General features: G+C 71.9%; 107 protein-coding genes, 2 tRNA genes and 1 pseudogene (1 of these 110 only partly in view). 44 read left to right on the forward strand and 66 right to left on the reverse strand.

Features of this window, described 5'->3' with window-relative positions:
* Together SOM11_RS06090 and SOM11_RS06095 are read left to right on the forward strand one after the other, a co-directional pair.
* Positions 1 to 27, forward strand: partial view of a sigma-70 family RNA polymerase sigma factor gene (locus SOM11_RS06090; RefSeq protein WP_414655448.1) — the final stretch only. The gene continues 567 nt to the left of window position 1, outside the view; the window shows 27 of its 594 coding nt (coding positions 568–594); its start codon lies off the left edge, out of view; the stop codon is at positions 25 to 27.
* The gene (locus SOM11_RS06095) at positions 24 to 902 is read left to right on the forward strand and encodes an anti-sigma factor (RefSeq protein ID WP_320477505.1); all 879 of its coding nucleotides are present in this window, start codon (positions 24 to 26) and stop codon (positions 900 to 902) included. The genes SOM11_RS06090 and SOM11_RS06095 overlap by 4 nt, the downstream gene beginning before the upstream one ends.
* Positions 903 to 1,012: 110 nt before the next feature.
* Here SOM11_RS06095 and pstB read toward each other — a convergent pair whose 3' ends face one another.
* From pstB to SOM11_RS06145, 10 genes are all read right to left on the reverse strand, one after another.
* On the reverse strand, positions 1,013 to 1,792 hold the full coding sequence (gene pstB, locus SOM11_RS06100) for a phosphate ABC transporter ATP-binding protein PstB (protein WP_192061313.1): 780 nt from the start codon (positions 1,790 to 1,792) through the stop codon (positions 1,013 to 1,015).
* Between the two features lie 23 nt (positions 1,793 to 1,815).
* Positions 1,816 to 2,919, reverse strand: a complete 1,104-nt coding sequence (gene pstA / locus SOM11_RS06105) for a phosphate ABC transporter permease PstA (RefSeq protein ID WP_243215471.1) — start codon at positions 2,917 to 2,919, stop codon at positions 1,816 to 1,818.
* Positions 2,919 to 3,881: a phosphate ABC transporter permease subunit PstC gene (pstC, locus tag SOM11_RS06110; protein WP_192061315.1), complete on the reverse strand. Its 963-nt coding sequence runs from the start codon at positions 3,879 to 3,881 to the stop codon at positions 2,919 to 2,921. Before pstC ends, pstA begins: the two co-directional genes overlap by 1 nt.
* A 108-nt stretch (positions 3,882 to 3,989) precedes the next feature.
* Positions 3,990 to 5,084 (reverse strand): phosphate ABC transporter substrate-binding protein PstS, encoded by a 1,095-nt coding sequence (locus SOM11_RS06115; protein WP_414655449.1) that lies wholly within the window; start codon positions 5,082 to 5,084, stop codon positions 3,990 to 3,992.
* 404 nt (positions 5,085 to 5,488) lie between these two features.
* Entirely contained in the window at positions 5,489 to 6,430 is a 942-nt protein-coding gene (locus SOM11_RS06120; protein ID WP_192061316.1) for an NUDIX hydrolase, read from the reverse strand.
* Positions 6,427 to 8,595, reverse strand: coding sequence for an RNA degradosome polyphosphate kinase (locus SOM11_RS06125; RefSeq protein WP_192061317.1), 2,169 nt, complete (start codon positions 8,593 to 8,595; stop codon positions 6,427 to 6,429). Before SOM11_RS06125 ends, SOM11_RS06120 begins: the two co-directional genes overlap by 4 nt.
* A 99-nt stretch (positions 8,596 to 8,694) precedes the next feature.
* Positions 8,695 to 9,729 (reverse strand): DUF418 domain-containing protein, encoded by a 1,035-nt coding sequence (locus SOM11_RS06130; protein WP_243215453.1) that lies wholly within the window; start codon positions 9,727 to 9,729, stop codon positions 8,695 to 8,697.
* 94 nt (positions 9,730 to 9,823) lie between these two features.
* Positions 9,824 to 10,042, reverse strand: coding sequence for a hypothetical protein (locus SOM11_RS06135; protein WP_192061319.1), 219 nt, complete (start codon positions 10,040 to 10,042; stop codon positions 9,824 to 9,826).
* 184 nt (positions 10,043 to 10,226) lie between these two features.
* Positions 10,227 to 11,531, reverse strand: coding sequence for a glycosyltransferase family 2 protein (locus SOM11_RS06140; RefSeq protein ID WP_320477506.1), 1,305 nt, complete (start codon positions 11,529 to 11,531; stop codon positions 10,227 to 10,229).
* The gene (locus SOM11_RS06145) at positions 11,528 to 12,604 is read right to left on the reverse strand and encodes a hypothetical protein (RefSeq protein WP_320477507.1); all 1,077 of its coding nucleotides are present in this window, start codon (positions 12,602 to 12,604) and stop codon (positions 11,528 to 11,530) included. The genes SOM11_RS06140 and SOM11_RS06145 overlap by 4 nt, the downstream gene beginning before the upstream one ends.
* Before the next feature lie 159 nt (positions 12,605 to 12,763).
* Between SOM11_RS06145 and SOM11_RS06150 the strand changes: the two genes are divergently transcribed.
* From SOM11_RS06150 to SOM11_RS06160, 3 genes are read left to right on the forward strand one after another with little or no spacing between them, the layout of a single operon-like run.
* A complete protein-coding gene (locus SOM11_RS06150; protein ID WP_320477508.1) occupies positions 12,764 to 13,933 on the forward strand; it encodes a glycosyltransferase in 1,170 nt (389 codons plus the stop codon).
* A complete protein-coding gene (locus SOM11_RS06155) occupies positions 13,930 to 15,129 on the forward strand; it encodes a glycosyltransferase (protein WP_320477509.1) in 1,200 nt (399 codons plus the stop codon). The genes SOM11_RS06150 and SOM11_RS06155 overlap by 4 nt, the downstream gene beginning before the upstream one ends.
* Positions 15,126 to 17,105: a glycosyltransferase gene (locus SOM11_RS06160; protein WP_320477510.1), complete on the forward strand. Its 1,980-nt coding sequence runs from the start codon at positions 15,126 to 15,128 to the stop codon at positions 17,103 to 17,105. Before SOM11_RS06155 ends, SOM11_RS06160 begins: the two co-directional genes overlap by 4 nt.
* Positions 17,106 to 17,143: 38 nt before the next feature.
* On the opposite strand, the gene mshD is transcribed toward SOM11_RS06160, so the two are convergent.
* Together mshD and SOM11_RS06170 are read right to left on the reverse strand one after the other, a co-directional pair.
* Positions 17,144 to 18,025 (reverse strand): mycothiol synthase, encoded by an 882-nt coding sequence (mshD, locus tag SOM11_RS06165; protein ID WP_320477511.1) that lies wholly within the window; start codon positions 18,023 to 18,025, stop codon positions 17,144 to 17,146.
* 2 nt (positions 18,026 to 18,027) lie between these two features.
* Positions 18,028 to 18,708 (reverse strand): winged helix-turn-helix domain-containing protein, encoded by a 681-nt coding sequence (locus tag SOM11_RS06170; protein WP_192061324.1) that lies wholly within the window; start codon positions 18,706 to 18,708, stop codon positions 18,028 to 18,030.
* Between the two features lie 99 nt (positions 18,709 to 18,807).
* On the opposite strand from SOM11_RS06170, the gene SOM11_RS06175 reads away from it, so the two are divergent.
* The 4 genes from SOM11_RS06175 to SOM11_RS06190 all read left to right on the forward strand — a co-directional run bounded on the left by SOM11_RS06175 (position 18,808) and on the right by SOM11_RS06190 (position 22,328).
* Complete coding sequence (locus SOM11_RS06175) at positions 18,808 to 19,101, forward strand: hypothetical protein (protein ID WP_192061325.1); 294 nt, start codon at positions 18,808 to 18,810, stop codon at positions 19,099 to 19,101.
* Positions 19,102 to 19,314: 213 nt separating this feature from the next.
* A complete protein-coding gene (locus tag SOM11_RS06180; protein ID WP_192061326.1) occupies positions 19,315 to 19,950 on the forward strand; it encodes an FABP family protein in 636 nt (211 codons plus the stop codon).
* A complete protein-coding gene (locus SOM11_RS06185; protein ID WP_320477512.1) occupies positions 19,943 to 21,190 on the forward strand; it encodes a folate-binding protein in 1,248 nt (415 codons plus the stop codon). Before SOM11_RS06180 ends, SOM11_RS06185 begins: the two co-directional genes overlap by 8 nt.
* A gap of 7 nt (positions 21,191 to 21,197) precedes the next feature.
* Positions 21,198 to 22,328 carry an FUSC family protein gene (locus SOM11_RS06190; RefSeq protein WP_192061328.1) on the forward strand — a complete coding sequence of 377 codons (1,131 nt, stop codon included), beginning with the start codon at positions 21,198 to 21,200 and terminating at the stop codon, positions 22,326 to 22,328.
* 25 nt (positions 22,329 to 22,353) lie between these two features.
* Here the strand turns inward: SOM11_RS06190 and SOM11_RS06195 are convergent, their stop codons facing one another.
* The gene (locus tag SOM11_RS06195) at positions 22,354 to 23,130 is read right to left on the reverse strand and encodes a class I SAM-dependent methyltransferase (RefSeq protein WP_192061329.1); all 777 of its coding nucleotides are present in this window, start codon (positions 23,128 to 23,130) and stop codon (positions 22,354 to 22,356) included.
* Between the two features lie 41 nt (positions 23,131 to 23,171).
* On the opposite strand from SOM11_RS06195, the gene SOM11_RS06200 reads away from it, so the two are divergent.
* Positions 23,172 to 23,915, forward strand: a complete 744-nt coding sequence (locus tag SOM11_RS06200; RefSeq protein ID WP_192061330.1) for a phosphoglyceromutase — start codon at positions 23,172 to 23,174, stop codon at positions 23,913 to 23,915.
* Positions 23,916 to 24,120: 205 nt separating this feature from the next.
* On the opposite strand, the gene SOM11_RS06205 is transcribed toward SOM11_RS06200, so the two are convergent.
* Positions 24,121 to 24,654: an AAA family ATPase gene (locus SOM11_RS06205; protein WP_320477513.1), complete on the reverse strand. Its 534-nt coding sequence runs from the start codon at positions 24,652 to 24,654 to the stop codon at positions 24,121 to 24,123.
* Between the two features lie 92 nt (positions 24,655 to 24,746).
* On the reverse strand, positions 24,747 to 25,400 hold the full coding sequence (phoU, locus tag SOM11_RS06210) for a phosphate signaling complex protein PhoU (protein WP_192061429.1): 654 nt from the start codon (positions 25,398 to 25,400) through the stop codon (positions 24,747 to 24,749).
* 194 nt (positions 25,401 to 25,594) lie between these two features.
* Here phoU and SOM11_RS06215 point away from each other — a divergent pair, with 194 nt between their 5' ends.
* Positions 25,595 to 26,851, forward strand: coding sequence for a sensor histidine kinase (locus tag SOM11_RS06215; protein WP_320477514.1), 1,257 nt, complete (start codon positions 25,595 to 25,597; stop codon positions 26,849 to 26,851).
* A complete protein-coding gene (locus SOM11_RS06220; protein WP_192061333.1) occupies positions 26,848 to 27,531 on the forward strand; it encodes a response regulator transcription factor in 684 nt (227 codons plus the stop codon). Before SOM11_RS06215 ends, SOM11_RS06220 begins: the two co-directional genes overlap by 4 nt.
* A gap of 173 nt (positions 27,532 to 27,704) precedes the next feature.
* Here SOM11_RS06220 and SOM11_RS06225 read toward each other — a convergent pair whose 3' ends face one another.
* Positions 27,705 to 28,349 (reverse strand): hypothetical protein, encoded by a 645-nt coding sequence (locus SOM11_RS06225; RefSeq protein WP_192061334.1) that lies wholly within the window; start codon positions 28,347 to 28,349, stop codon positions 27,705 to 27,707.
* Between the two features lie 133 nt (positions 28,350 to 28,482).
* On the opposite strand from SOM11_RS06225, the gene ispD reads away from it, so the two are divergent.
* Genes ispD through rlmB form a run of 3 tightly spaced genes read left to right on the forward strand, consistent with a single transcriptional unit; the run spans position 28,483 to position 32,253 of the window.
* Complete coding sequence (gene ispD, locus SOM11_RS06230) at positions 28,483 to 29,787, forward strand: 2-C-methyl-D-erythritol 4-phosphate cytidylyltransferase (RefSeq protein ID WP_320477515.1); 1,305 nt, start codon at positions 28,483 to 28,485, stop codon at positions 29,785 to 29,787.
* A gap of 4 nt (positions 29,788 to 29,791) precedes the next feature.
* The gene (gene cysS, locus SOM11_RS06235; protein WP_192061336.1) at positions 29,792 to 31,210 is read left to right on the forward strand and encodes a cysteine--tRNA ligase; all 1,419 of its coding nucleotides are present in this window, start codon (positions 29,792 to 29,794) and stop codon (positions 31,208 to 31,210) included.
* Complete coding sequence (gene rlmB, locus SOM11_RS06240) at positions 31,207 to 32,253, forward strand: 23S rRNA (guanosine(2251)-2'-O)-methyltransferase RlmB (RefSeq protein ID WP_192061337.1); 1,047 nt, start codon at positions 31,207 to 31,209, stop codon at positions 32,251 to 32,253. The genes cysS and rlmB overlap by 4 nt, the downstream gene beginning before the upstream one ends.
* 63 nt (positions 32,254 to 32,316) lie before the next feature.
* Here rlmB and SOM11_RS06245 read toward each other — a convergent pair whose 3' ends face one another.
* Positions 32,317 to 33,603 carry a DUF4032 domain-containing protein gene (locus SOM11_RS06245; protein ID WP_243215793.1) on the reverse strand — a complete coding sequence of 429 codons (1,287 nt, stop codon included), beginning with the start codon at positions 33,601 to 33,603 and terminating at the stop codon, positions 32,317 to 32,319.
* Positions 33,604 to 33,725: 122 nt separating this feature from the next.
* Positions 33,726 to 34,826, reverse strand: a complete 1,101-nt coding sequence (locus SOM11_RS06250) for an ABC transporter ATP-binding protein (protein WP_192061339.1) — start codon at positions 34,824 to 34,826, stop codon at positions 33,726 to 33,728.
* Positions 34,827 to 35,108: 282 nt separating this feature from the next.
* On the opposite strand from SOM11_RS06250, the gene SOM11_RS06255 reads away from it, so the two are divergent.
* Complete coding sequence (locus SOM11_RS06255) at positions 35,109 to 36,098, forward strand: DsbA family protein (protein ID WP_192061340.1); 990 nt, start codon at positions 35,109 to 35,111, stop codon at positions 36,096 to 36,098.
* Positions 36,099 to 36,117: 19 nt separating this feature from the next.
* Here the strand turns inward: SOM11_RS06255 and SOM11_RS06260 are convergent, their stop codons facing one another.
* Entirely contained in the window at positions 36,118 to 36,660 is a 543-nt protein-coding gene (locus tag SOM11_RS06260; protein WP_320477516.1) for a metallophosphoesterase, read from the reverse strand.
* Between the two features lie 117 nt (positions 36,661 to 36,777).
* Between SOM11_RS06260 and SOM11_RS06265 the strand changes: the two genes are divergently transcribed.
* The 3 genes from SOM11_RS06265 (at position 36,778) to SOM11_RS06275 (ending at position 40,614) form a co-directional block, all read left to right on the forward strand.
* The gene (locus tag SOM11_RS06265) at positions 36,778 to 37,911 is read left to right on the forward strand and encodes an AI-2E family transporter (RefSeq protein ID WP_320477517.1); all 1,134 of its coding nucleotides are present in this window, start codon (positions 36,778 to 36,780) and stop codon (positions 37,909 to 37,911) included.
* A gap of 284 nt (positions 37,912 to 38,195) precedes the next feature.
* Complete coding sequence (locus SOM11_RS06270) at positions 38,196 to 40,115, forward strand: MDR family MFS transporter (RefSeq protein WP_320477518.1); 1,920 nt, start codon at positions 38,196 to 38,198, stop codon at positions 40,113 to 40,115.
* Positions 40,096 to 40,614: a helix-turn-helix domain-containing protein gene (locus tag SOM11_RS06275; protein ID WP_320477519.1), complete on the forward strand. Its 519-nt coding sequence runs from the start codon at positions 40,096 to 40,098 to the stop codon at positions 40,612 to 40,614. The genes SOM11_RS06270 and SOM11_RS06275 overlap by 20 nt, the downstream gene beginning before the upstream one ends.
* A gap of 261 nt (positions 40,615 to 40,875) precedes the next feature.
* Here the strand turns inward: SOM11_RS06275 and SOM11_RS06280 are convergent, their stop codons facing one another.
* Together SOM11_RS06280 and SOM11_RS06285 are read right to left on the reverse strand one after the other, a co-directional pair.
* On the reverse strand, positions 40,876 to 41,919 hold the full coding sequence (locus SOM11_RS06280) for an NAD(P)-dependent alcohol dehydrogenase (RefSeq protein WP_243216540.1): 1,044 nt from the start codon (positions 41,917 to 41,919) through the stop codon (positions 40,876 to 40,878).
* Between the two features lie 231 nt (positions 41,920 to 42,150).
* Entirely contained in the window at positions 42,151 to 43,092 is a 942-nt protein-coding gene (locus tag SOM11_RS06285; RefSeq protein ID WP_320477520.1) for an ROK family protein, read from the reverse strand.
* Between the two features lie 112 nt (positions 43,093 to 43,204).
* Here SOM11_RS06285 and SOM11_RS06290 point away from each other — a divergent pair, with 112 nt between their 5' ends.
* Positions 43,205 to 44,128, forward strand: coding sequence for a carbohydrate kinase family protein (locus SOM11_RS06290; RefSeq protein WP_320477521.1), 924 nt, complete (start codon positions 43,205 to 43,207; stop codon positions 44,126 to 44,128).
* A gap of 515 nt (positions 44,129 to 44,643) precedes the next feature.
* On the opposite strand, the gene SOM11_RS06295 is transcribed toward SOM11_RS06290, so the two are convergent.
* The 3 genes from SOM11_RS06295 to SOM11_RS06305 form a co-directional block, all read right to left on the reverse strand.
* Entirely contained in the window at positions 44,644 to 45,645 is a 1,002-nt protein-coding gene (locus SOM11_RS06295) for an NADP-dependent oxidoreductase (protein WP_192061347.1), read from the reverse strand.
* Between the two features lie 219 nt (positions 45,646 to 45,864).
* Positions 45,865 to 46,767: a KPN_02809 family neutral zinc metallopeptidase gene (gene ypfJ / locus SOM11_RS06300; protein WP_192061348.1), complete on the reverse strand. Its 903-nt coding sequence runs from the start codon at positions 46,765 to 46,767 to the stop codon at positions 45,865 to 45,867.
* 44 nt (positions 46,768 to 46,811) lie between these two features.
* Positions 46,812 to 47,234, reverse strand: a complete 423-nt coding sequence (locus SOM11_RS06305; protein ID WP_192061349.1) for a DUF5997 family protein — start codon at positions 47,232 to 47,234, stop codon at positions 46,812 to 46,814.
* A gap of 60 nt (positions 47,235 to 47,294) precedes the next feature.
* Here SOM11_RS06305 and SOM11_RS06310 point away from each other — a divergent pair, with 60 nt between their 5' ends.
* The 3 genes from SOM11_RS06310 (at position 47,295) to SOM11_RS06320 (ending at position 48,761) form a co-directional block, all read left to right on the forward strand.
* Positions 47,295 to 48,014, forward strand: a complete 720-nt coding sequence (locus SOM11_RS06310) for a LysR family transcriptional regulator substrate-binding protein (RefSeq protein WP_320477522.1) — start codon at positions 47,295 to 47,297, stop codon at positions 48,012 to 48,014.
* Positions 48,015 to 48,275: 261 nt separating this feature from the next.
* Positions 48,276 to 48,482, forward strand: a complete 207-nt coding sequence (locus SOM11_RS06315) for a DUF2945 domain-containing protein (RefSeq protein ID WP_192061351.1) — start codon at positions 48,276 to 48,278, stop codon at positions 48,480 to 48,482.
* Positions 48,483 to 48,524: 42 nt separating this feature from the next.
* Complete coding sequence (locus SOM11_RS06320; protein WP_192061352.1) at positions 48,525 to 48,761, forward strand: hypothetical protein; 237 nt, start codon at positions 48,525 to 48,527, stop codon at positions 48,759 to 48,761.
* 24 nt (positions 48,762 to 48,785) lie between these two features.
* Here the strand turns inward: SOM11_RS06320 and SOM11_RS06325 are convergent, their stop codons facing one another.
* Entirely contained in the window at positions 48,786 to 50,030 is a 1,245-nt protein-coding gene (locus SOM11_RS06325; RefSeq protein WP_320477523.1) for an MFS transporter, read from the reverse strand.
* A 77-nt stretch (positions 50,031 to 50,107) separates the two neighbouring features.
* On the opposite strand from SOM11_RS06325, the gene SOM11_RS06330 reads away from it, so the two are divergent.
* Positions 50,108 to 50,869, forward strand: coding sequence for a TetR/AcrR family transcriptional regulator (locus tag SOM11_RS06330; RefSeq protein WP_320477524.1), 762 nt, complete (start codon positions 50,108 to 50,110; stop codon positions 50,867 to 50,869).
* A gap of 28 nt (positions 50,870 to 50,897) precedes the next feature.
* Here SOM11_RS06330 and SOM11_RS06335 read toward each other — a convergent pair whose 3' ends face one another.
* Positions 50,898 to 51,743 (reverse strand): ABC transporter permease, encoded by an 846-nt coding sequence (locus SOM11_RS06335; RefSeq protein ID WP_192061355.1) that lies wholly within the window; start codon positions 51,741 to 51,743, stop codon positions 50,898 to 50,900.
* Positions 51,740 to 52,744, reverse strand: coding sequence for an ATP-binding cassette domain-containing protein (locus SOM11_RS06340; protein WP_192061356.1), 1,005 nt, complete (start codon positions 52,742 to 52,744; stop codon positions 51,740 to 51,742). The genes SOM11_RS06335 and SOM11_RS06340 overlap by 4 nt, the downstream gene beginning before the upstream one ends.
* A 216-nt stretch (positions 52,745 to 52,960) precedes the next feature.
* Here SOM11_RS06340 and SOM11_RS06345 point away from each other — a divergent pair, with 216 nt between their 5' ends.
* Positions 52,961 to 56,461, forward strand: coding sequence for a bifunctional proline dehydrogenase/L-glutamate gamma-semialdehyde dehydrogenase (locus SOM11_RS06345; protein WP_320477525.1), 3,501 nt, complete (start codon positions 52,961 to 52,963; stop codon positions 56,459 to 56,461).
* 146 nt (positions 56,462 to 56,607) lie between these two features.
* Here SOM11_RS06345 and SOM11_RS06350 read toward each other — a convergent pair whose 3' ends face one another.
* From SOM11_RS06350 to SOM11_RS06365, 4 genes are all read right to left on the reverse strand, one after another.
* Positions 56,608 to 57,591: an NAD-dependent epimerase/dehydratase family protein gene (locus SOM11_RS06350; RefSeq protein WP_320477526.1), complete on the reverse strand. Its 984-nt coding sequence runs from the start codon at positions 57,589 to 57,591 to the stop codon at positions 56,608 to 56,610.
* Positions 57,592 to 57,721: 130 nt separating this feature from the next.
* A complete protein-coding gene (locus SOM11_RS06355; RefSeq protein WP_320477527.1) occupies positions 57,722 to 60,628 on the reverse strand; it encodes an alpha/beta fold hydrolase in 2,907 nt (968 codons plus the stop codon).
* A complete protein-coding gene (locus tag SOM11_RS06360; protein ID WP_320477528.1) occupies positions 60,625 to 61,647 on the reverse strand; it encodes a 3-oxoacyl-ACP synthase III in 1,023 nt (340 codons plus the stop codon). The genes SOM11_RS06355 and SOM11_RS06360 overlap by 4 nt, the downstream gene beginning before the upstream one ends.
* Positions 61,648 to 61,828: 181 nt before the next feature.
* Positions 61,829 to 62,110, reverse strand: a complete 282-nt coding sequence (locus tag SOM11_RS06365) for a hypothetical protein (protein WP_192061360.1) — start codon at positions 62,108 to 62,110, stop codon at positions 61,829 to 61,831.
* Positions 62,111 to 62,169: 59 nt separating this feature from the next.
* Here SOM11_RS06365 and SOM11_RS06370 point away from each other — a divergent pair, with 59 nt between their 5' ends.
* Positions 62,170 to 62,415: a hypothetical protein gene (locus SOM11_RS06370; RefSeq protein ID WP_192061361.1), complete on the forward strand. Its 246-nt coding sequence runs from the start codon at positions 62,170 to 62,172 to the stop codon at positions 62,413 to 62,415.
* Between the two features lie 4 nt (positions 62,416 to 62,419).
* Here the strand turns inward: SOM11_RS06370 and SOM11_RS06375 are convergent, their stop codons facing one another.
* Together SOM11_RS06375 and SOM11_RS06380 are read right to left on the reverse strand one after the other, a co-directional pair.
* Complete coding sequence (locus SOM11_RS06375; RefSeq protein ID WP_320477529.1) at positions 62,420 to 64,222, reverse strand: family 16 glycosylhydrolase; 1,803 nt, start codon at positions 64,220 to 64,222, stop codon at positions 62,420 to 62,422.
* Between the two features lie 321 nt (positions 64,223 to 64,543).
* Positions 64,544 to 64,620: transfer RNA gene (locus SOM11_RS06380), tRNA-Thr, on the reverse strand.
* A gap of 163 nt (positions 64,621 to 64,783) precedes the next feature.
* Between SOM11_RS06380 and SOM11_RS06385 the strand changes: the two genes are divergently transcribed.
* Positions 64,784 to 64,966 (forward strand): hypothetical protein, encoded by a 183-nt coding sequence (locus tag SOM11_RS06385; protein ID WP_192061363.1) that lies wholly within the window; start codon positions 64,784 to 64,786, stop codon positions 64,964 to 64,966.
* Between the two features lie 57 nt (positions 64,967 to 65,023).
* On the opposite strand, the gene SOM11_RS06390 is transcribed toward SOM11_RS06385, so the two are convergent.
* Together SOM11_RS06390 and msrB are read right to left on the reverse strand one after the other, a co-directional pair.
* Positions 65,024 to 65,584: a nitroreductase family protein gene (locus SOM11_RS06390; protein WP_192061364.1), complete on the reverse strand. Its 561-nt coding sequence runs from the start codon at positions 65,582 to 65,584 to the stop codon at positions 65,024 to 65,026.
* Between the two features lie 4 nt (positions 65,585 to 65,588).
* Entirely contained in the window at positions 65,589 to 66,011 is a 423-nt protein-coding gene (gene msrB / locus SOM11_RS06395) for a peptide-methionine (R)-S-oxide reductase MsrB (protein WP_192061365.1), read from the reverse strand.
* 112 nt (positions 66,012 to 66,123) lie between these two features.
* On the opposite strand from msrB, the gene SOM11_RS06400 reads away from it, so the two are divergent.
* The 4 genes from SOM11_RS06400 (at position 66,124) to groL (ending at position 69,959) form a co-directional block, all read left to right on the forward strand.
* Entirely contained in the window at positions 66,124 to 67,128 is a 1,005-nt protein-coding gene (locus SOM11_RS06400; RefSeq protein ID WP_320477530.1) for a DUF2332 domain-containing protein, read from the forward strand.
* 75 nt (positions 67,129 to 67,203) lie between these two features.
* Positions 67,204 to 67,497 (forward strand): DUF3263 domain-containing protein, encoded by a 294-nt coding sequence (locus tag SOM11_RS06405; protein ID WP_320477531.1) that lies wholly within the window; start codon positions 67,204 to 67,206, stop codon positions 67,495 to 67,497.
* A gap of 97 nt (positions 67,498 to 67,594) precedes the next feature.
* Entirely contained in the window at positions 67,595 to 68,164 is a 570-nt protein-coding gene (locus SOM11_RS06410) for a LytR C-terminal domain-containing protein (RefSeq protein ID WP_192061368.1), read from the forward strand.
* Positions 68,165 to 68,339: 175 nt separating this feature from the next.
* Positions 68,340 to 69,959, forward strand: coding sequence for a chaperonin GroEL (groL, locus tag SOM11_RS06415; protein ID WP_055800382.1), 1,620 nt, complete (start codon positions 68,340 to 68,342; stop codon positions 69,957 to 69,959).
* Between the two features lie 455 nt (positions 69,960 to 70,414).
* On the opposite strand, the gene SOM11_RS06420 is transcribed toward groL, so the two are convergent.
* The 6 genes from SOM11_RS06420 to SOM11_RS06445 form a co-directional block, all read right to left on the reverse strand.
* Positions 70,415 to 72,169, reverse strand: a complete 1,755-nt coding sequence (locus SOM11_RS06420) for a HAMP domain-containing sensor histidine kinase (RefSeq protein ID WP_320477532.1) — start codon at positions 72,167 to 72,169, stop codon at positions 70,415 to 70,417.
* 70 nt (positions 72,170 to 72,239) lie between these two features.
* Positions 72,240 to 72,932 carry a response regulator transcription factor gene (locus tag SOM11_RS06425; RefSeq protein ID WP_146852589.1) on the reverse strand — a complete coding sequence of 231 codons (693 nt, stop codon included), beginning with the start codon at positions 72,930 to 72,932 and terminating at the stop codon, positions 72,240 to 72,242.
* An 80-nt stretch (positions 72,933 to 73,012) separates the two neighbouring features.
* Entirely contained in the window at positions 73,013 to 73,576 is a 564-nt protein-coding gene (locus SOM11_RS06430; protein WP_192061370.1) for a hypothetical protein, read from the reverse strand.
* The gene (locus tag SOM11_RS06435; RefSeq protein WP_192061371.1) at positions 73,573 to 75,207 is read right to left on the reverse strand and encodes a DNA repair helicase XPB; all 1,635 of its coding nucleotides are present in this window, start codon (positions 75,205 to 75,207) and stop codon (positions 73,573 to 73,575) included. Before SOM11_RS06435 ends, SOM11_RS06430 begins: the two co-directional genes overlap by 4 nt.
* A 70-nt stretch (positions 75,208 to 75,277) precedes the next feature.
* Positions 75,278 to 77,137 (reverse strand): helicase-associated domain-containing protein, encoded by a 1,860-nt coding sequence (locus tag SOM11_RS06440; protein ID WP_243215665.1) that lies wholly within the window; start codon positions 77,135 to 77,137, stop codon positions 75,278 to 75,280.
* Between the two features lie 40 nt (positions 77,138 to 77,177).
* Positions 77,178 to 77,456: a hypothetical protein gene (locus SOM11_RS06445; protein WP_320477533.1), complete on the reverse strand. Its 279-nt coding sequence runs from the start codon at positions 77,454 to 77,456 to the stop codon at positions 77,178 to 77,180.
* Positions 77,457 to 77,540: 84 nt separating this feature from the next.
* Between SOM11_RS06445 and SOM11_RS06450 the strand changes: the two genes are divergently transcribed.
* Together SOM11_RS06450 and SOM11_RS06455 are read left to right on the forward strand one after the other, a co-directional pair.
* Positions 77,541 to 77,918: a cold-shock protein gene (locus SOM11_RS06450; protein ID WP_192061374.1), complete on the forward strand. Its 378-nt coding sequence runs from the start codon at positions 77,541 to 77,543 to the stop codon at positions 77,916 to 77,918.
* Positions 77,911 to 78,645 carry a DUF3027 domain-containing protein gene (locus SOM11_RS06455; RefSeq protein ID WP_320477534.1) on the forward strand — a complete coding sequence of 245 codons (735 nt, stop codon included), beginning with the start codon at positions 77,911 to 77,913 and terminating at the stop codon, positions 78,643 to 78,645. The genes SOM11_RS06450 and SOM11_RS06455 overlap by 8 nt, the downstream gene beginning before the upstream one ends.
* A gap of 107 nt (positions 78,646 to 78,752) precedes the next feature.
* Here the strand turns inward: SOM11_RS06455 and serC are convergent, their stop codons facing one another.
* Positions 78,753 to 79,871 (reverse strand): phosphoserine transaminase, encoded by a 1,119-nt coding sequence (gene serC, locus SOM11_RS06460; protein ID WP_320477535.1) that lies wholly within the window; start codon positions 79,869 to 79,871, stop codon positions 78,753 to 78,755.
* A gap of 88 nt (positions 79,872 to 79,959) precedes the next feature.
* Between serC and SOM11_RS06465 the strand changes: the two genes are divergently transcribed.
* From SOM11_RS06465 to SOM11_RS06480, 4 genes are all read left to right on the forward strand, one after another.
* On the forward strand, positions 79,960 to 80,652 hold the full coding sequence (locus SOM11_RS06465) for a metal-dependent transcriptional regulator (protein WP_192061377.1): 693 nt from the start codon (positions 79,960 to 79,962) through the stop codon (positions 80,650 to 80,652).
* Positions 80,653 to 80,878: 226 nt separating this feature from the next.
* The gene (locus tag SOM11_RS06470) at positions 80,879 to 81,805 is read left to right on the forward strand and encodes a C40 family peptidase (RefSeq protein WP_320477536.1); all 927 of its coding nucleotides are present in this window, start codon (positions 80,879 to 80,881) and stop codon (positions 81,803 to 81,805) included.
* Positions 81,806 to 82,117: 312 nt separating this feature from the next.
* Positions 82,118 to 82,615: an HNH endonuclease gene (locus SOM11_RS06475; protein WP_192061379.1), complete on the forward strand. Its 498-nt coding sequence runs from the start codon at positions 82,118 to 82,120 to the stop codon at positions 82,613 to 82,615.
* Positions 82,616 to 82,770: 155 nt separating this feature from the next.
* A tRNA-Arg gene (locus SOM11_RS06480) sits at positions 82,771 to 82,842 on the forward strand.
* Positions 82,843 to 82,991: 149 nt separating this feature from the next.
* Here the strand turns inward: SOM11_RS06480 and SOM11_RS06485 are convergent.
* Positions 82,992 to 84,341: an APC family permease gene (locus tag SOM11_RS06485; RefSeq protein WP_320477537.1), complete on the reverse strand. Its 1,350-nt coding sequence runs from the start codon at positions 84,339 to 84,341 to the stop codon at positions 82,992 to 82,994.
* Positions 84,342 to 84,581: 240 nt separating this feature from the next.
* Between SOM11_RS06485 and SOM11_RS06490 the strand changes: the two genes are divergently transcribed.
* On the forward strand, positions 84,582 to 85,139 hold the full coding sequence (locus SOM11_RS06490; RefSeq protein ID WP_320477538.1) for a CrcB family protein: 558 nt from the start codon (positions 84,582 to 84,584) through the stop codon (positions 85,137 to 85,139).
* Positions 85,136 to 85,537: a fluoride efflux transporter FluC gene (locus SOM11_RS06495; RefSeq protein ID WP_320477539.1), complete on the forward strand. Its 402-nt coding sequence runs from the start codon at positions 85,136 to 85,138 to the stop codon at positions 85,535 to 85,537. The genes SOM11_RS06490 and SOM11_RS06495 overlap by 4 nt, the downstream gene beginning before the upstream one ends.
* 129 nt (positions 85,538 to 85,666) lie before the next feature.
* Here the strand turns inward: SOM11_RS06495 and SOM11_RS06500 are convergent, their stop codons facing one another.
* The 7 genes and pseudogenes from SOM11_RS06500 to SOM11_RS06530 form a co-directional block, all read right to left on the reverse strand.
* Positions 85,667 to 86,902 carry an ABC transporter ATP-binding protein gene (locus SOM11_RS06500; protein WP_320477563.1) on the reverse strand — a complete coding sequence of 412 codons (1,236 nt, stop codon included), beginning with the start codon at positions 86,900 to 86,902 and terminating at the stop codon, positions 85,667 to 85,669.
* Positions 86,882 to 87,625: pseudogene (locus SOM11_RS06505) on the reverse strand (ABC transporter permease); the annotation flags it as partial. The pseudogene SOM11_RS06505 and the gene SOM11_RS06500, both read right to left, overlap by 21 nt.
* Positions 87,626 to 87,663: 38 nt before the next feature.
* The gene (modA, locus tag SOM11_RS06510; RefSeq protein ID WP_192061383.1) at positions 87,664 to 88,524 is read right to left on the reverse strand and encodes a molybdate ABC transporter substrate-binding protein; all 861 of its coding nucleotides are present in this window, start codon (positions 88,522 to 88,524) and stop codon (positions 87,664 to 87,666) included.
* Positions 88,521 to 88,931 (reverse strand): TOBE domain-containing protein, encoded by a 411-nt coding sequence (locus tag SOM11_RS06515; RefSeq protein WP_243216223.1) that lies wholly within the window; start codon positions 88,929 to 88,931, stop codon positions 88,521 to 88,523. The genes modA and SOM11_RS06515 overlap by 4 nt, the downstream gene beginning before the upstream one ends.
* Before the next feature lie 245 nt (positions 88,932 to 89,176).
* Entirely contained in the window at positions 89,177 to 89,815 is a 639-nt protein-coding gene (locus SOM11_RS06520; RefSeq protein WP_320477540.1) for a class F sortase, read from the reverse strand.
* An 86-nt stretch (positions 89,816 to 89,901) separates the two neighbouring features.
* On the reverse strand, positions 89,902 to 90,618 hold the full coding sequence (locus SOM11_RS06525; RefSeq protein ID WP_243216227.1) for a CHRD domain-containing protein: 717 nt from the start codon (positions 90,616 to 90,618) through the stop codon (positions 89,902 to 89,904).
* A complete protein-coding gene (locus SOM11_RS06530) occupies positions 90,615 to 91,643 on the reverse strand; it encodes a DMT family transporter (protein WP_320477541.1) in 1,029 nt (342 codons plus the stop codon). The genes SOM11_RS06525 and SOM11_RS06530 overlap by 4 nt, the downstream gene beginning before the upstream one ends.
* Positions 91,644 to 91,676: 33 nt before the next feature.
* On the opposite strand from SOM11_RS06530, the gene SOM11_RS06535 reads away from it, so the two are divergent.
* On the forward strand, positions 91,677 to 92,321 hold the full coding sequence (locus SOM11_RS06535) for a TetR/AcrR family transcriptional regulator (RefSeq protein WP_320477542.1): 645 nt from the start codon (positions 91,677 to 91,679) through the stop codon (positions 92,319 to 92,321).
* A 298-nt stretch (positions 92,322 to 92,619) separates the two neighbouring features.
* On the opposite strand, the gene SOM11_RS06540 is transcribed toward SOM11_RS06535, so the two are convergent.
* The 6 genes from SOM11_RS06540 to SOM11_RS06565 form a co-directional block, all read right to left on the reverse strand.
* Positions 92,620 to 92,994 (reverse strand): hypothetical protein, encoded by a 375-nt coding sequence (locus tag SOM11_RS06540; RefSeq protein ID WP_192061386.1) that lies wholly within the window; start codon positions 92,992 to 92,994, stop codon positions 92,620 to 92,622.
* Between the two features lie 300 nt (positions 92,995 to 93,294).
* Positions 93,295 to 94,428 carry an NAD-dependent epimerase/dehydratase family protein gene (locus SOM11_RS06545; RefSeq protein ID WP_320477543.1) on the reverse strand — a complete coding sequence of 378 codons (1,134 nt, stop codon included), beginning with the start codon at positions 94,426 to 94,428 and terminating at the stop codon, positions 93,295 to 93,297.
* Between the two features lie 79 nt (positions 94,429 to 94,507).
* A complete protein-coding gene (locus SOM11_RS06550) occupies positions 94,508 to 94,738 on the reverse strand; it encodes a hypothetical protein (protein ID WP_320477544.1) in 231 nt (76 codons plus the stop codon).
* Between the two features lie 67 nt (positions 94,739 to 94,805).
* Positions 94,806 to 95,324 (reverse strand): hypothetical protein, encoded by a 519-nt coding sequence (locus SOM11_RS06555; RefSeq protein WP_320477545.1) that lies wholly within the window; start codon positions 95,322 to 95,324, stop codon positions 94,806 to 94,808.
* A gap of 130 nt (positions 95,325 to 95,454) precedes the next feature.
* Complete coding sequence (locus SOM11_RS06560; protein ID WP_192061390.1) at positions 95,455 to 95,880, reverse strand: hypothetical protein; 426 nt, start codon at positions 95,878 to 95,880, stop codon at positions 95,455 to 95,457.
* Between the two features lie 197 nt (positions 95,881 to 96,077).
* Complete coding sequence (locus SOM11_RS06565; RefSeq protein ID WP_192061391.1) at positions 96,078 to 96,275, reverse strand: hypothetical protein; 198 nt, start codon at positions 96,273 to 96,275, stop codon at positions 96,078 to 96,080.
* 193 nt (positions 96,276 to 96,468) lie between these two features.
* On the opposite strand from SOM11_RS06565, the gene SOM11_RS06570 reads away from it, so the two are divergent.
* Positions 96,469 to 97,833 (forward strand): hemolysin family protein, encoded by a 1,365-nt coding sequence (locus SOM11_RS06570; RefSeq protein ID WP_320477546.1) that lies wholly within the window; start codon positions 96,469 to 96,471, stop codon positions 97,831 to 97,833.
* Between the two features lie 4 nt (positions 97,834 to 97,837).
* Here the strand turns inward: SOM11_RS06570 and SOM11_RS06575 are convergent, their stop codons facing one another.
* The 7 genes from SOM11_RS06575 to SOM11_RS06605 form a co-directional block, all read right to left on the reverse strand.
* The gene (locus SOM11_RS06575) at positions 97,838 to 98,599 is read right to left on the reverse strand and encodes a hypothetical protein (protein WP_320477547.1); all 762 of its coding nucleotides are present in this window, start codon (positions 98,597 to 98,599) and stop codon (positions 97,838 to 97,840) included.
* A gap of 27 nt (positions 98,600 to 98,626) precedes the next feature.
* Positions 98,627 to 99,877, reverse strand: a complete 1,251-nt coding sequence (locus tag SOM11_RS06580; RefSeq protein WP_320477548.1) for an MFS transporter — start codon at positions 99,875 to 99,877, stop codon at positions 98,627 to 98,629.
* 85 nt (positions 99,878 to 99,962) lie between these two features.
* Positions 99,963 to 100,565: a helix-turn-helix domain-containing protein gene (locus tag SOM11_RS06585; RefSeq protein WP_320477549.1), complete on the reverse strand. Its 603-nt coding sequence runs from the start codon at positions 100,563 to 100,565 to the stop codon at positions 99,963 to 99,965.
* A 106-nt stretch (positions 100,566 to 100,671) separates the two neighbouring features.
* Complete coding sequence (locus SOM11_RS06590) at positions 100,672 to 100,920, reverse strand: hypothetical protein (protein ID WP_320477550.1); 249 nt, start codon at positions 100,918 to 100,920, stop codon at positions 100,672 to 100,674.
* Positions 100,921 to 100,970: 50 nt separating this feature from the next.
* On the reverse strand, positions 100,971 to 101,450 hold the full coding sequence (locus tag SOM11_RS06595) for a nucleoside deaminase (protein WP_192061395.1): 480 nt from the start codon (positions 101,448 to 101,450) through the stop codon (positions 100,971 to 100,973).
* A 260-nt stretch (positions 101,451 to 101,710) separates the two neighbouring features.
* Positions 101,711 to 102,289: an ElyC/SanA/YdcF family protein gene (locus SOM11_RS06600; protein ID WP_320477551.1), complete on the reverse strand. Its 579-nt coding sequence runs from the start codon at positions 102,287 to 102,289 to the stop codon at positions 101,711 to 101,713.
* On the reverse strand, positions 102,286 to 102,543 hold the full coding sequence (locus SOM11_RS06605; protein WP_320477552.1) for a hypothetical protein: 258 nt from the start codon (positions 102,541 to 102,543) through the stop codon (positions 102,286 to 102,288). Before SOM11_RS06605 ends, SOM11_RS06600 begins: the two co-directional genes overlap by 4 nt.
* 116 nt (positions 102,544 to 102,659) lie before the next feature.
* On the opposite strand from SOM11_RS06605, the gene SOM11_RS06610 reads away from it, so the two are divergent.
* The gene (locus SOM11_RS06610; RefSeq protein ID WP_320477553.1) at positions 102,660 to 103,265 is read left to right on the forward strand and encodes an acetyltransferase; all 606 of its coding nucleotides are present in this window, start codon (positions 102,660 to 102,662) and stop codon (positions 103,263 to 103,265) included.
* 33 nt (positions 103,266 to 103,298) lie between these two features.
* Here the strand turns inward: SOM11_RS06610 and SOM11_RS06615 are convergent, their stop codons facing one another.
* Together SOM11_RS06615 and SOM11_RS06620 are read right to left on the reverse strand one after the other, a co-directional pair.
* Entirely contained in the window at positions 103,299 to 104,222 is a 924-nt protein-coding gene (locus SOM11_RS06615; RefSeq protein ID WP_320477554.1) for a PhzF family phenazine biosynthesis protein, read from the reverse strand.
* A 147-nt stretch (positions 104,223 to 104,369) separates the two neighbouring features.
* A complete protein-coding gene (locus SOM11_RS06620; protein WP_320477555.1) occupies positions 104,370 to 104,969 on the reverse strand; it encodes a hypothetical protein in 600 nt (199 codons plus the stop codon).
* 273 nt (positions 104,970 to 105,242) lie between these two features.
* Here SOM11_RS06620 and SOM11_RS06625 point away from each other — a divergent pair, with 273 nt between their 5' ends.
* Both SOM11_RS06625 and SOM11_RS15075 read left to right on the forward strand, forming a co-directional pair.
* The gene (locus tag SOM11_RS06625) at positions 105,243 to 105,812 is read left to right on the forward strand and encodes a recombinase family protein (RefSeq protein WP_320477556.1); all 570 of its coding nucleotides are present in this window, start codon (positions 105,243 to 105,245) and stop codon (positions 105,810 to 105,812) included.
* A 5-nt stretch (positions 105,813 to 105,817) separates the two neighbouring features.
* Positions 105,818 to 106,291: an HIT family protein gene (locus SOM11_RS15075; protein WP_414655451.1), complete on the forward strand. Its 474-nt coding sequence runs from the start codon at positions 105,818 to 105,820 to the stop codon at positions 106,289 to 106,291.
* Here the strand turns inward: SOM11_RS15075 and SOM11_RS06630 are convergent.
* Positions 106,240 to 106,770: hypothetical protein (locus SOM11_RS06630; protein WP_320477557.1), on the reverse strand; the 531-nt coding region annotated here is incomplete at its 5' end. The two genes, SOM11_RS15075 and SOM11_RS06630, sit on opposite strands and share 52 nt — an antisense overlap.

The following is a 106,770-nucleotide window of genomic DNA, read 5'->3' on the forward strand; positions in this document are numbered from 1 at the left end:
CGCGACGAAATGGGGGTTGCCTCGTGAACGACCGCAACGAACCCACCGGCACCGATGGTGTCGGCGAAGCGACGGAGAACCTCTCCGGCGCGTACGTGCTCGACGCCCTCGGCGACGACGAGCGACACGCCTTCGAGGGACTCCTCGACGGCTCACCCGATCTGCAGAGAGAAGTGGCCGATTTGCGCGAGACAGCACTGTTGCTCGCTCACGCGGCACAGCCGGTGGCACCCTCGGCCGAGCTGCGGAGCTCGCTGATGGAGAAGATCGCCCGCACACCCCAGCTGCCGCCGCTGCGGCAGCCCGAGGCCGAGACCGCCGGAGGCGCGGGTGACGAGCACGAGCGCGTCGCCCCCCAGCGTCGTCCCGTCCCCGAGATGGAGCCCACCGAGACCGAGGCGCGCATCCTGCGTCCGACCGGTGCCGCCGAGCGTCGCTGGTTCACCCGCCCCGCCGCGATCCTCGGCGCTGCCGCAGCAGCCGCCGGTCTGTTCTTCGGCGGAGGCGCCGTGATCTCCGCAGTCAGCGGCCCGGGTCAGTCGCAGGAGGCGACGGCTTCGGCTCTCGACGAGATCTACGCCGCGTCCGACTTCCAGCGCACGGTGGCCGAGGTCAGCACGGGCGGGACGGCCACGCTCGTCTGGTCGAACGAGCTGCAGCGCAGCGCGATCGTCGCCGACGGCCTCGAGTCGCTGCCCGGCGACCGCACCTACGAGCTCTGGTACATCGGCGACGACGGCCCCGTCCCGGCGGGCACGTTCGACACGACGACCGACTCGGCCGTCACGCAGGTGCTCAAGGGCGAGATGTCGCCCGGCGACGTCGTCGGCGTCACGATCGAGCCGGCCGGCGGCTCCGACCAGCCGACCACCGAGCCGATCGTGGCCCTGCCGAGCGCCTGACGCGACGCGACCCCGAGAACGACGAGAGGCGCCCCACCTGCTGGTGGGGCGCCTCCTCGGCTCTCCGGGGTTCTAGACCCGATGGGGCCCGGACCGGCCGGAGCAGTCGATCAACCGAAGCGGCCCGAGACGTAGTCCTCCGTCGCCTGAACGCTCGGCTTCGAGAACATCGTGGCCGTGTCGTCGTACTCGATGAGCTTGCCCGGCTTGCCCGTGCCGGCGATGTTGAAGAACGCCGTCTTGTCGCTGACGCGGCTGGCCTGCTGCATGTTGTGGGTCACGATCACGATCGTGTACTCCTGCTTCAGCTCTTCGATGAGGTCCTCGATGGCGAGCGTCGAGATCGGGTCGAGGGCCGAGCAGGGCTCGTCCATCAGCACGACGTCGGGCGAGACCGCGATCGCGCGGGCGATGCAGAGACGCTGCTGCTGCCCGCCCGACAGACCCGAGCCGGGCTTGTCGAGGCGGTCCTTGACCTCGTTCCAGAGGTTGGCGCCCTGCAGCGACTTCTCGACCAGGCCGTCCTGGTCGCTCTTCGACATGCGGCGGTTGTTGAGCTTCACACCGGCGAGCACGTTGTCGCGGATGCTCATCGTCGGGAACGGGTTCGGGCGCTGGAAGACCATGCCGACCTGACGACGGACGAGCACCGGGTCGACGCCGGGGCTGTAGAGGTCGTTGCCGTCGATCAGGACCTCGCCGTCGACGTACGCCCCCGGGATCACCTCGTGCATGCGGTTCAGCGTGCGGAGGAACGTCGACTTGCCGCAGCCGGAGGGGCCGATGAAGGCCGTGACGGTGCGGGGCTCGATGGTGATGTTGACGTCTTCGACGGCCTTGAACTTGCTGTAGAAGACGTTGAGGTCACGGACCTCGATGCGCTTGGACATGGTTCCTCCGGGTGGTTCCTGGCCTAGCGGCCGAGCTTGGGTGCGAAGATTCGGGCGATCAGACGGGCGAGCAGGTTCAGCGCCATGACGATCAGGATGAGGGTGAGGGCCGAGGTCCACGCACGGTCGATGTAGGCGGCCGCGTCGGTGCCCTGGCTCACGTACGAGCTGTAGGCGAAGACCGGCAGCGACTGCATGCGGCCGTCGAACAGGTTGTAGTTCATGCTCGCGGTGAAGCCGGCGGTGATCAGCAGCGGGGCGGTCTCGCCGATGATGCGCGCGATGGCGAGCATGACACCGGTCGTGATGCCGGCGATCGACGTGGGGAGGACCACCTTGAGGATGGTCAGCCACTTCGGCACGCCCAGCGCGTACGCCGCCTCGCGCAGCTCGTTCGGCACGAGCTTGAGCATCTCCTCCGTGCTGCGGACCACCACGGGGATCATCAGCACGGCCAGGGCGACGGAGCCGGCGGCGCCCATGCGGACGCCTTCGCCGAAGAAGATGACGAACAGGGCGTAGGCGAACAGACCCGCGACGATCGAGGGGATGCCCGTCATGACGTCGACGAAGAACGTGATCGCCCTGGCCAGACGGCCCGTGCCGTACTCGACGAGGTAGATCGCGGTCAGCAGGCCGATCGGCACCGAGATCACCGCGGCGAACGCGGTCATCAGGACGGTGCCCACGATGGCGTGCAGGCCACCGCCTCCTGCGCCGACGACGTTGCGCATCGACTGGGCGAAGAAGTCGCCGTCGAAGCGACCGGAGCCGGCGGTGACGACCGTGATCAGCAGCGAGACGAGCGGGATGAGAGCGATGATGAACGCCGACCCGACCAGGGTCGTGACGACGCGGTCCTTCGCGCGGCGGATGCCCTCGACCTGCATGGCGACCACGAAGACCAGAGCCGCGTAGAGGACGGTGCCGAGGATGAGCGCGGGCACCCAGTTGAAGCCCTCGGTGACCCCGGCGGCCTGCAGCAGGGCGAAGACGACGCCCATGATGATCCAGCTGCCGATGAGGATGATGACGGGGGCGCCCTTGGGCAGGCGTCCGGTCGTCAGGGTGTTGACGGCCTGGCTCTCGCGACGCACGCCGCTCGTGGTGGGGGTGGTCGTGGCCATCAGTTCGCTCCCGAGAAGGCCTTGCGGCGGTTGATGACGAAGCGGGCGATCGAGTTGACGATCAGCGTGATGACGAACAGCACGAGGCCGGTCGCGATCAGGGTGTTGATGCCGATGTCGTGCGCCTCGGGGAACCTCAGCGCGATGTTCGCGGCGATGGTCGACGAGTTGGTGGACGTGAGGATCGCGGGGTTGATGACGAGCGCCGGCGACAGCACTAGGGCCACGGCCATCGTCTCGCCCAGGGCGCGACCGAGACCGAGCATGGCGGCGGAGATGATGCCGGGGCGGCCGAAGGGCAGGACGGCGATCTGGATCATCTCGAAGCGCGTGGCGCCGAGGGCCAGCGCGGCCTCTTCGTGCAGCACGGGCGTCTGGAGGAACACCTCGCGGCTGAGGGCGGTGATGATCGGCAGGATCATCACGGCGAGGACGATGGAGGCGGTGAGCAGCGTCCGTCCCGTGCCCGACACCGGGCCGGCGAAGATCGGGATCCACCCGAAGGTGTCGACCAGCCAGGTGTAGAACGGCTGGATCGCGGGGGCGAGGACGATGCTGCCCCAGAGGCCGAACACGACCGACGGCACGGCGGCCAGCAGGTCGATGATGTAGCCGAGACCCTGCGCGAGGCGGCGGGGCGCGTAGTGCGAGATGAAGAGCGCGATGCCGATGGCGACGGGCAACGCCATGAGCAGGGCGAGGGCAGCCGCGTAGACCGTTCCGAACGCGAGGGGGCCGACGTACTGGAAGAACGAGTCGGGGAACCCCGAGAGCGAGATGTCGTCGGCGTTCGCGGTGAGCGCCGGGATGCTCTGGACGACGAGGAACAGCGCGACCGCGGCGAGGATCGCGAGGATCAGCCCGCCGGCGACGATCGTGCTGCCCGCGAAGATCCGATCGGCGGGACGACGCCGGGGTTTTGGCGCCTGGGGCGGCGCCGAGGTCGTAGCGGGGGCGGTCATCGGACGGATCCTCCGGGTGATCGGTGTTCGAGTCGAGCGGGGCGATTCAGGCAGACGGCCCGGGAACGCACGCGGTGCGCCCCCGGGCCTGTCGTGTGGTGCGGGTCGTTACTTGATCAGCTCGATCGCGGTGGCGACCTGGGTCGAGAGCTCGCTCGAGATGGGAGCCGAGCCGGCGGCCTCGGCCGCGACCTGCTGGCCCTCGTCGCTCGTGACGTAGCTCAGGTACGACTTGACCAGCTCGCCCTGCGCGGCGTCCTCGTAGGACTCGCACGCGATCAGGTAGCTGACGAGGACGATCGGGTAGACGCCGGCGGCATCGGTGGTGCGGTCGATCTCGATGGCGATGTCGCCCTCGGTGCGGCCCTCCTCCTCGGGGGAGGCGTCGACGATGGCCGCGGCGGCCTCGGGCGAGTAGCCGACGAACTCGTCGCCGACCTTGACCTTGGCGACACCGAGGTCGCCGGCGCGCGAGGCGTCGGCGTAGCCGATGGTGCCGGTGCCGTTGGTGACCGCGTCGATGACGCCGGAGGTGCCGGTGGCGCCCTCGCCGTCCTTCGTCGGCCAGACGCCGTCCGCCTCGGCCGTCCACACGTCGGGGGCGGTCTTGTTGAGGTAGTCGGTGAAGTTCTCGGTGGTGCCCGAGTCGTCGGCGCGGTGCACGGCCGTGATCGGCGTGCTGGGCAGGTCGACGCCGGGGTTGTCGGCGGCGATCTCGTCGGCGTCCCACGTGGTGATCGAGAGGTTGAAGATGCCGGCGATCGTGGCGGGCGACAGGTTCAGCTCGGTGATGCCGTCGAGGTTGAAGACGACCGCGATGGGCGAGACGTACGCCGGCAGCTCGACGATGCCGGTGTCGGGCGTGCAACCGGCGAAGGTGCTCGACGAGATCTCGTCGGTGGTGAACGCACGGTCCGAGCCGGCGAAGGCGGCCGCACCGGAGATGAAGCTCTCGCGCCCGCCACCCGAGCCCTGGGGGTCGTAGTTGACCGTGACGCCCTCGTTGGCCGTCTGGTAGCCGGCGACCCAGGACTCCTGCGCAGCCTGCTGCGACGAGGCGCCGATGCCGGAGATCGTGCCGGAGAGGTCGGAGCCGCCCTCGGCGGCGCCGGACGAGCCGCCTTCGTTCGTGGCGCAGGAGGCGAGGAGCATGGTGCCGACTGCGGCGATGGCGACGAGGCTGCCGGTGCGCTTGAAATTCAAGTGTGATTCCTTCTCGGGTGGTGACGACTGTGTTCTGAGACCGGGTTCCGGCCCCTGCGAGACGCTACGTCGACGGGTTAACCACGGTCGCCCGTCTCGGTGAACGGCAGGTAAACGGGCGGGGAACATCGGAGCCGTCCGCGGCGGCGCTCCGACGCGTTCCGCGCGCCAGGGTGTTGGTGTGCGAATCGCGACGGATCTGGGGCAGAACGGGGTGTTTCGACGAAGATGAGCGGCGTGCCGCGGCCGTCTGGTCGGGTTCGGCACGGCTGCAGCCGTCCGCGCAGTCGCGATCTGCACGCGGGGCGCGGTCGCGATGTGCGCAGGGGGCACGGTCGCGATCTGTACAGTCGGGCGCCGCGCGCGGGCAGGGCGGCGCCGCGCGCGGGCCGGGCGGCGCCGCGTCAGGCGAGCGGGCCGTGCGTCTCGACGGCGACCAGCGAGGCGTCGGTGGTCGACACGTGCAGCACCGTGTACTCGCCCGGCGACAACGAGGAGGCGCGGCGCAGATCGAGCCGTTCGCCCCCCTTGGTCGCGAGCGCGATCTGACGGATCAGCTCGGGCAGCACGGGGCCGTGGCTGCAGAGCACCGCACTGGTGCGCTTCTTGAGACGCTTAGCGACGACGCTCGCGACGTCGTCGGAACCGTTCTCGAACGAGTCCTGGCTGATGGCGTCGGTCTGCTTGACGCCGACGCGGGTGAGCGCCGAGAGGGGCTCGAGCGTGGCGAGGCAGCGGGCGGCCGTGCTGCTGACGATCCGCTGCGGCGACCAGGCGGCGATCCCGGGGGCGATCGACTTGGCCTGCCGTCGACCGGCGGGGAGCAGCGGTCGCGTGGCGTCCGAGCCGCTCCAGTCGCCGGGGGCGGTCGTCTTGGCATGACGCAGGGCGACGAGGGCGAAGGTGCGGGCGTTCTTCGCCGCGACGCGGTCGGCGAATCGCGCGAGCACGTCGGCGTCGCGCTCGTAGGTCAGCTTGGCGCGGGCCTTGTCGATGCCGACCCACTCGATGGCGCCGACCTCGCTGTTGGGCGTGAACTCGCCGGCGGCGACGAAGGCCTCGTCGGTGACCTCGGCGGCCCAGTAGTGCACGATCTTGTCGCGGCCACCGGGCATGACGTACTCGACGTGCCCGAGGGGGGCGCCGAGGGCGACCCGGTAGCCGGTCTCCTCCCGGATCTCGCGCACGGCCGCCTGAGGCGTCGACTCGCCGGGGTCGACCTTGCCCTTGGGCAGCGACACGTCGCCGTGATGATCGCGGTGGATCAGCAGCACCCGGGCCTTGCCGTCGACGAAGCGGAAGAGCACGGCACCCGCGGCGACGACGGTCGTCGAGGCGACGGTCACCGGCTGCTCCGCTTGCGCTGGTTGATCTGCTTCATCAGCGCGTTCTGCAGATCGACCAGCGGGCGGCCCGACTCGTCGCGCGCGTGCCGCGTCCACGTGCCGTCGGCCTCGAGCCACCACGACGCGGTCTCGTCGCTCATGGCGCTCTCGAACAGCGACGCCACCTCGTCGAGGTGGTTCTGCTGGGTGAGGCGGACGAGCGCCTCGACACGGCGGTCGAGGTTGCGGTGCATCATGTCGGCGCTGCCGATGAACAGCTGCGGGTCGCCGTCGTTCGCGAACCAGAAGAGCCTGGAGTGCTCGAGGTAGCGACCGAGGATGGATCGGACCCGGATCGTCTCGCTCAGACCGGGCTGCCCGGGCTTGATGGTGCAGATGCCGCGCACCCAGACGTCGACCGGCACCCCGGCCTGGCTGGCCTTGTAGAGCGCGTCGATGATCTGCTCGTCGACGATCGAGTTGATCTTGATCTTGATGCCCGACGGGCGACCGGCCTGGGCGTTCTCGATCTCGTTCTGGATCTGCTTCAGCAGACCGCGGCGGAGATAGCGCGGCGCGACCAGCAGGCGCTTGAACTTCTTCTCGATGGCGTAGCCGGAGAGCTCGTTGAACAGACGCGTGAGGTCTTTGCCGACCTGGTCGTCGGACGTGAAGAGCCCCATGTCTTCGTAGATGCGGCTCGTCTTCGGGTTGTAGTTGCCCGTCCCGATGTGCGTGTAGTGCTTGAGCGTGCCCTTCTCCTGGCGGATGACCAGGGCGAGCTTGCAGTGCGTCTTCAAGCCGACGAGGCCGTAGACGACGTGCACGCCGGCCTTCTCGAGCTTGCGGGCCCAGGTGATGTTGTTCTGCTCGTCGAACCGGGCCTTGACCTCGACCAGCGCCAGCACCTGCTTGCCCGACTCGGCGGCGTCGATCAGGGCCTCGATGATGGGCGAGTCGCCGCTGGTGCGGTACAGCGTCTGCTTGATGGCGAGCACGTTGGGGTCGGCGGCCGCCTGCTCGAGGAACGCCTGGACGCTCGTCGCGAACGACTCGTACGGGTGGTGCACGAGGATGTCCTGGCGGGCGATGCTGGCGAACATGTCGGGCTTCATGTTCGGCTCGGTCGGCTGCAGCTGCACGGCCGTGGTGGGCAGGTGCTTCGGGTACTTGAGGTCGGGGCGCGACATCTTCGTGATCTCGAACAGCCCGGCCAGGTCGAGCGGCGCGGGCAGCTTGTAGACCTCTTGATCGGTCACGTCGAGCTCGCGGACGAGCAGCTCGAGCGTCACGGGATCCATGTCGTCGGTGATCTCGAGACGGATCGGCGGCCCGAAGCGACGACGCAGCAGCTCGCGCTCGAGGGCCTGGATGAGGTTCTCCGACTCGTCTTCGTCGACCTCGACGTCTTCGTTGCGGGTGACGCGGAACACGTGGTGCTCGACGACCTCCATGCCCGGGAACAGGTCTTGCAGGTGGTTCGCGATGAGGTCTTCGAGGGGGATGAACCGCACGCGCCCGGATTCGTCGTCGGGGAGCTGGACGAAGCGCGGCAGCATCTGCGGCACCTTCAGGCGCGCGAACTCCTGGCGCATCGTCTTCGGGTTGCGGACCCGGATGGAGAGGTTGAGCGACAGCCCGGAGATGTACGGGAACGGGTGCGCCGGGTCGACGGCGAGCGGCATCAGCACGGGGAAGATCTGCTCGGTGAAGATCTCGCGCATGCGCACGCGGTCGGCCTCTTCGAGGTCGGACCACTTCTCGACGTGGATGCCGGCCTCGTCGAGGTCGGGCTTGACGATGTCGAGGAACGCGCGCGCGTGCCGCTCTTGCAGCTCGTGCGCCTTGTTGCTGATGTCGGCCAGCACCTCGTTCGGACCGCGGCCGACGTTGGTCGGCACCGCCAGCCCGGTCGCGATGCGACGCTTCAGACCGGCCACGCGGACCATGAAGAACTCGTCGAGGTTGCTCGCGAAGATCGCCAGGAAGTTCGCCCGCTCGAGCAGGGGGGTGCTCGGGTCTTCGGCGAGCTCGAGCACCCGCTGGTTGAACGAGAGCCAGCTGAGCTCACGGTCGAGGTACCGCTCGGCGGGGAGGGTGCCGTCTTCGAAGCTGACGATCTCGTCGAAGTCGTCGAGGAAGTCGGGGGTGACGCCGGCGCCGTCGACTCGGGGTTCGCTGTCCATCGTCCTATCGTGCCACCGCCCGGGCCCCTCGCGACGCCGCTCAGGTAAACGGTGGATGACGAGGCCCGGAGGGCGCCCTGAGGAGGAGCGGTGCGGGTGTCAGAGAGCGCCTCCCCGCAGTCGCGCGACCGACCGCCAGGTGATCGTCCGCCAGAGCCATTCGACCGGCCCGTACGACAGACGGGTCAGCCACAGGCGGCTCGCCACGGCCTGCACGACGAGCAGCCCGAGGGCCAGCAGCAGGCCGGGGGTCGGGTCCGATCGCTCCGATGCGTCGACGCCCGGGACGAGCGCCACGAAGGACGCGATCACGATCGAGGCCGACACGTAGTTCGTCAGAGCCATGCGCCCCAGCGCCTCGAAGGCGGCGGCGAGGACGCGTCGCACCGGCGTGCGCCAGAGCAGCGCGAACCCGGTGACGTACGCGACGGACAGGACCATGCCCACGGATTCCGCGACGAACCCGTACGACAGCTCGGGGCCGAGGAGGAGCTGCAGTGCGGCGCCGGCCGCACCCATCAGGGCTGAGACGACGAACACCCGGACGACGCGTGGCCCGCCGCGCTCGAGGGCGGCGGGCAGCCCGAACGACGCCGAGGCCGAGCCGAGCGCCAGCAGTCCCGGGACGGTGGCCATCCCGCCGCCGACGGCGAAGCCGGCCGCCAGCAGCACGACCCCCGCCACGGCGACGATCGCGCGGGGGGCGAGGATCGCGAGGGGGAGGATCAGCAGCCCGCCGACGGCGTAGATCCGCAGGACGTCGCCGGGGAACACGAGCGCGTGCAGCAGGCCCATGCCGAACAGGGCCACGAGTCGGAGCAGCAGCGGCGGCCACGGCGACGAGCCCCGGCGCCGCGCCGACGACACGATCAGCTGCAGGCTGAGGCCGAAGAGGAAGCAGAAGATCGGGACGAAGCGCGACTCGACGAGCAGATCGAGGGCGGTGGCGCCGACGCTCGGTCGCCAGTCGCCGGCCTCGAGGCCGTAGCCGAGCGTCGTCAGCGACCCCACGTTGGTCAGGAGGATGCCCGCGAGCGCGAAGCCCCGGATGGTGTCGACGAGCCGCCAGCGGGTCGACGACGGTGGCGAGGGAGGCGCGGTGACGGAGTCGAGAGACGATCCAGTATGAGACATGCCACGATTCTGGCACCGGGCCTCCTGAACGACGTCGTCCCACCGGATGACATCGCCGGGGCGGTGTCGTCCGATGGGACGAGGGTGTTCGGGCTTACTTCTCCTCCTGCTTCAGCGCGAGGCCGAGAGCGAAGAACGTGGGCGCCCAGTGGCCGATGAAGATGCCCCAACGGTCGGACTGCGCCTTGTCGGACGAGTCCTTGCCCTGCGAGGCGAGCCAGGCGACGAGTGCGATGACGATGGAGGCGAAGCCGCCCCAGTAGGCGTGCTTGCTCTGGACTCCGAGGTCCGAGACGAATTTGACGGGGTTCATGGTGGTCTCCTGTGCTGCGGTCGAGGCGTGGTCTGTTCCGGTCGACCTCAATCCACACCCTGCCGCTGAGAGCGCCATGGCAGATCGTCGTCCCCCTGGGGAGTAAGCGCCATCGCACCCGTCAGCAGCCCGATCTGTACCCCGTTCTGTACCCCGTGCCGGGGCGAGGGCCCCGTTGTCCGGGCTAGGCCCAGCCGCCGACGTACCCCTCGACGTCGGGCTCGTCGACGAGTCGCACCACGGAGGGGCTGCGGCGCACGACGGTCTCGTGCAGCGCATCCGAGCCCCAGCGTCGACCTCTGATCGCCGCTCGCCGGGAGCTGACGGTGAGGAGGGTCGCGCCCTCGTCGTCGACGTAGACGATCGCCCCGGGCCCGCGTCCGTCCAGCTCGGCGACGGCCCGCCGCAGCTCGCCGTCGCGCACCCGCACCGGCGCGTCGGCGACCACCACGTCGACCCTGACCCGGTCGAGCCGACGGCCGTCGATCGCCAGCCCGGCGTCGCCGCCGCCGACCACCGGCGCCCCGACGACCGACGCCTCGGGCACCTCCGCCAGGATCGAATCCAAGCAGATGAACCGCGCCGCCTCGCCTCCCGTGAGCGGACCATGCAGGGCGACGTCGGCGTGCGGTCCGCGCAGCGCCCGGCCGCGGGACCCGGGGGCGGGCACGAGGTCGGCGAGCAGCAGGGCCTCGGCGTTCTTCGCCCGTTGTCGATCGGCCAGGTCGCGGCCCGACCACTCCGGCCCGTCGTGCCAGGCCACGGCCGAGGGCACGTGCGCCAGCACACCGCCCGCGAGCCAGGCGCGGTAGGCCCACTCCCAGTCCTCGCCGCCGTAGCGGGTGAACGCCTCGTCGTAGCCGCCGGTGTCGGCGAACAGGTCGGCCGAGCAGGCGGTGACCGCGCCGATCACGAAGCGGTACGAGCGGTCGTCGGCGTCGAGCAGATCTCGCGAGTCGGCGTACGCGCGGCGGAGCCAGGCCGGCTCGTCCAGTTCGAGGGCGGGGGCGACCTGCTCGACCCGTGCCTCCTCGGGGGCCCGATCGAGCGCTGCATGACGTCGGCGACCGGCCGCGACGACGTCCGAGGCGAGGGTGGGCAGGCGGGTCAGCTCGCGCACGTAGTCGGGCTCGGGCGCGGTGTCGGCGTCGAGGAAGCACAGCACGTCTCCGTCGGCGACCGAGGCGCCGAGGTTGCGGGCGGCGGCGAGGCGGAACCCGCGGTCCTCTTGCACGACGAGTCGCACCCCGTCGGGCACGCGCGGCGTCTCGGGCGACCCGTCGTCGACCACCACCACCTCGAGCCGCGAGGCCGGGTGGGTCTGCCGGGAGAGGGCGCGCAGCGTGCGGTCGAGCTGCGCCTGCTGCCGGTAGTGCGCCACGACGACGGTGACCGAGGGAGGCGCGGGTGGCGTCACCCCGTCGAGGAGGTCCCAGCGGTTCCCCGGCAGGGCGCGCCCCCGCCCGGGTCGGGGCGTCGGGCCGGTCACGGGGCGACCTCGCGCCACCACGCCAGGTGCGCCGCGGCGGTGTCGTCGAGGGTGGGGGCCAGAGAGGTGCCGGCCGGAAGCGCCGTCGACCGCGGGTCGCGGTGCGCGGCGAGCAGCGCGGCCGCCAGGGCGCCGTCGGACTCGGGGTCGTACAGGGCGATGCTGCCGGGCCGGAGGGCGTCCATCTCGCGGGTGTACCGGGTGTCGGCGACCACGGCCCGGCGACCCTGCTCGGCCCAGTCGAGCAGCGAGCGGGACGCCGACCAGTGGCGGTGCGCCACGAGGGGCACGACGGGTGCGTGGAAAGCGGCGGCGTAGGCCTCGTCTCCGAGTCGCCCCGTCACCTCGAAGCGGACGCCGACCGCCGTCGCGGCCGACGCCAGCGCCTCGACGTCGCGCTCGTGACCGGCCGACGGGCCGCCGAGGGCCACGACCGTCGCCGATGCCGCCTCGCCCCGGCGCACCAGGTCGCCGCAGGCCGCGATCGCGTCGTCGTGCCCCTTGCCCGGGTAGACGTAGCCGGCGATGACGACGCGCAGCTCGGACGGGTCGGCCGCAGGAGGCGCGGATGCGGCATCCACGTCCGACCCCGCCGACCCCGCCGAGGCGAACGGCGCGCCGGGTCGCGTCCCGAGCGGGGCGACCAGCACGCGGGGGAGAGCGTCGTCGACGTGCTCGGCCAGCAGCGACCGCTCGTGCTCGCTGCTCACGACGACGCCGTGGGCGGCCTGCGCCATGCGACGGTACGCGGCGGCGCGCCGGTGCACGGCGGTCTCGCCGTCCGACGGCTGGGGGAGGTCGTGCAGGGTCACCGTGAGCGAGGTGAGGGCGGCCAGTCGTTCGACCCGCTCGGCCGCGTCTTCGAGACTCGACCCGAACAGCTTGTCGGTCACGTGCAGATGGACCCGGGCGGGGCGCTCGTCGGCGACGAGGGTCTCGGCGAGCTCGGCCGTCGCGACGTCGCGACGCCGCACCGCCGGGTCGGCCTCGATCAGCGAAGCGGCGACGTCGGACGCGTAGGCCGTCACGCCGTGAGAGGGCGGGCCGACGACGATGCAGAGTGGGGTGGGCACGCGTCGGACGTTACACGCGGCAGCACCCCCGCCCGAGCGCCTGCCGAGGCCCCTGTGGAGAACGACGGACAGCACGCACCCGATCGGCCTCCCTGGGAGTACGTTCCACAGGTGGCCCGAGTCGTCGTCGACGCTCGGGCGCCGAGAAGCGGAGGAAGCATGACGCGCCCCTTGCGCGTCGTGGCCGTCCCCGCCTCGCACCCCTACGTGCGTCGGGTGACCGCCGACGACGCGATCACACTCCACGACGACCCGCGCCCCGACGGCGCCGGGCCGGGCGTCTGGTGGCCCCCGGTCGCGCTCGACGCGGCCTGGATCCGCGCCCACGCCGACGAGGCCGACCTGCTGCACATCCACTTCGGCACCGAGTCGTTCGACGTCGCCCACCTCGTGGACGCCGTCGACGCGGCCCACGCCGTCGGCTGGCCCGTCGTCCAGACCGTCCACGACCTCGACCACCCGCAGCTCGCCGACGGCGACCAGGGCCGCTACGTCGCCCAGCTCGACGCCCTCTTGCCCCGTGTCGACGCGGTTCTGACCCTGACCGAGGGCGCCGCGGCCGAGATCGCGCGCCGCTGGGGAGTCGAGGCCGTCGTCGTGCCGCACCCGCGCCTCCTCGGCTCCGACTTCACCGCCGACACCGCGCCCATCGGGTTCGCCGCCGACGGGCGGGTCGTCGGCCTGCACCTGAAGGACCTCCGGCCCGGCGTCGACGGACCGGGTGCCACGACGGCGCTCGTCGCGGCCCTCGACCTCCTCCGCGCCCGCGGGGACGCCGTCACGGGCGAGGTGCGCCTGCACCGCTCCGTCCGCGACTCCGCCGCCCGCGACGAGGTCCGACGCCTCTGCGCCGCCTCCGACGCGGTCGTCCTCGTCGAGCACGACCGCCTCGACGACACCGCGCTCGCCGCAGGGCTCGCCCGCCTCGACGCCTGCGTGCTGCCCTACCGGCACGGCACCCACTCGGGCTGGCTCGAGCTCTGCTGGGACCTCGGAGTGCCCGTCGTCGCACCCGACACGGGGCACTACGCCGACCAGCACGACGACCCCACCGTCGCCTCCGCCCGGTTCGCCGCCGACGGCTCGGCGCTCGCCGACGCCCTCGACGGGGTGCTCCGGGCGGGTGCCCGCCCCGGCACGACACATCGACGTGAAATCATCACCGCACGATCGGCCGAACGCGACCGGGTCGACAGGGATGTCGTCCGCGCTCACCTGGCCGTCTACCGCGCCGCCCTGGCGCGTCCCCGAGCTCGGCCGGCACCGTCGGATCCCACGATCCAGCCCGCCCGACGACCCGCCCCGCCCGCCGAGAGGACCCCTGCGTGACACCGCCACGACCCTTGCGCATCGCCACCATCGCCCCACTCCGGTACCCCATCCGACAGCCGCACGCCGGCGGCGTCGAGTCGGCTCTGTGGAACGAGGTCGCGACCCTCCGCTCACGCGGTCACCACGTCGACCTCGTCGCCCCGCGCGGCTCGGACTTCATGACCGGCGGCCCGGCCGAGTACGTCATGCCCGCCGTCGCGTGGGCCGAGGGCGAGATCGCCGCCGACGACACCTACCCGGCTGGTTACCTCGACGACGCGCTGCCCCGTCTCGACGCGGCCCTCGACCGCATCCGCCGTCACGCCGACGACTACGACGTGGTCGTCAACCACTGCCTGCACGGTCTGCCGCTCGAGCGTGCCGGATCGCTCGGAGTCCCGGTCGTCTCGACCCTGCACACGCCCGTCATCCCCGAGCTGCTCGCCGCCGACCGCGCGTCGGTGGGCGGTCGCAGCACGTTCCTGTCGGTCAGTCGCCACACTGCCGACGAGTGGTCGGCCGCGGGCGTCGACTCGGTCGTGCTGCCGAACGGCGTCGACGAGTCGCTCTGGCCCCTGGGGCCGGGAGGCGCGGGTCTCGTCTGGTTCGGACGTCTCGTCCCCGAGAAGGGCACCCATCTCGCGATCGAGGCCGCGCGTCTCCTCGACCTGCCTCTGACGATCGTCGGTCGCATCGGCGACCAGGCCTACTTCGACCACTTCGTCGCCCCCGCGCTCGGCGACCGGGTCGCCTACGTCGGGCCTCTCGGGCAGGCCGAGCTGGCGGACCTCGTCGGCCGGAGCGCCTGCTCGCTCACGACCCCGGTCTGGGCCGAGCCGTTCGGGCTCGTCGTGCCCGAGGCGCTCATGACGGGCACCCCCGTCGCCGCGCACGACGTGGGCGGGGTCACCGAGATCGCCCGCGGTTCCGTCGGGATCACCACCGTCACCCCGGGCGACCCGGCCGCATTGGCCGTCGCCGCGCGGGATCTCATCGAGGCGTCGCGCACGCCCGGAGGTCGCGACGACATCCGCGCCAGCACCATCGCGCGCTTCTCGCTCGGAGCCCGGGTCGACCGCCTCGAGGAGGTGCTGCGCGCGACGGTGCGCCGCGAGGGTCTCCGCCGTGAGGGTCTCGACCACGACGCTCTCGAGGTCGACACGTCGGACGCGTCTGACGCGTCGCACGCCGAGCGGCCCGAGGAGGCCGCGTGACCCGACCCGTCGTCGGCTGGTACCTGCACCACCACGGGGGAGGGCACGTCGCACGGTTCCGGGCCGTCCGCCCGCAGGTCGACGCCGACGTCGTCGTGTTCAGCTCGCGCCCCGCGCCCGACGACCTGCCCGCGGACACCCGCTGGACGACCCTGCCGCACGACGCCGGGGTCGAGATCGACGATGCCGGGCGCGAGCTCGACCCCGCCGGGGCGGACCCGACGGCGGACGGCGTGCTGCACTGGGCGCCGCTCGGTCATCGGGGTCATCGCGACCGGCTCGCGGCGATCGCCGAGACCGTCGCCCGCGAGCGGATCGACGCGATGGTCGTCGACGTCTCGGTCGAGGTCGGACTGCTCGCGCGCCTCCTCGGCGTCCCGGTCGTGCTGTTCACCCAGCCCGGTGATCGCGACGACGAGCCGCACGCCCTGATCGAACGCCTCGCCGCCGCGATCGTCGCCCCCTGGCCGCGCGAGCTCATGGAGCCGGCGCATCTCGCCGCCCATCGCGACCTCGTCGCCTACACCGGCGGCATCAGCCGGCACGACGGCCGCGCGGCACCTCGTGAGCCTGCGGCCGAACCCGACGGCACCCGCGTGCTCGTCCTCGCCGGAGGCGGCGGACACGACGTCACCGCCGACGACATCGAGGAGGCGCGCGCGGCCACCCCGGGAACGCACTGGACGGTGCTCGGGGTCGACGGCGTCGACGGGCAGCCGTCCGTCGTGGTGGACGACCCGTGGCCGGCCCTGAACCGGGCCGACGTGGTCGTCACCTGGGCGGGGCAGAACGCCGTCGCGGACATCGCCGCCGCAGGTGCCCGTGCGATCGTCGTGCCGCAGACGAGGCCCTTCGGCGAGCAGATCGCGACCGCGACCGCACTCGACCGCGCGGGGCTCGCCGTCGTCGAGCCGGTCTGGCCGACGGCCGAGCGGTGGCCCGAGGTCATCGCGCGCGCTCTCGAGCTCGAGCCCGACTGGGCGCGGTGGGGCACGGCCGGAGCCGCCCGCCGGGCCGCCGACGTCATCGAGCGCGTCGCCGGTTCGGAACAGCAGCCCGGTCGGCACGTCGCCGTCGTCACCCTCTGCTCGGTCGCCCGGCTCGACCACCTGCGGCATCAGCTCGCGGCCGTCGTGCGCGATGCCGCGTCGCCCGAGCCCGGACCCGAGCCCGGACCCGAGCCCGGACCCGACGCGTCTGCCCCGTCACGGTCGACGACTCCGCGGGTGTCCACCGTCGTGGTCTGGCTCGACGACGAGCCCGCCCCGAGCGATCTGGGCGTCGACCTCGTGGTGCACATGCCGCCGGCCGCCGAGGGCTTCCGGCTCGCCGCCGCACGCAACGCCGGGGCCGACGCCGCCGTGGGGCTCGGCGCCGACCTCGTGGTGTTCCTCGACGCCGACTGCGTGCCCTCGCCCTCGCTGGTCTCCCGCTACGTCGACGCCGCCCGCGCCGAACCCGACGCGGTGCTCTGCGGTCCCGTCACCTACCTCGCGCCCGGCGTCGACGTCGACGACCCGGCCGTGCTCGCCGAGCTGACCGCTCCGCACGCGGCTCGACCCGCGCCTCCTGCGGGGCTGCTGGCCCGGGCCGGCGACGGCGAGTACGCCCTGTTCTGGTCGCTCTCATTCGCGCTCACGGCACGGGCCTGGCGCTCCGGTCCGCGCTTCGACGAGCGCTACGTCGGCTACGGCGGCGAGGACACCGACTTCGCCTTCGCGTTCCGCCGGACGGGTCGGCCGCTCGTCTGGGTCGGCGGGGCCGACGCGTACCACCAGCACCACCCGACCTCGTCGCCCCCGTGGCAGCACCTCGACGACGTGCTCCGCAACGGGCGGCTCTTCGCCGAGCAGTGGGGGGAGTGGCCGATGACGGGCTGGCTCGAGGCCTTCGCCCGCGGAGGAGCGGTGCGACGCGTCGCCGACGGCTGGGAGCGCGTACCCGAGTGGGACGGCTCGACCCGGCCCGGCGCGTGAACCCGCTCAGCGCGTGAGCGTGCGGCGCGTGAGCCCGCTCAGCGCGTGAGCGTGTACTGCACGTCGACCGCGTGGTCGGTGAATCCGCGCGCCGCGTACAGGCGGAGCGCCGCCGTGTTGTCACCCTCGACGTAGAGAGCCGCCGTGCCGACGCCCCTCTCGGCGAGGCGGGCCATCCCGGCGTCGACCACCGCGCCTCCCAGGCCCTCGCCCTGGTGATCGGGGGAGACCCCGACCGCGTAGAACTCGCCCGGCTGGCCGGTCTCGACCTTGAGCCAGCAGAACGCGATCAGCTCGTCGCCGCGCCAGAGCAGCACGAAGTCGTCGGCGTCGAACCACGAGTCGGCGCGGCGCGCGTCGAGATCGCCCTGATCGAGCGAGCCCTGCTCGGGGTGATCGGCGAACGCGCGGGCGTTGAGGTCGAGCCAGGCCGTGTCGTCGACGCCGGGGCGGAAGGCCGCGACGCGGTCGCCGTCCGACAGACGGGGTGCGCGCGAGGTCACCGGGGCCCGCTGCTGCAGCAGTCGGCGGGTCTCGACGGCGCCGAAGCGGGAGCCGAGCGCCCGAGCGCCGGGCAGATCGCCGTGCGCCCAGAATGCGATCGGGCCGGTCGTCTCGTCGAGCACCGTCTGCACGAGCCGCGCACCGAGACCACGGCGGCGGTGCTCGGGGTGCACCGCCAGCTCGGCCTCGCCCTCACGGACGATCGCCGCCGCCTGGCCGTCGCCCAGCACCCGGGCCTCGCCCGAGCGCAGCTCGACCAGCGACTGGTCGTTGAACGGGGGGCTCCCGTCGGCTGTCGCGGCCGCGGACGCCAGGGCCAGCACATCGGCGACCCGGCCCGCACCGCCCGTGCCGCCCGCACCGCTTCCGTCGAAGGCGGCCGAGGAGGCGCGGGTCGACCCGCCGGGATCGCTCACGGTCAGGCCCCCGGCGCGACGTTGTCGTCGTCGTACACGTTGAACCGGTAGCCGACGTTGCGCACGGTGCCGATCAGCGACTCGAGGTCGCCGAGCTTGGCGCGGAGACGGCGGACGTGCACGTCGACCGTGCGGGTGCCGCCGAAGTAGTCGTAGCCCCAGACCTCGCTGAGCAGCTGCTCGCGCGTGAAGACCCGGGAGGGGTGCGTCGCGAAGAACCGGAGCAGCTCGAACTCCTTGAAGGTGAGGTCGAGGGGGCGGCCGTGCACCTTGGCCGAGTAGCTCGCCTCGTCGATGACGACACCCGACGCGTGGATCTTCGACCCGGTCTGCGACTGGGCGAGACGCCCCGTGACGAGTCGGATGCGGGCGTCGACCTCGGCGGGGCCGGCGCCCTCGAGGATGACGTCGTCGACGCCCCACTCGGCGTTGACCGCGGTGAGCCCGCCCTCGGTGAGCACGAGCACGATCGGCACGGTGACGCCCGTCGTGCGGAGGATCTTGCAGAGCGACTTGGCGCTCGCGAGATCGGCCCGCGCGTCGACGAAGATCAGATCGCTCGACGGCGCGTTCACCAGTTGCGCGGGTTCGGCGGGGATCTGGCGGGTACGGTGACTGAGGAGTGCGAGCGCGGGAAGGACGTCGGGCCCGCCTGCCGAGGTCAGTACCAAGAGCTGCGCCACACGACCTCCAGTGAATGTACTGTCGAGCAGTCTAAAACATGAGCCCGGCCCATCCCGACCACCCGATGCTAGGGCAGGTCTCGAACGGAGAACGACGAAGTGGCAGATCCCCTGACCCCCAGCGCGGTCGACACGGCGCGGCTCAAGCCGCTGACGATCATCCCCGTGTGGCTCGCCGCCGTCGTCGCGGCCGTGCTCATCGTCGTCGTCGCCCCGCGCGACGAGGCGTTCACCTGGCTCTCCCTCTCGCTCGGCGGTCTGATCGTCCTGACGTTCGTGCTGCAGCTCGCGGCGAGTCAGAAGGACGGCCTCGTGTCGCGCACGATGCTGGCCCTCTGCGGCAGCCTCGTCGTGCTCGCCGTCGCGACCCTGGTGGTGGCCGTCACCGGCTGACCCGCCGCGGCCGCCCCTGGCGGCGCACCCCTCGATGCCCGAGGGTCTGCTGAGGCCCTCCCGATGTCGGTGGTCGGCGGGTAGGGTTGCCCGCATGGATTCCTTGCTCGCTCTCGAGTTGTTCTTCGTCGGCCTCCTCGCCCTGGCGTCCCTCGGCATCGGGTTCGTGTCGGTCGTCGTGCTGGTCAAGCTCTTCAAGGGTCAGCGCTGACCTTGATCGACATCCCCACCGACCTGCCGTCGGAGCTCGTCCCCCTGTCGTGGTTGATCGGCGTATGGGAGGGCACCGGCGTCGTCGACTACAAGATCGGCGAAGGCGACCCCGACCTGCCCGCCGAGGGCTCCGAGCCCGCCGAGCGGCGCGTCCACGAGTTCGGTCAGCGCATCAGCTTCAGCCACGACGGCCTGCCGTTCCTCAACTACAGCTCGTTCACCTGGCTGCTCGACGACGAGCGCACGCCGTTGACGACCGAGACGGGCTACTGGCGGCTCGAGCGGCCGGCCGAGGTGGGCGACCGCGGTCCGGGCATGCTGCCCGGCGTCGGCGTCCAGCCGTACAACTCGGCGCGCGCCGTCGAGATCCTCCGCACCCCCGACGACGGCTTCGGTCTCGAGGTGCAGATCGTGCACCCCACCGGGGTCAACGAGCTCTACCTGGGTCGCGTCAAGGGTCCGCGCATCGATCTCGCGACCGACGCCGTGCTGCGCTCGAGCAACGCCAAAGAGCACTCGGCGTCGACCCGCATGTACGGGCTCGTCGAGAACGACCTCCTCTGGGCATGGGACATCGCGGCCCTCGGCCAGGAGCTGCGCACGCACGCGTCCGGCAGGTTGTCGCGCGTTGACTGACACCTCCGCGGGCGGCGCGACCGACGCGACCACCGCCTCCTCGACCGGCTCCGCGTACCGCTCGCCGTTCGCGGCGCGCGACGGCTTCGTCGACGACGGCACCGGGGTCGCCGCCCACTACGGCGAGCTGATCCGTGAGCAGCGCCTGCTCTCGCAGGGCACGGCGGTCGTCGACCTCTCGAACCGCGGCGTGCTCACGGTGAGCGGCCCCGACCGGCTCAGCTGGCTCAACTCGTTGACCAGTCAAAGTGTCGGGCGTCTGGCGCCCGGCGAATCGACCGAGACCCTGCTGCTCGACGCCAACGGGCGACTCGAGCACGCGGTGCGCCTCGTCGACGACGGCGAGACCGCGTGGCTGCTCGTCGACGGCGACGAGACCGAGCCGCTCCGGTCCTGGCTCGATCGGATGCGCTTCATGCTCCGCGTCGAGGTCGTCGACCGGACGTCCGACATGGCCACGGTGGGGTCGATGCACGACCTCTCCGCCGACGCCCGGGTGCCCGTGCTCACCTCGAACGACGTCGCCATCGCCTGGGTCGACCCCTGGCACGAGGTCGCCGTCGGCGGTCACAGCTACGCCGACTCCGAGAGCCACCCCGGCAGGCAGTGGTCGTACCGCGAGACGCTCGTGGCCCGAGACGACCTCGCCGCGCTGGCCGGGTCTCCCGCCGCCGACCTGCCCGCCGCCGGCACGCTCGCCCTCGAGGCGCTGCGGATCGAGGCCTGGCGTCCGCGTCTCACGACCGAGGTCGACGAGCGCAGCATCCCGCACGAGCTCGACTGGATGCGCAGCGCCGTCCACCTGGCGAAGGGCTGCTACCGCGGCCAGGAGACCGTCGCCAAGGTGCACAACATCGGGCACCCGCCGCGGCGCCTGGTCATGCTGCACCTCGACGGCAGCGACGGCGTGCTGCCCGAGCACGGCGCCGCCGTCGTGCTCGCATCGCCCCCGACCGGCGCGTTCGGTCAGACCGCCGCCGACGCCGACCCCGGTGCCGACCCCGACGCGCAGCCCCGCTCGCCCAGCGTCGTCGGTCACGTGACCAGCGTCGCGCTGCACCACGAGCTCGGCCCCGTCGCGCTGGCGCTCGTGAAGCGCACCACCCCCGAGACGGCGGCACTCGCCGTCGTCGCCGACGACATCGTGGTCGCCGCCTCGCAGGAGGTCATCGTGCCCTCGTCCGCCGGCGCCGCAGCGGGGGTACCCCGCCTGCCCCGTCTCGGCGCCGTCCGCCGCTGACCCGGCGGTGAGCGGGTCCGAGGGCGCGAGCGCCTCGTCGACGCGACGGGTGCGGTCGATGCTGACCCGCGCCTCCGGCGGGTTCGATCCGAGGGTCGCCACCGCGCGCACGATCGCGTCCGGCCCGGCGGTCGTGCAGATCGTCGTGGCGGTCTCGCTCTCGTACGCGATCACGCACTACCTGCTGGGGCACGCGATCCCGCTGCTGGCCGTGACGATCACCATCTCGTCGCTCGGCCTCGCCCGCGACGCCCGACCGCGACGGGTGCTCGAGAACGCCGTCGGGGTGCTGATCGGCATCGCCCTCAGCGAGGTGCTGCTGATGATCGTCGGCAAGGGGCTCTGGCAGATCGCCCTGGTGCTGTCCGTCGCCCTCCTGGTGGGGCGCTTCTTCTCGTCGAGCAGCGCGTTCGCGGCCGCCGCGGCGACCCAGTCGATGCTCGTGATGCTGCTGCCCGACCCCGACGGCGGGCCGTTCGTCCGCAGCATCGACGGCGCGATCGGCGGCATCGTGGCGCTGCTGATCACGGCGGTGATCCCGCGTGATCCGATCGGTCTGGCCCGTGCCGACGCCGAGCAGCTCTTCGCCGAGGTCGAGCAGGCGTTCGCCTCGCTGGTCGCGGCGGTGCGCACCGACGACGTCCGTCGGGCCGACGACGCCCTCCGCCGACTGCGCTCGACGCAGCCGCTGCTCGACGACTGGTCGTCGACCCTCGAGTCGGCGCAGTCGATCGCGCGGCTGTCGCCGTTCCTGCGCTCGCGACTGCCTCACCTCCGGCAGCAGGCCGTCGTGCGCCGCTGCGTCGACCTCGCCGTGCGCAACCTCCGGGTGATCGCTCGTCGGCTCGACACCTCCGTCGGCGACGGGGTCGATCGCCGTGCGGTAGGCGATCTGCTCGAGAGCACCGCGCGGGCCGTGGGTGTGCTCGGCGAGTCCCTCCGCGACGTCGAGAGGCGACCCGTCGCACGCGAGGCGCTGACCGCTGTGGCCCGCCGACTCGACCCGGCCGTGGTCGTGCCGGGTGCGCCCGTGACCGAGGCGATGATCGTGCTGATGATGCGCCCGCTGCTGGTCGACCTGCTCATGGCGACGGGGCTCGATCACGACGAGGCCCGCGCCCTGCTCGCCCGCGTCTGACCGCCCGCCCGGCCGGCATCGCGACTCAGGCCCGGGGTGCGACCGCCTGCCACGGCAGCGACAGCTCGCCGAGCCGCCAGCGCGAGCGACCGTGCCGCACCGGCCACCCGCCGTCGCGCAGCCCCTGCACCGTCGCCAGCCAGCGCTGCACCGGGCCGTACACCGACAGCGGCGCCGCGACGGCCCACTGGCGATCGAGGTCGACGAGCAGGTCGTGCACGCGCTCGCCCGCGACGTTGCGGTGGATGAGCGCCTTGGGCAGCCGCTCGGCCACGATCGAGGGCACGTCGAGCTCGGCCAGCCGCAGCGACACGGTGAACGCCTGCGGCCCCTCGGGCGTCACGTCCACCCAGCTCGCCACGCGTCCGATCTCGTTGCAGGTTCCCTCCACGAGCACGCCGCCGGGCTGCAGCCGCGCGGTCATCAGCGCCCAGGAGTCGGCCACCTGCGACTCGTCGTACTGCCGCAGCACGTTGAACGCCCTGATCACGGCGGGTCGGCGGTCACCGTCGAGCGGCACCTCGAAGCCGCCCCGGCGGAAGCTCACGCCCGGTCGCGCCGACAGGTTCGCGAGTCTGACCCGCTCGGGATCGATCTCGATGCCCACCACCTCGACGTCGGGGCGGACCCGCAGGAGGCGCTGGTGCAGTTCGAGAGGGGTCGTCGCGCTCGCCCCGTACCCCAGGTCGACCACCAGCGGGTCGTCGGCCCGGCGGAACGACGGGTGCGCGGCGATCCACCGGTCGACGCGGCGGAGCCGGTTGGTGCCGGTCGTGCCGCGGGTGATCGAACCGATGGGCATGCGCCGAGTCTGCCAGCATGTCGTCGCGATACGCTTGTCGCATGACTTCGACCCTCATCCTCCTGCGTCACGGCAACAGCGAATGGAACGCGAAGAACCTCTTCACGGGATGGGTCGACGTGCGACTCACCGAGCAGGGTCGCGCCGAGGCCAAGCGCGCCGGCGAGCTGCTGCGCGACAACGACCTGCTGCCCGACATCCTCTACACGTCGCGGTTGACCCGTGCCATCCAGACCGCCGACATCGCGCTCGAAGAGGCCGACCGGCTGTGGATCGACGTGAAGCGCTCCTGGCGGCTCAACGAGCGTCACTACGGCGCCCTGCAGGGCAAAGACAAGGCTCAGACGCTCGAGCAGTACGGCCCCGAGCAGTTCCAGACCTGGCGTCGCTCGTTCGACGTGCCGCCGCCCCCGCTCGACGACGACAGCGAGTTCTCGCAGGCCCACGACAAGCGCTACGCCGAGCTCGGCATCGACGCCCCGCGCACCGAGTCGCTGGCCCTCGTCATCGAGCGCATGCTGCCCTACTGGCACAGCGACATCACCGAGAGCCTCGCCGCCGGCGACGTCACGCTGGTGGTGGCCCACGGCAACTCGCTGCGCGCCCTGGTCAAGCACCTCGACGGCATCGGCGACGACGAGATCTCCGAGCTGAACATCCCCACCGGCATCCCGCTGGTGTACGAGCTCGACGACGACTTCGCGCCGACCGGCCCCGGCCGGTACCTCGACCCCGAGGCCGCCGCCGCGGGTGCCGCCGCGGTCGCGAACCAGGGCAAGAAGTAGCTCGAACCGCTCTGCTGCCGCGCTCAGACGGGTGTGGGGCGGGTTCGCGTCATCCGCGGCGGGTCAGCGCTGACCCGCCGCGGAGGACACCGACCCGCCGCACCCGAACCGGCCGCACCCGAACCGCCCGCACGCGAGCCCGCCGCACGCGAGCCCGCCGCACGCGAGCCCGCCGGCAGGCGAGCCCGCCGCACCGGGCGCCCGGCTAGACGAACTGCGCGCTGATCTCCAGCACCAGCGCGTCGATGTCGACCGGGGTGCTCGTGTCGACGCGGATCACCGGCCACGCCCCCAGGGGCTCGGCGGCGGCCGCCCACTCGCCCCACGCCGCGCGGGTCGACTCGACCGTCCCGTGGGCCGGGTGCCGCCCGCCCGCCGCGATCCGGTCGATGCTGCGCTGCAGCGCCACCTCGGGGTCGACGTCGCACCAGACCTCGACGGTGCGGGGCGATCCGGCGCGGGCGACGCCCGATCGTGCGCCCTCGAGCTCGGTCGGACGGTGCCAGAACGCGTCGACGACCACGCCCGCCTCGACCTCGGCCGCCATCGACCACACGGTCTCGTGGGCGATCCGGTCGATCGCCTCGGGGGCGACCATCGGCCCGGCCAGGTCGACCAGCGCCTCCTCGACGGGGTCGTGGGCGAGCAGCGGGCAGCCCAGCACGCCCGCGAGCGTGGCCGAGAGGGTGGTCTTGCCCGAGCCGGGCAGACCGTTGACGAGGATCGCGACTGAAGCCATCCCGCCATCCTCTCGCAGTTCTGCGGGGGCGGACGCGAAGGAGGCGCGGTGTCCGTCGGACGGACACCGCGCCTCCTCGGCGATGCGGGTTCTCAGACCTCGGATGCGACCCAGTCGCCGGTCGCCAGGTACTGGACCTTCTTGGCGATGGAGACCGCGTGGTCGGCGAAGCGCTCGTGGTAGCGCGAGGCGAGGGTGGAGTCGACCGTGTCGACGGCCGCGCCCTTCCAGGTCTCGCCGAGCACCTTGTCGAAGACGCTGAGGTGCAGCTCGTCGATGCGGTCGTCGTCGTTGCGGATCTCCTCGGCGAGGCGCACGTCCTCGGTCGTCAGCAGCTCGGTGAGCTTGTTCGCGATCGCGACGTCGAGCTCGCCGAGCTCTTTGAACGTCGGGCGCAGCGACTTCGGCACGACCTTCTCGGGGAACCGGTAGCGCGCCAGCTGGGCGATGTGCTCGGCCATGTCGCCCATGCGCTCGAGCGAGGCGCTGATGCGCAGCGCGCTCACGACGATGCGCAGGTCGCGGGCGACCGGGTTCTGGCGGGCCAGGATGTCGATGGCCAGCTCGTCGAGGGCGATGGCGCGCTCGTCGATGGCGTCGTCGTCGGCGATGACCTGTTCGGCCAGCGACACGTTCGATTCGTTGAAGGCCGTCGTGGCGTTCTTGATCGAGATGGCGACGAGGCCTGAGATCTCGACCAGGCGCTCCTGGACCTCTTGCAGCTCCTGCTGGAATACCTCGCGCATGTCGTAGTCGACCCTCTCGTAGCTCGCGGGGGCGTGGACGCCCGGCAGCGGGGGCGATGTCGCCCGCACAGTCCAGTCCAGCCTCATGGGTGAAGGTTAACGACCGGTGCCGGTGGCCTGAACACTCACCAAAGTACAGGCCGTCGCAGCCCCTCCCGTTCATCATGCCCCGCGCGGGTCACTATCGTGATGGCATGGACTCAGCCTGGTTGGTTCCGCTGTCGCTGGCCTTCGGGGCCGTGGCCGGTGCCTCGATCGTCATCGTGGTGGTGGCGGCGCACGCCAGGTCCGTCAAGGTGGCACGGCTCGTCGAGGTGTCGCTGCCCGACGGCATCGACGCCGTGCTCGACGCGCTCGAGTCGGCGGGCGTCGTCGTCGACCCGTCGGGCAACGTGCTCAAGGCGTCGCCACGGGCCCTGCAGCTCGGTCTGGTCTCGGCGCAGCAGCACCTCGTGCACGCCGAGATCGAAGACCTCGTGGCGCTCGCCCGGCGCGAAGGCGAACCGCAGGCCGACGAGCTCACCCTCGCGCGCCTCCCGGGCAGCGAGGCGACTTTCGTGCTGGGCGTGCGCGTGGCGCCGCTCGGCGGTCGGTACGTGCTCGTGCTCGCCGAAGACCGCAGCGAGGGGCGTCGTCTCGACGACATGCGGCGCGACTTCGTCGCCAACATCAGTCACGAGCTGAAGACCCCGATCGGCGCGGTCGGGCTGCTGGCCGAGGCTCTCGAGTCGGCGTCGTCCGACCCCGAGCAGGTGCGGCACTTCGCGAAGAGCCTGACCCGCGAGGCCGGTCGCCTGGGGCGCCTCACACAGGACATCATCGAGCTCTCGAGGCTGCAGGCGACCGACGCCCTCGAATCGAGCGAGCCGATCGACGTGCGCGTCGTCGTCGACACCGCGGTCGACCGCAACCGCGTCGTCGCCGACGCCCGCGGCATCTCGCTGGTCGTGCGCGGCGGCCGGCATGCGACGGTGCTCGGCGACGAGCAGATGCTCGTGACGGCCGTCGACAACCTGATCGCCAACGCCATCAACTACTCGCCCGACGGCTCGCGGGTCGGCATCGGCGCCACCGTCGACGACTCGGGCACCGTCGAGGTCGCCGTGACCGACCAGGGCTACGGGATCCCCGACGACGAGCTCGACCGCGTCTTCGAGCGCTTCTACCGCGTCGACCCGGCGCGGTCGCGGCGGACGGGCGGCACCGGGCTCGGGCTCGCCATCGTGAAGCACGTGATCCAGAATCACGGGGGCGACGTGCGCGTCTGGTCGCAGGTCGGCAAGGGCAGCACCTTCACCCTCCGTCTGCCCGAGGCGCGCACGCAGCCGGAGACCCGATCGACCCCCCTGCCGGTCACCACCCGACAAGACCGCACCGCCCGACACGACGGCGCCCGAACAGACGGCGCCCGCCGTGAGGGCACCACCCGACAAGACATCGAGGCACGATGACGACCCACATCCTGATCGTCGAAGACGAGGAGTCGCTCAGCGAACCGCTGGCGTTCATCCTCGAGCGCGAGGGCTACCGCACGACGGTCGCCGAAGACGGCCCCGCGGCGATCGCCGCGTTCGAGAAGGGCGGCGCCGATCTGGTGCTGCTCGACCTCATGCTCCCCGGCATCCCCGGCACCGAGGTCTGCCGGGTCATCCGCACCAGGTCGCAGGTGCCGATCGTCATGCTGACCGCGAAAGACAGCGAGGTCGACATCGTCGTCGGGCTCGAGCTCGGCGCCGACGACTACGTCACGAAGCCGTACTCGACGCGCGAGCTGCTGGCACGCATCCGGGCTGTGCTGCGCCGCCGCGTCGACACCGACGACCTCTCCGACTCGATGCTCGAGGCCGGCGACATCCGGATGGACGTCGAGCGCCACGTCGTCACCGTGCGCGGCACCGACATCGCCATGCCCCTCAAAGAGTTCGAGCTGCTCGAGCTGCTGATGCGCAACGCCGGCCGGGTGCTCACCCGCGGTCAGCTGATCGACCGCGTCTGGGGCGCCGACTACTTCGGCGACACCAAGACGCTCGACGTGCACATCAAGCGCATCCGCTCGAAGATCGAGGCCGTGCCGTCCGAGCCGAAGGCCCTGGTGACCGTGCGCGGACTCGGGTACCGCATCGAGGCCTGACCCGCGCCTCCCGCCCGGGGCCCTCGCCCTCTCGTTCCCCGACCGGAGCCGAGGAGGCGCGGGTCGGGGCGGACGAGATCCCGACCGGAGCCGAGGAGGCGCGGGTCGGGGCGGACGACGAGAGGCCCGGCCCCGCAGACAGCGGGCCGGGCCTCTCGTGGTGCGTGCGGTGCCTACGGAGCGGTGGTGGCGCTCGGCGTGGCGCCCTCTTGGGTCGTGCCCTCGTTCGTCTGGCGGTCGTTGCCCTCGGGGTTGGCGCTGGACTCGGGGAGCGGCGTCGAGTCGGTGCCCGGTTCGGCGCTCGTGGCGGGGGAGGGGAGCAGCGTCGCGTACTCGGGCAGGTCGCCGTTGAGCACGGGCACCTGGAGGGTCTTGCCGGTCTCGGTGCCGTACTGGATGTAGACGGGGAGCAGCGAGCCGACCGTGAGGTCGAGGTCGGACATGAGCAGCTGCTCGTCGCCCTCGGTCGTGCCGCGGCTGACCTGCGAGTCGCCCTCGACCGTGACGGTCTCGGTCTGGCGACCGGCCTCGGTCTCGTACTGGAACGAGACGTCGACGCTGTCGTCGCCCGTGTTGAGCACGACCATGCTGAGGCTGGCCTCGGTGCCGTCTTCGGTCAGCGCGATCGCGTTGCGCACGGCGACGTCGCCGATGTTCAGGCTCGTGCCGTCGCTGGCGTCGTACTGCTTGAGGGTCGCCTGGGGGCTGATGAAGTTGCACCCGGCGGCGACGAGCACGACGCCGACCCCGACGGCGGTGGCCGCCACGGTGCGACGGGCGAGCGCCGATCGAAGTTCCAGCACAGATCCGTCTCGCACGGGTGTCCTCCAGGATCCAGTCAAAGCAAAAGGTCTCTACAGCCTAGCCACCGCGGGGCAGGCCGGAGGGTAAGGGAGCCCTTACCGGTAGGCCCCCATGTTAGCCTGTGAGCCGCAGGATGGAGCCAGATTGATGCAGTTCGAGCCCGGCGTGACCGAGGTCGACGATCTGCTCGTCGACGTCGCCCGCGCAGTCGTCGTCGTCGCCGCCGGCAGCGGCACCCGTCTCGCCCAGGGGGCGCCCAAGGCCTTCGTCGCGGTCGCCGGCCGCAGCATCCTCGAGCGGTCGCTCGAGTCGATCTTCGCGTCGGCCGACCCCGTGCAGGTGGTCGTCGTGGTGCCGGCTGCGCTCGTCGACGAGTCGCGCGCCCTGGTCGACTCCGTCGCCGGGCCGGCGTCGGGCTACGCGTCGGTCGTCTCCGGCGGTGCGAGCCGTCAGGCCTCGGTCGCGGCCGGCCTCGCCCGCGTCGCCCCCTCGGTCGCAACCGTGCTCGTGCACGACTGCGCCCGACCCTTCACCCCGACGGCGCAGTTCGACCTCGTCGCCTCGACGGTCGAGCGGACCGGTCACGGGGTCGTGCCGGGGCTGCCCGTCAGCGACACCATCAAGCGCGTCGGGTCCGCCGGCGAGGTCGTCGAGACCGTCGACCGCTCCGAGCTGGTCGCCATGCAGACGCCGCAGGGGTTCCCCCGGGCCGAGCTCGACGCGGCCTACGCCACGGCGGGCGCCGAGCACACCGACGACGCAGCGCTCTTCGCCGCGCACGGGCACCGGGTCGTCGTCGTCGAGGGCGACCCCGTCGCCTTCAAGATCACCACCCCGTGGGATCTCCGCCGGGCCGAGACGATCGCCCGCGAGCGCGCCGCAGCCGCGCCCGCCCCCGCCCCCGCCGCCGCCTCTGCCGCCGCCGCCGCCGCCGAACGTGGCTCGCGTCCCGACGACGACGCGCACCGGCTGCGCACGGGTCTGGGCGTCGACGTCCACGCCTTCGACGACCGCCAGCCGCTGCACCTCGGTCTGCTGCACTTCGAGGGCGAGGCGGGTCTCGCCGGGCACAGCGACGGCGACGCCGTCGCGCACGCCCTGGTCGACGCCCTGCTGTCGGCGGCGGGCCTCGGCGACATCGGCTCGATGTTCGGCACCGACGACCCGCGCTTCGCCGGCGCGAGCGGCGAGGTCTTCGTCACCGCGACGCTCGAGCGCCTGACCGCGGCCGGGTTCGACGTCGTCTCGGCGGCGGTGCAGGTCATCGGCAACCGCCCGCGGCTCGCCCGCCGTCGCCTCGAGATGGAGGCGCGGCTCATCGAGGTCGTCGGCGCACCGGTCAGCGTCTCGGCGACCACCACCGACGGGCTCGGCTTCACCGGGCGGGGCGAGGGCGTCACGGCGATCGCGACCGCGCTGGTCGCCGTGGTCGACGGCACCTCAATAGGCTGATCGCGTGACAATCCGCCTCTACGACTCCCGCGCCCAGGCGCTCGTCGACTTCGAACCGCTCGTCCCCGGTCAGGTGGGCCTCTACGTCTGCGGGCCGACCGTCCAGTCGTCGCCCCACATCGGGCACCTGCGCTCCGCTCTCGTGTACGACCTGTGGCGCCGCTGGTTCACCTACCGCGGTCTCGACGTCACGCTGGTGCGCAACGTCACCGACATCGACGACAAGATCCTCGCCCTGGCCGCCGGCACCGACGAGCAGTGGTGGGCACGCGCCTACCGCTACGAGCTCGAGTTCACCGCCGGCTACCAGGCCCTCGGCATCCTCGCGCCGACCTACGAGCCCCGCGCGACGGCGAGCATCAGCGAGATGCAGCAGATCGTCGAGCGGCTGATCGAGCGCGGGCACGCCTACGCGGCGGACGACGCCTCGGGCGACGTCTACTTCGACACGGCGAGCTGGCCCGCCTACGGCGCGCTCACCCGGCAGGACGTCGCCGACATGGCGTCGGCCGCCGACGCCGACCCGCGGGGCAAGCGCGACCCCCGCGACTTCGCGCTGTGGAAGGGCGCGAAGGCCGACGAGCCCGCATCGGCCGCCTGGTCGTCGCCCTGGGGCGAGGGCCGACCCGGCTGGCACATCGAGTGCTCGGCCATGTCGCGTCGCTACCTCGGCCCGGCCTTCGACATCCACGGCGGCGGTCTCGACCTGAGGTTCCCGCACCACGAGAACGAGCTGGCCCAGTCGACGGCGGCCGGCGACGGGTTCGCGCGGCACTGGCTGCACAACGGTCTGGTCAACGTCGACGGTCAGAAGATGTCGAAGTCGCTCGGCAACTCGATCTTCGCCGCCGAGTTCCTCGAGAAGGCCCGACCCGTCGTGGTGCGGTACTTCCTCAGCGCCGCGCACTACCGGTCGACGATCGATTACCACGACGGTGCGCTGGTCGAGGCCGATGCGGCCCTCGACCGGGTCGAGACCTTCCTGTCCCGCGCCGAGCGCCGTCTCGCCGGCACGCGCTTCGCCTCGGTCGGCGCGCGGGTCGTCCCCGACGACTTCGCCGCCGCGATGGACGACGATCTCAACGTGCCTCAGGCGATCGCGGTGCTGCACGACGCGGTGCGCGCCGGCAACTCGGCCCTCGACGACGGCGACCTCGACACGGCCGCCCGCGAATGGCAGCACGTGGCCGCCATGGTCGCCGTGCTCGGCATCGATCCGCTCGCCCCCGAGTGGCGCGACGACGACGAGGGCGCGGCGCACCGCGCGCTCGGTGCCGTGATCGACGTACTCTTGGCGGAACGCCAGCATGCCCGGGCCGATCGCGACTTCGCACGGGCCGACCAGATCCGCAGCACCCTCTCGGGTGCCGGGATCCTCATCGAAGACACCCCCAGCGGGTCGCATTGGAGCTTGGAACAGTGAAGAACACCAGCGGAGCACGTAAGGGCCGTCCCGGCAACAGTGCCGTGCGGCAGGGCAGCAAGGGCAAGCAGGTCGGCAGCGGCGGGCAGGGTCGTCAGGCCCTCGAGGGCAAGAAGCCCACTCCCGCGGCCGAAGACCGCCCGTACCACCCCGCCGGCAAGGCGAAGATCGCCCGCGAGCGACTCGAGAGCGCCCGCGGTCGCAGCAGCAACGGCCCGCGCGCCGGTTCGCCGATCGCCGGTCGCGGCGGGGCGAGCGACGCCCAGCGTCGTCGCCCGAAGTCGGCCGACGACCACGAGATGGTGACCGGTCGCAACTCGGTGCTCGAAGCGCTGCGTACGCGCATCCCCGCGTCGACGCTGTACATCGCGGCCCGCATCGAGATGGACGACCGCACGAAGGAGATCCTGCAGCTCGCCACGCGACGCGGTCTGCCGGTGCTCGAGGTCATGCGCCCCGAACTCGACCGTCTGACCGGCGCCGACTCGGTGCACCAGGGCGTCGCCCTCAAGGTGCCGCCGTACGAGTACGCGCACCCGATGGACATGCTCGAGACGTCGATCAAGCGTCAGCAGAAGCCGCTCTTCGTCGCCCTCGACGGCATCACCGACCCGCGCAACCTCGGGGCGATCATCCGCTCGGTGGCCGCGTTCGGCGGTCAGGGCGTCATCGTCCCGCAGCGTCGCTCGGTCGGTCTCACGGCCTCCGCCTGGAAGACCTCGGCCGGCGCCGCGGCGCGCATCCCCGTCGCGATGGCCTCGAACCTCACGCAGACGCTCAAGTCGTTCAAAGAGCAGGGCGTCTTCGTGGTCGGCCTCGACGGCGGCGGCGACGTGATGCTGCCCGGTCTCGAGCTGGCCGACCGCCCGATCGTGGTCGTCGTCGGCAGCGAGGGCAAGGGCCTCTCGCGCATCGTCGCCGAGACCTGCGACGCGATCGTGTCGGTGCCGATCACCGGCGCCGTCGAGTCGCTCAACGCCGGCATCGCCGCGTCCGTCACGCTCTACGAGATCTCGAAGCTGCGGGCCGAACGCAAGAAGTGAGCCCCTGAAGGAGGCGCGGATCGGGGTCGTCCCGGCCCGCGCCTCCTGCGTTCTCCGGCCGGGTCAGACCTTGCTGCGCCAGTCGTCGTCGTCGTCGAGCGACTCGGCCTCGGGCAGCGCGATCGACTCCGTCGGCGGCTCGATCACCATCTGCTCGTCGCGACGGTGCCGCAGCACGTCGTTGATGTACGAGGTGAGCGCCTCGGCGATCGGCACGTCGCGGTTCTCCTGCTGCGAGCGGTACCAGCGGTGCTCGAGCAGCTGGTGGAACACCTCGGCCGGCTCGAGACGCCCCCGCAGCTCACGGGGGATCGACCGGACGACGGGCTCGAAGACGCGGGCCGCCCACTCGTGCGCGATCATCTCCTCGTCGTTGTCGTTGTTGCCCGTGCGGAGCCGGTAGGCGTCGAGGTCGTTCAGCAGGCGTCGGGCCTGGTTCTCTTCGACGTCGAGACCGGTGAGACGCAGCAGGCGCCGCGAGTGGTGACCCGCGTCGACGACCTTCGGCTGGATCTTCACCTGGGTGCCGCCCTCGGCCGTCTTGATCGCGAGCTCCTCGATGTCGAAGCCGAGGTCGTTCAACCGCTCGACGCGGTCGTTGATGCGCCAGCGCTCGGAGCTCGAGAAGGTCTCGCTGCCGGTGAGCTCCGTCCAGAGGCTGCGGTACTTGGCGACGATGCCGTTGCTGACGTCGACGGCGTCGAGGTTGTCGTCGAGTCGCCCGCCCGCCTCGAGGTCGAGCAGCTCGCCGGCGATGTTGACGCGGGCCACCTCGAGGTCGTTCTCGCGCTGACCGTTCGACAGACCGCCGGGGTAGAGCTTGCCCGTCTCGGCGTCGACCAGATACGCCGCGAAGGCGCCTGCGTCGCGACGGAACAGGGTGTTCGAGAGCGACACGTCGCCCCAGTAGAAGCCGATGATGTGGAGGCGCACCAGCAGCAGGGCGAGCGCGTCGACCAGTCGCTTGGCCGTGTCGGGTCGGAGGGTCTGCGAGTAGAGCGCCCGGTAGGGCAGCGAGAACTTCAGGTGCCGCGTCACGAGCACCGGGTCGAGCGGCGAGCCGTCCTCGTCGTGCCGGTTCGTGATGACGGCGAGCGGGTCGACGCAGGGGATGTCCATGCGCTGCAGGGTCCGCAGCATCTCGTACTCGCCCCGGGCCATCTCGCCCGAGGTCTCCTTGATGGCGATGACGTAGCCGCTGAGGTGGGCGAAGCGCACCAGGTGCCGCGAGATGCCCTTCGGCAGCGTCGCGATGGCGTCGTCGGGCCAGGCCCCGAGGGGGAGATCCCAGGGGAGGTCGAGCAGGGCCGGGTCGACCGTGGCGGAGGTGATGTTGAGGGAGTCGGGCATCGTCTCGTGGTCTCTGTGTCTCTCGGGTGCGTCTCGGGGGTGTCTGACAGGAGGTACGGGATCGGCCCGACGAGTCACCGGGCTGGCGCCCAGGTGACCCGTCGGGCCGATGAGGTGTGCTGCTACGCGCTGATGACGGCCTTGTCGCCGAGGCGCTCGCCGCTCTCGGTGTCGAAGACGTGCACGTGGTGCGCCTGCGGCGTGATGTGGATCGTCTCGCCCAGCTTGGGGTGGTTGCGACCGTCGACGCGCACGACGATGTCGACGCGCTGACCGCCGACCTCGGTGTGACCGTAGAGGTAGCCGTCGGCGCCGAGCTCTTCGACGACGTCGACCGTGACCGCGAGGCCCTCGCCGGTGGTGTTGACGACGACGTCTTCGGGGCGGACGCCGACGGTGACGCTCTTGCCGTTGGCCTGGCCGACGGTGTCGCGGTCGACCGCGGTGACGGCGGTGCCGAACTGGATGCCGCCGTCGACGACGTCGGCGGGCAGCAGGTTCATGGCCGGCGAGCCGATGAAGCCGGCGACGAACACGTTCTGCGGCTTCTCGTAGAGGTCCCGGGGGCTGCCGACCTGCTGCAGGACGCCGTCCTTCAGGACCGCGATGCGGTCGCCCATGGTGAGCGCCTCGGTCTGGTCGTGCGTGACGTAGACGGTGGTGACGCCGAGTCGACGCTGCAGCGAGGCGATCTGGGTGCGGGTCTGCACGCGCAGCTTGGCGTCGAGGTTCGAGAGCGGCTCGTCCATCAGGAACACCTGGGGCTGACGCACGATGGCGCGGCCCATGGCGACGCGCTGACGCTGACCACCCGAGAGGGCCTTGGGCTTGCGGGCCAGGTAGGGCTCGAGGTCGAGCAGCTTGGCGGCCTCGAGGACGCGGGTCGCGCGCTCCTCTTTGCCGACGCCGGCGATCTTGAGCGCGAAGCCCATGTTCTCGGCGACCGTCATGTGCGGGTACAGCGCGTAGTTCTGGAAGACCATGGCGATGTCGCGGTCTTTCGGCGGCACGTCGGTGACGTTGCGGTCGCCGATGAAGATGTCGCCGCTGTTGACCTCTTCGAGACCGGCGAGCATGCGGAGGGTGGTCGACTTGCCGCAGCCGGAGGGCCCGACCAGGACGAGGAACTCGCCGTCGGCGACCTCGAGGTCGATGCTGTCGACCGCGGGGCGGGTCGAACCGGGGTACAGACGGGTTGCCTTGCTGAACGTGACTGACGCCATGATGTTTCTCCTTCACCGGCAGGTACGTGCCGGACGATCCGTTGTGAATGGATGGTGATCAGACCAAGAGGTCCGCGATGACCACCACCCGACAGTATGGCACCGAACCGAGACGGTCTCATGCGGTGTCCGGGGCGGGGACGGTATCGTTTTCGACACGGTCGTCCGGACAGTCGTCCGGTGCGGCCGGCACCCCCGACAGGGCGCTGCACTCGCAGACCCTCCCCACGCCCCCTACGACGCGACGGCGACACCCCGTGGCGCATCGGAGAGACCCGTTCCATGACTGACAACACCCCGGACGACAAGATCCTCACCAAGAACCAGCGTCGCGCCGCCGCGCGGCAGAAGGCTCAGCTCGCCCGCAAGAAGCAGAAGCGTCGTCAGAAGACCGGTCGACTGCTGCTGCAGGGCGGCATCGCGCTCGCGCTCGTGGCCGTCGTCGTGATCGTCGTCGTCGTCATCACGAACAGCATCAAGCCCGCCGGCCCCGGCCCCGCCAACATGGCCAGCGACGGCATCCGCATCGGCCAGGACTTCGTCGCCGAGACCACCCCGGCGCTCGCCGCCGACGACGACCCGGTGCCCTCCGAGACGACGGCCGCGAGCGACACGGTCGACATCGTCGTCTACCTCGACTACCTCTGCCCGATCTGCGGTCAGTTCGAGGAGGCCAACAACGACTACATCGCCGGCCTCGTCGACTCGGGCGCGGCCACCGTCGAGTACCACCCGGTGGCGATCCTGACGAACTCGTCGGTGGGCACCCGGTACTCGAACCGCGCGGCCAACGCGGCCGCCTGCGTGGCGAACTACTCGCCGAACTCGTTCTTCGACTTCAACACCGCCCTGTTCGACCAGCAGCCGGAGGAGGGCACCCGCGGTCTCGACGACGCGACGCTGTCGGACATCGCGACGGGCATCGAGGGCGTCGTCGACCCGGCGCGCATCACGACCTGCATCGACGACGAGGAGTTCGCGTCGTGGGTCACCAACGCGACCGAGCGCGCCGTCGACGGCCCGATCCCGAACAGCACCGTCGACGCCCTGCCCGGCACCCCGCTGGTGCTGGTCAACGGTCAGCAGTACGAGGCGAGCACGCCGTTCACCAACGAGGAGTTCCGCAACTTCGTCGTGACGGCCGCCGGCAACAGCTACGCCGACAGCAGCACCGCCACCCCGACGCCGACGCCGACCGAGTCGGGCGCGCCCGCCGAGCCGGCCGAGAGCGAGGCGCCCGCAGCGACGCCCGCGGCGACCCCCGCAGGCTGATCGCGGCCGATGCCGCGGCTCAGGTCGTCCTGCGCGGGTGGGGGAGCACCCCGGGCCGCTTGACCGGCAGCTCGTGCAGGACGACGTCGCGCACCGCGCCGGCGTCGAGGGTGAGCGTCAGGTAGGTGGCGTGCGGCTGGCGGCGCCGATCCGTGGGCGACCCCGGGTTCAGCAGGCGGAGGCCCGCCGGAGTCGTCGTGTCCCACGGGATGTGGCTGTGGCCGAAGAGCAGGAGGTCGGTCTCGGGGAAGAGGCGGTCCATCCGGCTCTCGCGCGCCTCCTTGGCTCCGGTCTCGTGGACGACCGCGAGGCGGATGCCGTCGACGGTGGTCCGCACCACCTCGGGAAGCCTGTCGTCGAACTCGGGGCCGTCGTTGTTGCCGCGGACCCCGATCAGGAGGCGCGCGCGGGTCTCGAACTCGTCGAGCAGCGGCAGGCCGGTCCAGTCTCCGGCGTGCACCACGACGTCGGCGCGATCGACGGCGGCCCAGACGGCGGACGGCATGGCCCTGGCCTTCTGCGGCACATGGGTGTCGGACACGACGAGCACGGAGGTCGGCATCCCCCCACGCTAGGGGCGCGCGGGGCGATGCGGCCCGTTATCGTCGTTTCAGGGTTGGCTTGCTCTGTCGGCTCGTCAGCCTGACCGCAGCGCACCACCAGAAACGAGGACGACATCGTGGGACTCTTCCGCAGCCAAGCCACCGAGTTGGCCCGGCAGGACGCCGCCGTGCGTCACTCGCTCTGGGCGGACGCCTTCGGCGCGCTCGCGACGCGCGCCGTGCAGATCATCGCCGTGGTCATCGTGGCCGCCGCCCTCATCTACGTGTTCCTCAGCCTCAGCCTGGTGACCCTGCCGGTGCTGCTCGCGCTCATCTTCGCCTCGGCGATGCTGCCGGTGGTGTCGTTCCTCCGGAAGCACCGAGTGCCCTCGGTGCTGGCGACCCTCATCTGCCTCTTCGCCGTCGTCATCATCCTCGGCCTCATCGCCTGGCTGATCGTCTGGGCCGTCGAGAATCAGGCCGCCTCGCTCGTCGAGTCGGCGACGCAGGGCATAGAGCAGCTTCAGAACTGGATCACGACCCTGCCCTTCTCGATCACGGACGACCAGATCCAGGGCGGCATCGACGCGGTCACCGACTTCGTCACCAGCGCGCAGTTCGGCTCGGGCGCCCTCGCCGGCGCATCGGCCGTCGGCAGCTTCCTGACCGGTCTCGTGCTGATGATCGTCGTGCTGTTCTTCTTCCTCAAAGACGGCCCGGCCATCTGGGAGTTCATGCTCCGCCCGTTCCGCGGCGAGCAGTACGCCCGTGCGCGTCGCATCGGCGACAAGACGGTGTCGACCCTCGGCGGCTACGTGCGGGGCACGGCGACCGTCGCGGCCGTCGACGCGATCGGCATCGGCGTCGGCCTCTGGATCATCGGCGTGCCCCTGGCGCTGCCCCTGGCGGTCGTCGTCTTCCTCACAGCGTTCATCCCGCTCGTCGGGGCCACGGCGGCCGGCATCCTCGCCGCGCTCGTGGCCCTCGTCGCCAACGGCGTTCCGGCCGCGATCTGGGTCGTGGTCGTCGTGGTCGTCGTCAACCAGCTCGAGGGCAACTTCCTCCAGCCGGTGCTGATGGGTCGCACGCTGCAGCTGCACGGTCTCGTCATCCTGGTCGCCCTGACCGCCGGCACCATCCTCGGCGGCGTCGTCGGCGCGGTCATCGCCGTGCCGCTGATGGCCGTCGCCTGGGGCATCACCCAGGTCTGGAACGGCGAGCACGAACCCGCCGAGATGTTCCGCCAGAAGAGACGCGAAGAGGTCCGCTAGCGCTCTGGCGACCTTTCCCATCCGAGGAGGCGCGGTGCGAGTTCGACTCGCACCGCGCCTCCTTCGTCTGCTCCCGTGTGCGCGCCGAAAAAAAGTGCAGATTCTGCAGATAGATGGTTGCAAATCGTCAACCACCGAGTATGGTTGACATTCTGCAACCAACGGACCAGCCATCGGCGTCGGGTCCCCACCATCTCGAATCACCGGAGCGCACCTTGTCGCAGACCACGACCGCCGCGGGCACGAAGCCCGCGGCACCGCACGAACCGGGCGAAGCGCCCGGCATGAGCCACCGCGAAGTCCTCACGGCCCTGTCGGGTCTGCTGATGGGCATGCTCGTCGCGATCCTGTCGTCGACCGTCGTGTCGACCTCGCTGCCGCGCATCGTCAGCGACCTGAACGGCAGCCAGACCTCGTACACCTGGGTCATCACCGCGACCCTGCTGGCGACCACCGTGAGCACCCCGCTCTGGGGCAAGTTCTCGGACCTCACGAACCGCAAGGTGCTGCTGCAGGTCGCCCTGGTGCTGTTCGTGCTCGCCTCGGTCGCGGCCGGCTTCTCGCAGAACACCGCGACGCTGATCACGTTCCGTGTGTTCCAGGGTCTCGGCGCCGGTGGCCTCACCGCCCTGGTGCAGGTCGTCATGAGCGACATCATCAGCCCGCGTGAGCGCGGCCGCTACATGGGCTACCTCGGCGCCGTCATGAGCGTCGGCACCATCGGCGGCCCGCTGCTCGGCGGCGTGCTGACCGACAGCATCGGCTGGCGCTGGAACTTCTTCGTCGGCGTGCCCGTCGGCATCGCGGCCCTGATCGTCATCCAGAAGACGCTGCACCTGCCCGCCAAGCCGAAGAAGGCCGTCGTCGTCGACTACTGGGGCGCCGGGCTGATCGCCGGCGGCGTCTCGCTGCTGCTCGTCTGGGTGTCGCTCGGCGGCAAGCAGTTCGAGTGGAACTCGACCGCCAGCTGGCTGATGGGCGTCGGCGCCGCCGTGCTGCTCGTGCTCGCCGTGATCGTCGAGTTCCGCACCAAGGAGCCGATCATCCCGCTCACGCTCTTCAAGAACCGCACCTTCACGTTCGCGGTCATCGCCTCGCTCAGCGTCGGCGTCGCGATGTTCGGCACCAGCGTGTTCCTCGGTCAGTACATGCAGCTGGCGCGCGGTCAGTCGCCGACCATGGCGGGCATCCTGACTCTGCCGATGGTGCTCGGCCTGCTCATCTCGTCGATGGTCGCCGGTGCGCTCATCTCGAAGTACGGCAAGTGGAAGCCCTACATGATCGTGGGGTCGGTGCTGCTGGCCGCCGGTCTGTTCCTCATGTCGACCATCGAGTACGACACGAACTTCTTCGTCGTCTCGGTCTTCATGGCGATGATGGGTCTCGGCATCGGCATGGTGATGCAGAACCTCGTGCTCGTCGTGCAGAACTCGGTCGACGTGAGCGTCGTCGGGGCGGCCTCGTCGAGCGTCGCGTTCTTCCGCAGCCTCGGCGGCACGATCGGCGTCTCGGTCATGGGCGCCGTGCTCGGCACCAAGGTCTCGGGCTACATCACCGACGACCTGACCAGCGCCGGCGTCGACCCCAGCGCCCTCGGCGGCGGCTCGGTCTCGAGCATCCCCGACCTGAGCACGCTGCCCGGCCCGATCCGCACGATCGTCGAGTCCGCCTACGGGCAGGGCGTCGCCGACGTGTTCCTGATCGCCGCACCGCTCGCGATCATCACGATCGTGTTCGTCTGCCTGCTGCCGAACGTCGAGCTCGGCACGAAGAGCGGCATCCAGCGCGCCGCAGCGGCCTCGTCCGACGACGAAGGAGGCGCGGCTCCGGTCGACGGGAACGACGCGTCGCCTGCGGTCAAGGGTGCGGCGGCCACGGCCGGTCTGGCGCCTGCGGTGTCGAGCGGCCCGGCGACCGCCGGTGCTCCGACCTCCCCGGTCGACGCCGGAGTCATGACCGGGACCGGCGCCACGACCGATGCCGGGGCTGGGAACAGGGCCGGGTCCGACGCCGTGGCAGGGGCCGAGGCCGAGGCCGCGGGGCGTCACCACGCCCACACGACGACGCGCACCGGGACGATCGATACGATCATCGCGACGGGTGCCGCCGAGGTGGCGGGTCACCCGGTGTCCGACGACGAGCTGGCCGAGAGCCCGGTGTTCTCGTCCCTGGTCGAGGAGAAGGATGTCGCAGCGGACCGATGACGCGACGCGGGCGGGCGCGGTGCCGAGCGCACCGCGCCTCCCGAGCCCGGACGACGAGGGTCGCGAGGGGCTGATGGCGGGTGTGGTCGACGAGATCGGCTCGATGATGGTCGAGGCCAAGCGCACCATCGCCGCCGCGGCCTCGCGGTTCGACCCCGACGTGCCGCCGACGGCGTTCTACGTGCTGCGGTACGTCATGAAGCACCAGCCGTGCACCGCGGGCGACATCGTCAAGGCGATGGCGATGGACAAGAGCGCCGTCAGCCGCCAGGTCGCGCTGCTGCGCGACGCCGGGTTCGTCGACGTCGTGGCGGACGCGAGCGACGGCCGCGTGTCGATGCTCCGCAGCACCGAGCGGGCCGACGCCCGCATGCTCGAGGTGCGGCACGAGAACCGCGCCGTGTTCCGCAGCCACGTCGAGGGCTGGACGGACGACGAGCTCGGCGAGTTCGCCGGCTGGCTCCGCCGCTTCAACACGCCGCCCGCCGAGCCCCGGTAGCTCAGGCGCCGGTGCCGGTGCTGGCGCCTGCTCCGGGGCGGGCGAGTTCGGCGTGGGCGGGCGGCGGCGGAGGACCGGTTGCGCCGGACTGGACCGTGTTCGGGCGCGCGTCGTGGTCGCGGTGCGGCACGGACGCCCGCTTCCGCCGGACTCGCCCGGGGTCGCGCGACCCGACCCGCGCCTCCTCGGCCCTCGCCGGAGGCCGCCGACCACGAAGGCCCCCTCTGCAGCACGCGGAGGGGGCCTTCGTCGGAGCAGGTGCTAGATCGTGGCCGTGTCGATCACGAAGCGGTAGCGGACCTTGCTGGCGACGACGCGCTCGTAGGCGTCGTCGACCTCGTCGGCCCCGATCGTCTCGATCTCGGCGCCGATGCGGTGCTCGGCGCAGAAGTCGAGCATCTCCTGAGTCTCGGGGATGCCGCCGATGTTCGAACCCGCGAGGCTGCGACGGCCGCCGATCAGCGACCCGGCACGGAACGACTGCGGGTTCTCGGGCAGACCGACGAACACCATGGTGCCGTTGAGACGCAGGGTGCGGGCGTAGGCGTCGATGTCCATGTCGGCCGAGATCGTGTTGATGATCAGGTCGAACGAGTTCTTGAGCTTGCCGAAGGTCTCGGGGTCGCTCGACGCGTAGTAGTGGTCGGCGCCGAGCTTCAGGCCGTCCTCCTGCTTCGACAGCGTCTGGCTGATGACGGTGACCTCGGCGCCCATGGCGTGCGCGATCTTGACGGCCATGTGACCGAGACCGCCCATGCCGACGACCGCGACCTTCTTGCCGGGGCCCGCGCCCCAGTGCTTCAGCGGCGAGTAGGTGGTGATGCCGGCGCAGAGCAGCGGAGCGGCCTCGTCGAGCGCGATGCCCTCGGGGATCGACAGCACGTAGTTCTCGTCGGCGACGATCTGCTTGGCGTACCCGCCGTAGGTGGGCTCGCCCGAATACTGACGGCCGTTGTAGGTCGCGACGTTGCCCTTGACGCAGAACTGCTGCTCGCCGGCCAGGCAGTTCTCGCACTCGCGGCAGCTGTCGACGAAGCAGCCGATGCCGACGCGGTCGCCGACCTTGTGCTTGGTGACGTCGCTGCCGACCTCGGTGACGATGCCGGCGATCTCGTGGCCGGGCACCATCGGGAAGATCGCCTTGCCCCACTCTTCGCGGGCCTGGTGGATGTCGCTGTGGCAGATGCCGGCGAACGCGATGTCGATCTGGACGTCGTTCGGACCGACGTCGCGGAGCTCGACGGTCGAGTGCTCGAAGGGGGCGCCGGCGGACGGCGTCAGCAGAACGGGGACTGTGGTGGTCATGGGTTACCTCCGGGGTTGCGAGTGACTCGCGCGTCTGTGGGCGCGCTGATCTCCGACGACGCTGTGGGGGACGGTACGAGCCTAGGCGCGCCTCCCTGGGGCTTGCTCGTGTCGGGAACCGTTCTCAGATCGGGGGCGTTCGCGAGGAGGCGCGGGCCGAAGAATCGGGGGTCGAGGAGGCGCGGGTCGAGGAGGCGCGGGTCGAGGAGGCGGGGGCCGAGGAGGCGCGGGTCAGCCGAGCAGGTCGGCCTGCCAGACGAGGGCGGCGGCCCCGACGAGCGGACTCTCGTCGCTCAGACCGGAGCGCACGACGCGGACGCGCCGGGCGTAGTCGTTGACCGGGGCCTCGTCGACGCTCTGGCGCACCAGGTCGAGGTAGTCGTCGCTGACGCGGGAGAAGCCCCCGCCGATCGCGGCGACGTCGAGGTCGAGCAGGGTCGTGACCGACGAGATGGCCTCGCCGACGGCGTTGGCCGATCGGCGGACGGCGGCGACCGCGATCTCGTCGCCGGCGACGTAGCCGGCGGCCAGGTCTTCGCCGCGCTCGCCCTGCCAGCCCTGCGCCTGCGCCCACGCGACGACGTTCGGACCCGACGCGATGACCTCGAGCGTGGCGGCCCAGGCGCTCTCGCCCTCGGGCCGGTCGGCGATCTGGATCTGGCCGATGTGACCGGCGTTGCCCGTGCCTCCGGACAGGAGACGGCCGTTGACGATCAGCCCGCCGCCGACACCGGTGGAGACGGTGATGGCGAGCGCATCATCGACACCCTGCGTGGCACCGACCCAGTGCTCGGCGAGGGCGAGGCTGACGCCGTCGAGTCGGAGGGTGACCGGGGCCGAGTCGGGCAGCGTGGCCGCGGCGAGCGAGGCGACCAGCTCGCGCAGCGGGTAGCCGCGCCAGGCGGGCAGGTTGATGGGCGAGACCGTGCCGGCGACGAGATCGACCGGGCCCGCGCTGCCGATGCCCGCACCGACGAGGACGTCGTCGCCCGGCAGGGACGCCAGGGCGTGGGCCACGACCGTGCGGACGGCCTCGGCCAGCTCGTCGGACGTCGACGTCGCACCCGTCGGACGCCGCTCGCGGCTGCCGTCGAGGAGGGTTCCGTCTGCGGCGACGAGCGCCGCCTCGACCTTGGTGCCGCCGACGTCGACGGCCAGTGCGTATTCGCTCACGTCGTCAGCGTAGCGGCGGGGTGCGACATCGGCCGGGCCCGGTCTAGGGTGACGTGTCGCCTCGTGACCCCGACGCCGAGGCACCCGACGGACCGCTATCGAGAGGCGCCTCATGACCACCAGCGAGGGACGCCCGCGCGGCGCCAGGGTCGTCGTCATCGGCGACGCGCTCATCGACGAGCTGCGCACCGAGACGGGCTCGAGCGATCACGTCGGCGGCGCCGGTCTCAACGTCGCCGTCGGTCTCAGTCGCCTCGGGGTGCCGACCACGCTGCTGGCGTCCATCGGCGACGATGCCGACGGGCGCTCGATCCGGAGCTTCCTCGCCGAGCACGGGGTCGACCTGCTCAAGACGGTCAACCCGCTCGGCACCGGTCGGGCCGTGTCGCTGCGGGTCGACGGCGAGCCGTCGTACGTGTTCACCGACGCCGCCGTCGCCCGCGGCCTCGACTTCTCTGCCGAGCAGCTCGCCGCCCTCGACGCGGCCCCGCTGATCGCCGTCAGCTCGTACCCGTTCGACGACGTGGCTCTCACCGACCGCCTGCTCGCGGTCGCCGGCGACTCGCCCCGCCGCCTCGTGGTCGACCCCAACCCCCGGCCCGGGTTCCTGCCGGGCGGCGATGCCCAGGTCGCCGCGTTCGGAGCCGGATTCGCCCGCGTGGCCGCGACGTGCCTCCTCGTCAAGATCGGCGACGACGACGCGGAGCTCGTCACCGGCGGCCCGCTGTCGGACTGGCAGGAGGCGCTGCTCACCGCCGGTGCCGGGGGAGTGCTCGCGACGCGCGGGTCCGACGGGGCGAGCCTGCTGCTGGCCGGCGGGGCGGAGCTGCGGCGCGGCATCTCGGCCGCCGACGGCGAGGTCGTCGACACGATGGGCGCGGGTGACGCGACCTTCGCCGCGATCGTCTCGTCGCTGCTCTCCGCGCGGCGCGAACCGGGGTCGGTGGACTGGGCCGACGCGCTCGGACGCGCGATGGACATCGCCGCCGCCACGGTGCGCTCGCCGGGGGCGCTGCTCCGCGCGCCGGGCCTCTGAAGCGACCCGCGCCTCCTCGGCGATCGATGTGACGCGAAGCGGCGCTCGCGGTGCCCGGAGGGCCCCCGATGCGTCACCTCGGTGCGGTGCGGTGCGGTGCGGTGCGTGCGGCGCGCGCTGCTGCGTTCGCTGGGCCCCGCCTCCTCGGCCAACGATGTGACGCGAAGAGGGCCTCGCGGTGCCCGGAGGGCCCCCGATGCGTCACCTCGGTGCGGTGCGGTGCGGTGCGGTGCGGTGCAGTGCAGTGCGGTGCGGGCGGCGCGCGCTGCTGCGTTGGGTGAGCCGCGCCTCCTCGGCGATCGATGTGACTCGAAGGGGCGCTTGCGGTGCGCGGAGGGCCCCGGATGCGTCACTTGGATGCGGTGCGCGCTGCTGCGTTCGGTGAGCCGCGCCTCCTCGGCGATCGATGTGACTCGAAGGGGCAGTTGCGGCGCGCGGAGGGGTCTTGTTGCGTCACTTCGATGGGGCGCGGCGCGCGGGGCGCGGCGCGCGCCGGCGCACCGGCGCAGCGCGCGTCAGGCGCTGGCCTCGTGCGTGCTGCGCGCCTTGCCCGACAGGTACCAGTGCGAGCGCACGCCGGTCTCGACGGGCTGCATGCCGACGACGACCTTGCCCCGCGAGTGATGCTCGGCGAGGTCGTCGAACGCCTGCGTGATGTAGTCGAACGGGTAGAAGCCCGAGATGAGCACCCGCACCTTGTTCTCGGCGATCAGCTTCGCGAGGGCGGCGAGCACCATGGCGGGCTCGGTGTCGTCGCGCTCGGGCCGGATGTAGTGCATCTCGAGGTCGAGACGGTGCTCGCTCGAGCTGAACCGCGCCTCCTTGACTCCGAGGCTCGTCGCCAGTTCGGGGTTGTCGCCGCCGAAGTTGTCGATGAACGCGGTGATGGGTCGCTTCGCGGCCTCCTCGATGCGCTGCTGCAGACCCTCGCCGTACGTGATGGGCGTGACGCCGATCGAGCGCAGGTAGTCGTGGTTGGGCGGGCTGCAGGTGCCGATCACCTTCGCCCCCGCCGCGAGGGCGAGCTGGCACTCGATGTGACCCACCCCGCCGGCCGCCGCGGTGATGACCACGATGTCGCCCGGCCCGAGGTGCAGCGAGCGGACCACGTCGTACGCCGTCACTCCGGCGAGATAGAGCCCGCCGGCGACCTCCCATCCGACGTTCGACGGCTTCTTCACGATCGACGAGGCGGGGACGGTCACGTAGGTGGCGTGCGCTCCGCCCTCGATCGCGTGACCGATCACCTCGGCCCCGACCGAGAAGTCGCGAACCGCCGAGCCGCGCTTCTTGACGATGCCGGCGAAGCACGACCCCTGACGGGCCGGGAACTCGAGCGGCAGCCGGTCGGTGAAGTCGCCCTTGCGGATGAAGTTCTCGATGTGGTTCAGGCCGGCGCAGACGACCTCGACGACGACCTCGTCGTCGGCGGGGACGGGCAGCTCCTGGGTGACGAAGTGCAGCTCGTCGACGTCTCCGTAGCGTTCGAACTCGACGGCTCTTCCGGTGCGACTCATGACCGACCTCCTTGTGGCGTTGCCTGATTGTGCGCCTCCTCGCGGCGGTGCGCACGCCCCCATCCGAGGTCGTCGGGCCGTCGAGGTCGTCAGGCGAGCAGCCGAGGAGGCGCGGTGCGGGCCGCCGGGTCGGCTCACCACTCCGACGGGGCGGGGCTCACCACTCCGAGGAGGCGCGGTGCGGGCCGCCGGGTCCGCTCACCACTCCGACGGGTCCCGCTAGAGCCGCTCGGTCGGCACGGCGAACGTGTCGCAGGCCCCCGCGCCGCCGGCGCGACCCGTGTCGAACCACCTCTGGCGCTGCTCGGCCGAGCCGTGGGTCCAGGTGTCGGAGTCGACGCGGCCGCCCGACGCCTCCTGGATGCGGTCGTCGCCCACCGCCGCCGCGGCGTCGAGCGCGTCGGCGATCTGCGCGTCGGTCACCGGTTCGAGGAACGTCGTGCCGGCGTCGTCCGCGACCGTCGTCGCCGCGCCGACCCAGGCCCCCGCGTAGCAGTCGGCCTGCACCTCGAGGCGGATGGTATCCGAGCCGGGCCCCGTCGCACTGCGGTCGGCGCGGTCGAAAGCGCCGGTCAGCTGCTGGATGTGGTGGCCCCACTCGTGCCCGACGACGTACATCTGCGCGAGCGGACCGGCGCTCGCCCCGTACTGCTCGCGCAGCTGGTCGAAGAAGTCGGTGTCGACGTAGAGCGCCTGGTCGGGCGGGCAGTAGAACGGGCCGGTGGCGCTCGTCGCGCTGCCGCAGCCGGTGTCGACGGCCGCCGTGAACAGGAAGAAGTCGGGTGTGACGTAGTCACCGACGCCCAGCTGCGCGGCCTCCGTCGACCAGTACGTGTCGAGCGAGTCCGCCGCGCCGGCCATGCGGCAGTCGATGCTCGCGTTGGCGTCGGCGCCCGTCTCGCAGCCCTCGAGCGGAGCCGCCGCGATCTGATCGGGCGAACCCGAGCCGGTCGACGTGCCGTCGAGCAGCCCGCTGAGGTTCACCCCGGTGAACTGGTTGATCAGGGCGACGACGATGATCGCCACGACGCCCGTCCCGCCGGCCGCGATGCCGGTGGTGCGACCCCGCCCGCGCCGCCGGACCTTGCTGCTGTCGATGCGCGCATCGTCGTTGAAAGACATGCGTCAGAAGCTACGCGGGTCGCGGGGGCCGCGGCCCGTCGAGGTCAGGCCTGGTCGGCGCCCTCGGCCCGCTCGCGCTCGGCGCGGAGCAGCGCGCGACCGGCGTCGCGGTCTTTCACGCGCTGCTCCTCCTCGCGCACCTCGGCCAGGTTCGCGCGCTCGGTGACCAGCCAGGCGGGCATCTCCTTCAGCAGGTCGTGGATCTCGTCGGTGGTGAGCGCGTCGTCGACGCCGGCGCGCGCGAGACCCGAGATCGTGACGCCGAGCTTCTGCGCGACGACGGGGCGGGGGTGCGGGCCGGTGCGGCGCAGCTCGGCCAGCCACTCGGGCGGGTTCGCGGTGAGCTCGGCGAACTCCTCGCGGGTGACGGGCGTGTTCTGGAACGACTCGGGCGTGGCCGGCAGGTGCACCCCGAGCTTCTTCGCGGCAGTGAAGGGCTTGAGCGTCTGCGGGGTCTTCTGAGTCATGCCGCAAGGGTACCGGGAGGCGCGGGTCGGCACGAGCGCGCACCCCGGTACCCTGGGGCGATGACGACCGAGCCGACCCGCGCCTCCTTCCGCATCGGGTTCGTCCCCGGCGTCACGCTGTCGAAGTGGTCGCGCCTGTGGGAGGAGCGCCGGGCCGACCTGCCCCTCGACGTCGTCGAGATCGACGCCTCGAGCGCCCTCGACGCCCTGCACGGCGACGCCGCCGTCGACATGCTGCTCGCGCGGCTGCCCCTCGCCACCGACGACGACCACTCGGTCATCCGTCTCTACGACGAGCGCGCGGTCGCCGTCGTCTCCAAAGACCACCCGCTCGCCGCGCTCGGCATCGAGCACGAGCTGACCGCCGCCGACCTCGAGGGCGAGACCCGTCACGACCTCGATCCGACGCTGACCGACGCCCAGGCGGTCGACGTCGCGGCGACCGGCGCCGGCGTCGCGGTCGTGCCGCAGTCGATCGCGCGGCTGTACTCGCGCAGCGGCCTGACCTACCGCTTCGTCTCGGATCTCGAGCCCACCGTCGTCGCGCTGGTCTGGCTCGTCGACCGCAGCGACGACGACACCGACGACTTCATCGGCGTCGTCCGCGGGCGCACGGCGCGCAGCAGCCGGTCGAGGAGGCGCGACGAGCCCGAGCAAGCGGCCCCGGCCAAGAAGGGGTCGGCTCCCGACCCTCGCGGCGCCAAGCCGAAACGGACGCCGCCGCAGGGCCGCGGACCGCAGCGCGGCACCGGGCGCAGCCGGCCCCGACGCGGCCGCTGAGCCTCGGTCGCTGGGCCGGAGCCGTCGAGCCGCAGCCGCTGAGCCGCAGCCCCAGACGCAGCCCCTGAGCCTCCACCGCCCCGACGCCCCCGCCTCGCACCGTCCGGACCCGGCGTGGGGTACGCGCGCGGGGTACAGGACCGCCCTCGGAACCCCTACCCCTCCGGGCTGAGCGGCCTGCGGGCCTCCGCGGCGTAGCGTCCACGCCACGATCGCATCGACGACCGGCCGATGACGGCCGGCGCAGACGAAGGAGGCGCGATGACGTTCAGCAAGGGAGACCACGTCACCTGGAACACCCCGCAGGGCGAGACCCACGGCACGGTCGTGGAAAAGCGCGTCGAGGAGTTCCAGCTCGACGGGCAGAAGTTCAAGGCCTCCGACGACGAGCCCTACTTCGTCGTCGAGAGCGACAAGAGCGGCTCGAAGGCGGCCCACAAGGAGTCCGCCCTGAGTAAGAAGAAGTAGCCCCACCCCTCACCCGCGACACCCTCGACCCAAGGAGACAGCATGGCCGACCTGACCGATGTGCGCTGGAACGACGAAGCGCGCGACAAGATCCTGACCGACTCCGACCGCGTCCTGCAGGAGGCCGTCCGCGATGCCGCGGCCGCTCACTCGGGCGAGTCGTGGGAGGAGTCGTACAAGGCGATCAACGACGCGGTCAAGGACCGCTTCATCGACTACGAGCCCGGCCCGGACGTGCGCAAGTACGCCGAGGCCATCGAGCGCGGCGACTACAGCTGACCCGCGCCTCCCGGGGGTGCGCGGTCAGGCGACCCGCGCCTCCGGGGCGTCGACGCGGTGCACGCGGGGGTGCACCGCCACGGCCGTCGCGACGGTGACGACCAGCACGGCCAGGGTGATCAGCGCGGTCGACGTGCCGACCAGCTCGGCGAGCGGACCGACCGCGATCTCGCCGACCGGCATCCCCGCCAGCGACGCGACCGTCACGGCCGAGATCACCCGCCCGCGGTAGAGGCCCGGCACCTGCCGCTGCACCGCGATGTCGAGCGGCACGGTGAACACCTCGAGTCCGATGCTCGCGACGAAGAGCCCGACGCTGATCCAGAAGAACCAGTGCAGCGGGTCGAAGGCGACCGGGTCGGTGGTGATCGTCAAGGCGAGCAGCACCAGGGGGATCGCGAGCGCCCCCGCGCCGAGGCAGGCGGCCCACAGCCGCACCCGGCCGCGCAGCGAGCCGGCCCAGAACGCTCCGACGATCAGCCCGAGGGTCTGCACGGCGCCGGCGAATCCCCAGAGCAGGCGCCCGAAGGCGTCGTCGGCGACGATGGGGCCGAGAACGTGGATCCCGCCCCCGAAGGCGAACTGGAACACGAACGCGAGCGCCGCGGCGGCGCCGAGCCACCGGGTGCGCCAGACGAATCCGAGTCCGCTGCCGAGATCGGCCAGGACGGTCGTCCCCCCGGAGGCGCGGGCCGAGTCGGCCGGCAGCCCCACGAACACGACGCCCGCCACCGCGAAGACCGCACCGCCGAGCGCCAGGGCGAGACCCGAGCCGAGGGTGGCGACCACGGCGCCGCCGACCGCGAGGCCGACGACGAGCCCGACGTTGGTGCCGACCCGCATGAGCACGGTCGCGTCGCCGATCCGTGCGTCGCGCACCGTGTCTCGCACGAGTGCGCCGGTGGCCGGGCCGAAGAAGGCGGCGGAGGCGCCGTTGACGGCCCCGATCACGGCGAGGGTGGTCAGGGTCTCGGTCTCGGTGAGCATCAGGAGGGCCGCGATCAGCAGGGAGCCGGCCGAGACGAACGACGAGACGACGGCGACGAGGCGCTTCGAGAGTCGATCGGCGAGGGCTCCGCCGAAGAGCAGCAGCGCGATGTTCGGCACCGATCGCGCCGCCACGACGAGGCCGAGGTCGACGGGGTCGGCCCCCAGGTCGATCGCCGCGAAGACGATCGCGATGGGGGCGAATCCGCTGCCCGTCCACGACACGAGACGACCGAGCCACAGGGCCCGGAAGGCGGGGACCGTCAGCAGCGACCAGGGCATCGCTCGACTCTATGCCGGTGCGGGCGGGTGCACCCGCCCGGTGTCACACGGCCGGACGACGATTTAGGCTGGCCCCGATGGACGCCTCCGCCCCCGCCCCCTCCGCCGACCCGGGTTCCGAACCCGCGGTCGATCCCGCGGCGGGCCCGGAGGTCGGCCCCGCGGCCAGCCCCGCGGCCAGCCCCGCGGCCGGCCCCGCGGTGGCGGATGTCCGCGAGCCGGGTCGCTACCGCAAGGGCATCGCCAAGCGCGAGGCGATCCTCGACGCCGCGCTGCCCGTCTTCGGCCAGGTGGGGTTCCACGGGGCGTCGCTGCGGGAGATCGCGCGGCAGTGCGGGGTGTCGCACCAGTCGCTGATGCACTACTTCCCGACGAAGGACGAACTGCTGATGGCGGTGCTGCGTCGGCGTGACGAGCGCCTGCGGCGGCACTTCGACGACGACGGCGGCATGCGGGTCGACGAGCTCGTCGAGCTGGCCGAGTACAACGTCGACGTGCCGGTCGTCATCTCGCTGTTCATCACGGCGTCGGCCGAGGCCGTCTCGAGCGAGCACCCGGCGCACGAGTACTACCGCGACTACTACGACCGCATCATCCGCTCGACGACGGCGTACCTCTCGGTGGCCGCCGACCGCGGCTGGCTGCGGCCCGGCTACACGGCGACCGCGGCGGCGCGGGTCGTGCTCGCCGTCCAGGACGGCCTGCAGCTGCAGTGGCTCTACGAACGCGACGCCGTGCACGTCGCCGACCTGATGCGGCTCGTGATCGGCAGCGTGCTGACCGTTCCGACGTCGGAGCTCGACGAGGCGGTCCGCGAGGAGGCGCGGCGCCGGCGGTGACCGACCCGCCCCCCGTCGTCGCCCCGGGTCACTTCGCGCTGATGCGCTGGAACTTGCGGATGCAGAGGGGCACGAACACCACGAGCATCACGGTGATGCCGATCAGCACGGTCGCGTAGGGGTGCTGCATCGTCCAGATGTCGGGCACGGGGGTGTCGCCGAGGTTGCCGAACGACGTGCGCGCCGCCTGCACGAGCGACGAGACCGGGTTCCACTCGGCGAAGACCCGGAGGACCGTCGGCAGGGTGTCGCTCGGCACGAACGCGTTCGAGACGAACGTGAGCGGGAAGAGGATCATGAACGAGGCGTTGTTGATCGTCTCGGGGGTCTTCACGCTCATGCCGAGCAGGGCCATGACCCAGCTGAACGAGTAGCTGAAGAGCAGCAGCAGGGCGACGCCGCCGAGGAACGACGCCGGCGAGGCGTTCACCCGCCACCCGACGGCGAGACCGGTCAGCATCATGATGACCATCGAGATCGTGTTGAGCGCGAGGTCGCTGTTGGTGCGGCCGATCAACACGGCCGAGGGGCTCATCGGCAGGGTGCGGAACCGGTCGATGATCCCCTCTTTCAGGTCTTGCGCCATGGCGGCCCCCGAGAACGTCGAGCCGAACACGACGGTCTGCGCGAAGATGCCCGCCATCAGGAACTGCGTGTAGTCGGTGCCCTCGACGGCGATCGCTCCGCCGTAGACCTGACTGAACAGCAGGACGAACATGATGGGCTGCAGCACGGCGAAGATCAGCATGTCGGGCGAGCGACGCACCTTGATCAGGTTGCGCTTGGTGACGGCCCAGCCGTCGGACGCCCAGGTCGAGAGACCCGTGTCGGTGGCGGGCTCGAGGGTCTGCGCGAGCGCGGTCGTGGTGGTCATGCGCGGGCCTTCTTCTCGCTCGGTGCGTCGGTGCCGGCGGCGTCGTCGTCGGCGCCGGTGCGGTGGCCGGTCAGCTGCAGGAAGACGTCGTCGAGGGTGGGGCGCCGCATGCCGGCGTCGTGCAGCTCGATGCCGGCCGCGCCGAGGTCGGCGAGGGTGCGTTGCAGCGCGGTCGGCCCGTCGGTGACGGCGACCTCGAGCTGACGGCCGTCGGCGTCGATCGTCGGCTCGTTGTCGCCGTGCCGGCGGAGGACCTCGACGGCCTGGGCCGATCGGGTCTCGTCGACCAGCGCCACGACGAGTCGATGACCGCCCACCTGGGCCTTGAGCTGATCGGACGTGCCCTCGGCGATGACGGCGCCGCCGTCGATCACCGAGATGTCGTCGGCGAGGCGGTCGGCCTCCTCGAGGTACTGCGTGGTGAGCAGCACCGTCGTGCCGCCGTCGACCAGGCTGGTGATGATGTCCCAGAGGGCCAGCCGGCTGCGCGGGTCGAGCCCTGTCGTGGGCTCGTCCAGGAAGAGCACGCGCGGGTTCGTGACGAGGGCGCCGGCGAGGTCGATGCGACGGCGCATGCCGCCGGAGAAGCCCTTGACCGGTCGATCGCCGGCGGCGGAGAGGTCGAACACGTCGATGAGCTCGCGAGCGCGCTCGCGGGAGACCTTCGCGCCGAGGTGGTAGAGCCGCCCGATCATGTCGAGGTTCTCGAAGCCCGTGAGGTTCTCGTCGACTGCGGCGTACTGGCCCGAGACACCGATCGAGCGCCGCACGGCCTGCGCGTCGGCGACGACGTCGAGACCGGCGATGGTCGCGGTGCCCGTGTCGGGGCGCTCGAGCGTGGTGAGCATCTTGACGACCGTCGTCTTGCCGGCGCCGTTCGGCCCGAGCAGCGCCTTCACGGTGCCCTCGGGCACGGTGAGGTCGAGCCCGTTCAGGGCGTGGACGGGACCGGACTTCGACCGGTAGGTCTTGGTGAGGCCCCGTGCTTCGATCATGGCCATCGTCGATCCGTTCTCCGCTCGCTGCCGGTTTCCGGGGAGCGGCCCCGGACGCGCTCAAGGTAGCGCGGTCCGCCCCTCACCGCCAGTGATATTCCGTCAGCTGTGGACATCGACCGGACATCGACCGACGGCCGGCGGACAGCCGTGCAGACGGCCTCGTGTTACGAGCAGATGTCAAACCTTGCCGCGTGGCAAGTTCCGCTCTACATTCATCCCATGACCACCTTCGACGAGACGGCGGGGCCGTCCACCGCTGAACAGCTCCTGCCCGTCGGCATCGGCGACGACGCCGTCGCCCTCGCACGCCGCTGGGCGCACGAGGCCTCCGCGGCCCCGAGCACCGGCTCGGCCCATCTGCTCGCACAGGTGCTGAAAGACGAATCGGGTCTCGCCTTCACGATCGGCTTCGTCGATCGCGTCGTCCGCCCCGAAGACCTCGGCGTCGCCGCCCGCAACCTGGCGACCCTCGCCAAGCAGGCTCCGTCGTTCCTGCCGTGGCACATGCGCAGCGCCGTCCGCCTCGGCGGCGTCATGGCGCCCGTGCTGCCCGGCGTCGTCGTGCCGATCGCCCGCCGCGTGCTCCGCGGCATGGTCGGGCACCTCGTCGCCGACGCCCGCCCCGCCCGGCTCGGCAAGGCGATCGCCTCGATCAAGCAGGACCGCACGCGGCTGAACCTCAATCTGCTCGGCGAGGCCGTGCTCGGCGACGCCGAGGCCGAGCACCGGCTCGCCGGCACCCGGGCGCTGCTCGCCCGCGACGACGTCGACTACGTGTCGATCAAGGTCTCGTCGATCGTCAGCCAGCTCTCGATGTGGGCCTTCGACGAGACCGTCGAGCGCGTCGTCGAGAAGCTGACCCCGCTCTACGAACTGGCCGCCCGCTCTCGCGAGCCGAAGTTCATCAACCTCGACATGGAGGAGTACCGCGACCTCGACCTGACGATCGCGGTCTTCACGCGCCTCCTCGACCAGCCGCAGCTCCGCGACCTCGAGGCCGGCATCGTGCTGCAGACCTATCTGCCCGACGCGCTCGGCGCCCTGCAGGGGCTCACCGAGTGGGCGACCGACCGGGTCGACGCGGGCGGCGCGGCCATCAAGGTGCGCGTGGTCAAGGGCGCGAACCTCGCCATGGAGACCGTCGACGCCACCGTCCACGAGTGGCCCCTCGCCACATACGGCACGAAGCAGGACAGCGACACGAACTACAAGAGGGTGCTGACCTGGGCGCTCACCCCCGAGCGCACCCGCGCCGTGCGGATCGGCGTCGCCGGTCACAACCTCTTCGACATCGCCTTCGCGCACCTGCTCGCCGAGGCCCGCGGGGTCGGCGACCGCATCGAGTTCGAGATGCTGCTCGGCATGGCCGAGGGTCAGGCCGAGCTCGTCAAGGCCGACGTCGGCGGGCTGCTGCTCTACACGCCGGTCGTGCACCCCCGCGAGTTCGACGTCGCCATCAGCTATCTCATCCGCCGCCTCGAAGAGAACGCGTCGAGCGAGAACTTCATGTCGGCCGTCTTCGAGCTCGCCTCGAACGAGGCCATGTTCGAGCGCGAGAAGGGGCGGTTCCTCGCCTCGCTGGCGGCCGTCGACGGCGTCGTGCCCGCTCCGCACCGGGTGCAGAGCCGACTCGACCCCGCGCAGGCCCTCGAGCCGCGCCCGGCCGGCGGCGGCTTCGAGAACGAGCCCGACACCGACCCCGCGCTCGCCGCGAACCGCAGCTGGGGTCGCGGCATCGCCGCCCGCTCGGCCGACTCGACGCTCGGCGTCGACCTGATCGAGGCCGCCCGGGTCACCGACGAGGCGACGCTCGACGCCCTGCTCGACACCGCGGTCGCCGCATCCGCCGACTGGGCGGCACGAGGAGGCGCGGGTCGGGCCGTCGTCCTCCGCGACGCCGCCGCGATGCTCTCCGCCCGGCGGGCCGACCTGATGGAGGTCGCGGCGAGCGAGACCGGCAAGACCATCGCCGAGGGCGACGTCGAGGTCAGCGAGGCGATCGACTTCGCCAACTGGTACGCCCACCTCGCCGAGGAGCTCGACTCCGTCGACGGCGCCGAGTTCGTGCCCGAACGCCTCACGCTCGTCACCCCGCCGTGGAACTTCCCCGTCGCGATCCCCGCCGGCTCGACCCTCGCCGCGCTCGCCGCGGGCAGCAGCGTCGTCGTCAAACCGGCCGGTCAGGCCAAGCGCTGCGGCGCGGTCATGGTGCAGGCCCTCTGGGACGCCGGCGTGCCGCGAGACGTGCTCACCCTGGTCGACGTCGACGAGGGCGACCTCGGGCGGCACCTCGTGTCGCACCCGTCGGTCGACCGCGTCATCCTCACGGGGGCCTTCGAGACGGCCGCGCTGTTCACCAGCTGGCGCACCGACCTGCCCCTGCTCGCCGAGACCAGCGGCAAGAACTCGATCATCGTCACCCCGAGCGCCGACCTCGACCTCGCGGCCTCCGACGTGATCAAGTCGGCGTTCGGTCACGCGGGGCAGAAGTGCTCGGCGGCGAGTCTCGTGATCCTGGTCGGCTCGGTCGCCACCTCCGAGCGGTTCCGTCGTCAGCTCGTCGACGCCGCGTCGACGATGCGGGTGGGGCTGCCGTCCGACCCGACCACGCAGATGGGCCCGATCGTCGAGCCCGCGCACGGCAAGCTCGAGCGGGCGCTGACGACGCTCGGGGCGGGCGAGTCGTGGCTGGTCGAGCCGAAGCAGCTCGACGAGACGGGTCGGCTCTGGTCGCCCGGCGTCCGTTCGGGTGTCGCGGCCGGCAGCGAGTTCCACCTGACGGAGTACTTCGGGCCTGTGCTCGGCATCATGGCCGCCGCCACCCTCGACGAGGCGATCCGGCTGCAGAACGCCACCGACTACGGTCTGACGGCGGGTCTGCACACCCTCGATCCCGCCGAGCTCGAGATCTGGCTCGACGCCGTCGAGGCCGGCAACCTCTACGTCAACCGGGGCATCACCGGTGCCGTCGTGCGCCGCCAGCCGTTCGGCGGCTGGAAGAAGTCGTCCGTCGGCGCCGGCGCCAAGGCCGGCGGACCCAACTACCTCGTCCACCTCGGCTCGTGGCGGCCGACCCCGCTCGTCGAAGCCCAGGAGGCGCGCCCAGGTTCGGCCGTCCTGGCCGCCGTCGAGGCGTCGACGCCGCTGCTCGGGGCGTCGAGCGCGTCGGCGCACGACGACCTGCGTGCCGCCGCCGCCTCCGACGAGCACTTCTGGGCGACCGAGTTCGGCGTCGCCCGCGACGTCAGCCGGCTCGGACTCGAGCGCGACCTGCTGCGCTACCGGCCCCTGCCGGTCACGGTGCGGGCGGCCGACGGCGCCGACCCCGCGGCCGTCGTGCGGGTGCTGCTGGCCGGGCTCCGGTCGGGCGCCCCGGTCACCGTGTCGTCGGCGATCGAGCTGCCGACGGCGCTCGTCTCGGCGCTGGGCCTCTCGGCGGGCTCCGTCACGCACGAGGACGACACTGCCTGGCTCGAGAGGGTGCGCGCGGGGGGTCTGCGCACCGAGCGCGTGCGGTTGGTGACGGCTGCGGGAGACCCGACCCGCGCCTCCTCGGCTCTGTCGTCGGCTCTCGGCGGGGACCCGTCGGTGGCCGTGTTCGACGCCTCGGTGACGCCGACGGGGCGGCTCGAGCTGCTGCCGTTCCTCCGCGAGCAGGCCGTCGCGATCACGGCGCACCGGTTCGGCAACCCCGACCCGTGGAGCGACGCGGTCATCTGAGCGTGGTGCGGTGGGTCATCTGAGCGTGGTGCGGCGGGTCCGTGTCATCGGCGGCGGGTCAGCGCTGACCCGCCGCCGATGACGGGAACCCGCCGAACAGCCCGAGGCTCAGGCGCGCCGCACAGCCCCGGTGCGAGCCCCGCAGGTCAGACCGCGGGCTGCCCGGCGGCGTACCAGGCCGCGAGTCGCCGCAGGCCCTCGTCGACCCCGACGGCGGGCGTCCACTGCAGGTCGTGCTGCGTGCGCCGCTGGTCGAACCAGTGCGCGGTCGAGAGCTGCTCGGCCAGGAACCGGGTCATCGGGGGCTCGTCGGCTCCCGGGCGCACGGCCCAGACCCGTTCGACGAGCGACCCGGCGCCCCGTGCCACCCCCGCCGGAACCCGGAGGCGCGGTGCCGGGACACCGGCCGCCAGACAGATCCCCGCCATCAGGTCGGCCACCGTGCGTGGCTCGCCGTTGGTGAGCACGTACGCCCCGCCGCTGACGGCGTCGACCCGCTCGAGCGCCGCGGCGATGCCGGACGCCGCGTTGTCGACGTAGATCGAGTCGATCAGCGCCGCCCCGTGGCCGAGCAGCGGCAGTCGATCCGAGCGCGCGCGATCGACGATGCGGGCGACGAGCTGGGTGTCGCCGGGCCCCCAGACCAGGTGCGGGCGGACGGCCACGACGCGCAGATCGTCGCCCGCCGCCTGCAGCGCCACGAGCTCGGCCGCCGCTTTCGTGCGGGCGTAGTGGCCGCGGGCCCGGCTCGGCGAGGCGGGAGCGGCGTCGTCTCCGACGATGGACGAGCCGGCGTGCGCGACCGACGGCGACGAGACGAACACGAGGCGGTGCACCGAGGAGGCGCGCATCGCCGCGATCAGCGACCGCGTGCCGCCGACGTTGACGGCCTCGAACTCGGCGGGTGCGCCGGCCAGCGAGACCTTCGCGGCCAGATGGACCACCGCCTCCTGCCCCTCGACGGCGGCGGCGACGGCTGCCGGGTCGGTCATCGAGCCGAGCGCGTCGCGGACCCCGGTCACACCGGACGGCCGACGCTGGAACGTCGTGACCTCGTGCCCGGCCGCGGCGATCGCACGGGCGACGGCGCCGCCGAGCAGCCCGCTGGCCCCGGTGACGAGGACCCTCACGGGCGGCGTCCGTCGCTCGGGAGAGGCGTGCCGGCGGCGGAGGCGGGCGCGTTCGGCGCGAACGGGCGCATCCACGCGCCCGTCTCAGCCGAACCCGCCCGGGTTCGCCCGGCTGAGGCGACCAGCACCTTCACGGGCGGCGCATCCTGTCGCCCGAGAGCACCGACGTCGCCCAGGCGGCGAGGCGTGAGCGGTCGATCTTGCTGTTGTGACGCACGTCGGTCGGCAGCGCCGGCACGACGAGGACGGCGGCGACGGGTCGACCCGAGGCCGCGCCGACGGCGTGGCGGACCTCGGCGGCGAGTGCGGCCGACGCGAGACCGGCACGGCGTGCGGGCGGCACGGTCTCGGCGACCACCACCACCTGCTGGGTGCCGGCCGGGCCGACGCCGACGACGGCCGCGCGGGCGATGCCGGCCCGTGCCTCCGCCGCCTGCTCGGACGCGACCGGGGTCAGCACGCCGCTCGCCGTCGTGATCACGTGCGGCAGTCGCCCCTCGACCCAGAGGCGGCCCTGCTCGTCGAGGTGGCCGACGTCGCCGGTGCGGTGCCAGCGGCTCGTCGTGGTCGACCCGCGACGGCTGGCGCGGTGCGTCAGCCAGAGCCGGTCGTAATGGTCTTCGACGTGCGCGGCCGAGACGACGATCTCGCCGGTGACGCCGGGCTCGGCGATCAGTGCCGAGGAGGCGCGGCCCGCCTCGTCGAGAGCGGCGATCCGCACCGTCGTGGTCGCGCCGGGCAGCCCCACGCAGACACCGCCGGCGTCGGTGGCGCCGTCGGCCAGGCGCGCGGCGCGGTCGGCGGTCGCCGCACGGACCCCCTCGAGCGTGATGTCGGTCAGCAGCAGCCCCTCGGTCATGCCGTAGGGGGTGTGCGGGGTCGCGCCGGGCATCAGGTCGCCGGCGGCGGCGAGCAGCGACTCCGACACGGGCGCACCCGCCGACAGGAACGTCTCGACACCGGCCAGCGCCGTGCGGTCGGCGGCGGTCAGCTCGCCGGAGGTGGCGACCACGTTGGTCAGCGCGGCGGGGGAGAGGAACACCACGGTCGCGTCGACGGCGGCCGTCGCGGCGGCCACGGCGCGCGCCGTCAGGGTGCGGGGCTTCGTGACGTCCATGTCGGGTGTCACGCTCGTCGCCCCGAGGGCGGGTCCGAGCAGGGCGAACGGCGCGAAGCCGGCGACGAGCCCGGTACCCGGCCCGACGCCGTACTGGGCGGCGAGGGCGTCGCGCAGCGCGGTCAGCTGCCGGTGGCGGTAGACGACGCCCTTGGCGGGGCCGGTCGAGCCCGAGGTGAAGAGGATGGCGGCCTCGGCGTCGCCGGTGGGCGACTCGGGCAGCTCGGCGAGGGCCTCGTGCGCGCGACGACCGAGCGCGGCGATCTCGGGCAGCGACGTCTCGACGCCGAGGGCGCGTCTCGTGACCCCCGGGAGGCGCGTGGTCGAGATCACGCGACCGGGCCAGCCGAGGGCTCGCGCGGCCGTGAGACCGGGCAGCTGCCCGATCACGTGGTCGGGCCACGCCCCGCGGACGGCGCGGGTCAGCCCGCGGACCCCGAGACCGGCGTCGGCGACGACCACCACGGCCCCGAGACGGAGGCAGGCGTAGAGCACCGCGGTGAGGTCGGCACCGGGCTGCACGAGCAGCGAGACGCGGTCGCCGGGGCGGACGCCGTGCTTGCGGAGCCCGAGGGCGATCTCGCGGACCCGGCGGGAGAGCAGCCGCCAGCTGACGGACCGGGGGCCGTCCGACCCGGCGGGCACCATCTCGATAAGTGCGGTGTCGGAGCTGTCGGCCAGAGCGTCGAGGTACGACCAGAGCGGGCGGTCTTGAGAGGAGTCGACCCGCGCCTCTTCTGCGACGTGCTCGGCGGATGCCGCCGCAGCGGCGGCCGTGGCCTCGTCGGCCCCCGCTTCGACGGCCTTCCTGGCCGCAGCGGCACCGGTCGCGCCGGCGCCGTCGAGCCGCCCGGGGCCTGCCGGGGTCGACGGGTCGCCGGGAGTCTCGGCCCCCGCGACGGCGCCGTCGACGGTGGGCTCGGCGGGTGGCGAGCCGTCGGGGAGCCGGTCGCCCAGCCAGGTGAGCACGGCCGCGGCGTAGTCGACGTCCTCGGCGAGCAGGTGACCGGCGCCCTCGAAGCGGTGCACGTCGGCGTGCGGCAGACGCTCGATGAGATCGTCGAGGTAGCGGTCGCCGAAGATCGGGTCGAGGGGCCCCCACAGCATGAGCGCCGGCACCGGCACCTCGCGCAGCGCCTCGGCGATGCGGTTCAGCTCGGGTGCGCTCTCGTGGTCGGCGTCGACCGGGATGTCGGCCACGAAGGCGCCGATGCCGCCGCGACGGGCCGCGGTGCGGTACGGGGCGCGATAGGCCTGCTTCACCTCGGCCGGCAGCGGCGGGTGACCGAGGGCGAGCGTCACGTCGACGAACGCCGTCGTGCCGACCGTCGCGCGCCCGAGCACGCCCCGGGCGAGTGCGAGTCGGAGCGGAGCGGGGATCGGGACGCCGCGCGGCTGGTGGATCGCCGTGTTGAGCAGCATCACACCGGCCAGCATCTCGGGGTGGTCCACGGCCCAGCCCATCGAGACGACGCCGCCCCAGTCGTGACCGAGCGTGACGACGGGGCCCTCGACGCCGAGCGCCTCGGTGAGGTCGCCCAGATCGGAGACGCGGCGCGCGAGGGTGTGCGGCGAACCGGTGCGTTCGGAGAAGCCCATGTCGAGCTGGTCGACGGCGACGACCCGCCAGGCCGGTCCGCCGGCGGAGGCCGTCTCGACGGTGGCCGCGACGAGCTCGCGCCAGAGGTACGACCAGGTCGGGTTGCCGTGCACGCACAGGATGGTGCCGACCGGCTCGACGTCGAGCCGGGCCAGCGCCTCGGCGTTGTCGAGCACGTGCCAGCGTCGGGAGGCGCGGTGCGAGCCGAGTCCGTACGGCACGTCGATGAGACGCGACCACGCGGGGTCGAGCCCTGCGAGCCCGTCGGGCGGCAGCAGGGCCGGTGCGGTCGACCGTGCGGCGCGGGGGAGGCGACTCACCAGGCGAGCTCCATCATCGCGGTGTTGATGCCCGAGCCCACTCCCATCAGCAGCACCCGGTCGCCGCGCGACAGGGTCTTGGACTCCTCCACGAGCGTGATCGGGATCGACGCGGGGCCGACGTTGCCGAGGGTGGGGTAGGTGAGCGGCACGCGCTTGCGGTCGATGCCGGCCGCCTTGACGAACGCGTTGGTGTGCACGTCGCTGACCTGGTGCATGACGTAGCGGTCCATGCCCTGCCAGTTCCACTCGGGCTTGGCCTCGCGCCAGGCCGAGACGACGAGCTCCATGCCGCGCTTGAGCAGAGCCTTGGCGTCGGTGAACATGCCGTCGACGCTGCCGACGCAGAGGTCGTAGTTCTCGGTCGCGGCGCGGGTCACACCGCCGAGGATGCGGTGGCCCTCGGGGTGCAGGTCGGCTCGGCCGATGACCGCGGCGGCGGCGCCGGAGCCGAGGGTGAGACTCGCGAACTCGCTCATGAAGTCGTCGCGGTCGAAGCCCTCGGTCAGCAGGCGGTCGATCGTGTTGACCTGGACGTCGTCTGCGTCCTCGCCGTCGATGATCACGGCGTAGTCGATCTGCCCGGCGTCGATCAGCTGCGCGGCGAGGGTCATGCCGTTGACGAAGCCGAGGCAGGCGTTCGCGATGTCGAAGTTGGTCGCCGATGACGGGAGCCCGAGCCCGTGGTGCAGGCGGACGGCGACGGACGGCTCGAGGTGCGGGCGCGTGACGGACGTGTTGATCAGCAGTCCGACCTGGTCGGGTCGGACGCCGGCCTCGGCGAGGGCGCGCTTGCCCGCGTCGATGGCCGCGACGTCGAAGCTCTGCTCGGGGCCCCAGTTGCGGCGCTCGTGCACGCCGGCGACGCGCTGGAGGAGACCGGTCGGCATGCGGAGGCGCTTGAGGACGGGTCGCAGCTTCTCGTCGATGCTCTCGGAGGTGGTGACCCGTTCGGCCATCGTGCTGGCGACCGACAGCAACGCCGCGTTGCTGTGCCGGGTCGTGGCGTTTCCGTTCACCGGAACTCCCTGTCGAATTGTCTGGGTAGGCGTATGCCGGCGCGGCTGAACGAGCAGTGACGATCAGGGCCGGGAGATCGTGGCATCGAATCGATGCATCCTGACGAGTTTACGGCTCCCGTCTCTGAGCGGTTGCCAGGTTGCCGGGGCACAGACATGCCGATCGGGGCATGTTCGGACGTCATCCGCGGGGGTCGCGGGGCAGACGGACGACGGCGCGACGACCGCCGCGCGTCCACCAGACGAGGTCGGCGACGGCCCAGGCGATCGCCCCGGCCGCCGCGAGCAGCACGACGACGGTGACGACGGTGACCGAACCGCCTCCGACCAGCAGGGCCGCGACGATGCTCGCGACGACGATCAGGGCGCAGACGACGGTGACGACGGGCAGCACGCGACCACCCTGCTTGGTCAGCAGCCAGTTCGGTACGTCGGGGTCGACCCGGACCGTCTTCTCACGCATCCCACAAGGGTAGTCTCGCGCGCCTCCTGGGGTCCCGCGCCCCGGGGTAGCCTCGACGCATGAGCACCCCGCGCCGACCCTTCTGGATCCTGACCAAGACGGGCAGCGTCCTCCCTCCCGTCCTCGAGGCGGCGCTCGGCGTCTTCGGCCTCGTCGTCCAGATCGCCACGCTGACGTCGGGTCGCCCGGTCGAGCCGGTGGCCTACGTGGTGCTGGTCGTCGCCCTGCTGCTCATCGCGCAGGGCGTCGCCGACCTCGTCTGGTGGTCGCGGGACGGCCGCCGGGACGCCGCACGTCAGGGCTGAGTCCTCAGCGGCGGACGACCAGAGCTGCCGACCACCGAGCCGCCGGCGAGTACCCGGCCTTCGAGCCCGTCGACTTGACGCGGATCTCGTGACCGACGTCCGACGCCCTGGTGCGGTACGTCAGGCCCGTGGCGCCGGCGATCGCCTTGCCGTCGCGCGTCCACTGCAGCGTCACTGCGGTGCCCGCGGTCCAGGTGCCCTTCTTGGCGGTGAGCGTGCTGCCGGCCTTCGCCGAACCCGAGATGGCGGGGGCCGGGGCGGTGAGCCGCAACGGGACGACCGTCGCCGCCTTCGAGGTGCGGGCGACCGCGGTGTGCCCCGGCTTGGTGCCGGTGACGACGACCGTCAGCGCTCGGTTCGCGTCGGAGGCCGTGGGCACGTAGGTCGGCGCCGTGGCCCGTGAGATCGACTTGCCGTCGCTCTTCCACTGGTACGAGAACGACGTGCCCGCCGTCCAGGTGCCGGTCTTCGTGCCCATCTTGCCGCCGACCTTCGGCGTCCCCGTCACCGCGGGGGTCGCACTCGCCAGAGGAGCGGGCGTGACGGCCACGGCCGCCGAGGTCTTCGACGCCGTCGTGTATCCGGTCTTCCTGCCCGTCACGACGAGGGTGATCTTCTTGCCGGCGTCCGCCGCGGTCGTGACGTAGCTCGCTCGTGCGGCCCCGGCGATGGCCGTGCCGTTGCGCAGCCACTGGTGGGTCAGCGCGGTGCCGCTCGTCCAGGTGCCGGTCTGGGCGGTGAGCGTCGCGCCCACGGTGGTCTTGCCGACGATCTTCGGCACGGGGGCGGTCAGGGTCTTCAGCGCCGGGGCAGGAGCCGGAGCCGGAGCGGGAGCAGGGGCCGGGGCAGGAGCGGGAGCAGGAGCAGGAGCCGGAGCGGGAGCCGGGGCCGGAGCAGGCGTCGGGGTCGGCGTCGGTCGGGCCGGTGCGGTCGGCACGCTGACGGTGGCGGGGCTGCCGGGCGTGTACGCGTACTGGCTGACCCAGTCGATCTGGAGGTGGCCGTCGACCTTCGCGTCCGGCTTCGTGCCGTTGGTCGCGGTCTGCAGCACCCAGTGCATGGGCGTCTTGGGGATGTTCGTCGTGGTCGACGCCACGACGATGCCGTCGAGCAGGTAGCTGATTTTCTTCGGCGTCCAGTCGATCGTGTATGTGTGCCAGTCGGTGTACGACGTGTGCGTGTCGACGGCCAGGTCGTTGTTCCACGGCGTGCCGAGCTGGTGGTTGAAGGCCTTGGTCGAGCCGTCCAGGCTGCCTTCGGGGAAGTTGATCTCGCCGTTCGCCCAGGTCTCGGCGTCGTCCCAGAGGAGGAACGCGGTGCCGTAGCCGGGCAGGGCGTCGGCCTTCATCCGGATGCTGTAGCGCCCGTAGGTCTGGCCCCCCCACTGGCCGTTCATCAGGGGCACGGGTGCGGCGGCCCGCGGCACGCCGTCGGAGCCGGTGTGCAGGTGCATGTCGAGCAGCCCGTCGCGCACGGAGAGGATGTCGGACTCGTAGCGACCGATCTGCCAGGTGTCGCCGAAGCCGTCGTAGCTCATCCACTGCTTCGCGTACGGACCGGGGAACTCGCCCTGGGCGATGGGGGTCGTGAAGTCGTCCTTGAAGTTCTGCGTCCACCCCGCGAGGTTCCCGTTCAGCAGGGTCTTCGAGGCGGCCGCCGCGTCCGTGGCCGTCTTGCCCGCGATGATCGAACCGGTGGCGGCCGAGGCGCTCTGCGTGCCCGTCGCGACGAGAGCCGTCGCGAGGAGTGCGCCGGCGATCATCGTGGCGCCGATCGGCAGCGATCGTGAGTATGTCCGTGTGACCATGTCGCGGTGTGCCTTCCTTGGGATTTCGGAAGGGCGAGCGGGTGCATCGGGGGGTGGATCTGGCGCGACCCATCGATCGCTCGATGGGGTACAGCGCCCCGCGGTTCTTCGGGTTCCTCGGGGCGCGTCCAGTGTGCGCTCGGGGGACGGATGCCGTCATCCCCAAGACGGGTCGCCCTCGTTGGGGGGAGCGACAGGGCGTCTGTCCTCCTCCCTGTACCCCTTTCGGCGCGAGGCGTCTCGGATTCCCCGGTGAAGGGCCCCGGATGGAGGCGCGGCGGACGACGGAAGGCCCCGATCGCGGACGATCGGGGCCTTCGATGGAGCCGCCTGTCGGATTCGAACCGACGACCTTCGCTTTACAAGAGCACTGCGCTACCGGACTGCGCCAAGGCGGCTGACTCCACCACCCTACAAGCCCGGCGGCGAGGTCGGGAGCGACCCGGGATGGGCGCACGCCGTGCATCTTCCCGCCCGCGATTGGCGCAGGAGCGGTCATCAGTGGTGAAGTAGGGGGAGACGGCGTCGGCCGTCGCCCGGCCCGGATCACGAGGAGCCCCCATGACCAACATCCTGACCGCCATCGGTTCGATCGTGCTGCTGCTGATCAGCTTCGCGCTGTTCGCCTACTCGTTCGGGTCGGGCGAGCCGAACGCGATCATCTTCTTCGCCGGCATCGTCGCCATGACCGGCTCGTTCTGGCTGCCGATCACGTTCGTGGGCACCAGCCAGAAGACCTGGTGACCTCCTAGGGTCGCAGACCACGAGACCCCGGTGCCTCGGCACCGGGGTCTCGTCGTGTCACGGGCGGGGCGGGCCGCTCAGATGCCGATCGACCTCGACGCGCTTGCGCGGCTTGTCGGCGTCGCGCGGCCGATCGCGACCCCCGACGTAGAGCCAGCCCAGCAGCTTCTCGTCGCCCGTCAGACCGTGCGCCGCCTGGACCTCGGGGGCCCGGGTGTGCGTGCCGGATCGCCAGAAGACGCCCCAGCCCTCGTCGTCGAGCACGAGCGACAGCAGGTGGGCGACACCCGAGGCGACGCTCTCCTGCTCCCATTCGGGCACCTTGCGACTGGGCTTCGGCGACGAGACCACCGCGACGACCAGCGGTGCCCGCAGCGACTTCTGCTCGAGCTTCTCGGCGTCCTTGCCCACGGCGCCGTCGGCCGCCGCCAGCGACCGGCCGATCAGTCGGCGGTCGTCGCCCCTCAGCTCGATGAGCCGCCAAGGGCGCATCGACGAGTGGTCGGCGACGGTCGCCGCCGCCTCGACGGCTGCGACGAGCTGCTCGTGATCGGGGGCGTCGTCGGTGACCTTCGACCGCGATCGACGCCGGGCGGCCGCAGCCGCGACGGTGCTCACCGGGTCACTCGGCGGTGGAGGAGGCGTCGTCGCCCTCGCGGAAGCTGAGCGAGACGGAGTTCATGCAGTAGCGGTCGCCGGTCGGCGTGCCGAAGCCGTCGGGGAAGACGTGGCCCAGGTGCGAACCGCAGTTCGCGCACCGCACCTCGGTGCGGGTCATGCCGAGGCTGTCGTCGTCGATCAGCTGCACGGCCTCGGGGTTCACCGACTCGTAGAAGCTCGGCCAGCCGCAGTTGCTGTCGAACTTGGTGCCGCTCTTGAACAGCTCGGCGTTGCAGGCGGCGCAGGCGTAGACGCCGGCGCGGCTCTCGTCGAGCAGCTCGCCCGTCCACGGGCGCTCGGTCGCGGCCTCGCGCAGCACGGCGTACTGCTCGGGGCCGAGTTCTGCTCGCCACTGCTCTTCGGACTTCTCGACCTTGTACGACACGGGTGACTCCTCAGTTCTCGGGACTCCCCATTCAACACGGTCCCCCCGACAGTCATTCCAGGGCGGCACCGGCGCCGGCCCGTCGCAGTCCCGGCCTCCCTAGAATCACGACATGCTCCTCGCCGACCGGTTCCGCAGCCACGCCGACGCGTCCGCCCGCGAGCAGTCCCCTCTGTACGCCGAGTGGTCGCTCGGCATCGCCGACGACCCCGACGTGCTCGCGCTGATCGAGAGGTCTCCGGAGGCGCGGCGCCAGCCCGCCCTCGTGCTCGCCGTGTCGCGCTGGCTGGGCGCCCCCCTCGCACCGTGGCCGCGCCTCCGGGAGTGGATGCTCGCCCACCCCGACGCCCTCCTCGCCGAGCTCGCCCGTCGGACGACCCAGGTCAACGACGTCCGCCGCCTCGGGCCGGTGTCGCTCGCGCTGGCCAGGCTCGAGGGCCCGGTGGCCCTGCTCGAGGTCGGCGCCTCGGCGGGGCTCTGCCTGTTCCCCGACCGGTACGCGTTCCGGGCCGACCTCCGCGGCGCGGGCCGCGACGAGCAGGCGCGCTGGGGCGCGGCCGACAGCGACGTCGTCGTCGAGCTCGACGTCGACCTCGGAGACTCCCCGCTGCCGCACGACGAGTGGCCTCGCCGGGTCGTGCTGCCCGAGATCGTCTGGCGGGCCGGTCTCGACCTCGAGCCCGTCGACGTCACCGACCCCGCGGCGGTCTCGTGGCTCGAGACGTCGCTGCCGCCCGGGCCGTCGGAGCGGGTGGATCTGCTGCGGCGGGCCGTCGCGATCGCCCGGAGCGCGCCTCCTCGGCTCGTCCGCGGCGACGCCGTCGACGGGCTGGCCGCCCTGGCCGCGACCGCCCCGTCGGACGCGCGGCTCGTCGTGGTCTCGACCGGCACGCTCGTCTACCTGCCCGGTCGCCGGCGCCAGGCCTTCGTCGACGCCGTGCGCGCCCTCGGCGCCACCTGGGTGTCGTACGAGCGGCGCGACCTGCTGCACGACGTCGTGGTGGAGGTGCCGGAGGGCGTCGCGCCGGGCGACGGGTTCGCCGCGCTCGCCCTCGACGGCCGGGCCCTCGCCGTCGGTGACGCTCACGGCACGCGAGTGCGACTGCTCCCCTCCTGACCCGGCGGGAGGGCTGCGCCTGAGGCGGCCCGGAGGTGGCCGCCCGTAGGATGACGACGATCGAGAGGGCGGGTGATGGGCGACAGCGGTGCGACTGGCGACGACGGGACGGTCATCGGGCTCTCCGAGCGCGACCGCGCGATCCTCGACCTCGAGCAGTCCACCACGGGGTCCCCGCGCCAGAAGGAGGCCGTGATCCGACGCGATCTCGGTCTCTCGACGGCCCGGTACCAGCAGCTGCTCAACTCGCTCATAGACCGACCGGCTGCACTGGCCTACGCGCCGATGCTCGTGGGGCGTCTGCTCCGACTCCGCGACGCTCGCTCGCTCGCCCGCACGACCCGATCGTTCGGGCCGCCGACCCGCTGACCCGCCGACCCGCCGCCCCGCTGCACGCCGCCCCGCCGACAGAGCGCCCGACGCCCGCCGAACCGACGCCCGCCGACCCAGAGAAGACCGACAGCACATGCCGAAGTTCCCCCGCGACCGTTTCGACGACCTGCCCGCCGATCTGCAGAGGGTCGGCGCGCACCGGTCCACCCCGAGGCGGGGCCGTGGGCTGGTCGTCTTCGCCTGGGCCGCTCTCGCGACGGGCGTGCTGGTGGGCGGCGGTGTCGTCGCCCTGGGCGTGCTGAACGACAGCATCCAGTTCGACGCCCCCACGACGACCGCCACCGAGACGGCCGAGGCGGAGGCGCCCGACGACACCGCCTCCGCGACGCCGACGGAGGCTCCCGTGACCGACCCCGCCGACGTCGACCCCTCCGTCACGATCGCGGTGCTGAACGGGACGTCGACCGCGGGTCTCGCGACCGCCGCCTCCGCCGACCTCGAGGCCGCCGGGTACACCGTCGCCACCCAGGGCAACGCGGGCGACACCTCGGCCACGACCTCGACCGTCTACTACGCCGACGCCGCCGACGAAGGGGTCGCCCTCGGGCTCGCCCAGACGCTCGGCGTCACGGCGACGGCCGTCAGCTCGGCGTTCCCGAACGCGTCGGTGACCGTCGTGCTCGGCGCCGACTACACGCCCTGAGGGCGACCGGGCCGAGGAGGCGCGGGTCGCGATCACCGCGCACCGCACCTCCTCGGATCGCCCGCGACGTCACTTGCACTCTCACCGGGCGAGTGCCAGAATCGTCACTGGCACTCGCGACACGTGAGTGCCAAAGCTTCTGCTTCATGACGTCCGGGAGGGACGAAAAACACACATGGCTAAGATCATTGCTTTTGACGAAGAGGCCCGTCGTGGCCTCGAGCGTGGCCTGAACATCCTGGCCGACGCGGTTAAGGTCACGCTCGGCCCGCGTGGTCGCAACGTCGTGCTCGAGAAGAAGTGGGGCGCCCCCACCATCACGAACGACGGCGTGTCCATCGCGAAGGAGATCGAGCTCGACGACCCGTTCGAGAAGATCGGTGCGGAGCTCGTCAAGGAGGTCGCGAAGAAGACCGACGACGTCGCCGGCGACGGAACCACCACCGCCACCGTGCTCGCTCAGGCGCTCGTCCGTGAGGGCCTCCGCAACGTCGCCGCAGGCGCCGACCCCATCTCGCTGAAGCGCGGCATCGAGAAGGCCGCTGCGGCCGTCTCGGCTCAGCTGCTCGCCGACGCGAAGGACATCGAGACCAAGGAGCAGATCGCGGCCACGGCCTCGATCTCCGCCGCTGACCCCACCATCGGCGCGCTGATCGCCGAGGCGATCGACAAGGTCGGCAAGGAGGGCGTCGTCACCGTCGAGGAGTCCAACACCTTCGGCACCGAGCTCGAGCTCACCGAGGGCATGCGCTTCGACAAGGGCTACCTGTCGCAGTACTTCGTCACCGACCCCGAGCGCCAGGAGGCCGTCTTCGAAGACGCCTACGTGCTCATCGTCAACTCGAAGATCTCGAACATCAAGGATCTCCTCCCCATCGTCGACAAGGTGATCCAGAGCGGCAAGCAGCTGCTCATCATCGCCGAGGACGTCGACGGCGAAGCGCTGGCGACCCTGGTCGTCAACAAGATCCGCGGCATCTTCAAGTCGGTCGCCGTCAAGGCCCCCGGCTTCGGCGACCGTCGCAAGGCCCAGCTGCAGGACATCGCGATCCTCACCGGTGGTCAGGTCATCGCCGAAGAGGTCGGCCTCAAGCTCGAGAACGCGACGCTCGACCTCCTCGGTCGTGCCCGCAAGGTCGTCATCACCAAAGACGAGACGACCATCGTCGAGGGTGCCGGCGACCCCGAGCAGATCGCGGGTCGCGTGCGTCAGATCCGCAGCGAGATCGAGGCGACCGACAGCGACTACGACCGTGAGAAGCTCCAGGAGCGTCTCGCGAAGCTGGCCGGCGGCGTCGCCGTCATCAAGGCCGGCGCTGCGACCGAGGTCGAGCTCAAAGAGCGCAAGCACCGCATCGAAGACGCCGTGCGCAACGCCAAGGCCGCCGTCGAAGAGGGCATCGTCGCCGGTGGTGGCGTCGCTCTCATCCAGGCCGGCAAGACCGCTCTGGCCGAGCTGCAGCTCGAGGGCGACGAGGCGACGGGTGCGAACATCGTCCGTGTCGCCATCGACGCTCCGTTGAAGCAGATCGCCTTCAACGCGGGCATGGAGCCCGGCGTCGTGGCCGACAAGGTCCGCGGCCTGCCCATCGGTCACGGCCTCAACGCCGCGACCGGCGAGTACGTCGACATGATCGCCGCCGGCATCATCGACCCCGCCAAGGTCACGCGCTCGGCGCTGCAGAACGCAGCCTCGATCGCCGGTCTGTTCCTCACGACCGAGGCCGTCGTCGCCGAGAAGCCCGAGAAGAACCCGGCCCCGGCCGGCGACCCCACGGGTGGCATGGACTTCTAGTCCGCACCGCTTCACCGCACCACGCACAAGGGCGGCTCTCCTCCGGGAGGGCCGCCCTTCGGCGTGTGCGCCGCGACACCCCGCCCGAAGCCGCGTAGCACCCCGAAACCCGCGCGGCACCCCGCCCGACGCCGCGCAGCATCCCGAGACCCGCGCGGCACCCCGAGACCCGCGCGGCACCCCGAGACCCGCGCGGCACCCCGCCCGAAGCCGCGTAGCACCCCGAAACCCGCGTAGCACCCCGAGACCTGCGCAGCACCCCGCCCGACGCCGCGCAGCACCCCGAAAGCCGCGCAGCACCCCGAGACCCGCGCGGCACCCCGCCCGAAGCCGCGTAGCACCCCGAAACCCGCGTAGCACCCCGAGATATGCGGGTGTTGCGCGGGTTTCGGGGTGTGGGGTGCGACGGCGGGCGCCGCGGGCCGCGGGCGGCGGGCCGCCGGCGCCGCGGGCGGCTAGGCGGGCTGCGGGCCGGCCGCGGGGGCGGTGGTGACAGCGGCGTCGGCGGGCATCAGGGGCAGGGCCACCTGGAACGTGGCGCCGCCGCCGGGGGTGTCGCGCACGTCGACGCTGCCGCCGTGCGCCGCGACGATGCCCGAGACGATCGCGAGTCCCAGCCCGCTGCCCCCGGTGTCGCGGGTGCGGGACGAGTCGGCTCGCCAGAACCGCTGGAAGATCTTCTCGCGGATCTGCGGCGGGATGCCCTCGCCGTGGTCGACGATCGCGAACGTCGCGACGCCGCGACCCGGGTCCGACTGCACCACGATCTCGATCGGGCTGTCGTGCTCGGTGAAGCGCATGGCGTTGCCCATCAGGTTGGTGATCACCTGACGGATCTTGTTCTCCTCGCCGATGACGATGGCGTGCGCCTCGTCGAGGGGTGTCTGCTCCACGGGCACGACGGCCGCGCTGCCGTCCGCGTTGCGGCCGCCGCGGGCACGCAGGCTCCGGAGGCGCGCGAGGGTGGCCCCCGCGAACGTCGCCGGTGCGCCGCCCGCCGCCGCCGACCCCGGCGCGACGGGCGTCACCGGGCCGGTCATCCGGCTCTCGACCGGGGCGCCGGGCGCCGCGTCGACCGCGGGCTCGGCCGCCTCGCCGTCATCCGCCGGGGTGGCCGTCGGCACGACCGGGTCGAGCACGAGCACCTCGATGTCGCGGTCGGGGTTCGAGGCCATCGTGTCGAGGGCGGAGTCGCGGGCGAGCTGCACGAGGTCGACCGGGCCGAGCTCGAGCGGCTTCGACTCGTCGAGACGAGCGAGCTGCAGCAGGTCCTGGACGAGCACCCCCATCCGGATGGCCTCTTTCTCGATCCGCTCCATCGCCTGGGCGACGTCCTCCTCTTTCGTGAGGGCGCCCATGCGGTACAGCTCGGCGTAGCCGCGCAGACTGACGAGCGGGGTGCGGAGCTCGTGGCTCGCGTCGCCGACGAAGCGCCGCATCTGGTCGATGGTCTTCGCGCGGTCGTCGAAGGCGTCGTCGATGCGGTTCAGCATCGTGTTGAGCGATCGATTGAGTCGCCCGACCTCGGTGTTGGGCGTGGTCGAGTCGAGACGCTGGCTGTAGTCGCCGTCGGCGAAGCGCGCGGCCGTGGCCTCGACGTCACGCAGCGGGGAGAACGTCGATGTGACGAGCAGTCGGGTGAGAGCGGCGCCGAGCACCACGACCGAGACGCCGAAGCCCAGGAAGATCCCGCCGAAGCGGTTGATCGTCGCGTTGGTCGCGGCGAGGTTCGTGCCCGTCACGATGGTGGCGTCGATGGTCTGCGTGGAGCCGGTCGTCGAGGTCAGCGTGAGCGGCTTGACCGTGGCGTAGACCCGCCACTCCTGATCGTGGGTGCGGTTGTCGACGCTCTGCGCCTCGCCCCCGGCCGACTCGGCCACGGTGACCCCGCCGAGCACGGGCCCGACGCCGTCCTCCAGCAGGTCGCTGGTGTCGCAGATCATGCTGCCGTCGGGGTTGAGGATCGCCAGGTAGCTCGACTTGTCGCCGAAGTTGATGGTGCACGACGTGCCGTTGCGCGATGCGCCGGTGAAGCTGTCGGCCGACGTCTTCAGCTGCGTGTCGACCTGCCCGTAGAGATAGGTGCTCAGCACGGTCATGGTGCCGAGCCCGGCGACGAGGAGACCGAGGGTGACGAGGGTCACCGTGATGCCGGTGATCTTCGTGCGGATGGAGATCTCGTTCCACCACTGCGAGAGGCGTGCGTGCATAAGGGCGTCAGACTACCGAGAACGCCTGGGAGCCGAGGCTCCCAGGCGTTGGTGACGGCGGTGCGGGCGACTAGCTCTTCGACGCCTTGAGCATGTAGCCGAAGCCGCGCTTGGTCTGGATGATCGGCTCGGCCGAGAACTGGTCGAGCTTGCGGCGCAGGTACGAGATGTAGCTCTCGACGATGCCGGCGTCGCCGTTGAAGTCGTACTCCCACACGTGGTCGAGGATCTGGGCCTTCGACAGCACGCGGTTGGGGTTCAGCATGAGGTAGCGCAGCAGCTTGAACTCGGTCGGGCTGAGCTCGATGGCCGTCTCGCCGATCGTGACCTCGTGGGTGTCCTGGTCCATCGTGAGCTCGCCGGCGCGGATGATCGCGTCTTCGTCCTCGTTCATGGTGCGGCGGAGGATCGCCTTGATGCGGGCGACGATCTCGTCGAGGCTGAACGGCTTGGTGACGTAGTCGTCGCCGCCGACGGTCAGACCCGTGATCTTGTCTTCGGTGTCGTCTTTCGCCGTGAGGAACAGGATCGGCGACGTGTAGCCCGACGACCGCAGGCGCTTGGTCACGCCGAAGCCGTTCATGTCGGGGAGCATCACGTCGAGGATGATCAGGTCGGGCTCTTCTTCGAGGACGGCCGAGATGGCCTGCGCGCCGTTGCCGACGGCTCGGACTGCGAAGCCCGCGAATCGCAGGCTCGTCGTCAGGAGGTCGCGGATGTTCGGTTCGTCATCGACGATAAGGATCTTCGGGCCGTCACTCATGGGATAAGTATCTGCGCGCCTCCTCGGTGTTCCCTGTGAGCAGGAGGCACGTCAGCCGCATGCGGGCATCGTGTCGGCCCTCAGGACGCCGGGTCGGTCCATTCGACGTTCGGCACGAGCGCGATGCGGGTCGTCAGCTCGAGCAGCTCGTCGGGCACGGCGAGGGTGAAGTCGACGCCCTCGCGATGCTCGAGGACGGCGGTGTAGCCGGAGGCGCGGGTGATCTGCCACCCCGGGAACTCCTCGACCGGGGCTGCGACGACCCGCGCCTCCTCGGCGTCGTCGGTGGCGCCGATCGCGGTGAGACCGGCGAAGAGGTGGTCCTTGACCGGCGAACCGGCGAGGAGGTCGCTTCGGTCGAGCACGTCGGGGTCGGGGCTCCACGTGACGATGCTGAGCTGCGAGCCGGCGTGCAGCCCGCCCTGGACCTCGTAGGTGCGCTCGACGGCCACGACCACCGATGCGTCCCAGTCGGCGAACCGGGCGCGCTGGCCGCGGAACTCGATCGCGTCGTGCTCGAGCGATGCGACGAGCGGACCGAAGGTCGCGAACGGGGCCTGATCGGCCGCGAACACGCGACGGAGTCCGTCGCGCCAGAGGTCGTCGTCGCCGAGCGGCAGATCGGACTCGGAGGCGGTGCTCATGCGGCGAGGGCCGGCGAGTCGAGGATCGTGTAGCTGTAGCCCTGCTCGGCCAGGAACCTCTGGCGGTTCTGCGCGAAGTCCTGATCGACCGTGTCACGGCTCACCAGCGTGTAGAACGACGCCGGCAGCCCCGACTTCTTCGGGCGGAGCAGGCGACCCAGCCGCTGCGCCTCCTCCTGGCGCGAGCCGAACGACCCGCTCACCTGGATGGCCACGGTGGCCTCGGGCAGGTCGACCGAGAAGTTCGCGACCTTCGAGACGACGAGCACCTTCACCTCACCGTCGCGGAACGCCTGGTAGAGCCGCTCGCGCTCGTCGATCGGCGTGGCACCGGTCAGGGTCGGGGCGTCGAGGGTCTCGGCGAGCTGCTCGAGCTGGTCGAGGTACTGCCCGATCACGAGGATCTGCTCGCCGTCGTGGCGGGCGACGAGATCGCGGACGACACCGAGCTTGGCCGGGGCGGTGGCCGCGAGACGGTACCGCTCGTCGTCGGGGGCGGCCGCGTACTCGAGCCGCGCCTCCTGCGGGAGGTCGACCCGCACCTCGTAGCAGGACGCCGGCGAGATGTAGCCCTGCGCCTCGATCTCCTTCCAGGGAGCGTCGAAGCGCTTGGGGCCGATCAGGCTGAAGACGTCGCTCTCGCGGCCGTCTTCGCGCACCAGCGTCGCCGTCAGGCCGAGTCGACGGCGGGCCTGCAGCTCGGCCGTCAGCTTGAAGACCGGAGCGGGGAGGAGGTGCACCTCGTCGTAGACCACCAGACCCCAGTCGAGGGCGTCGAGCAGCGACAGGTGCGTGTACTTGCCGCCCCGACGCGCCGTGAGGATCTGGTACGTCGCGATCGTGACGGGCTTGACCTCCTTGACCGAACCCGAGTACTCGCCGATCTCGTCTTCGGTGAGCGAGGTGCGCTTCAGCAGCTCGTCGCGCCACTGCCGGGCCGACACCGTGTTGGTCACGAGGATGAGCGTGGTCGTGCCCGCCGCGGCCATGGCGCCCGCGCCGACCAGGGTCTTGCCTGCGCCGCAGGGCAGCACGACGACGCCCGAGCCGCCGTCGAAGAAGTTGTCGATCGCCTGCTGCTGGTAGCCGCGCAGCTGCCAGTCGCCCTGGTCGAGGTCGATCGCGTGCGGGGTGCCGGGCGTGTAGCCGGCGTGGTCCTCTGCGGGCCAGCCGAGCTTGACGAGCTGCTGCTTGACCTCGCCGCGCGCCCAGGGCAGGAGCTCCCAGACGGTGTCGCTGCGGCGGACGCCGAGCAGCTCGCCGATCTTCTTGACCCGGGTGACCTCGCGCAGCACGGTGTCGTCGGTGCCGCGCAGCACGAGCGTGTCGCCGTCGCGCTCGATGACGATGCGCCCGTAGCGGGCCACCGTCTCGGCGATGTCGACCGAGACGCTCTGCGGCACGGGGAACTTCGAGTACTTCTCGAGCGTCTCGAGCATGTCTTCGGCGGTGTGACCCGCGGCCCGCGCGTTCCACAGGCCGAGTCGGGTGATGCGGTAGGTGTGCACGTGCTCGGGCGCCCGCTCGAGCTCCGCGAACACCGAGAGGTCGTGACGTGCGTCGTCCGACTGGGGGTGCGCGACCTCGAGCAGGACGGTGCGATCGCTCTGGACGATCAGGGGGCCGGTCATGAGGGTCGAGTCTAGGCGCGCCTCCTGCGGTCGTCCTCAGGTGGTGCGGGGACGCCGCGGGCGGGTCGGATCAGCGCGAGCTCGACACCGCGACCACGTGCGAGAGCGGCAGGGTGCGCTCGACGTCGGACTTCTTGTCGCGCCCGCGCAGACGGCCGCCGCCCACGCCGGTGGGCTCCATCTCGAGTGACGACGTCGTGCCGTCGGGCTGCTCGATCGAGATCGTGACGGTCAGCCGACCCTTGACGGCCGCGTCGAGCTGACGGGCGATCCAGGCGCGGTCGGTCGTCTCGGTGCTGCCCTCGTTCTCGGCCGACAGGCGCTCGACCATCTCGCGCAGCTGGTCGCGTGCCGGTGCGGGCACGGGGCGCCGGGGGCGACGACGGACGGGCGGCGTGACCGAGATGCCCGTCTCGTCGAGCACCACGACGGGGTAGCGCTCGTCGCTGAGGGCCCAGAAGACCGTGTCGCGCTCGAAGCGGCTGACGATGCGGAGCCCGTCGAGGCGGCGCAGCGCGAGCGGCGACAGCGCGTGGTCCACCTCGAGGGTGTCGATGCTGGTGTGCTCGTCGGCCTCGACGAGCGTGACCGCGTCGGCGGGGAACCCGGGCGTGCCGGGCTCGACGCCCGACACCCGGTAGCGGCCGTGCCGCTCGGCGGACTGCTGCACGAGGTAGTCGAGCGGCTGGGGGATGCCCGTCGCCGAGATCTCGCCGAGGAACGCCCGGAGCGTGTCGGCCGTCTCGCCCTCGCTCAGCGCCCGCTGCACGCCGCCCTCGGTGATGCGGTATGTGGCGGCGAGCCCGGCGCTCTCGACGACCGCGATGACCCGGAGGCGCGCATCCAGTGCCGGGGACAGCGGACCGGGCGAGACCACGGTGAGGTCGTGCTGCAGATAGACCTGCTCGACCGCCTCGGGCAGCAGCTCGGCGACCCGCGATCGTGCGGCGCCGGCACCCTCGCGGAACAGCGCGAGCGCCGCCGAGGTGGGCACCCCGCCGGAGCTCAGACCGAGCAGCTCGGCGGAGCGCGAGAACGCGGCCAGGCGCTCGGGCACCCACGCCGCACCCGCGGGGTAGGCCCAGAGCGTGAACTCGCGGAGCGGCTCGCCCCACGAGGTCTCGACGCGCTGACGCAGCACGGCGACGATCTCGAGCGGCAGCGAGTCGAGCCACGAGCTCGTCAGGGCCTCCCAGCGGTCGGGCCACGACGAGGCCAGCCAGGCGTTCGCCTCGGCGGTGACGACCCAGCCGTCGGGGCTCGTGCGGGCGAGCCCGGCGCGGGTCGTGATGCCCAGCAGCGTGCTGACGTCGTCGACGTCGATGCGCGCGGCCTCGGCGAGGCGGCGCGTCTCGGGCAGCGCGAGCCCGCCCTTGGCCAGCTCGCGGGCCGGCGACTGCTCGAGCGCACGGAGGATCTCGGCGACCTCGATCACGATGGCGTAGAGGCGCTCGGACGATCGCGCGTCGACGGCCTCCCGATCGATGTCGTCGACCGCCTCGAGCACGACCGGCGGTCTCTCGTCGGCCAGCCGCTCGGCGGAGAGCAGCGGGTCGTCGTCGAGGCGCTCGCCGACGGCGTCGGGGGTGGCGACGATCCGGCCGTCGGTCGACGGCACGAGCAGGAAGAGGTCGAGGAGGTGCGCGACGGCCGTCTCGACCGGCGAGAGGGCGTCGTCGGCGGGGCTCGCGAGACGCTCGGCCAGCGTCGCCGTGTCGGCCGGCTCGCGCGCCGCCTGCAGCAGTCGCAGCTCGGTGCGGTCGAGGCGCGACAGCACGTCGCGCACCGAGGCCGGCTCGAGCAGCGAGTCGGCGAGGTCGAACGCGTCGTGGACGGTCGAGGGGCGCAGCTGTCTGGCCGACAGGCGTCGGAGCAGATCGTCGGTCGGGGCGCTGCGAAGCACGCCCGCGAGATCGAGTGCACTGGTCATTGGGGTCGACCTCCGAAGATTGCGCAGCCGGGTGCTGCGTCTACCGTGTGGTGCCCCGGTTCTCTCGCACACGTCGGGCAGCGCTGGCGACGACGTAGGCGATGATCAGCAGGATGGCGAGGGGGAGACCGATGAGCGGCAGCACGCTGACCGCCGGCCAGACGCCGACCGTGTAGTCGGAGACGCCCGTGACGCTTCCGATCAGACGGACGACGAAGGCGACGATCGACAGGACGACGATCGCCGCGATCATGAAGATCAGCACGCGTTCAGTACGATGGACGCTCGTCGGCGTGCTCTCGTCGGTCTTCTCAGCCACCTGCACAGGATAGCGGGGGCGCGCCCCGACCTCTCGCTCTAAACTGAGGTCGCTTTCACCCCCACCTCTTCTAGGAGTCAAGTCATGCCCACCGGCAAGGTCAAGTTCTACGACGACGAGAAGGGCTTCGGCTTCATCAGCAGCGATGACGGCCACGAGGTCTTCCTCCACGCGTCGGCCCTGCCCGCCGGCACCGTGGGTGTCAAGGCGGGGACCCGTCTCGAGTTCGGCATCGCCGACGGCAAGCGCGGTGCGCAGGCCCTCTCGGTGCGCGTGCTCGAGGCCGCACCGAGTCTCGCGAAGATGAGCCGGCGCTCGGCCGACGACATGGCGGTCATCGTCGAGGACCTCGTGAAGGTGCTCGACAAGGCCGGCGGCGACCTCCGCCACGGTCGCTACCCGCAGAACGGCGCCCGCATCGCCGTCCTCCTCCGAACCGTCGCCGACTCCTTCGATGCCTGACGCCGTGACGACCCCCTGGTCCGAGCTCGCGCGCCGCGCCCTGCTCGAGATCACCCCCGACGAGACGATCGGCGCCGAGGCCCCGCCCGTCGACGACGAGCCGGGAGTCACCTCGGTCCGCTTCGCGACCCTGCTGCCCGGTTACCCCGGCTGGTTCTGGACGGTCAGCGTCGCGCACCTCGAGGGCGAGGAGCCCTCGGTGCTCGAGGCCGAGCTGATGCCGGGCGACGACGCCCTCATCGCACCCGACTGGGTGCCGTGGGCCGACCGGCTTGCCGAGATGCAGGCCCAGGAGGCGCGCGACGGCGCCGAGGGCGACGACGAGTCGGACGATGACGACTCCGACGACGAGTCCGACGACGAGGACGACTCGGATGACGACGACTCCGACGATGACGACGACGATTCAGACGACGAGGACTCCGATGACGAGGACGAGTCGGACGAGGGCGACTCCGACGACGATGCGCCGCGCGGCAGCATCGTGCACGGGGGCGACGTCGACGGCGTCGACATCGACGACCTCGACGTGACGACGGACGGCGGATCGTCCGACGACGACGATGACGACGACGACGACGACTCGGACGATGACGACTCGGACGACGACGACTCGGACGACGGCGACTCCGGCGACTCCGACGACGACGGCCAGCAGGCCGACGCGGGCTCGACCCGGGGCGAGCAGTCCGGCAGCGGCAGGCCGCGGAGGCGTCGACGGCGGTAGATGATCTCAGGGGCGCACGCCGCGCCTCCTCGGCACTCCACGGTGTCGGACGACGAAGACCCCCTCGCCTGATGCGAGGGGGTCTTCGTCGTCTGCGGACCCGACCGTCAGACGGCCAGGGCGCTCACGACGTGGTCGATCGAGCGGATGAGCTGGCGGACGTCGTCGGGCTCGATGGCCGCGAAGGTGGCGACGCGCAGCTGGTTGCGCCCGAGCTTGCGGTACGGCTCGGTGTCGACGATGCCGTTCTGCCGCAGGACCTTCGCGACCGCGGCGGCGTCGATCGACTCGGCGAAGTCGATCGTGGCGACGACCTGCGAGCGGTGCGACGGGTCGACCACGAAGGGCGTCGCGTAGTCGGACGCGGTCGCCCAGTCGTAGAGGGCCGACGACGACTCGCGCGTGCGGGCGTCCATCCCGGCGAGACCGCCGTTGTCGAGCATCCAGCGCGTCTGGTCTTCGAGCAGCAGCAGGGTGGTGAGCGCCGGGGTGTTCAGCGTCTGGTTCAGCCGCGAGTTGTCGACGGCGTTCTTCAGGCTGAGGAACTCGGGGATGTACCGGCCGCTCGCGGCGATGCGCTCGACGCGCTCGATCGCCGCGGGGGAGAAGAGGGCGAGCCAGAGACCGCCGTCGCTGGCGAAGTTCTTCTGCGGGGCGAAGTAGTAGACGTCGGCCTGCGTCGCGTCGAAGTCGATGCCCCCGGCAGCGCTCGTCGCGTCGACCACGGTCAGCGCGCCGGCGTCGCCGTCGACCCGGGTGACGGGGGCCATCACGCCGGTGGACGTCTCGTTGTGCGGCCAGGCGTAGACGTCGACGCCCTCGAGCACCTCGACCTCGGCCAGTGCGCCGCCCTCGGCCGTGATCACGTGCGGCGCCTCGAGCCAGGGCGCGGCGTTGGCCTTGGCGAACTTCGAGCCGAACTCGCCGAAGGACAGGTTCTCGGCGCGCTTCTCGACCAGGCCGAACGCCGCGGCGTCCCAGAAGGCGGTCGAGCCGCCGTTGCCGAGCACGACCTCGTAGCCCTCGGGGATGCGGAACAGCTCGCCGAGGTCGGCGCGCACCCGCCCGACCATGTCTTTGACCGGCGCCTGCCGGTGCGAGGTGCCGAGGAGGCGCGCCCCCGCGGTGACCAGGTGCTCGAGCTGTGCGCCGCGGATCTTCGACGGCCCGCAGCCGAATCGACCGTCGGTGGGCAGGAGGTCAGTGGGAATCGAGATGTCCGCCATGCGTCGATCCTAGTGACCGCGGCGGAGCGCCCAGCGTGCAGCCACTAGGCTGACGGGGTAGTCCACGCGTTCCACCGGGAGGCCCCTGTTGACCGATCTCGTCGACACCACAGAGATGTACCTGCGCACGATCCTCGACCTCGAAGAAGAGAACATCGTGCCGCTCCGTGCGCGCATCTCCGAGCGCCTCGGTCACTCCGGTCCGACCGTCTCGCAGACGATCGCCCGGATGGAGCGCGACGGTCTCGTCGTCGTCTCGGGCGACCGGCACCTCGAGCTGACCCACGACGGGCGCAGCAAGGCGACCCACGTGATGCGCAAGCACCGCCTCGCCGAGCGCCTCCTCGCCGACGTCATCGGCCTCGACTGGGCGTACGTCCACGACGAGGCCTGCCGGTGGGAGCACGTGATGAGCGAGCAGGTCGAGCGCCGCCTGCTCGAGATGCTCGACCACCCGACCGAGTCGCCCTACGGCAACCCCATCCCCGGTCTCGACGAGCTCGGCGACTCGCCGGCCGGTCGGTTCCTCGACGGGGTCGTCAACCTGGTGCAGGTCGTGGCCGAGAACCCCGAGGGCGTCACCCGCCCGATCCGCCGTCTGGCCGAGCCGGTGCAGTTCGAGCCCGAGCTGCTGCAGCAGCTGCAGAACGCCGGGGTCATGCCCGGCAGCTCGGCGACCGTCACCGCTGCCGGCTCGTACGTCTTCGTGCAGGCCGAGGGTCGTGACGAGGGCCTCGAGCTGCCCAACGAGGTCGCGCAGCACATCTACGTGTCGAGCTGATTCCCAGCCCTCGTTCGGCTGTTTACCAATTCGTTACAAATATCCCTCTCGGGGATGATTTCACGCAGGGCTTCGCGTACAGTCGCAGAGTCCCTCGGCCAGGAAGCCGGTCGCGGGATCCGTGGCAAGACGTCTCGCAGCTCCCGTCTCTTGCCATGAGACGTTGATCTGACGAACGGACGGGCCAGCATCCCTAGTGCTGTCGAGACGCCGGAGAACCACCCTCTTGACCCAGCCTGTTCCCGCCCGACACGAGAACGAGCAGCTGAAGACCGCTGCCCTCCGCACCCCCTCCGACCTCCCGACCCGTTCGTCGCTCCGACGCGCCGCGGCCGCCGCCCCTGCACCGCGACGCCGGACGAGCGCTCGCCGCACGGCCGTCTCGGTGACCGTGATGACGCTGACCGCCGGTCTCTTCGGCACGCTGGCCCTTCCCGCGTTCGCCCAGACCCCGGGCGCGACCGGTGCGTCCGACGTGTCGACGGAGTCCGCGGCCTCGGCCGCGCTGACGAAGTCGCGCACCGCCGACGCGCAGACCGTCTCGGTCGCCGACGGCGTGGCCGCCGCCGACACGGGTCGCGACGGCTACACCGCGACCTCGCAGGCGACTCTCGACCAGGCCGCCGCGGCGGCCGCCGAGGCCGTCGAGCGCGAGCAGGAGCGAGCCCAGCTGGCCGAGCAGTACGCGAGCTACAGCGGCCCGACCGCGTCGGAGTACGTCGCGACGGCCGGCGAGGCCACGTCGTCGACGTCGACGTCGGCCGCGGCAGCGGCCGCTCCGGCCGCCGGCGCCGCGACCCCCGGGGCCTTCAGCCTCGACGCCGTCTACCAGACGGCCCTGCAGTACCTCGGCACACCGTACGTCTACGGCGGAGCGACCCCGGCTGGCTTCGACTGCTCGGGCTTCATCATGTTCGTCTACGCCCAGTACGGCATCTCGCTGCCGCACTCGGTGCCCGCTCAGGGGGCGCTCGGCACGCCGATCTCGGCCGCCGAGGCGCAGCCCGGCGACGTCATCATCTTCAACGACGGCTCGCACGACGGCTTCTACGCCGGCAACGGGATGATCCTCGACGCGCCCAAGCCCGGCGGCGTCGTGAGCGTGCGGCCGCTGTGGACGGACGCCGTGCACTACGTGCGTTTCGGGGTCTGACCCGACCCGCGCCTCCTCGGCTCCGCGTGAACAGGCTGTGAAGAGCCGCCCCGCCTCTAGGCAGGGCGGCTCTTCGGGGTTAACCTGGCGATCTCGGAGCACCGCTGAGACCAGGAGAGTCACATGCCTCGCACGACCGCCGCTCGCACCATGGGTGCGCGGTCGAGCGAGCACATACGACGCCCAGCCGACCGATAGAGCACTGCCCTGAGGGGCGGTGCTCTTTTTCGTTCGGAGGGCACTGCTGGGCCCGGCTGCTGCGAGACGGATCGAATCCCTGGAAGCCGTCCAGGGTGCTTCGAAAGGGACAGCATGCGCACTCTCGTTCTCAACGCCGGCTTCGAACCGCTGGCCGTGGTGTCCGATCGGCGGGCCCTCGTGCTCGTCATGACCCAGAAGGCGACGGTCGTGTCGGCCGACGCCGAGCATCCGGTGCTCGCCGCCCGCGCCTCGTACGACCGGCCGTCGGTCATCGTGCTGACGCGGTACGTGAGGATCCCGCACGGGCGGACGATCCCGGTGTCGCGGCGCGGGGTGCTGCGACGCGACGCCCACCACTGCGCCTACTGCGGGCGGGGTGCGACCACGATCGACCACGTGCAGCCGCGGTCGCGCGGGGGAGCCGACAGCTGGGAGAACCTCGTCGCGTGCTGCCTCAAGTGCAACAACCTGAAGAGCGACCGGACTCCGGCCGAGATGGGGTGGTCGCTGCGGTGGGCGCCGAAGGCTCCGCACGGGGTCGGGTGGATCGTGCGCGGGGTGGAGCGGCCGCAGCGCGAGTGGGACGAGTTCCTGGCCGCCGCTGCGTAGAGGTGCCGCGTGGGCGGGCCGGGGTCGTCGACCTCACCCGCGATGAACCGCGTTCGCGAAGATGAACCACGATAGAACGCGGTTCATCTTCGCGAACGCGGTTCATGGTGCGCCCGGACGGGGGGAGGCGCGGGTTCGGTAGACTCGCCGGGTCAGCCTCTGTAGCTCAATGGAAGAGCAGTTCCGTCCTAAGGAAAGGGTTGGGGGTTCGAGTCCCTCCAGGGGCACCTCAACGACGCTGCGCGCCGATGTGCCCCTGGAGGGACTCGAACCCCCGCGGCCCCGCGCCCGACTCGGCACGACGCCACGAGATGGACACGACGCCAGGAGTTCTTCTGGCGTCGTGTCCATCTCGTGGCGTCGTGGGGGCGGCGGGTCAGCGGGCGCCGGGGGCCTTCGAGCGGAGGCGCGCCACGAAGAACAGCACGGCGCCCGCGGCGAGCAGGATGCCTCCGAAGAGCCAGACCTGCCCGCTCTGCTGCGTCAGCAGCAGCACGCACGAGGCCACGCCCAGCACCGGCACGGCCGTCCACACCCGGAAGTGCTCGTGCTGGACCCGGTCGCGACGCAGCACGAGCACCGCCACGTTCGTGCTGATGAAGACGAAGAGCAGCAGCAGCAGCAGCACGACGGTCTCGGCCAGCGTGCCGATGTCGCCGATCAGCGTCAGCCCCATCGCCACGGCCGTCGTCACGAGGATCGCCGCCCAGGGCGTCTTGCGGCGGGGCAGCACGGCGCCGAACGCGCGGGGCAGCAGGCCCTGCTCCGCCATTCCGAACGTGACGCGGCTCGCCATGATCATCGTCAGCAGCGCGCCGTTCGCGACCGCCACCAGGGCGATCAGGCTGAAGACCCACTCGGGGATCCCGGCACCCGAGGCCGAGACGACGGCGAGCAGCGGTCCGGTCGAGTCGGACAGCTCCGACGCGGGCAGGGCGATCGAGCTCGCGAGCCCCACGAGCACGTAGACGACGCCGGCCGTGATCAGCGAGGCGAAGAGGGCGCGAGGGTAGACGCGCGACGGATCACGCACCTCCTCGGCGATGTTGGCGCTCGTCTCGAAGCCGACGAACGAGTAGTACGCGATGATCGCGGCGCCGAGAGTCGCGATGGCGGGGTTCGCGTCGACGGGGAACTCGCCGATCCGGCTGACGTCACCGCCCCCGCCGCCGAGCATCATCGCCACGACGGCGATGACGACGACGAGCCCGGACACCTCGATCACCGTCATGATCACGTTGCCCTTGAGCGACTCGCTGATGCCCCGCGCGTTCAGGCACGCGACCAGGGCGAGGAACGCGATGGCCGTCGGCACGGCCGGCAGGTCGACGAACGTGCCGAGGTAGTCGCCCGCGAAGGCCAGCGACAGACCGGCCGCGCTCGTCACCCCGGCGGCCAGCATGCTGAACCCGACCAGGAACGAGATGACCGGCTGACGGAAGGCGCGCTCGGCGAAGATCGCCGCGCCTCCTGCCTTCGGGTACTTCGTGACCAGCTCGGCGTACGAGCCCGCCGTCAACAGTGCCAGCAGCAGCGCGAGCAGCAACGGCGCCCAGAGCGCCCCGCCGACCTCGGCCGACAGCGTGCCCATCAGCGCGTAGATGCCCGCACCGAGCACGTCGCCGAGGATGAACAGGTAGAGCAGCGGCCCGGTGATCGCCTGCTTGAGCTTCGACGGCGAGCTGTCGGACGCCGCGGGGGCGCTGGTGGGGGCGGGGGTGCTCATGGGTCTCCTCGAGTCGGGTGCCTCGGACAGTCAATGCGTAAACGGAAGAGGAGGCGCGGGTCCGCCCCATGAGGCCGCGAGGGGTTGACAACGGGGGCGGGCTTCCGGTCCCGGGCCCGCTCCGGAGTCGGGGCCGGGGCCGGGGCAGGCGCAGGGGCCGGAGCCGGAGCCGGGGCCAGACGCGGGTACCCTCGGCGGGGCGCGTATCGGCGCGCGATCGAGGGACGACGAGGAGGCGCGGTGACAGACGACTCGACATCCCACTCCGGCGACGGCCACGGCTCGCGACCCGCCGCCACCCGACCCCTTCACCTGCGGTGGAGCTCGCTCGGCCTGGTCGCGCTCGGCGGCATGGTGGGGACCGCGCTGCGCGAGGGGCTGGCGCTGACGTTCGCCGCGCCTCCCGGGGGGTTCCCGGTCGCGATTCTCGTCATCAACCTCGTCGGCTCGTTCGCGCTGGGTCTGCTGCTCGAGTCGCTGGTGCGCAGGGGATCGGACGAGGGGCGGCGTCGGACGGCACGGTTGCTCGTTGGGACGGGGCTGATCGGCGGCTTCACCACGTACAGCGCCTTCGCGGTCGACGTCGGACTGCTCGGATCGGGCGGCGGCCTCGTGATCGCCCTCGCCTACGCCGTGTCGTCGGTGGTGCTCGGGACCCTCGCCGCCGGGGCCGGCATCGCCCTGGCCGGACGACTGCACCGATGCGACGACCGGCGCGTCGACCGACGTGGCGACCGACGTGGCGACCGGCGCGTGGACCGCCGCCCGCCCGGACACGGGCAGGGAGGCACGGCATGACCGGCCCGCTCGTCTTCGTCGCCATCGCGCTCGCGGGCGGGGTGGGTGCGGCGCTGCGCCTCGTCGTCGACGGGATCGTGCGGTCGGCGATCGCGGCGCGGACGCGAGTCGACTCGGCGCCGCGACGGCTGCCGCTCGGCACCGCGCTGATCAACGTGACGGGGTCGTTCGCGCTCGGGCTGCTGACCGGGCTGGCGTCCACCGGCGGGATCTCGCACGAGGTGCTGCTCGTCGCGGGCGGCGGACTGATCGGCGGGTACACGACGTTCAGCACGGCGAGCGTCGAGACCGCGCGACTGCTCGCGGACGGGCGTCGCGGCGCCGGCGCGCTGAACGTCGTCGGCGTGCTGGTGCTGTCGGTCGGAGCCGCGGTGCTCGGGGTGGCGATCGGGGGCTGAGCCTCGAGCAGAGCGGCAGGTCGGGCTGCGGCTGCGGCTGCGGCTGGGGTTGAGGCGCGGGCTGCGGCGTGGGCCGGGGCCGGGGCCGGGGCCGGGGCCGGGGCCGGGTCCGGGGCCGCGGGCGTGCGCTCAGCGGCGATCGGCGGGGTAGACCTCGGCGGCCGCGCGGTCGAACGAGAACCAGACGGGGTGCCCGACGCGGTCGTCGAGCTCGGCGGCCCGCCTCGGGCTGAGGTCGGCCGACAGCAGCGCGCCCCGCAGCCGGACGACGTCGCCCCGCGGTTCGAGGTCGAGCAGCTCGCCCCGGACGCATTCTCGCGAGGCGTCGTCGGGCCGATCGAACGACACGGTGACCAGGGCAGGAGGCACGGCGAACGACACGGCGCCTCCTTCGGTCATGAGGCGGTCGGCTCCCGAGCCGGTGCCGACGCCGAGGCGCGTGTCGGCGTCGACCCGCACCGCGCCCCGGTCGACGACCCCGGTGACCAGGTTCACGCCGGCGAGCCGCGCAGCGAAGCGCGTGCGCGGACGGTCGAAGACCTCGGTCGGCGTCCCCTCGTCGACGATGCGACCGCCTTCGACGAGGACGACGCGATCCGCGAGCGTGTAGGCGTCCAGCGCGTCGTGCGTGACGATCACCACGGTGCGGTCGGCGAGCACGCGCCGCAGGGTTCGACGCAGGGCGGGCGTCACGACCACGTCGAGCGCCGCCAGGGGCTCGTCGAGCAGCAGGACGCCCGGCTCCGACGCGAGCGCCCGGGCGATGGCGACCCGCTGAGACTGACCGCCCGACAGCTCGGCCGGATTCCGGCCCGCGAGATCGAGCACCCCGACCTCGTCGAGCCGGCGCCGGGCCGCGCGGCGTGCCTCGTCGGCGGGGCGCCCTGCGCTGCGCGGGCCGAACGCCACGTTCTCGAGCACGGTCAGATGCGGGAAGAGCAGCGGCTCCTGCGCCAGGAGCGAGACGCCGCGGAGGTGCGGTGCGAGCCACGACGACGCGTCGCCCCGGTCGCGACCCGCCTCGGCGAGCACGGCGTCGTCGAGGGTGATCCGACCCGCATCGGGTCGCACGAGCCCGGCGACGGCGCCGAGCAGCGTCGACTTGCCCGCGCCGTTCGGGCCGAGCACGGCCACCGTCTCGCCCGGCGCGACGACGAGGTGGAGGTCGACGTCGCGCTCGTCGACCCGGAGGGCCACGTCGAGACGACGCGCAGGCGCGGTGGGCGGGGAGGAGCGCAGCGGAACGCGATCCGCTCGCAGGCCGCCGTCGGCACGGTCGGGAGCGTCCGTCGACGGGCGGTCCGGGGGCGCCGCCCCGCGGGTGGGCGCGAACCCGCCGACCCGATGCGCGACCGCGACGATCACGACGGCGACGACGACCAGTACGAGCGAGAGGGCGACGGCCGTGTCGGGGTCGGTCTCGCGCTGCAGGTAGATCTCGAGCGGGAGGGTGCGGGTCGTGCCCTGCAGGCTCCCGGCGAAGGTCAGCGTCGCGCCGAACTCGCCGAGGGCCCGGGCGAACGACAGCACGGCGCCCGAGATGACCGCGGGCAGCACGAGAGGCAGCGTGACGCGGCGCAGCGCGGTCGTCGGTCGGGCGCCGAGTGTCGCGGCCACGACCTCGTACCGCGTGCCGACGGTGCGCAGGGCGCCCTCGAGACTGAGTACGAGGAACGGCAGGGCGACGAAGGTCTGCGCCAGGACGACCGCCGTCGTCGAGAACGCGATCTCGACGCCGAGCACGTCGAGCACCCCGCCGAGCAGCCCTCGCCGGCCGAACGTGTAGAGCAGCGCGATGCCGCCCACCACGGGTGGGAGGACGAGCGGCAGCAGCACGAGCGCGCGCAGCAGCTGCTGCCCGCGGAATCGCGCCCGTGCCAGCACGACGGCCATCGGCACGCCGAAGACGACGCAGAGGGCGGTCGCGGCGACGGAGGTGCGGAGGCTGAGGAGGAGCGCCGACAGCGACGACTCCGATGTGACGAGCGGGATGAAGCGGGGCCAGTCCACCCGCAGCACCATCGCCGCGAGGGGCAGCACCACGAATGCCGCGCCCACGGCGGCTGCGATCAGCACACCCCCCGGGATGCCGAGGGCGGGTGCGCGGCCGACGGGCCCGCGCCTCGTCACGGCGACCCGAATCCGGCCGCCGAGAGCACCGCTCGGCCGTCGGGACCGGCCACGTAGTCGACGAACGCCTGCGCCGCATCCGACTCTCGGGAGTCGGTGAGCGCGACGATCGGGTACGTGTTGACGGCTTCGGCCGACTCGTCGAAGGGAACGCCCTCGACGGCGTCGCCCGCGGCGGCGATGTCGGTCACGTAGACCAGCCCCGCGTCGGCCTCGCCCGAGGTGACCTTGCCGAGCACGTCGGTGACGGAGGACTCCTCGCTGACCGGGGTCAGCGCGACCCCCGCCGCCTCCGTGACGGTGGTCGTCGCCGCGCCGCAGGGCACGGCGGGGGCGCAGACGACGACCTTCAGATCGGGGTCGGCGAGATCGGCGAGGTCGCGCACGCCGGCGGGATCACCCGGAGGCACGGCGATCTCGAGCACGTTCGTCGCGAAGTCGACCGGGTCGCCGTCCGCGAGGCCCGCATCGACCACCGTGCTCATGTTCTTCGCATCGGCCGAGGCGAAGACGTCGGCGGGCGCCCCCTCGACGATCTGCGTGGCGAGATCGGACGAGCCCGCGAGGTTCAGGTCGACCGACACCCCCGGATGCGCGGCCTCGAAGTCGGCGGCCAGGTCGGTGAACGAGCCCGTGAGCGATGCGGCGGCGAAGACCGTCACGCTGCCCGACAGCTCGTCGCCGCCCGATGAGTCCGACGCCGAGGTCGCATCGCCGCCGGATGCCCCGCACGCGGTCAGCGCGAGAAGCGTCAGCGCGACGGTGCCGAGCACGCCGGTGCGGCGGGTGCGGCGGGTGCGGAGGCTGCGCCCCGAGCGAGCGAGACCGCCGGCACCACGGGCCGCGGGGGTGCTCATGCGCCCACCGGTCGGTGAGGCGTCTCGACGATCACGGTCGTCGCCTTCACCACGGCGACCGCGACGGAGCCGAGCTCGAGACCGAGTTCGCGCACCGCCTCGCTGCTCATCAACGAGACGACGCGATGCGGGCCGCACTGGATCTCGACCTGCGCCATGACGGTGTCCATCACGATGTCGGTCACGAGTCCGACGAAGCGGTTGCGCGCCGATCGACCGATGCCCGACGGGTCGTCGGGCAGCACGGCGTTCTCACGCGCGAGTCGAGCCAGGGCGAGTCCGTCGACCACGGTGCGCGAGGACGCGTCGCGCTCGCCGACGAGGGTGCCGTCGGCGATCCACCGTCGGACGGTGTCGTCGCTGACGCCGAGGAAGGACGCGGCGTCTCGGATCCGTATCTGAGCCATGGGACCCAGCATAAGTCCGCATCTGCGTCGAAGTGAAGCTGAACAGCCCTCGTGTGCGTCTCGGAATGCGTACCGGAAGCACCCCGAGTCGTTGGTCAGAAGATGCCCTCGGGGGCGGCGGGAAGGGCGCGAAGCGACCACCGTGCGCCGATTCGCGGCAAGGCCCCGCGTCGAGTGGTCGGAAGATGTCCTTCCCTCGGCTGGGAAGAGCATCTTCCGACCACTCGATCGGCAGGGGCCAGTGCCTACGACACGCGCTCGGCGAAGACGACGCGGTTGTCGTCGTAGTGCCCGACGCTCCGGTCGAAGAATCCGCCGCAGGTGATGAGGCGCAGCGAGTCGTCCGCCGTCGCGCCGAAGACCCTGGCCGTGGGGAAGTCCGCCTTGGCGAAGTCCTCGACCTCGGTCACGGCGTAGCGCGCGGGCGTGCCGTCGGCGTCGAGCACCTCGACCTCGTCGCCCACCACGACCTCCGACAGTCGCGCGAACACCGCCGGCCCCGTGGTCGAGTCGACGTGCGCCGCGATGACGGTCGGTCCCCTCCCGCCGGGTCGACCGCCTCCGGTGAACCAGCCCACGTCGTCGAAGTCCGTCGGGACCTCCATGCGTCCGTCGGCGGCGATGCCGAGGTCGATGAGGGGCTCGTCCAGCTCGATCGACGGAACCGACACCCTGATCGGGGCGACCCCGTCGGCGATCGCCGGCGACGCCGCCGGGGTCGGTGCGGCCGATGGAGCGGCGGACCCGGCAGGAGGCGCGCTCGGCTCCGCCGTCGGACCCGACCCCGTGGGGGCGGTGACCTCCGTCGGGGTGGCGGGCGTGCCTCCTGAACCGGGCGCGCCTCCTGGATCCGGCGAGCAGCCGGTCAGCACGAGGGCGACCACCGCGGCGGCCGAGACGACCAGAGGCGCGGCCGCCCGACGGGTGCGCCGCTCACGCAGCGCACCCGTCGTGTGGTGACCGCGGGAGATCAGGACTCCTGGCGGCGGTGACGACGCGCGACGAGCACGCCGGCGGCACCGAGCAGTCCGAGGGCGCCGAACGCGCCGGCGCCGATCAGGGCCGAGTCGCCGGTGGAGGCGTTCGCCGCGCCTCCTGCACCCGTGTCGACACCGCCGACCGGCACCTGGGTCAGCTGGCCGCGGACGACACCCGCCGCGAAGTCGGTCGTGTGCGAGTCGCCCGTGAAGCCGGCGGGGTTCGCCTCGATCTGCGCGAGCGTGAAGCCCTCGCCGGTGTCGGCGCCGGCATCGCTGGTCACGCCCGTGGTGAAGGGGCCCTGCAGGCAGCCGCTGCTGGTGCGCTCGCCCGAGCCGTCGTCGACGGGGTTCGGGAACGCGATGCGCGGCGGGCCGGACTTGCCCGCGGCGGCCTCGTGGATGTGCGTCGCGGTCTTGGCCGGGCTCATGTAGTCGCCCGTCACGCCCGAGAGCGTGATGTCGTAGCAGATGATGTTCTGATCGCTGTTGATGCGGAAGTCGAAGGTGCCGGTGGCGCCCTCCTGGCCGGGGGTCGCCACGCCGTCGTTGTTGATCACCTGGTCGGGCGTGGCCATCACCGTGAAGGCGCTGGTGAAGCTCGAGGGCTCGGCGACCTCGGTCTCGGCGCTCGCCGGAGCGGCGGCGAACAGGGTGAGGGCGGCCGCGGCAGCGCCTCCGATGGTCAGGGTGCGGACGGAACGGTTCATCTTCGACATGCTTCCTCTGCCTCTCGCGGGGCGTGATCCGGTCGGACGACGCTTGTGGAGGGGCTTACGACGGCGAGGTGCGGATCGTTCACGCGCGCGTCGATTTTCTTCGCGGCGGCGGCGACCGGGGGGTGGGCGCGGTCGAAGACCAGCACCAGGGCGACTCCGGAGGCGCACAGCACGAACCCGACGATCGTCCAGCCGGTCAGGGGCTCGCCGAACATCGCCGTGCCCGCGAGGGCCGTCGTCGGTGCGACCAGGAAGAGCAGTGCGTTCAGCGCCGTGATGCCGACCCGGCGCAGCAGCCACCAGTAGAGGCTGTAGGCGACGAGGCTCGGCAGGGCCGCCGACAGCAGGGCTGCCAGCCAGAACTGCGGGTCGGCCGGCGGCACGAGTGCGCCCGTCGCGACGGCGAGGACGATCAGGGCGGCCGCGCCGACGGAGACGTGGATGGTCATGATCGTGAGCACGGGGAGGCGCGCCTCCGACCGGCGCTCGACGAACGTCCCGACGATGAGGCACGCCATGGCCAGCGCGGGCAGCAGATACGCCGCCGCGGGGGCCGTCGAGCCGCCGAGCTGCGAGCCGACGACGGCCGCCACGCCGACCGCGCCGAGCGCCAGGCCCGCCCACTGGGCCCCCCGCACGCGCAGACCGAGCAGCGGCCCGACGAGCGTCGCGACCACGAGCGGCTGCACGGCGTCGATCAGCGCCGTGGCGCCGGTGGCGATGCCCGAGCCGACGGCGGCGTAGACGAAGGCGCAGTAGCCGAACTGGGCGAAGAGGCCGATCACGGCCTGTCGGCGCAGCTCGACGCGGGGGAGCCCGCGGAAGGCGCCGGTCGCGGACGCCACGGCGAGCAGCACGACCGCCAGTGGAGCGAACCGCCAGACGAGCAGGGTCGCCGCGGGCACGTCGGCCGTCGCGATCTTCGCGATGACGAAGCCGGAGCTCCACGCGGCGACGAACGCGAGGGAGGCCAGCACGGTCACGACCGCACTGAGTACACCGATCTGTTTACTCATGCCGTCGACTATACAGATCGGTAGACTGAGTGGGTGACCGGATCCGGAACGACCTCGCGCCTCCTGCTCGCCGACCCGCTCGCCGGGCTGCCCCCGCTGCCCGAGTTGACGCCCGGAGCCCGCCGCGTGCTGGACGCCGCCTCCCGCCTCTTCTACGAACGCGGCATCCACGCGGTCGGCGTCGACACGATCGCCGCCGAGGCCGGCGTCACGAAGAAGACCCTGTACGACCGCTTCGGATCGAAGGAGGCGCTGGTCGTCTCGTACCTGCGGCATCGCGACGACAGATGGCGCGAGCACATCGCCGCGCAGCTCGCCCTCGTGCCCGAGCCCGGCGTCGACCGGGTGCTGGCCGTCTTCGACGCCACGATCCTGTGGGTGCCCGACAACGACCGCAAGGGCTGCAGCGCGATCAACGCCCGGGCCGAGATGGGGGTCGGGGGCGGCGAGAGCGACATCGAGCTCGCCCTGCCCGAGGTGGTGCGGCAGAAGGCGTGGATGCTCGAGCTGTTCGTCGCCCTGTGCCGCGAGGCGGGGGTCGACGACCCCGACGGCACGGCGCGGCTGCTCATGCTGCTGCACGAGGGCGGACTCGTCACCCTCGGCATGCGGACGTTCGCTTCGCCGTTCGCTGTGGCGCGGGCGGCGGCGGCCGACGTGCTCGCGGCGCGGGTCTGAGCGCTGCGCGCGCCCTGGGGCCGGGGCGCCCGCGGTGCGGGGTGGGCGGAAGCGGCCCTTCGTGGGGCGCGGAGGGGCGTCTTCTGGCCGACGTGGGCCGTGGGGGTCGGGGGCGTCGTGCACGGTGGGCGGAAGCGGCCCTTCGTCGCGTGCCGAGGGGCGTCTTCTGACCAACGTGGGCCGTGGGGGCCGGGGGTGTCGTGCAGGGTGGGCGGAAGCGGCCCTTCGTGGGGCGCGGAGGGGCATCTCCTGACCGACGTCGGCGGGTGAGGTCAAACCCTGCCCGGGGCGCAGCGGCTCAGCCGAGGACGACCGTCAGGGGCGCTGCGACGATGAACGAGACGGGCGGGACGAGGCAGACGCCGCCGATGATGCCGAGTGTCCTGCCGAAGCGCCCGGCGAGCGATCCGGCCAGGATCGCGAGCACGATGCTCGCAGGCAGCAGCACCCCGAGCGCCAGCCAGGCGACGTGCGCGACCGGGCTGTCCCAACCGAGCCAGGCGGTCTCGGATACGGCGGTCACGAGGCAGAGCACGAGGGCGGCGATCGAGAGGAGTCGACCCCGCGCCGTCCCCTCGAGCGAGGCCGGGCTGGCGACGATCGGCTCACGCGACGGGAGCGCGGCGACCTCGGCTTCGGCCCGTGCCAGCTCCTCGCGATCGATGTCGTCCATGGCGCGAATCTACCGCCGTCGACGGCTCGATTCGGCGATGTGAACGGAAGCCCACCAGTACTGGGGTGTCGTGCTCAGCCGGTGGCGTGCTGGCCGGGCGACTTCGTCGGGCGAGGCCGGGGGTGGCCTGCAGGGTGGGCGGAAGTGGCCCTTCGTGGGGCGCGGAGGGGCAGCTTTTGACCAACGTGGGCCGTGGGGGCTGGGGGTGGCGCGCAGGGTGGGCGGAAGTGGCCCTTCGTGGCGCGCGGAGGGGCGTTTTCTGACCGACGTGGAGCCGCGGCGGGGCGGGGGAGGCGCGGGTCAGGTCGCGCGGGCGCCGAGCTCGCCGAGCAGGGTCGCGTGGTCGACGCTCGACAGTCCGCTCGGCCGTGTGTCGGGGTCGGTCTGTCGAGACCTCCACTCGAGGGCGTCGCGCAGGGTCTCGACGAGGAGGCGCGGCTCCAGCCCCAGAGACCGCGCCCGGACGGTCGACCGTGCGTTCATGCCGTGCCAGGCGCGGTCGGCGATCCAGAGCGGCATCGACCGCGGCCCCGCCCACTGGCCCACGCCCCGAGCCAGCAGCCACTCGGCCGGAGCCCGCACGATCGACGCATCGCTCTCCGCGGCCCGGCGCGCGGCCTCGAGATGCTCGTCGAACGAGACGACCTCGCCCAGCGCGTTCGCCACCCCGTTCGCGCCCTGCTCGACGCAGCGCACGAGCCAGTCGGCGAGATCGCGCACGTCGAGCACCGCCGTGGGGAGGTCGGGTGCCTCCGGCGCGAGCACGATGCCGGGCTCGCCGGGGCCGCCGCGCTCGCCGGGGCCGTTGCGCTCGCCGGGCTGGCCGGGCTGGCCGGGCTCGGCGGGGGCCCCGGGTGCCGTGGAGGCGCGGGCCGGGTGCGCGAACCGCCAGACCCAGTGGTCGGTGCGGCCGGTCGGGTCGCCGGGGCCGCCGATCAGACCCGGGCGCACGATCAGCGACCGGTCGGGGCCGAAGGCGGCGAGGACGGCGTCTTCGCAGGCGGCCTTCGCGGGGCCGTAGTCGTCGGGGCCGTCCATCAGGTCGGCGGCGAGCGGCTCGACGCGCTCGGCCGTCTCGTCGGCGCCGAGTTCGGCGTCCGAAGCGTAGACGCTGGTCGTCGACACGAAGAGGTACCGGTCGGCGACCGGCTCGAGGGCGCGGACCGCTCGGCGCACATGACCGGGCTCGCGGGCGACGTCGATGACGGCGTCCCAGCGAGCGGCGGCCCCGGCGGCCCCGACGTCCCCGGCGGCCCCGATGAGGGCGGCACCGACGAGGGCGTCGTCACGGTCGCGGTCGGCACGGACGAGCGTCGCGCCGTCGGGCACGTCCGTGCCGCGGGCCAGGCACGTCACCTCGTGACCGGCGCCGATCGCGGTCGACGCGATGTGGCGGCCGAGCCACGCGGTGCCGCCGAGCACGAGGATCCTCATGCCCCGAGAGTGTCAGCCGGGGTCGTCAGGAGGCGCGGGGTTCGCTCCGAGCGCACCGCGCGACGATGCGGCGTCCGCTTCACTTCGCGGGGTCGGCGGGCTTCGCCGGGTCGGCGGGGTCGGCCGGGTCGTCCCCGGTGGCGAGGAGCAGATCCATGCGCAGCTCACGTTCGCGCACGGACGACTGCAGGGCGCGGATCACCCAGAGCAGCGTGCGCACGAGCAGGACCCCGAGGACGACGGCGAACCCGAGGACGACGACGTAGGTGAGCAGGACGACGATGGAGTACGTGCCGATCGAGTTCATCATGCGTCGAGCCTACGAGCCTCGCCGACTGCGCACCTCGCCTGCGCGGGGGAGCTGTCGACGGCGCGGGTCAGCCGGGGGTCGATGCGCTGTGGGCGGGGGCGGTCACCGCGGCGGCCTCGGCCTCGACCAGGGTGTGGCGCCGGGCGGTGGCGAGACGGTCGAGTGCGAGCGAGCCCGCCCCGACGGCGATGCCCATCGCGGCGATGATCCAGCGCGGCCGGTCGATGCCCGCTCGCACGAGCGAGACGTGCAGGCGTTCGTCGAGCGCCTCGGTGGTGCGTGCGAGGGCCAGGACGACCCCTGCTGCCCCCGCCGCGCCTCCGGCGGCGATCTTCGGGTCGGAGAACGGCTCGCGGGTCAGGCCGCTGGCCATGCTCGCGCCCGCCAGCCCGGCGAGGGCCGCGTGGTACGCGACGCGGAGGGCGGGCCCCGAGGAGGCGGGCCTCACGAAGCAGAGACCGACGCACCCGAGCACGACGCCCAGCTGCACCACCCGGTCGCGGCGCTCGGCTCGGCCGAAGAGGTCGTCGACGCCGTCGAGGTCGATGGTCGCGGAGCTGCTGTCGTCGCGGGCACGATCGGTCATCGCCTCACTCTGCCAGGTCGACGCCCGCCCGGGAAGCACGAACCCGCCGAGCCCCCGTGGCGGGAGTCGGCGGGTTCGAGTGGCCGGTGGGTTCGAGTCACCGGCGGGCGTCAGCCGCGGGGGCGTCCGCTCAGCAGTCGGCCTTGGTGAAGGCGAGTGCGAGCTCGTCGCCGCCCTCGACCTCGTAGGTGTACTTCATGCCGATGTCGCGGTCGAGGATGTCGCGGGTGGCCTCGGTGCCGCACAGCTGGGGGAGCACGGACTCCGAGAGGAGGTCCTCCGTGACGTTCTCGACTCCCTCGCCGGCCAGCGTGTAGTGGTAGTGGATCGCGTCGGACTCGGCGGTGATGTCGTCGAGCACCGTGACCTGGTCGATCTGCTGCGGCAGGTCGTACTGCCCCTTCGCCTCTTCCACGCTCTCGGCGATGACGTCCTCCTTGGAGTCGCCGGAGAACGCCTGGAACGCCATGCGCACTCCGAACGAGACGATCACGGCGACGACGATGGCCACCGCCGCCCCGATGATCCGATTGCGTGTCGATGCCTGAACGGCCATGTCTTCCCCCTGATCGCGCCGTCTCCGGCGACGTCTCAGCCGACCGGCCCGTGTGATCTCAGGCCCAGTCAGCGCCGGACCATCCGGCTCAGGGAGCCCCTCGACCAGACGTCGGTAGAACCCCCTGTCCGCACCCTAGCCAGTTCGCGAACGCCCGGGTGCGCGCGGAGGGTGCGCGCGCCTCCCCAACTCGGGGGTCAGTCTTCGGTGTCGCCGGCGTTCTCGGGTTCGGTCTTCGTCTCGTCCATGCGATCGCGGAGGTGGTCGGCCATGGCGCCGGCGCCCTCGTGCCCGTGGTCCTGCTCGACCTGCTCGATCAGCCCGCTGAGCTTCTCGTCGTTGGTCGCTTCGGTGGCGCCGTCCATGACGGGCTCGGTCTGCTTCTTCTCGGTCATGGCTCGACGCTACGCCGTGGCCCTCAGGAGGCGCGCAGGAGTCCGCATCCCGCGGCCGGTGTTTCGCAGCCTCCAGCCGGTACTCTCCTCCCATGAAGCGCACAGCAGACTCATCGTCCTCGTCTTCCGACTGCCATAGTCCGGGCGCCCGGAAGACCCCGGGCACCACCCGGTCGATCGTCATCACGACCCGATGAACGGCGACCTCGTCCTCAACATCGTCCTGGTCGTCGTCTTCGTCCTCGTCGGAGGTGTGTTCGCGGCCACCGAGATGGCCCTGGTCACGCTGCGCGAGAGCCAGGTCAACGCCATCGCCGCCCGTGGCAAGCGCGGCGAGAAGGTCGCGGGCCTGGCCCGCGATCCGAACATGTTCCTCGCCGCCGTGCAGATCGGCGTCACGGTCGCCGGCTTCGCATCGGCCGCCTACGGCGCGTCGTCGATCGCACCCTCGGTCACGCCCGTCCTGGTCTCGTGGGGGCTCGGCGAGCAAGCCGCCGCCACCGTGGCCACCATCGGCCTCACGCTGATCATCGCCTACCTCTCTCTCGTGCTCGGCGAGCTGGCCCCGAAGCGTCTGGCCATCCAGCGCAACGCGTCGTTCGCGTACGCCGTCGCCCCCGTGCTCGCGGTCTTCGCGGTGCTCATGCGCCCGGTGATCTGGCTGCTGTCGATCTCGACCAACCTCGTCGTGCGGATGCTGGGCGGCGATCCGCACAAGACGGGCGAGGAGATGACGGAGGAGGAGCTCCGCGACATCGTCTCGAGCCACGAGGGTCTGCCCGACGACGAGCGGCGGATCCTCGACGACGTGCTCTCGCTGCGTCACCGTCAGCTCAGCCAGGTCATGCGCCCGCGCCCCGAGGTCACGGCCGTCGACGGCACGGGCACGGTCAGCGACGCCGCCACCGAGGTGCACGACCGTCCGTACTCGCGGTACCCCGTCATCGACCGGTCCATCGACGACATCATCGGGTTCGTGCACGTGCGCGACCTCTTCGAGGCGATCACGAAGGACCCGAGCACGCCCGTGCGCGACATCGTGCGCGACATCTCGTATCTGCCGGCCACGGCGCGCGTGCTGCCCACCCTGACCTCGATGCGGGCGGGCGGTCACCACATCGCCGTCATCATCGACGAGTACGGCGGAACCGACGGCATCGTCACGCTGGAGGACCTGGTCGAGGAGGTCGTCGGCGAGATCTTCGACGAGTACGACACCGAGTCGGCGGCGGAGGACCTCGACGCCGGCGGCGGCACGGTCGACGGTCGGCTGAACTTCCAGGACTTCGAGGAGGCCACGGGCATCCACCTGCCCGACAGCGCCTCCGACACGGTCGCCGGGTTCGTCATCGAGAGCCTGGGTCGTCTGGCCCGGGTGGGCGATGTCGTCGAGATCGACGGCGCGCGCCTGCAGGTGACGGTGATGGACCGCCGACGCATCTCCGAGCTGCTGGTCATCCCCGACGAGATCGAGGGCGACGTCGACGGTGACGCCGATGCGGCCGCTCGCCCCGGTCGCGCCAGCACGACCCTGCCCGACGGCGACCCGGCCGTCTGACCGCTCAGTCGTCGGGCAGGGACAGCTGCGAGCCCGGTCGGGCCGCGTCTCGGGACAGTCGCAGGGCCGTCGGTCCGGGCGATGCGACTTCGGGGGGCGCGGGCGGGAGTGCGAGCGCGCGTCGGTGGGCGGCGTCTGCGCGTCCTGCTCCGACCACGGCTGCGATGAACGGCACGCTCTGGAGGAGTCCGAACACCGGCAGGCCGATCACGAGCATGACCTCCTCATCCCATGTGGCACCGGCGACGAGCAGGCCCGCCCAGGCGGCGATCCAGGCGATCGGAACGAGGATGGTCCGCTCTGCTGTGACGACGGCCGGGCCCAGAGTGAGTCGTGCTCGGGAGATCACCTCGTCGCGATCCTCGGGGAGGATCTCCGGCGGGTGCGCCGAGAACTGTCGTTCGATGCGCTCGCTCCGCCTCCAGTCCATGCGGGCCCCGGTCGCCGATGCGGTCGATGCGGTCGATGCGGTCGATGCTGTCGATGCGGTCGATGCGGTCGATGCGGTCGTGGATCGGGCGATCTTCCAGAACGACCCGACGACGCATCCGGCGGCTCCGGCCAGCAGGAACGTGACGAGGACGTCACGCATCGGCGTCACATCGACCACGCTCCAGATGAGGTCCGAGACGGTCAGGATCGCACCGACGACGACGGCGACGAGACCGGAGACGAAGGCCCGACGACGTGTCCGCGCCGCGTCGACGAACTCCGAGCGTCGCGACCTCACTATCCGCCAGCCGTCGACGAAGGATCCACTGCTCATGCGGACATACTGCCGCGTCTCCAGGCGTCAGGCGGAACGGTTCTCGCGCCCGCCCGAGAGTCCGCTGTCCACGCGGCCGCGTTCCATCTGTCGCCAGGACCCGCCGAGCAGGGGGGTCAGAGTGGCGAGCGTGTACGCGACGGCGATCACGCCGAAGGCCACGGCGAGTCCGACAGTGTCGGCGGCGACCCCGCCGAGCAGGGCGCCGAACGGCACGCCGGCCCATGCCCCCGCGTTGATGAGGCCGAAGACACGACCCCGCAGGTGCTCGGGCACCCGTTCGAGCTGGACGGCGCCGAGGATGGGATTGATCGATCCGGCTGCGAGGCCGGCGATGGCCGTCGCCGCCACGAGGACCGGCAGCGGTGCGCCGAGGGCGAAGGCCGTGCTGGGCGGCCCGCCGGCGAGGGTGAAGCAGATCGCGAGGGTGACGCGACGTGGCATGCGGTGGGCGACGAACCCGAAGCCCACGTTGCCGATCAGGGCGCAGCCGCCCATGACGGCGACGAGCAGGCCCAACGAGGCCGCGCCTCCGAGGCGGTCGTTCGCGTAGAGGGGCAGCAGCGACGACCCTCGCGCGGCGTCCAGCAGGTTCGTGAACAGCACGAGCCCGACGATCAGGCGCATGAGCCGGTCTCGCATCACGAAGCGGAACCCATCGGCGAGATCGGACCAGTAGGAGGCGCGGGTCGAGTCGTCACCGTCTCGCAGGGCGGTCGCCGATGGCGTCGCGGGGACGAAGGCGCCGGTGAGCCCGGCCGAGAGGGCGAACGTCGCCGCCGTGACGAACAGGGCGGAGATCGGCCCGACCGTGGCGACGAGCAGCCCGGCGACGGAAGCGCCGATCAGCTTCGCGAAGCGCTCGGAGCCGTCGAGCAGACCCACGCTCTGCTCGAGTCGGACGCCGGCGCGGTCGGTCAGGCGGGGCAGCATCACCCGGCGGGCCGTCTGGCCGGGGGTGTCGAGCAGACCCCCGGCGAAGACGAGGAGGAGGAGCGCCCAGAACGGGAGGCCGACGGTGAGGGCGAGGACGGGCATCGCGAGGACTGCGGCGCCGCTGACGAGGTCGGCCACGATCGCCGCCCTGCGGTGGCCGACCCGATCGACGACCACCCCGCCGAGTGCTCCGCCGACGACCACCGGCGCCGTGGCGAAGAACGCTGCGATGCCGACCTCGACGCCTGAACCGCCGAGGCCGAGCACGTAGAAGGGGACCGCGAAGGCCGTGATCACGTTGCCGGTCTGCGACACCGCGTGAGCGCTCAGCAGGGCGGTCAAGGCGCCGATCGCCCGGCGGTCTCGTGGGCCGCGCGTCGTCGGGGCCTTCTCGGGCGCCTCCTCGCGCCCCGATGCGCGCGACACCTCAGGGCCGCCGGTAGGCCTGGTAGACGAGCACGACCGACTCCGCGCCGCCGCCGCCGCCGTCGCCGTCGTCGTCGGGGTCGCGGGTCGCGCTCGCCGCGACCCAGCGCTCGACGAGAGCCTCGAGCTCGCCCCGCAGGGTGGCCAGCTCATCGACGGTGAGTCGCAGGCTGCGATCACCGCTCGCCGCGGCCGCGACCCACTCGCGGGGCAGGCCCGGTGCCGCATCGATGTAATCCGTGTAGCGGTTCGCGTAGGCGTGCGCGATCGACTTCTGCAGGGCCGACGAGGCGGCGAGGGCGGCGGGGTCGTCGAGCAGCTCGGCGGGCTCCCACGAGGTCAGCATCGTGGTCGCCTGCCACCAGCGCTCGCGCTGATCCGTGCTCGGGGCCGCCGCGGGCTCGATGAGATCGATCGACGCCAGCTTGCCGAGGTGGTAGCTGATCGTGCCCGGCGCCTCGTCGACGAGGTCGCCGAGGAGGGCGGCGGTCTGCGGGCCGCGCTCGCGGAGGAGGCCGAGGAGGCGCAGCCGCGTCGGATGCGCCATCACGCGCATCGAGGCGGCCGAGGTGAGCGTCGACCGAGGAGTCTCGCGAGGGGTCATGCGACGACGATAGAACCCACAAGGGGTGTTGCGCAAGAACTCTTGTGCATCACTCTCGAAGAGCATTGCCGGTGGCGGGATCGGTGTCGACCCGCGCCTCCTCGGGTCAGAGCAGGAGGGAGGCCGCCGCCGCGCTGAGTGCGATCGCGAGGACGGGCAGCCCCACCGCGACCGCGACGACGACGACCGCGCCGAGGGTCGCCAGGACGGCCGACCCGAGTCCGAGCGCGGCGGCCCCGGCGAGCGTGTCTCGCGACACCGTGTCGCCCCGGGCCACGGTCTCGGGCTCGGATCCGTCGGGCGACCGGAAGAGCGCCCGGGCGTCGGTCAGTCCGTCGTCGGTCGATGGGTCCACGACGCCCCCCGGATCCATGCCGTCCCCCGGGTCCGTGCCGTCGTGACGCATCACGACGGGTGTCGTGCGGTCCACTCGACGAAGGGGGCGACGGCGTCGTCGGCGCGGCCCTTCTCGGTGCGGAGCGTCCGCTCGTCGAGGGGCTTCGCGTACTCGTCGTAGAACGTGTCGAGGGTCATCAGGCGGTTGCCGTCCTCGTAGTGCTCGCCCTCCTCCTCCCGGCTCACCGCGTAGATCACGCGGTCGGGCTGCGCGTAGTACAGCGCCCCGAGGCACATCGGGCACGGGTAGGCCGTGACGTAGGCGTCGACGCCGCGCAGGTCGGTGAGCCCCTGCTCGGCCGCGAGACGGATCGCCCGGATCTCGGCGTGCGCCGTCGGATCGCCGGTCTGCGCCACGTGGTTGGTCGCCTCGACGACGACCTCGCCGTCGCGCACCAGCAGGCAGGCGAACGGCTTGCCGCCCTCCGCGACGTTCTCGCGGGCGCGCTGCACGCTGAGGGCGGTGAAGGTGTCGTCTCGATCGGTCATGACATCGAGAGTGCTCCCGGTCGACGCGGTGGCGCTCAGACTGCCCGGGGTTCGGCCCTCCGCCCGGCGATGAACCGCGTTCGCGAAGATGAACCGCGTTCTATCGCAGTTCATCTTCGCGAACGCGGTTCTCGGGGAGGCGGGAGGCAGGAGGCGCGGCGCGAGGCAGGAGGTGCGGCAGGAGGCAGGAGGCGCGGCGCGAGGCAGGAGGTGCGGCGCGAGGCAGGAGGTGCGGCGAGCTGCAGGAGGCGCGGGTCGCGTCAGAGGGACCGCAGGCTCCACAGGCCGCGGACGGCCCCGTAGGGCTTCAGCAGCGGGACCTCGCCGAGGCGGTGCTCGCGAGCTCGAACGAGCCTCCGGGCGAGGTCGGGTCGCTGCTTCCAGAGATGCGCGCGCGCCTTCTCGGCGTGCAGGGAGTTCGAGGCGATCTTGACGACGTCGAACTCCTCGACGAGCGGGATCGCGTGCTCGATGTTCTGCCACGTCGTCGTGCTCGTCCGGTCGAGCAGCACGGGGCCGTCGTAGCCGAGCATGTCGCGGAGGTGACGGAGCAGGAGGTCCGCCTCGGCGACCGCGCCCCCGACGGCCCCGCCGCAGAGCACGATGACGGACTCGTCGCGATCGACGTCGATCGATCGGAGCGCGGCGCGCAGTCGGTACCGGTTGATGTAGTTGGCGCGCCGGCCGCGGTTCCGGTAACCGAGGACGATGATCGCCTCCCGACCACCGCGTGGTGCGACGTCGCCGAGCCGCCTCCCGCTCGACCGCGCGTGCACCCACTCCGACCAGCCCAGCGTGCCGACGAGGAGCACCCCGGCCGCCGCGACGGCCCACCTCATTCGCGTGGCGCCGTCGTGCCGGGCTCGTCGGACGGCCGCAGAGCGCGGCGGACCGCCCTGTAGCCGAAGAAGAGACCGAGCACCACCATGGGCAGCCCCGCCCAGGGGGTGTCGAGCGTCAGGACGAGAGTCAGACCCACGGTGCCGAACACGATCGCGAGGGCGACGTCGTTCGAGTCCGACTCGTCCTCGCCGTCGTCGGCGGGCGGGCCGCTCTCGGGGTCGGACACGGGGCGCTCCTCGGGCTCGTCCATGAGTCGACGCTACTTCGCCGACCGGCCCCGCGCCTCCTTCGGGCGACGGATGGAGCGGATCGAGGCAGCGGGCCGGGTTGCACGGGGCGGTGGCGGGCGAGAGGATCGGGGATGTGATGGCGACGAAGGTGATGCGTGCCGATTCTCCGCAGCGGGCCGAGCTCGAGGCGCAGGGCTGGTCGGTGGCGGCCCGGTCGTTCGGTGCTCGGCTCGACGCCGATCGCATCGACGAGTCGCGTCTGCGGCATCTGCGGCGTCTGGTCGAACAGGTCGCCGTCGGCGTCTCGGTCCGCCCGCTCGACGACCGCGACGTCGACGCGGTGCTGGCGCTCGACTCGGCGACCGGCGGTGACTACCCGGGCAGCGTCGCGACGCGGCACGCCCTGCTCGATCGGGAGGGAGCGACGCCGACCCCCGCGCGGCGCGGTTTCGGTGCGTTCGGCCCGGACGGCGAGCTCGTCGCCATGACCTTCGTCGACGTCGAGACCGACGGCGACGGCAGCACGGCCGAGACGGACTTCACGGTCGTCCATCGAGCCTGGAGGAGGCGCGGGCTGGCCGTCGCGGTCAAGGCGGCCTCCGTGCTGGCCCTGTCGGCGGAGGGTGTCACGCGCTTCCGCACCGGCGGCTCGGCCGACAACGCGGGGATCATCCGCGCGAACACCGTGCTCGGCTACGTCCGCGACGAGGAGTGGGTCACGCTCGAGCGCGCCGCCGACTGAGCGGTCACGCGGCAGACGCGGCCCACGCCGGCATCACACGATGTGCGCCGCGGTGCCCGTCACCGTGATGCCGCCCGCCGGAGGCACGTCGACGACCAGCAGGCTCGGTCGCCCCACATGCCGACCCTGGTGCACGACGACCCGGGCAGGAGGCGCGACCAGGTCGAGCGCCCGCAGATACGCCCCGAGAGACGCGGCCGCCGAGCCGGTCGCCGGGTCTTCGGTGATGTCGCCGACGGGGAAGAGATTGCGCGTCTCGACGACGAGATCACCTGTCGCGTCGGCCTCCCGGCGGTGGACGACGGTGACGGTGCCGGCCCAGCCCCGTTCGTCCATGAGCCATCTCATCTCGGCGGGGTCGAAGCGGAACGCGTCGAAGACGGCCTGCTCTCGCACGGCCACCACGGGGTGCCAGTTGCCGGCGTACGACTCGCGGAGGGGCCAGCGGTCGTCGAGGTCGGAGCGCTCCAGCCCGAGCAGCGCCAGCAGCCGGTCGGCCACGATCGGGTCGAGGTCGCGGAGGGCGGGCTCGACGCTCGTGAACGACGCCGTGATCGGGAGGGGCGCGGAACCGGTGGTGCCGTCGCCGACGCGACCCGCGCCTCCTTCGGGTCGCGCCGTGTCGATCACGACGCGGCCGACGGGGGTGTCGAGGGCGAAGGGGCCGACTCCGCGGCGTTCGGCGAGGGCCACCGCGGTCGCGACGGTGGCGTGACCGCAGAACGGCACCTCGGCGCCGGGCGAGAAGTAGCGGACGCTCACGGTGCGATCGTCGGAGGCTGCGCCCGGGTCGACGACGAAGGCCGTCTCGGCGTACCCGACGTCGGCCGCGATGCGCTGCATCTCGACGTCGGTCAGCTGCGAGGCGTCGAGCACGACACCCGCGGGGTTGCCGCCGTCGGGCTCCGCGGCGAACGCGCTGAGTCGGAGGATCTCGACGGCGTGCGGATCGGTCATGACGCCACTCTGCCGCAGTCTGCGACGCCGAGATCCGACCAGGCCGTCGACGAGACGACGCCAGCACCGGGCCCGAGTGACATTCGTGCGAAGCCCGTGCACAACTCGACGACTAAGGCATTCGGGCTTCAGTGAGAACGCGATTCATCACCGTGCCGCAAATCGCTTCATGTCGCGCACACCATCCTCAGTGCCGGCGTAGAAGACGCAGCAGTATGCGACCCATGCCTCCTCAAGGGCTCTACTCGTCCTGCGCTCGGCTTCCTCGCGCGTGATCGCGCCTGCACGAGCCGCACTGGTGGCGTCGTTCATACGAGACGCGTAGGGCTCTGGGATGGCGAAACCCCTCGTGTGGGTGTTGTTCTCCTTCGCCCATTCCTGCGCATGGCGGTGCTTAGTCATCTCCGCCGAAGCCTTTTCGAGAGTGAGTGGCCAGACCTCCACCAGGGGGATCTCGGCCGCCAGCTCCTCGAATGTCTGCACGTCCTGCTGGAACCCACTCATCGAGAAGAAGCCCTTATGCTCTGCGCGGTGTATCTGGAACACCTCGCCCGTGAACTGGACCCAGGTCGCAGCGCGCCATGGGTCCTGCTGCGTCGGCGGCCACTCCCAGACGTCGTCAGGGGCACCTCGATCGGTGTCTGAGCGTCGCGACAGCCACCCGCGGGCACGAAGAAAATCGTCAGCTTCGTCGCTGTAGGGCTCGATGGCTCCGTCGAGGTCCTCGTCGTCCTGGTGGTCGGTCATGTCGTCCCCATTCGTTCGATCAAGGGGCGGTACGGGGAAGCGTCACCACCGGCGAGGCGTCGACCGGGTGTCGCTCGAGCGGTCTGGCTCATCCTGACGCAGGGGCGCAATGCCCGCTAGGGCTTAGTGCGTTCGATAGGCGGTCGTTCACCGGGACACCTCGGCGGGCCTGCTTCGGCCGGCCGAGGTCAAGGGGCGTCTGGCCTGCGGATTCGCGTATGCCTGTCCCGCAAAAATGCCCGGTGATGGGGGTCTAAACGCTACAGTTTTCGGATGCTCATCGGATACGCCCGCGTCTCGACCTCGGGACAAGATCTCGCCGCACAACGCGACGGTCTCAAAGCGCTTGGTGTTGACGATCAACACGTGCATGTGGACCACGGTTTGTCGGGCACGACGCGAGCCCGGCCCGGCCTCCGCGAGGCCCTCGCAGCGTGCCGCGCCGGTGACGTGCTCGTAGTGACGAAGCTCGACCGTCTGGCTCGGTCGCTGCGTGACGCGACCGACATCGCCGACGAGCTCACGAAGAAGGGCGTCGCCTTGAACCTTGGGGGAGCTGTCCACGACCCCACCGACCCCGTGGGCCGGCTCCTCTTCAACGTCCTCGGCATGGTGGCCGAGTTCGAAGCCGACCTCATCCGTGCCCGCACCCGCGAGGGCATGGCGATCGCGAAGGCCGCCGGCAAGCTCCGCGGTCGCAAGCCCAAACTCACGCCCTCGCAGGAGAAGCACCTCGTGGAGCTACACCGCACCGGCGCCCACACGACGAGTGAGATCGCCGAGCTCTTCGGCGTGGCCCGTTCGACGGTCTATCGCGCGATCCAGCGAGGGGAGCAGGCGTGATGGCCATGGGTTCACCAGAGGTGCAAGTTCAGGTGGCCGCGGCGCCACACGAGGCTGAGCAGTTGGAACCCTGCCCGTTCTGCCGCATCATCGACGGTTCGTCTCCGGCCGTGTGGATAGAACGTGAACACGACGCCGTGGCCTTCGCGCCTCTGCCCGATTCGGCACTCGCTCCCGGGCACACTCTGGTCGTACCCGTCGAACACGCCACGGACCTCCGCACGGCATCGCCTAGCTCGCTGGGGGCGACGATCGCCCTGGTACAGCGCGTCGCGCGAGCGATGCGAGGCGGGCTCGGGGCCACGGGTACCGTCCTTCTCCAAGCCTCGGGCCAAGATGCTGGGCAGAGTGTTCCGCACCTGCATTTCCATGTCGTCCCGTGCTGGCCTGACGACGAGACCACCCATTGGCCACCACGGCCCTCTACTCACCAGTTCGACGGAGACCCCCACGCGGCCTTGGCGGAGATGTTCGAGTAGCGCCCGATATCCCATCGATCGGCGGGCACGTGTCGCTTCTGCTTGACGCGCGGCGTCTGGGAAGCTGTCGATGACGACGGGGGCGATGTGCGGCGAGTCTTGGTGTGGGTGATGGTGGTGGCTGCTGCCGGAGCTACGGCTGCGGTGTTCTTGGCGACTCGGACCGCGTCTGCGGCACCATTGGTGTTCGTCGCGGCAGCATTCCCGCAGCTTGCGTTCTTCGCGGTGGCCCTCGTTTCCATGGCGGTGGTCATCGCGGCGATCAGGGGCCGCCTCCGACTCGCCACGGCCGCAGGACTAGTTGTCCTCGTCGTTAGTGCTGGCCTCGGAATCGTCTTGACGGCGGGAAGGCCGGCACCATCGACAACGGTGCCCAGCACATCCTCGTCGGCGGGGCAGCTACGAATCCTGTCGTGGAACACCAACCAACAAGACGTCTCAACCGAGCAGTTGGGCGCGTTGATCAAAACCGAGCAAGC

This window comes from Frigoribacterium sp. CFBP9029, assembly GCF_034045305.1.
Lineage (GTDB): Bacteria > Actinomycetota > Actinomycetes > Actinomycetales > Microbacteriaceae > Frigoribacterium.

Coding starts and splice junctions, on each gene's coding strand:
- SOM11_RS06595 (WP_192061395.1), bottom strand. CDS start 101,450: ATGACCGATCGAGACGACACCTTCACCGCCCTCAGCGTGCAGCGCGCC.
- SOM11_RS06255 (WP_192061340.1), top strand. CDS start 35,109: ATGACTGACAACACCCCGGACGACAAGATCCTCACCAAGAACCAGCGT.
- SOM11_RS06615 (WP_320477554.1), bottom strand. CDS start 104,222: ATGACCGATCCGCACGCCGTCGAGATCCTCCGACTCAGCGCGTTCGCC.
- SOM11_RS06625 (WP_320477556.1), top strand. CDS start 105,243: ATGCTCATCGGATACGCCCGCGTCTCGACCTCGGGACAAGATCTCGCC.
- serC (WP_320477535.1), bottom strand. CDS start 79,871: ATGGCGGACATCTCGATTCCCACTGACCTCCTGCCCACCGACGGTCGA.
- SOM11_RS06610 (WP_320477553.1), top strand. CDS start 102,660: ATGGCGACGAAGGTGATGCGTGCCGATTCTCCGCAGCGGGCCGAGCTC.
- SOM11_RS06290 (WP_320477521.1), top strand. CDS start 43,205: ATGACCACCAGCGAGGGACGCCCGCGCGGCGCCAGGGTCGTCGTCATC.
- SOM11_RS06555 (WP_320477545.1), bottom strand. CDS start 95,324: ATGACCGATCGTGCCCGCGACGACAGCAGCTCCGCGACCATCGACCTC.
- SOM11_RS06365 (WP_192061360.1), bottom strand. CDS start 62,110: ATGCGTGAGAAGACGGTCCGGGTCGACCCCGACGTACCGAACTGGCTG.
- SOM11_RS06440 (WP_243215665.1), bottom strand. CDS start 77,137: ATGACCAGTGCACTCGATCTCGCGGGCGTGCTTCGCAGCGCCCCGACC.
- SOM11_RS06430 (WP_192061370.1), bottom strand. CDS start 73,576: ATGAGCACCGCCTCCGAGTCCGATCTGCCGCTCGGCGACGACGACCTC.
- pstA (WP_243215471.1), bottom strand. CDS start 2,919: ATGGCCACGACCACCCCCACCACGAGCGGCGTGCGTCGCGAGAGCCAG.
- SOM11_RS06330 (WP_320477524.1), top strand. CDS start 50,108: ATGGACGCCTCCGCCCCCGCCCCCTCCGCCGACCCGGGTTCCGAACCC.
- SOM11_RS06260 (WP_320477516.1), bottom strand. CDS start 36,660: ATGCCGACCTCCGTGCTCGTCGTGTCCGACACCCATGTGCCGCAGAAG.
- SOM11_RS06435 (WP_192061371.1), bottom strand. CDS start 75,207: ATGACCGGCCCCCTGATCGTCCAGAGCGATCGCACCGTCCTGCTCGAG.
- SOM11_RS06605 (WP_320477552.1), bottom strand. CDS start 102,543: ATGGACGAGCCCGAGGAGCGCCCCGTGTCCGACCCCGAGAGCGGCCCG.
- SOM11_RS06560 (WP_192061390.1), bottom strand. CDS start 95,880: ATGGCCGTTCAGGCATCGACACGCAATCGGATCATCGGGGCGGCGGTG.
- SOM11_RS06515 (WP_243216223.1), bottom strand. CDS start 88,931: ATGGCTCAGATACGGATCCGAGACGCCGCGTCCTTCCTCGGCGTCAGC.
- SOM11_RS06585 (WP_320477549.1), bottom strand. CDS start 100,565: ATGACCCCTCGCGAGACTCCTCGGTCGACGCTCACCTCGGCCGCCTCG.
- groL (WP_055800382.1), top strand. CDS start 68,340: ATGGCTAAGATCATTGCTTTTGACGAAGAGGCCCGTCGTGGCCTCGAG.
- SOM11_RS06135 (WP_192061319.1), bottom strand. CDS start 10,042: ATGAACCCCGTCAAATTCGTCTCGGACCTCGGAGTCCAGAGCAAGCAC.
- pstB (WP_192061313.1), bottom strand. CDS start 1,792: ATGTCCAAGCGCATCGAGGTCCGTGACCTCAACGTCTTCTACAGCAAG.
- SOM11_RS06280 (WP_243216540.1), bottom strand. CDS start 41,919: ATGACCACCACAGTCCCCGTTCTGCTGACGCCGTCCGCCGGCGCCCCC.
- SOM11_RS06550 (WP_320477544.1), bottom strand. CDS start 94,738: ATGATGAACTCGATCGGCACGTACTCCATCGTCGTCCTGCTCACCTAC.
- SOM11_RS06600 (WP_320477551.1), bottom strand. CDS start 102,289: ATGAGGTGGGCCGTCGCGGCGGCCGGGGTGCTCCTCGTCGGCACGCTG.
- SOM11_RS06475 (WP_192061379.1), top strand. CDS start 82,118: ATGCGCACTCTCGTTCTCAACGCCGGCTTCGAACCGCTGGCCGTGGTG.
- SOM11_RS06215 (WP_320477514.1), top strand. CDS start 25,595: ATGGACTCAGCCTGGTTGGTTCCGCTGTCGCTGGCCTTCGGGGCCGTG.
- SOM11_RS06275 (WP_320477519.1), top strand. CDS start 40,096: ATGTCGCAGCGGACCGATGACGCGACGCGGGCGGGCGCGGTGCCGAGC.
- SOM11_RS06525 (WP_243216227.1), bottom strand. CDS start 90,618: ATGAACCGTTCCGTCCGCACCCTGACCATCGGAGGCGCTGCCGCGGCC.
- SOM11_RS06540 (WP_192061386.1), bottom strand. CDS start 92,994: ATGGACGACATCGATCGCGAGGAGCTGGCACGGGCCGAAGCCGAGGTC.
- SOM11_RS06150 (WP_320477508.1), top strand. CDS start 12,764: ATGACGCGCCCCTTGCGCGTCGTGGCCGTCCCCGCCTCGCACCCCTAC.
- SOM11_RS06620 (WP_320477555.1), bottom strand. CDS start 104,969: ATGACCGACCACCAGGACGACGAGGACCTCGACGGAGCCATCGAGCCC.
- SOM11_RS06370 (WP_192061361.1), top strand. CDS start 62,170: ATGAGCACCCCGCGCCGACCCTTCTGGATCCTGACCAAGACGGGCAGC.
- SOM11_RS06495 (WP_320477539.1), top strand. CDS start 85,136: ATGACCGGCCCGCTCGTCTTCGTCGCCATCGCGCTCGCGGGCGGGGTG.
- SOM11_RS06425 (WP_146852589.1), bottom strand. CDS start 72,932: ATGAGTGACGGCCCGAAGATCCTTATCGTCGATGACGAACCGAACATC.
- SOM11_RS06570 (WP_320477546.1), top strand. CDS start 96,469: ATGAACGGCGACCTCGTCCTCAACATCGTCCTGGTCGTCGTCTTCGTC.
- SOM11_RS06345 (WP_320477525.1), top strand. CDS start 52,961: ATGACCACCTTCGACGAGACGGCGGGGCCGTCCACCGCTGAACAGCTC.
- SOM11_RS06565 (WP_192061391.1), bottom strand. CDS start 96,275: ATGACCGAGAAGAAGCAGACCGAGCCCGTCATGGACGGCGCCACCGAA.
- SOM11_RS06305 (WP_192061349.1), bottom strand. CDS start 47,234: ATGACTCAGAAGACCCCGCAGACGCTCAAGCCCTTCACTGCCGCGAAG.
- pstC (WP_192061315.1), bottom strand. CDS start 3,881: ATGACCGCCCCCGCTACGACCTCGGCGCCGCCCCAGGCGCCAAAACCC.
- SOM11_RS06375 (WP_320477529.1), bottom strand. CDS start 64,222: ATGGTCACACGGACATACTCACGATCGCTGCCGATCGGCGCCACGATG.
- ypfJ (WP_192061348.1), bottom strand. CDS start 46,767: ATGTCTTTCAACGACGATGCGCGCATCGACAGCAGCAAGGTCCGGCGG.
- SOM11_RS06315 (WP_192061351.1), top strand. CDS start 48,276: ATGACGTTCAGCAAGGGAGACCACGTCACCTGGAACACCCCGCAGGGC.
- phoU (WP_192061429.1), bottom strand. CDS start 25,400: ATGCGCGAGGTATTCCAGCAGGAGCTGCAAGAGGTCCAGGAGCGCCTG.
- SOM11_RS06455 (WP_320477534.1), top strand. CDS start 77,911: ATGCCTGACGCCGTGACGACCCCCTGGTCCGAGCTCGCGCGCCGCGCC.
- SOM11_RS06125 (WP_192061317.1), bottom strand. CDS start 8,595: ATGGACAGCGAACCCCGAGTCGACGGCGCCGGCGTCACCCCCGACTTC.
- modA (WP_192061383.1), bottom strand. CDS start 88,524: ATGAGCACCCCCGCGGCCCGTGGTGCCGGCGGTCTCGCTCGCTCGGGG.
- SOM11_RS06220 (WP_192061333.1), top strand. CDS start 26,848: ATGACGACCCACATCCTGATCGTCGAAGACGAGGAGTCGCTCAGCGAA.
- SOM11_RS06205 (WP_320477513.1), bottom strand. CDS start 24,654: ATGGCTTCAGTCGCGATCCTCGTCAACGGTCTGCCCGGCTCGGGCAAG.
- SOM11_RS06450 (WP_192061374.1), top strand. CDS start 77,541: ATGCCCACCGGCAAGGTCAAGTTCTACGACGACGAGAAGGGCTTCGGC.
- SOM11_RS06340 (WP_192061356.1), bottom strand. CDS start 52,744: ATGGCCATGATCGAAGCACGGGGCCTCACCAAGACCTACCGGTCGAAG.
- SOM11_RS06420 (WP_320477532.1), bottom strand. CDS start 72,169: ATGCACGCACGCCTCTCGCAGTGGTGGAACGAGATCTCCATCCGCACG.
- SOM11_RS06405 (WP_320477531.1), top strand. CDS start 67,204: ATGGGCGACAGCGGTGCGACTGGCGACGACGGGACGGTCATCGGGCTC.
- SOM11_RS06295 (WP_192061347.1), bottom strand. CDS start 45,645: ATGAGTCGCACCGGAAGAGCCGTCGAGTTCGAACGCTACGGAGACGTC.
- SOM11_RS06250 (WP_192061339.1), bottom strand. CDS start 34,826: ATGGCGTCAGTCACGTTCAGCAAGGCAACCCGTCTGTACCCCGGTTCG.
- SOM11_RS06325 (WP_320477523.1), bottom strand. CDS start 50,030: ATGCCCTGGTCGCTGCTGACGGTCCCCGCCTTCCGGGCCCTGTGGCTC.
- SOM11_RS06245 (WP_243215793.1), bottom strand. CDS start 33,603: ATGCCCGACTCCCTCAACATCACCTCCGCCACGGTCGACCCGGCCCTG.
- SOM11_RS06575 (WP_320477547.1), bottom strand. CDS start 98,599: ATGAGCAGTGGATCCTTCGTCGACGGCTGGCGGATAGTGAGGTCGCGA.
- SOM11_RS06410 (WP_192061368.1), top strand. CDS start 67,595: ATGCCGAAGTTCCCCCGCGACCGTTTCGACGACCTGCCCGCCGATCTG.
- SOM11_RS06485 (WP_320477537.1), bottom strand. CDS start 84,341: ATGAGCACCCCCGCCCCCACCAGCGCCCCCGCGGCGTCCGACAGCTCG.
- SOM11_RS06270 (WP_320477518.1), top strand. CDS start 38,196: ATGAGCCACCGCGAAGTCCTCACGGCCCTGTCGGGTCTGCTGATGGGC.
- SOM11_RS06545 (WP_320477543.1), bottom strand. CDS start 94,428: ATGAGGATCCTCGTGCTCGGCGGCACCGCGTGGCTCGGCCGCCACATC.
- SOM11_RS06335 (WP_192061355.1), bottom strand. CDS start 51,743: ATGACCACCACGACCGCGCTCGCGCAGACCCTCGAGCCCGCCACCGAC.
- SOM11_RS06200 (WP_192061330.1), top strand. CDS start 23,172: ATGACTTCGACCCTCATCCTCCTGCGTCACGGCAACAGCGAATGGAAC.
- SOM11_RS06310 (WP_320477522.1), top strand. CDS start 47,295: ATGACGACCGAGCCGACCCGCGCCTCCTTCCGCATCGGGTTCGTCCCC.
- SOM11_RS06400 (WP_320477530.1), top strand. CDS start 66,124: ATGCTCCTCGCCGACCGGTTCCGCAGCCACGCCGACGCGTCCGCCCGC.
- SOM11_RS06320 (WP_192061352.1), top strand. CDS start 48,525: ATGGCCGACCTGACCGATGTGCGCTGGAACGACGAAGCGCGCGACAAG.
- SOM11_RS06385 (WP_192061363.1), top strand. CDS start 64,784: ATGACCAACATCCTGACCGCCATCGGTTCGATCGTGCTGCTGCTGATC.
- SOM11_RS06130 (WP_243215453.1), bottom strand. CDS start 9,729: ATGTCTCATACTGGATCGTCTCTCGACTCCGTCACCGCGCCTCCCTCG.
- SOM11_RS15075 (WP_414655451.1), top strand. CDS start 105,818: ATGGGTTCACCAGAGGTGCAAGTTCAGGTGGCCGCGGCGCCACACGAG.
- SOM11_RS06530 (WP_320477541.1), bottom strand. CDS start 91,643: ATGAGTAAACAGATCGGTGTACTCAGTGCGGTCGTGACCGTGCTGGCC.
- ispD (WP_320477515.1), top strand. CDS start 28,483: ATGCAGTTCGAGCCCGGCGTGACCGAGGTCGACGATCTGCTCGTCGAC.
- SOM11_RS06195 (WP_192061329.1), bottom strand. CDS start 23,130: ATGCCCATCGGTTCGATCACCCGCGGCACGACCGGCACCAACCGGCTC.